At 63.3% G+C, this 107,666-nt stretch carries 111 protein-coding genes (1 of these 111 cut by a window edge); 73 read left to right on the top strand and 38 right to left on the bottom strand.

Annotated elements, in window-relative coordinates; all coding sequences use genetic code 11:
* The first annotated feature begins 469 nt into the window (after positions 1-469).
* From rpmH to ACWA13_RS18450, 8 genes are all read left to right on the top strand, one after another.
* Positions 470-607 carry a 50S ribosomal protein L34 gene (rpmH, locus tag ACWA13_RS18485; RefSeq protein ID WP_003800212.1) on the top strand — a complete coding sequence of 46 codons (138 nt, stop codon included), beginning with the start codon at positions 470-472 and terminating at the stop codon, positions 605-607.
* Positions 608-650: 43 nt separating this feature from the next.
* Positions 651-1,088 (top strand): ribonuclease P protein component, encoded by a 438-nt coding sequence (gene rnpA, locus ACWA13_RS18480; protein WP_463935884.1) that lies wholly within the window; start codon positions 651-653, stop codon positions 1,086-1,088.
* Positions 1,036-1,476, top strand: a complete 441-nt coding sequence (gene yidD / locus ACWA13_RS18475) for a membrane protein insertion efficiency factor YidD (protein ID WP_463935883.1) — start codon at positions 1,036-1,038, stop codon at positions 1,474-1,476. The genes rnpA and yidD overlap by 53 nt, the downstream gene beginning before the upstream one ends.
* Before the next feature lie 16 nt (positions 1,477-1,492).
* On the top strand, positions 1,493-2,467 hold the full coding sequence (gene yidC / locus ACWA13_RS18470; RefSeq protein WP_463935881.1) for a membrane protein insertase YidC: 975 nt from the start codon (positions 1,493-1,495) through the stop codon (positions 2,465-2,467).
* A 68-nt stretch (positions 2,468-2,535) separates the two neighbouring features.
* Positions 2,536-3,042 (top strand): Jag family protein, encoded by a 507-nt coding sequence (locus ACWA13_RS18465; RefSeq protein WP_463937972.1) that lies wholly within the window; start codon positions 2,536-2,538, stop codon positions 3,040-3,042.
* Between the two features lie 22 nt (positions 3,043-3,064).
* Positions 3,065-3,715 (top strand): 16S rRNA (guanine(527)-N(7))-methyltransferase RsmG, encoded by a 651-nt coding sequence (rsmG, locus tag ACWA13_RS18460; RefSeq protein ID WP_463935879.1) that lies wholly within the window; start codon positions 3,065-3,067, stop codon positions 3,713-3,715.
* 82 nt (positions 3,716-3,797) lie between these two features.
* Positions 3,798-4,853 (top strand): ParA family protein, encoded by a 1,056-nt coding sequence (locus ACWA13_RS18455; protein ID WP_463935877.1) that lies wholly within the window; start codon positions 3,798-3,800, stop codon positions 4,851-4,853.
* Positions 4,854-4,918: 65 nt separating this feature from the next.
* Entirely contained in the window at positions 4,919-6,133 is a 1,215-nt protein-coding gene (locus ACWA13_RS18450; protein WP_463935876.1) for a ParB/RepB/Spo0J family partition protein, read from the top strand.
* Between the two features lie 4,459 nt (positions 6,134-10,592).
* On the opposite strand, the gene trxA is transcribed toward ACWA13_RS18450, so the two are convergent.
* The 5 genes from trxA to ACWA13_RS18425 form a co-directional block, all read right to left on the bottom strand.
* The gene (gene trxA, locus ACWA13_RS18445) at positions 10,593-10,919 is read right to left on the bottom strand and encodes a thioredoxin (protein WP_463935875.1); all 327 of its coding nucleotides are present in this window, start codon (positions 10,917-10,919) and stop codon (positions 10,593-10,595) included.
* Between the two features lie 34 nt (positions 10,920-10,953).
* The gene (gene trxB / locus ACWA13_RS18440; RefSeq protein ID WP_463935874.1) at positions 10,954-11,910 is read right to left on the bottom strand and encodes a thioredoxin-disulfide reductase; all 957 of its coding nucleotides are present in this window, start codon (positions 11,908-11,910) and stop codon (positions 10,954-10,956) included.
* 233 nt (positions 11,911-12,143) lie between these two features.
* Positions 12,144-13,637, bottom strand: coding sequence for an ABC transporter substrate-binding protein (locus tag ACWA13_RS18435; RefSeq protein WP_463935873.1), 1,494 nt, complete (start codon positions 13,635-13,637; stop codon positions 12,144-12,146).
* A gap of 170 nt (positions 13,638-13,807) precedes the next feature.
* Positions 13,808-15,901 carry a murein biosynthesis integral membrane protein MurJ gene (gene murJ / locus ACWA13_RS18430; protein ID WP_463935872.1) on the bottom strand — a complete coding sequence of 698 codons (2,094 nt, stop codon included), beginning with the start codon at positions 15,899-15,901 and terminating at the stop codon, positions 13,808-13,810.
* Positions 15,902-15,993: 92 nt separating this feature from the next.
* Positions 15,994-16,542 carry an NUDIX hydrolase gene (locus tag ACWA13_RS18425; RefSeq protein ID WP_463935871.1) on the bottom strand — a complete coding sequence of 183 codons (549 nt, stop codon included), beginning with the start codon at positions 16,540-16,542 and terminating at the stop codon, positions 15,994-15,996.
* Positions 16,543-16,703: 161 nt separating this feature from the next.
* Between ACWA13_RS18425 and ACWA13_RS18420 the strand changes: the two genes are divergently transcribed.
* The 7 genes from ACWA13_RS18420 (at position 16,704) to ACWA13_RS18390 (ending at position 26,408) form a co-directional block, all read left to right on the top strand.
* Positions 16,704-18,188 (top strand): CCA tRNA nucleotidyltransferase, encoded by a 1,485-nt coding sequence (locus tag ACWA13_RS18420; protein WP_463935870.1) that lies wholly within the window; start codon positions 16,704-16,706, stop codon positions 18,186-18,188.
* A complete protein-coding gene (locus ACWA13_RS18415; RefSeq protein ID WP_463935869.1) occupies positions 18,185-18,769 on the top strand; it encodes a histidine phosphatase family protein in 585 nt (194 codons plus the stop codon). The genes ACWA13_RS18420 and ACWA13_RS18415 overlap by 4 nt, the downstream gene beginning before the upstream one ends.
* A gap of 590 nt (positions 18,770-19,359) precedes the next feature.
* Positions 19,360-19,503, top strand: a complete 144-nt coding sequence (locus ACWA13_RS18410; RefSeq protein WP_463935867.1) for a hypothetical protein — start codon at positions 19,360-19,362, stop codon at positions 19,501-19,503.
* A 167-nt stretch (positions 19,504-19,670) separates the two neighbouring features.
* Entirely contained in the window at positions 19,671-21,110 is a 1,440-nt protein-coding gene (locus tag ACWA13_RS18405; RefSeq protein ID WP_463935866.1) for a glycosyltransferase family 87 protein, read from the top strand.
* Positions 21,107-22,546 carry a phytoene desaturase family protein gene (locus ACWA13_RS18400; RefSeq protein WP_463935865.1) on the top strand — a complete coding sequence of 480 codons (1,440 nt, stop codon included), beginning with the start codon at positions 21,107-21,109 and terminating at the stop codon, positions 22,544-22,546. Before ACWA13_RS18405 ends, ACWA13_RS18400 begins: the two co-directional genes overlap by 4 nt.
* 153 nt (positions 22,547-22,699) lie before the next feature.
* The gene (locus tag ACWA13_RS18395; protein ID WP_463935864.1) at positions 22,700-24,676 is read left to right on the top strand and encodes a penicillin-binding transpeptidase domain-containing protein; all 1,977 of its coding nucleotides are present in this window, start codon (positions 22,700-22,702) and stop codon (positions 24,674-24,676) included.
* Positions 24,677-24,725: 49 nt separating this feature from the next.
* Positions 24,726-26,408: an ABC-F family ATP-binding cassette domain-containing protein gene (locus ACWA13_RS18390; protein WP_463935863.1), complete on the top strand. Its 1,683-nt coding sequence runs from the start codon at positions 24,726-24,728 to the stop codon at positions 26,406-26,408.
* A 23-nt stretch (positions 26,409-26,431) separates the two neighbouring features.
* Here the strand turns inward: ACWA13_RS18390 and ACWA13_RS18385 are convergent, their stop codons facing one another.
* On the bottom strand, positions 26,432-26,779 hold the full coding sequence (locus ACWA13_RS18385) for a toxin-antitoxin system YwqK family antitoxin (protein WP_463935862.1): 348 nt from the start codon (positions 26,777-26,779) through the stop codon (positions 26,432-26,434).
* Between the two features lie 99 nt (positions 26,780-26,878).
* Between ACWA13_RS18385 and ACWA13_RS18380 the strand changes: the two genes are divergently transcribed.
* The 7 genes from ACWA13_RS18380 to ACWA13_RS18350 all read left to right on the top strand — a co-directional run bounded on the left by ACWA13_RS18380 (position 26,879) and on the right by ACWA13_RS18350 (position 35,162).
* Positions 26,879-28,072: an MFS transporter gene (locus ACWA13_RS18380; RefSeq protein WP_463935861.1), complete on the top strand. Its 1,194-nt coding sequence runs from the start codon at positions 26,879-26,881 to the stop codon at positions 28,070-28,072.
* A gap of 3 nt (positions 28,073-28,075) precedes the next feature.
* Positions 28,076-29,584, top strand: coding sequence for a bifunctional phosphatase PAP2/diacylglycerol kinase family protein (locus ACWA13_RS18375; RefSeq protein ID WP_463935860.1), 1,509 nt, complete (start codon positions 28,076-28,078; stop codon positions 29,582-29,584).
* Between the two features lie 138 nt (positions 29,585-29,722).
* The gene (locus ACWA13_RS18370; protein WP_463935858.1) at positions 29,723-30,709 is read left to right on the top strand and encodes an ABC transporter ATP-binding protein; all 987 of its coding nucleotides are present in this window, start codon (positions 29,723-29,725) and stop codon (positions 30,707-30,709) included.
* A 5-nt stretch (positions 30,710-30,714) separates the two neighbouring features.
* Positions 30,715-31,641: an ABC transporter permease gene (locus ACWA13_RS18365; RefSeq protein ID WP_463935857.1), complete on the top strand. Its 927-nt coding sequence runs from the start codon at positions 30,715-30,717 to the stop codon at positions 31,639-31,641.
* A gap of 51 nt (positions 31,642-31,692) precedes the next feature.
* Complete coding sequence (locus ACWA13_RS18360) at positions 31,693-33,009, top strand: sensor histidine kinase (RefSeq protein ID WP_463935855.1); 1,317 nt, start codon at positions 31,693-31,695, stop codon at positions 33,007-33,009.
* Between the two features lie 46 nt (positions 33,010-33,055).
* On the top strand, positions 33,056-33,748 hold the full coding sequence (locus ACWA13_RS18355) for a response regulator (RefSeq protein ID WP_463935854.1): 693 nt from the start codon (positions 33,056-33,058) through the stop codon (positions 33,746-33,748).
* Positions 33,749-33,830: 82 nt separating this feature from the next.
* Positions 33,831-35,162 carry a M18 family aminopeptidase gene (locus ACWA13_RS18350; RefSeq protein ID WP_463937971.1) on the top strand — a complete coding sequence of 444 codons (1,332 nt, stop codon included), beginning with the start codon at positions 33,831-33,833 and terminating at the stop codon, positions 35,160-35,162.
* A gap of 30 nt (positions 35,163-35,192) precedes the next feature.
* Here ACWA13_RS18350 and ACWA13_RS18345 read toward each other — a convergent pair whose 3' ends face one another.
* The 4 genes from ACWA13_RS18345 to ACWA13_RS18330 are packed head-to-tail and all read right to left on the bottom strand — an operon-like array spanning position 35,193 to position 37,448.
* The gene (locus tag ACWA13_RS18345) at positions 35,193-35,954 is read right to left on the bottom strand and encodes an ABC transporter permease (protein WP_463935853.1); all 762 of its coding nucleotides are present in this window, start codon (positions 35,952-35,954) and stop codon (positions 35,193-35,195) included.
* Positions 35,951-36,748, bottom strand: coding sequence for an ABC transporter ATP-binding protein (locus ACWA13_RS18340; protein WP_463935852.1), 798 nt, complete (start codon positions 36,746-36,748; stop codon positions 35,951-35,953). Before ACWA13_RS18340 ends, ACWA13_RS18345 begins: the two co-directional genes overlap by 4 nt.
* Positions 36,745-37,116, bottom strand: coding sequence for a DUF1048 domain-containing protein (locus ACWA13_RS18335; protein WP_463937970.1), 372 nt, complete (start codon positions 37,114-37,116; stop codon positions 36,745-36,747). Before ACWA13_RS18335 ends, ACWA13_RS18340 begins: the two co-directional genes overlap by 4 nt.
* 2 nt (positions 37,117-37,118) lie before the next feature.
* Entirely contained in the window at positions 37,119-37,448 is a 330-nt protein-coding gene (locus ACWA13_RS18330; RefSeq protein ID WP_463935851.1) for a PadR family transcriptional regulator, read from the bottom strand.
* 327 nt (positions 37,449-37,775) lie between these two features.
* Between ACWA13_RS18330 and rpsF the strand changes: the two genes are divergently transcribed.
* From rpsF to ACWA13_RS18290, 8 genes are all read left to right on the top strand, one after another.
* Positions 37,776-38,081, top strand: coding sequence for a 30S ribosomal protein S6 (gene rpsF, locus ACWA13_RS18325; RefSeq protein ID WP_463935850.1), 306 nt, complete (start codon positions 37,776-37,778; stop codon positions 38,079-38,081).
* Positions 38,082-38,148: 67 nt separating this feature from the next.
* Positions 38,149-38,727 (top strand): single-stranded DNA-binding protein, encoded by a 579-nt coding sequence (locus tag ACWA13_RS18320; RefSeq protein ID WP_463935848.1) that lies wholly within the window; start codon positions 38,149-38,151, stop codon positions 38,725-38,727.
* A gap of 129 nt (positions 38,728-38,856) precedes the next feature.
* Positions 38,857-39,096 (top strand): 30S ribosomal protein S18, encoded by a 240-nt coding sequence (gene rpsR, locus ACWA13_RS18315; protein ID WP_003800144.1) that lies wholly within the window; start codon positions 38,857-38,859, stop codon positions 39,094-39,096.
* A 17-nt stretch (positions 39,097-39,113) separates the two neighbouring features.
* Positions 39,114-39,566 (top strand): 50S ribosomal protein L9, encoded by a 453-nt coding sequence (gene rplI, locus ACWA13_RS18310; RefSeq protein WP_463935847.1) that lies wholly within the window; start codon positions 39,114-39,116, stop codon positions 39,564-39,566.
* Positions 39,567-39,697: 131 nt separating this feature from the next.
* On the top strand, positions 39,698-40,555 hold the full coding sequence (locus ACWA13_RS18305; protein ID WP_463935845.1) for a PhzF family phenazine biosynthesis protein: 858 nt from the start codon (positions 39,698-39,700) through the stop codon (positions 40,553-40,555).
* Between the two features lie 92 nt (positions 40,556-40,647).
* Positions 40,648-41,277, top strand: coding sequence for an FMN reductase (locus ACWA13_RS18300; RefSeq protein WP_463935844.1), 630 nt, complete (start codon positions 40,648-40,650; stop codon positions 41,275-41,277).
* A gap of 77 nt (positions 41,278-41,354) precedes the next feature.
* Complete coding sequence (locus tag ACWA13_RS18295; protein WP_463935842.1) at positions 41,355-41,756, top strand: TFIIB-type zinc ribbon-containing protein; 402 nt, start codon at positions 41,355-41,357, stop codon at positions 41,754-41,756.
* A gap of 48 nt (positions 41,757-41,804) precedes the next feature.
* Positions 41,805-42,542 carry a VOC family protein gene (locus tag ACWA13_RS18290; protein ID WP_463935840.1) on the top strand — a complete coding sequence of 246 codons (738 nt, stop codon included), beginning with the start codon at positions 41,805-41,807 and terminating at the stop codon, positions 42,540-42,542.
* Positions 42,543-42,551: 9 nt separating this feature from the next.
* Here the strand turns inward: ACWA13_RS18290 and ACWA13_RS18285 are convergent, their stop codons facing one another.
* Together ACWA13_RS18285 and ACWA13_RS18280 are read right to left on the bottom strand one after the other, a co-directional pair.
* Positions 42,552-43,154, bottom strand: coding sequence for a hypothetical protein (locus ACWA13_RS18285; protein WP_463935839.1), 603 nt, complete (start codon positions 43,152-43,154; stop codon positions 42,552-42,554).
* A gap of 5 nt (positions 43,155-43,159) precedes the next feature.
* A complete protein-coding gene (locus ACWA13_RS18280) occupies positions 43,160-43,582 on the bottom strand; it encodes a hypothetical protein (protein ID WP_463935837.1) in 423 nt (140 codons plus the stop codon).
* A gap of 647 nt (positions 43,583-44,229) precedes the next feature.
* Here ACWA13_RS18280 and dnaB point away from each other — a divergent pair.
* Positions 44,230-45,612, top strand: a complete 1,383-nt coding sequence (gene dnaB, locus ACWA13_RS18275; RefSeq protein WP_463935835.1) for a replicative DNA helicase — start codon at positions 44,230-44,232, stop codon at positions 45,610-45,612.
* A gap of 6 nt (positions 45,613-45,618) precedes the next feature.
* Here dnaB and ACWA13_RS18270 read toward each other — a convergent pair whose 3' ends face one another.
* Positions 45,619-46,593: an acyl-CoA thioesterase gene (locus ACWA13_RS18270; RefSeq protein WP_463935834.1), complete on the bottom strand. Its 975-nt coding sequence runs from the start codon at positions 46,591-46,593 to the stop codon at positions 45,619-45,621.
* 284 nt (positions 46,594-46,877) lie between these two features.
* Between ACWA13_RS18270 and ACWA13_RS18265 the strand changes: the two genes are divergently transcribed.
* Positions 46,878-47,141 (top strand): WXG100 family type VII secretion target, encoded by a 264-nt coding sequence (locus ACWA13_RS18265; RefSeq protein ID WP_463934333.1) that lies wholly within the window; start codon positions 46,878-46,880, stop codon positions 47,139-47,141.
* A 109-nt stretch (positions 47,142-47,250) separates the two neighbouring features.
* On the opposite strand, the gene ACWA13_RS18260 is transcribed toward ACWA13_RS18265, so the two are convergent.
* Positions 47,251-47,685, bottom strand: coding sequence for a DoxX family protein (locus ACWA13_RS18260; RefSeq protein ID WP_463935832.1), 435 nt, complete (start codon positions 47,683-47,685; stop codon positions 47,251-47,253).
* Between the two features lie 90 nt (positions 47,686-47,775).
* Between ACWA13_RS18260 and ACWA13_RS18255 the strand changes: the two genes are divergently transcribed.
* From ACWA13_RS18255 to ACWA13_RS18245, 3 genes are all read left to right on the top strand, one after another.
* Positions 47,776-49,122, top strand: coding sequence for an MATE family efflux transporter (locus tag ACWA13_RS18255; protein ID WP_463935831.1), 1,347 nt, complete (start codon positions 47,776-47,778; stop codon positions 49,120-49,122).
* 37 nt (positions 49,123-49,159) lie between these two features.
* Positions 49,160-49,744, top strand: coding sequence for a hypothetical protein (locus ACWA13_RS18250; RefSeq protein ID WP_463935829.1), 585 nt, complete (start codon positions 49,160-49,162; stop codon positions 49,742-49,744).
* A gap of 114 nt (positions 49,745-49,858) precedes the next feature.
* Positions 49,859-50,209, top strand: a complete 351-nt coding sequence (locus ACWA13_RS18245) for a hypothetical protein (protein ID WP_463935828.1) — start codon at positions 49,859-49,861, stop codon at positions 50,207-50,209.
* A gap of 82 nt (positions 50,210-50,291) precedes the next feature.
* Here ACWA13_RS18245 and ACWA13_RS18240 read toward each other — a convergent pair whose 3' ends face one another.
* On the bottom strand, positions 50,292-50,834 hold the full coding sequence (locus tag ACWA13_RS18240) for a CGNR zinc finger domain-containing protein (protein ID WP_463935826.1): 543 nt from the start codon (positions 50,832-50,834) through the stop codon (positions 50,292-50,294).
* A 70-nt stretch (positions 50,835-50,904) separates the two neighbouring features.
* Between ACWA13_RS18240 and ACWA13_RS18235 the strand changes: the two genes are divergently transcribed.
* Positions 50,905-51,909, top strand: coding sequence for an EamA family transporter (locus ACWA13_RS18235; protein WP_463935824.1), 1,005 nt, complete (start codon positions 50,905-50,907; stop codon positions 51,907-51,909).
* A gap of 105 nt (positions 51,910-52,014) precedes the next feature.
* On the opposite strand, the gene ACWA13_RS18230 is transcribed toward ACWA13_RS18235, so the two are convergent.
* Positions 52,015-52,278, bottom strand: coding sequence for a WXG100 family type VII secretion target (locus tag ACWA13_RS18230; RefSeq protein ID WP_463934333.1), 264 nt, complete (start codon positions 52,276-52,278; stop codon positions 52,015-52,017).
* Between the two features lie 210 nt (positions 52,279-52,488).
* On the opposite strand from ACWA13_RS18230, the gene ACWA13_RS18225 reads away from it, so the two are divergent.
* Positions 52,489-52,761: a DUF2277 domain-containing protein gene (locus tag ACWA13_RS18225; protein WP_463935823.1), complete on the top strand. Its 273-nt coding sequence runs from the start codon at positions 52,489-52,491 to the stop codon at positions 52,759-52,761.
* Positions 52,762-52,782: 21 nt separating this feature from the next.
* On the opposite strand, the gene ACWA13_RS18220 is transcribed toward ACWA13_RS18225, so the two are convergent.
* The 6 genes from ACWA13_RS18220 to ACWA13_RS18195 all read right to left on the bottom strand — a co-directional run bounded on the left by ACWA13_RS18220 (position 52,783) and on the right by ACWA13_RS18195 (position 58,006).
* On the bottom strand, positions 52,783-55,116 hold the full coding sequence (locus tag ACWA13_RS18220) for a heavy metal translocating P-type ATPase (protein ID WP_463935822.1): 2,334 nt from the start codon (positions 55,114-55,116) through the stop codon (positions 52,783-52,785).
* Positions 55,117-55,145: 29 nt separating this feature from the next.
* Positions 55,146-55,376, bottom strand: coding sequence for a heavy-metal-associated domain-containing protein (locus ACWA13_RS18215; RefSeq protein ID WP_463935820.1), 231 nt, complete (start codon positions 55,374-55,376; stop codon positions 55,146-55,148).
* A 49-nt stretch (positions 55,377-55,425) separates the two neighbouring features.
* Positions 55,426-55,773: a metal-sensitive transcriptional regulator gene (locus ACWA13_RS18210; RefSeq protein WP_463935819.1), complete on the bottom strand. Its 348-nt coding sequence runs from the start codon at positions 55,771-55,773 to the stop codon at positions 55,426-55,428.
* A 349-nt stretch (positions 55,774-56,122) separates the two neighbouring features.
* Entirely contained in the window at positions 56,123-56,605 is a 483-nt protein-coding gene (locus tag ACWA13_RS18205; protein ID WP_463935818.1) for a universal stress protein, read from the bottom strand.
* Between the two features lie 43 nt (positions 56,606-56,648).
* On the bottom strand, positions 56,649-57,377 hold the full coding sequence (locus tag ACWA13_RS18200) for a class F sortase (protein WP_463935816.1): 729 nt from the start codon (positions 57,375-57,377) through the stop codon (positions 56,649-56,651).
* A gap of 155 nt (positions 57,378-57,532) precedes the next feature.
* Positions 57,533-58,006: a hypothetical protein gene (locus ACWA13_RS18195; protein ID WP_463935814.1), complete on the bottom strand. Its 474-nt coding sequence runs from the start codon at positions 58,004-58,006 to the stop codon at positions 57,533-57,535.
* Between the two features lie 45 nt (positions 58,007-58,051).
* Between ACWA13_RS18195 and ACWA13_RS18190 the strand changes: the two genes are divergently transcribed.
* From ACWA13_RS18190 to ACWA13_RS18145, 10 genes are all read left to right on the top strand, one after another.
* Positions 58,052-58,696 (top strand): hypothetical protein, encoded by a 645-nt coding sequence (locus tag ACWA13_RS18190; protein WP_463935813.1) that lies wholly within the window; start codon positions 58,052-58,054, stop codon positions 58,694-58,696.
* Positions 58,697-59,017: 321 nt separating this feature from the next.
* Positions 59,018-59,218, top strand: a complete 201-nt coding sequence (locus ACWA13_RS18185; RefSeq protein WP_463935812.1) for a hypothetical protein — start codon at positions 59,018-59,020, stop codon at positions 59,216-59,218.
* A gap of 97 nt (positions 59,219-59,315) precedes the next feature.
* The gene (locus ACWA13_RS18180) at positions 59,316-60,437 is read left to right on the top strand and encodes a WD40/YVTN/BNR-like repeat-containing protein (protein WP_463935811.1); all 1,122 of its coding nucleotides are present in this window, start codon (positions 59,316-59,318) and stop codon (positions 60,435-60,437) included.
* The gene (locus ACWA13_RS18175) at positions 60,438-60,764 is read left to right on the top strand and encodes a MoaD/ThiS family protein (RefSeq protein ID WP_463935810.1); all 327 of its coding nucleotides are present in this window, start codon (positions 60,438-60,440) and stop codon (positions 60,762-60,764) included. It begins immediately after the preceding gene.
* A gap of 106 nt (positions 60,765-60,870) precedes the next feature.
* Positions 60,871-62,223, top strand: a complete 1,353-nt coding sequence (locus ACWA13_RS18170) for an aminomethyl transferase family protein (protein WP_463935809.1) — start codon at positions 60,871-60,873, stop codon at positions 62,221-62,223.
* 70 nt (positions 62,224-62,293) lie between these two features.
* Positions 62,294-63,124: an ABC transporter ATP-binding protein gene (locus tag ACWA13_RS18165; protein ID WP_463935807.1), complete on the top strand. Its 831-nt coding sequence runs from the start codon at positions 62,294-62,296 to the stop codon at positions 63,122-63,124.
* Positions 63,111-63,821: an ABC transporter ATP-binding protein gene (locus tag ACWA13_RS18160; RefSeq protein WP_463935806.1), complete on the top strand. Its 711-nt coding sequence runs from the start codon at positions 63,111-63,113 to the stop codon at positions 63,819-63,821. The genes ACWA13_RS18165 and ACWA13_RS18160 overlap by 14 nt, the downstream gene beginning before the upstream one ends.
* A 4-nt stretch (positions 63,822-63,825) precedes the next feature.
* Positions 63,826-64,707, top strand: coding sequence for a branched-chain amino acid ABC transporter permease (locus ACWA13_RS18155; protein WP_463935804.1), 882 nt, complete (start codon positions 63,826-63,828; stop codon positions 64,705-64,707).
* Positions 64,707-65,780, top strand: coding sequence for a branched-chain amino acid ABC transporter permease (locus ACWA13_RS18150; protein WP_463935803.1), 1,074 nt, complete (start codon positions 64,707-64,709; stop codon positions 65,778-65,780). The genes ACWA13_RS18155 and ACWA13_RS18150 overlap by 1 nt, the downstream gene beginning before the upstream one ends.
* A 2-nt stretch (positions 65,781-65,782) precedes the next feature.
* Positions 65,783-67,033: an ABC transporter substrate-binding protein gene (locus tag ACWA13_RS18145; RefSeq protein WP_463935801.1), complete on the top strand. Its 1,251-nt coding sequence runs from the start codon at positions 65,783-65,785 to the stop codon at positions 67,031-67,033.
* A gap of 64 nt (positions 67,034-67,097) precedes the next feature.
* On the opposite strand, the gene ACWA13_RS18140 is transcribed toward ACWA13_RS18145, so the two are convergent.
* From ACWA13_RS18140 to ACWA13_RS18100, 9 genes are all read right to left on the bottom strand, one after another.
* The gene (locus ACWA13_RS18140) at positions 67,098-67,718 is read right to left on the bottom strand and encodes a PadR family transcriptional regulator (protein ID WP_463935799.1); all 621 of its coding nucleotides are present in this window, start codon (positions 67,716-67,718) and stop codon (positions 67,098-67,100) included.
* Between the two features lie 68 nt (positions 67,719-67,786).
* A complete protein-coding gene (gene ligM / locus ACWA13_RS18135) occupies positions 67,787-69,199 on the bottom strand; it encodes a vanillate/3-O-methylgallate O-demethylase (protein ID WP_463935798.1) in 1,413 nt (470 codons plus the stop codon).
* Between the two features lie 74 nt (positions 69,200-69,273).
* Positions 69,274-70,146: a formyltetrahydrofolate deformylase gene (purU, locus tag ACWA13_RS18130; RefSeq protein ID WP_463935796.1), complete on the bottom strand. Its 873-nt coding sequence runs from the start codon at positions 70,144-70,146 to the stop codon at positions 69,274-69,276.
* Between the two features lie 10 nt (positions 70,147-70,156).
* On the bottom strand, positions 70,157-70,975 hold the full coding sequence (locus tag ACWA13_RS18125) for a methylenetetrahydrofolate reductase (RefSeq protein ID WP_463937969.1): 819 nt from the start codon (positions 70,973-70,975) through the stop codon (positions 70,157-70,159).
* 231 nt (positions 70,976-71,206) lie between these two features.
* Entirely contained in the window at positions 71,207-72,700 is a 1,494-nt protein-coding gene (locus ACWA13_RS18120; RefSeq protein ID WP_463935794.1) for an aldehyde dehydrogenase family protein, read from the bottom strand.
* 74 nt (positions 72,701-72,774) lie between these two features.
* Positions 72,775-73,755 carry a VOC family protein gene (locus tag ACWA13_RS18115; protein WP_463935793.1) on the bottom strand — a complete coding sequence of 327 codons (981 nt, stop codon included), beginning with the start codon at positions 73,753-73,755 and terminating at the stop codon, positions 72,775-72,777.
* Between the two features lie 25 nt (positions 73,756-73,780).
* Entirely contained in the window at positions 73,781-74,860 is a 1,080-nt protein-coding gene (locus ACWA13_RS18110; protein ID WP_463935792.1) for a 4-oxalomesaconate tautomerase, read from the bottom strand.
* Positions 74,847-75,557 carry a 4-carboxy-4-hydroxy-2-oxoadipate aldolase/oxaloacetate decarboxylase gene (locus ACWA13_RS18105; protein WP_463935790.1) on the bottom strand — a complete coding sequence of 237 codons (711 nt, stop codon included), beginning with the start codon at positions 75,555-75,557 and terminating at the stop codon, positions 74,847-74,849. Before ACWA13_RS18105 ends, ACWA13_RS18110 begins: the two co-directional genes overlap by 14 nt.
* An 8-nt stretch (positions 75,558-75,565) precedes the next feature.
* Positions 75,566-76,297 (bottom strand): PIG-L deacetylase family protein, encoded by a 732-nt coding sequence (locus tag ACWA13_RS18100; protein WP_463935789.1) that lies wholly within the window; start codon positions 76,295-76,297, stop codon positions 75,566-75,568.
* Between the two features lie 183 nt (positions 76,298-76,480).
* On the opposite strand from ACWA13_RS18100, the gene ACWA13_RS18095 reads away from it, so the two are divergent.
* Both ACWA13_RS18095 and ligM (ACWA13_RS18090) read left to right on the top strand, forming a co-directional pair.
* Positions 76,481-76,633, top strand: a complete 153-nt coding sequence (locus ACWA13_RS18095; protein WP_463935787.1) for a hypothetical protein — start codon at positions 76,481-76,483, stop codon at positions 76,631-76,633.
* The gene (ligM, locus tag ACWA13_RS18090) at positions 76,633-78,072 is read left to right on the top strand and encodes a vanillate/3-O-methylgallate O-demethylase (protein WP_463935785.1); all 1,440 of its coding nucleotides are present in this window, start codon (positions 76,633-76,635) and stop codon (positions 78,070-78,072) included. Before ACWA13_RS18095 ends, ligM (ACWA13_RS18090) begins: the two co-directional genes overlap by 1 nt.
* Position 78,073: 1 nt before the next feature.
* On the opposite strand, the gene ACWA13_RS18085 is transcribed toward ligM (ACWA13_RS18090), so the two are convergent.
* Complete coding sequence (locus ACWA13_RS18085; RefSeq protein ID WP_463935784.1) at positions 78,074-78,775, bottom strand: GntR family transcriptional regulator; 702 nt, start codon at positions 78,773-78,775, stop codon at positions 78,074-78,076.
* 97 nt (positions 78,776-78,872) lie between these two features.
* On the opposite strand from ACWA13_RS18085, the gene ACWA13_RS18080 reads away from it, so the two are divergent.
* On the top strand, positions 78,873-79,658 hold the full coding sequence (locus tag ACWA13_RS18080) for an NAD(P)-dependent oxidoreductase (protein WP_463935783.1): 786 nt from the start codon (positions 78,873-78,875) through the stop codon (positions 79,656-79,658).
* A 145-nt stretch (positions 79,659-79,803) separates the two neighbouring features.
* On the opposite strand, the gene ACWA13_RS18075 is transcribed toward ACWA13_RS18080, so the two are convergent.
* Positions 79,804-80,040, bottom strand: a complete 237-nt coding sequence (locus tag ACWA13_RS18075; protein WP_463935782.1) for a hypothetical protein — start codon at positions 80,038-80,040, stop codon at positions 79,804-79,806.
* A gap of 162 nt (positions 80,041-80,202) precedes the next feature.
* Between ACWA13_RS18075 and ACWA13_RS18070 the strand changes: the two genes are divergently transcribed.
* Entirely contained in the window at positions 80,203-80,691 is a 489-nt protein-coding gene (locus tag ACWA13_RS18070; RefSeq protein ID WP_463935780.1) for a hypothetical protein, read from the top strand.
* A 20-nt stretch (positions 80,692-80,711) separates the two neighbouring features.
* Here the strand turns inward: ACWA13_RS18070 and ACWA13_RS18065 are convergent, their stop codons facing one another.
* The 3 genes from ACWA13_RS18065 to ACWA13_RS18055 all read right to left on the bottom strand — a co-directional run bounded on the left by ACWA13_RS18065 (position 80,712) and on the right by ACWA13_RS18055 (position 84,477).
* Positions 80,712-82,415, bottom strand: a complete 1,704-nt coding sequence (locus ACWA13_RS18065) for an alpha-amylase family protein (protein WP_463935779.1) — start codon at positions 82,413-82,415, stop codon at positions 80,712-80,714.
* A complete protein-coding gene (locus ACWA13_RS18060; protein WP_463935778.1) occupies positions 82,412-83,419 on the bottom strand; it encodes a TIGR03885 family FMN-dependent LLM class oxidoreductase in 1,008 nt (335 codons plus the stop codon). The genes ACWA13_RS18065 and ACWA13_RS18060 overlap by 4 nt, the downstream gene beginning before the upstream one ends.
* A gap of 110 nt (positions 83,420-83,529) precedes the next feature.
* Positions 83,530-84,477 (bottom strand): helix-turn-helix transcriptional regulator, encoded by a 948-nt coding sequence (locus ACWA13_RS18055; RefSeq protein ID WP_463935777.1) that lies wholly within the window; start codon positions 84,475-84,477, stop codon positions 83,530-83,532.
* Between the two features lie 92 nt (positions 84,478-84,569).
* Here ACWA13_RS18055 and ACWA13_RS18050 point away from each other — a divergent pair, with 92 nt between their 5' ends.
* Both ACWA13_RS18050 and ACWA13_RS18045 read left to right on the top strand, forming a co-directional pair.
* Positions 84,570-85,094, top strand: coding sequence for a VOC family protein (locus tag ACWA13_RS18050; RefSeq protein WP_463935776.1), 525 nt, complete (start codon positions 84,570-84,572; stop codon positions 85,092-85,094).
* A 160-nt stretch (positions 85,095-85,254) separates the two neighbouring features.
* Positions 85,255-86,331 (top strand): ATP-dependent DNA ligase, encoded by a 1,077-nt coding sequence (locus ACWA13_RS18045; RefSeq protein ID WP_463935775.1) that lies wholly within the window; start codon positions 85,255-85,257, stop codon positions 86,329-86,331.
* 9 nt (positions 86,332-86,340) lie between these two features.
* Here ACWA13_RS18045 and ACWA13_RS18040 read toward each other — a convergent pair whose 3' ends face one another.
* Positions 86,341-86,667 (bottom strand): LapA family protein, encoded by a 327-nt coding sequence (locus ACWA13_RS18040; RefSeq protein ID WP_463935774.1) that lies wholly within the window; start codon positions 86,665-86,667, stop codon positions 86,341-86,343.
* Positions 86,668-86,971: 304 nt separating this feature from the next.
* Positions 86,972-88,291 carry an MFS transporter gene (locus ACWA13_RS18035; protein ID WP_463935773.1) on the bottom strand — a complete coding sequence of 440 codons (1,320 nt, stop codon included), beginning with the start codon at positions 88,289-88,291 and terminating at the stop codon, positions 86,972-86,974.
* 346 nt (positions 88,292-88,637) lie between these two features.
* Here ACWA13_RS18035 and ACWA13_RS18030 point away from each other — a divergent pair, with 346 nt between their 5' ends.
* From ACWA13_RS18030 to ACWA13_RS17935, 20 genes are all read left to right on the top strand, one after another.
* Positions 88,638-89,378 carry an IclR family transcriptional regulator gene (locus tag ACWA13_RS18030; protein ID WP_463937968.1) on the top strand — a complete coding sequence of 247 codons (741 nt, stop codon included), beginning with the start codon at positions 88,638-88,640 and terminating at the stop codon, positions 89,376-89,378.
* A gap of 183 nt (positions 89,379-89,561) precedes the next feature.
* Positions 89,562-90,443, top strand: a complete 882-nt coding sequence (locus ACWA13_RS18025; protein ID WP_463935772.1) for a shikimate dehydrogenase — start codon at positions 89,562-89,564, stop codon at positions 90,441-90,443.
* The gene (locus tag ACWA13_RS18020; protein ID WP_463935771.1) at positions 90,443-92,350 is read left to right on the top strand and encodes a bifunctional sugar phosphate isomerase/epimerase/4-hydroxyphenylpyruvate dioxygenase family protein; all 1,908 of its coding nucleotides are present in this window, start codon (positions 90,443-90,445) and stop codon (positions 92,348-92,350) included. The genes ACWA13_RS18025 and ACWA13_RS18020 overlap by 1 nt, the downstream gene beginning before the upstream one ends.
* Positions 92,343-93,194 carry a protocatechuate 3,4-dioxygenase subunit beta gene (gene pcaH, locus ACWA13_RS18015; RefSeq protein WP_463935769.1) on the top strand — a complete coding sequence of 284 codons (852 nt, stop codon included), beginning with the start codon at positions 92,343-92,345 and terminating at the stop codon, positions 93,192-93,194. Before ACWA13_RS18020 ends, pcaH begins: the two co-directional genes overlap by 8 nt.
* 4 nt (positions 93,195-93,198) lie before the next feature.
* Positions 93,199-93,756 (top strand): protocatechuate 3,4-dioxygenase subunit alpha, encoded by a 558-nt coding sequence (pcaG, locus tag ACWA13_RS18010; protein WP_463935768.1) that lies wholly within the window; start codon positions 93,199-93,201, stop codon positions 93,754-93,756.
* Positions 93,753-95,186: a lyase family protein gene (locus ACWA13_RS18005; RefSeq protein ID WP_463935766.1), complete on the top strand. Its 1,434-nt coding sequence runs from the start codon at positions 93,753-93,755 to the stop codon at positions 95,184-95,186. The genes pcaG and ACWA13_RS18005 overlap by 4 nt, the downstream gene beginning before the upstream one ends.
* Entirely contained in the window at positions 95,179-96,003 is an 825-nt protein-coding gene (locus ACWA13_RS18000; RefSeq protein WP_463935765.1) for an alpha/beta fold hydrolase, read from the top strand. The genes ACWA13_RS18005 and ACWA13_RS18000 overlap by 8 nt, the downstream gene beginning before the upstream one ends.
* Positions 96,000-96,443: a 4-carboxymuconolactone decarboxylase gene (pcaC, locus tag ACWA13_RS17995; RefSeq protein ID WP_463935763.1), complete on the top strand. Its 444-nt coding sequence runs from the start codon at positions 96,000-96,002 to the stop codon at positions 96,441-96,443. Before ACWA13_RS18000 ends, pcaC begins: the two co-directional genes overlap by 4 nt.
* Before the next feature lie 95 nt (positions 96,444-96,538).
* A complete protein-coding gene (locus tag ACWA13_RS17990; protein ID WP_463935762.1) occupies positions 96,539-97,738 on the top strand; it encodes a thiolase family protein in 1,200 nt (399 codons plus the stop codon).
* Between the two features lie 15 nt (positions 97,739-97,753).
* Positions 97,754-98,413, top strand: coding sequence for a 3-oxoacid CoA-transferase subunit A (locus ACWA13_RS17985; protein ID WP_463935761.1), 660 nt, complete (start codon positions 97,754-97,756; stop codon positions 98,411-98,413).
* A 1-nt stretch (position 98,414) separates the two neighbouring features.
* Positions 98,415-99,092 carry a 3-oxoacid CoA-transferase subunit B gene (locus ACWA13_RS17980; protein WP_463935760.1) on the top strand — a complete coding sequence of 226 codons (678 nt, stop codon included), beginning with the start codon at positions 98,415-98,417 and terminating at the stop codon, positions 99,090-99,092.
* A gap of 67 nt (positions 99,093-99,159) precedes the next feature.
* Positions 99,160-99,966, top strand: coding sequence for an IclR family transcriptional regulator domain-containing protein (locus ACWA13_RS17975; protein WP_463935759.1), 807 nt, complete (start codon positions 99,160-99,162; stop codon positions 99,964-99,966).
* Between the two features lie 79 nt (positions 99,967-100,045).
* Positions 100,046-100,975: an aldo/keto reductase gene (locus tag ACWA13_RS17970; protein WP_463935758.1), complete on the top strand. Its 930-nt coding sequence runs from the start codon at positions 100,046-100,048 to the stop codon at positions 100,973-100,975.
* Positions 100,976-101,100: 125 nt separating this feature from the next.
* A complete protein-coding gene (locus tag ACWA13_RS17965; RefSeq protein ID WP_463935756.1) occupies positions 101,101-101,442 on the top strand; it encodes a non-heme iron oxygenase ferredoxin subunit in 342 nt (113 codons plus the stop codon).
* 2 nt (positions 101,443-101,444) lie between these two features.
* Positions 101,445-102,659 (top strand): NAD(P)/FAD-dependent oxidoreductase, encoded by a 1,215-nt coding sequence (locus tag ACWA13_RS17960; RefSeq protein ID WP_463937967.1) that lies wholly within the window; start codon positions 101,445-101,447, stop codon positions 102,657-102,659.
* A 128-nt stretch (positions 102,660-102,787) separates the two neighbouring features.
* Positions 102,788-103,675, top strand: coding sequence for an endonuclease/exonuclease/phosphatase family protein (locus ACWA13_RS17955; protein WP_463935755.1), 888 nt, complete (start codon positions 102,788-102,790; stop codon positions 103,673-103,675).
* Positions 103,676-103,988: 313 nt separating this feature from the next.
* A complete protein-coding gene (locus ACWA13_RS17950) occupies positions 103,989-105,419 on the top strand; it encodes an MFS transporter (RefSeq protein ID WP_463935753.1) in 1,431 nt (476 codons plus the stop codon).
* A 330-nt stretch (positions 105,420-105,749) separates the two neighbouring features.
* A complete protein-coding gene (locus ACWA13_RS17945) occupies positions 105,750-105,962 on the top strand; it encodes a heavy-metal-associated domain-containing protein (RefSeq protein ID WP_463935752.1) in 213 nt (70 codons plus the stop codon).
* Positions 105,959-106,951 carry a heavy-metal-associated domain-containing protein gene (locus ACWA13_RS17940; RefSeq protein WP_463935751.1) on the top strand — a complete coding sequence of 331 codons (993 nt, stop codon included), beginning with the start codon at positions 105,959-105,961 and terminating at the stop codon, positions 106,949-106,951. The genes ACWA13_RS17945 and ACWA13_RS17940 overlap by 4 nt, the downstream gene beginning before the upstream one ends.
* 70 nt (positions 106,952-107,021) lie before the next feature.
* Positions 107,022-107,666, top strand: the beginning of a protein-coding gene (locus ACWA13_RS17935; RefSeq protein WP_463935749.1) for a heavy metal translocating P-type ATPase. 1,674 nt of this gene lie beyond the right edge of the window; 645 of the gene's 2,319 nt are visible here — the first part of the coding sequence; it begins with the start codon at positions 107,022-107,024; its stop codon lies beyond the right edge, outside the window.

The raw sequence follows: 107,666 nt of genomic DNA, 5'->3' as shown, positions 1-107,666 counted from the left end.
AAATCAGTTTCCTCAAACTTGCGGGCCTGCATTTTGTGCAGCCAGCAGGTCCGGAACCACTAGGTTGGCCCAGCCTTCTCCACAGGGTTATGCACAGACCGTGGATAATCGGCTACTGGGACACTCTAGGGGATGAAAAGCCTAGAAGATAGCTGGGGACTTGCTTGTGGATAATTACAACGGTGTGGTTCCAAAACTAGTCCTGTGAGGCACTTCATCCACAGGCTGAAAGGCCTACTTAGCCACAGTTGGGGATATCCTCTCCGCACCGCCCCGGTTTGACTGGGACCCGGTATTTGCCCTAACGTTGTGAAGTCCTTTGTGTCCGCTTTTTGGCCCCATCTGCATCCCTCTAACGCCAGGCGTTAGAGCAGCCGGGGGAAGTGGCACATACAAAACTTAGCGTCGGCCAGTTCTTCCCCAATTACTGATCGGGTGGGCGCACCTTTGATCCACTGGAGTAACTAACGTGAGCAAGCGGACTTTTCAGCCGAATAACCGCCGTCGAGCCAAGAAGCACGGCTTCCGCCTTCGTATGCGTACCCGCGCCGGCCGTGCCATTCTGGCAGCCCGTCGTGGCAAGGGCCGCACCGAGCTGTCGGCCTAAATAAACTGACTCGTCGGTTCAATAGTCTTTTGCGAGTTTGAAGGTGCTGGCCACCCGTAACCGCCTTAGGACATCAACCGATTTTTCGACAACTGTACGTTCCGGCGTCCGCAATGGACGCCGGAACGTAGTGTTATATGCGGCAACCCTTCCAGACGACCAACCCAGCAGAATCGGGTTCATCGTTTCCAAAAGTGTCGGGAACGCCGTGACCAGGAACCTCGTTAAGAGGAGACTGAGAGAAGCTGGCGCCGCGTCCTTGAAAAGGTACGGCACCGGCTATGCAATTGTTGTCCGGGCTTTGCCCGCGTCAGCCGCTGCAAGCTGGCAGCAGCTGCTCTCGGACTACAACGAATCGTTGGAGTCCACCATCAGGCGCCTGGGAAATCGTGGCGCGGCACGGTCCGGTTCCCTGAACCAGGCCGCGGATGGATCACCAGCCGTCAACGGAACCACACAGGAAGGGACAGCGCGTGCGTGACACTAGTGCCGCCGTCGTCCGCTTCCTTCCTACCGTTGTCACCGCCATGGGCAGAGCTATCTGGAACCTGCCGCGAAACATTCTGATTCTTCTCCTGAAGGCCTACCGCAAGGTGATTTCGCCCTTGTACGGCCAGGTCTGCCGATTTTTTCCGTCGTGCTCTGCTTACGCCCTTGAAGCTGTGACAGTGCATGGAGCCGTTAAAGGCACCTGGCTGGCCGCGCGCCGGCTGGTACGTTGCCACCCCTGGAATGCAGGCGGAGTGGACCATGTCCCCGCCGGACACAGGGAATGGCCTGCCGGACAGACCCCAACAATTGTTGTGTTGAACAACCCGGACAAGTTCCTGGCTGCGCGCACTGATGAAGAAGGCCGCTCGGCGGCCTGACGAATAGGGATAACGTATGGACTTCTTTGAAACAATCATGTTTCCGTTCAAGTGGCTGGTGTCCGTCATTATGGTGGGCTTCCACGAGGGCCTGACCTTCATTGGCCTGCCTGAGGCTTCCGGCTGGACCTGGACACTGTCCATCATTGGGCTGGTCCTGGTGATCCGGGCAGCTCTCATCCCCGTCTTCGTCAAGCAGATCAAGGCCCAGCGTGGCATGCAGCTCCTGCAGCCTGACCTGAAGAAGCTGCAGGACAAGTACAAAGGCAAGACAGACCAGCTCTCCCGCCAGGCTATGGCGCAGGAACAGATGGCCATGTACAAGAAGCACGGCACCAACCCGTTCTCCGCCTGCCTGCCCATGCTGATCCAGATGCCATTCTTCTTCGCGTTGTTCCAGGTGCTTTCCGGCATCAGCACGGCGCGCGACCAAAACAAGGGCATCGGCGCAATGAGCCATGGCCAGGTGGAACAGTTCGACGATTCCACCATTTTCGGGGCTACGCTCTCCGCCTCCCTGTTGCATGGCGGTGAGGGGAACCTCACGGCAGTATGGATCCTTTCGATCATCATGATCCTGGCCATGACGGCCTCGCAGTTCATCACGCAGAAGCAGATCATGGCGAAGAACATGTCCGAAGAGGCCATGGCCAGTCCGTTTATGCGCCAGCAGAAGATGATGCTCTACATCCTGCCTGTTGTCTTCGGCGTGGGTGGCATCAACTTCCCCATCGGTGTCCTGATCTACTGGACCACCACCAACCTCTGGACCATGGCTCAGCAGTTCTTCGTGATCCGCCGCATGCCGACGCCGGGATCCCCTGCTGCCAAGGCGCTGGCCGAGCGCCGCGCCGCCAAGGGCCTCCCGCCGCTGTCAATTCTCACCGGCAAGAAGGATGAAGAGGCCGACGCCGATGCTGCCGCTGCCGTCGCCGCGCAGGCCAAGGGCCAGCGTGTCCAGCCGCAACGCAAAAACAGGAAGAAGAAGTAATGTCTGTTGAGAGCACCGATCAGATTCCTTCCGTGGAAGCCGAGATTGACACTGAATCCGAGGACCTCATGGACGAGTCCGTAGCGGCCGGCACTCCTGGTGCTGCTGCAGGCCGGCTCGAGGAAGAGGGCGACGTCGCCGCTGATTACCTCGAGGAGCTGCTGGATATTGCTGATATCGATGGAGACATCGATATCGAGGTCCGCAACGGACGCACCTACATTTCCATTGTTACTGACGAAGAATCGGACGCCCTGGACGCCTTGGTTGGTGAAGATGGCGAGGTCCTGGAAGCCCTCCAGGAACTGACCCGCCTGTCCGTGCTCTCCGCTACGGAGAACCGCTCGCGCCTGGTGCTGGACATCAACGGTTACCGCAAGGAACGTGCCGGCCACCTGCAGAAGATTGCTGAAGATGCTGTGACCACAGCGAAGGCAACGGGTGCACCTGTGGCCCTTGAGCCCATGAGCGCTTACGAACGCAAGATTGTCCACGACGCCGTGGCCGACCTGGGCTTCATCAGCGAGTCTGAAGGCGAAGGCGCCGGCCGTCACATTGTTGTTTCCGCCGAATAGTGGAACGCGGGAGCCGGTAACCATGGTTGACATCACCCCAGCAGAGCTGGCGGCGGCCGAGAAGATTTTTGGCAGCAGGCTGGACCTTGCCAAGCGCTACGTCGAGCACTTGGCCACTTCGGGTACCGAACGCGGACTGATTGGTCCCCGCGAGATCCCCCGACTTTGGAGCCGGCATGTGCTCAACTGTGCCGTGATCGAAAGCGAGATTGCGCACGGAAGCCACGTGGCCGATGTCGGAAGCGGTGCCGGCCTGCCCGGCCTCTGCTTGGCGATTGCCCGCCCTGACCTTGAGTTGACGCTCATTGAGCCGCTGGAGCGCCGCGTCATCTGGCTGCAGGAAGTGGTGGATGATCTGGAGCTGGGCAATGTGACGGTCATGCGGTCCCGTGCGGAGCTCGCTGTGGGCACTGTTGTGGCGGACGTTGTTACTGCCCGGGCTGTTTCTGCGTTGACTAACCTGGCTGGACTGACCATTCCGCTTCTGGGAGGGAAGGGGTTGGTTGTGGCCATCAAGGGACGCAGTGCCGGTGAAGAGATTGAGAAGGCAGCCAAAATCATCCGGCGAATGGGCGGCCGCGAAACCACAGTCGTTACGGTAGGTGCTGATCTTCTGGAGGAGCCCACCACGGTGGTCAGGATCGTTGTCGACAAGTCGCGAAAATCCGCCTGACCAAGGATGGCACCGCCGCGGATTATGGTGAAGCAGATAGGCTAGATAACGGCAGCAAGGCCAACGAGAGTGAGAGTGTGAAGTGAGTAGCAGTGAACCGGCCACGCAGCGGATCCCTCCGTTTGTGTCCCTGGGCTCAGCACGAGCGTTCTCTGCTCCGCCGGTTCCCTCCTCGAAACCACAATCAGTTGCAGGGAGCCAAAATATGCCTTCCGTTTCACGTGAAAGTCCGGTAAACGGCAAGAGCAACGTGATGGACGCGATGGATGACTCCAGCCCCATCGCCCGCGAACTGGTTCACGAGAACAAGCGTCGCGAACGCCTGGCCGGGCGCCGGCTGCCCAAGCCTTCCAAAACCAGGGTCTTTACTGTTTCCAACCAAAAAGGCGGAGTCGGTAAGACCACCACCACTGTCAACATCGCGGCAGCGCTGGCCAGCGCCGGACTGAACGTGCTGGTGATTGATATTGATCCCCAGGGCAATGCCTCTACTGCACTGGGCGTGGAGCACCACGCGGACGTGGACAGCATTTATGACGTCCTCATCAACGATTTCCCCCTCGCCGACGTTGTGGCGCCGTGTCCCGACATCGCCAACCTGATCTGTGCCCCGGCTACCATCCACCTGGCCGGTGCCGAGATCGAGTTGGTCTCCCTCGTTGCACGCGAGCAGCGGTTGCGGAGGGCCATCGACGTGTATGCAAAAACACGAGAGGCCAACGGCGAACCGGCGCTGGACTATATCTTTATCGACTGCCCGCCCAGCCTGGGGTTGCTCACCGTCAATGCCTTCTGTGCCGCCGGCGAAGTGCTGATCCCTATTCAGTGCGAGTACTACGCCCTTGAAGGACTTAGCCAGTTGTTGAAGAACATCGAGATGATCCAGAAGCACCTGAACGCGGACCTGGTGGTCTCCACCATTCTGCTCACTATGTACGATGGCCGCACCAACCTGGCCGCCCAAGTGGCAGCTGAGGTTCGTGAACACTTTCCCGAACAGGTGTTGGGCGCTGTGGTTCCACGCTCAGTACGTATCTCAGAGGCGCCCAGCTACCAGCAGACGGTTATGACCTACGACCCTTCGTCGAGTGGTGCCCTCTCCTACCTTGAAGCTGCTGCTGAAATTGCCGAACGTTAGAATCGAAAGACTCGCATCAACTGAGGCCGGGCCACGCCGGGCTGATCCACTGGAGGGAATTATCCATGAGTGAAAAGCGACGTGGTCTGGGCCGCGGCCTGGGAGCACTCATTCCGAGTTCCGCCGCGACCGGCACAGCTGGCAATGGGACGGCACCCTCGCGTCCAGTGGATCTTTTCTTTCCGGAGAGTCGGCAGCGCACTGCTCCGACTGCGCCGGTGGAGGACCTCAAGGATTCTCCCGCTGAAGAGATAAGTGCGGAGGTGGCTCCGGCCGTTTCTGCTGGTTCCGATGGTTCTGCCGGTGGAGCCAGGAAGAATCCCGCGAAGAAGACGGCATCGAAGAAGACTACGTCCAAGGATGAGTCAGCAGCCGCCACCGTCCCTGCCGGGGATTCTACGACGCCCGCTCCTGTAGAGCCCAGCCCCGCGCTTTCATTTGGCGGGCCCGAACTGGTGGAAGTTCCCGGCGCCAGGTTCGCGGAAATCCCTGTCACCGATATTCATCCCAACCGCAAACAGCCGCGCTCGGTCTTCGATGAGGACGACATGGCAGAGCTGGTTCACTCGGTTCGCGAAATTGGCGTCCTACAGCCAATTGTTGTGCGTACTTCAACCGAACCCGGTGGAGAACCCTATGAACTGGTCATGGGTGAACGTAGGTGGAGGGCTGTTCAGGCGGCCGGCCTCGCTACCATCCCCGCAATCATCCGAGACACAACAGATGATGACCTCCTTCGCGACGCGCTTCTGGAGAACCTGCACCGCAGCCAGCTAAATCCTCTCGAAGAGGCGGCTGCGTACCAACAACTTCTCGAAGACTTCGGAACCACCCACGAACAGTTGGCGGACAAGTTGGGCCGTTCCCGGCCCCAGGTCTCCAACACACTCCGTTTACTTAGGCTCCCTGCCCTGGTGCAGCGCAGGGTTGCAGCCGGTGTCCTGTCGGCGGGTCATGCGAGAGCGTTGCTGTCACTTCCGGACGCTGCTGCGATGGAACGCTTGGCACAGCGCATAGTCGCCGAGGGGATGTCTGTTCGAGCCACCGAAGAAGCTGTGTCCATGTATCAGGATCCAGCCAAGCCCGCGAAAAACAACGTTCCGCGCCCCGGTGCTCGGCATGAGCGCTTGGACTACCTCGCTTCCTCGCTGTCTGATCGCTTAGATACCAACGTGAAAATCTCACTCGGTGTGCGAAAAGGGCGGGTCAGCATCGAGTTCGCAAGCGTTGAGGACCTAAACCGTATTATGGATGTCCTTGCACCTGGAGCGGACACATAGACCTGCTTTCTTAAAGAGGCACTGTTTCACGTGAAACAGTGCCTCTTTTTTGTTTATCAAGATCACCGGACACTCACTTCGGTTTGCGGTCTCCCTGAGAACGTGACGGCACATGGAAAACACCGAACCACCCCCGCCCGCCGTTTGGGGCGATGTTGCTGCCATATAGCGCTGGTGTCAGTGCTTCCATCATGGGCTATGACTGGCTCGGATCTTTTCTGAATGCGTTTGTGTCTTGCAGCGATCTAAAAGTTGCTGTCTGGACGTGCGCACGAGACATTTGGGTTGCTTGATGTCTTCCAAGAACCTGATCTGATTCCGGCATGGAGGGACCCTGCGAAATCGCTGAGGCGTTCTGATCTCGGCGTGCCGAGGTAGGAGCCGATAGTTCGCAAAACATCAATCCTGTCGTATGGACCAGTTTCGTGCCTTCTATGGAGTCTGTGGTCCAGCCCAGGTCCACTGTGCGGTAGGTGGTTCGTGGTCCTGTGTGCAGGTGAACATCCAGGGGAAAAACACGCCTATGCGACCTGTGCATCCTGGTACATGGACCAAGGGAGTTTCTTACGGCACTCTTGGTGCGGACCGAACCGACGAGTTAACGCTGGTTATTCTGGTCTCTGGTCGACCTCTTGGCGAAAGTGATCTTTGCCAACCTATGTGTGTCAGAGTAGCCTGATCGTCTCCCCCGTAGACCTCATTGGCGCAGTTCCGCCGAAATGTGCGAGGACGTGACGACCCGGAACCGATCACCCCGCGTTACCGGCCCCCAGGTGTTCTACGCATCCACGTTCTGCTTCGCGGGCCGGAACGAGGTACCGATCCAGGGAGAAACTGCACACGCGTCCCGAGGCAACGATTGGCCGCTCTCCACTGGAACGCCGAGTCGGTCGCTAATCCTGATCAGGGTACGTGCTTATGTTTCACGTGAAACGCTCGGTCTGTGCTCGGTTCCCAGAGGGTAGACCGCTGAAACAGAATCCCCATGTCAGGTCGTACGGCCAATGGTGCAAGGCCATAGCTCTAGAGCATCCGTTGTGGCTTGTGGGCTGTATCCGCTGGATGACACCGGAGCTCGAGCGGTCGACCCAGGTTGTTCGCGGGTCCGGTCCTGGATCTCAGAGAACATAGGCCCAGCTCGCGCCTCTGGAAGTGGAAGCCTAGTATGCACTCGTGGGATCCTGAGGGGTACCCTGCGTGCGAGTTCGACTCCCCTGACCAACATTAGGTATTTTGACTGCCTGCTGATTCAGGATCGTTCGTCTGGTGCGGTGGCCCGTAACACTCTGCAACTGCCGGACCGCTCCGGTCCGCTCGGTCGGCTTTGGGTTCCATTGGCGCTTCTGGCTGTTGCCGGACTAAGTTTTCCCCGCTTAGGTGTTCTGCTCCCAGCGACATGCCCTGAGGCCGCTTGAGTGAGCGTACTGCCCTGCATGACCCATCGATTCGTGGCGGTCGCACTCTGGGTGGTGGACTGGATTCTGGGCCTTACAAGGAACCGACGTCCGACGCCGCACTTTTCCCTATGCGGCGAAAAGTTGAGGGCTGTCACTTCCGTCCGCCGAGCCGGCAGGCACACGGTCAGCACCAGGCTGGGGACTTGAAGCTTAGCGAGAGTCTGCTGCCCGTAGAAGTCATTAGAACTGTGACAGGTGACCTGTGGATAAGCCTGTGGACGACCCAGCCGTAAGGACCATAGTTTTCCACAGGCTGCGCCGCCCCCGGCGGCTGGTGAGAGGCCCTAGCAACGGAAGACGCGCCTGATGATCGCACCTGTTTCACGTGAAACATCCCGCTCCAGCAAATATTGGAAGGCCAATGTGGTGCCGGGTAGCGCTTCTGCGCCCGTTTCTGGACGCATAAGCGGCCCAAGGAGCGCATTTTTGGAGCAAACAGCGGGCCGCCGCCATGTATCACCAGGCTGACTGATCCTGCGAGGTCCGGAAAGCAAGATAAGTGAGCTAATCCGGCTCGGCCCAAGTCACTGCTTCTAGGCGGTCCGTTTTCCACAGACTTGCACAAGCCTGTGGGTATCTGCTGTGGATAACTGTGTGGATATCTACTGCACGCATCAGGCCGCAGAGGGAAGTTAATCGCCCTGAATCGAGGCCGGATTCGCGGAGCTGCTGGACCCCGCTCGAGCATGACGTATGTTGAATCCCTCCCAATGCCGTTCCAGCCGCGTACTTAGACTGATGCTGCCCTGGGGTAGAGCCGGCGTCGTTGCCCTATGCCTGGGCGATAACACGTCTCTCCCGATGGTGACAGGGCTGACCGGGATCACCAGTGTCGTGGAGATCAATAATGTCCTCGCACTTGCAAGACGTTGGACGTGACAGACGTGACTTGAACTGAAGTTCGCATTCCTTGCGGAGCGGGGCTCCGGCAGTCCCCCAAATTGTCACGGCACGTCTGCACCTGATGGGTACTGGGTTATTTACAGTCGAGGCAAGGCCAACGGCATTTCCTGGGTCGCTACTAGATGGGTACCCGATATCTGGGGTGCGGTTTGCTGGGTGCGGGCTGCTCAATGCCGTTTGAGTCGATTGAAGCAAAGATCTACTTGCGTGAGGCGGGGCGATTGGCAACACACCGACCCGATGCCCCTGCTCGCATGGTGGCGAAGTCACGTTGGGAAGGGAGACGACCTCCGGGATGTATGGCCTGCTGGGTTTGGCGTCAGGGGCTCGGGTGCGGTGGGCCGGCCGAAGGAAGAGGATGTCATTTACAGTCCTCCCATACAGGTGACGTGGTTTAGCACCTGCACGATGGTTGAGGAGGCACTGCTAGGCGGAGTGGCCGAGGTATTGCAGCAACTTGGCCCGTTTCTATGCAGGAATGGGAGCACTTGGTGAACTTCTGCTCGAAACGGTCTGCCTGCTAAACAAGGATCGCTGGGTGTTTCGCTGCATGGCTGCGTGGTGGCCGGAGGGCTACGGTCGCTTAGTTTGTGAGCACCCTGTGGCGTGCCGCTGGTCCTTATACCTCGGATGGCCCGGCTTGTTCCCGTCCTGGTCGTATGGGCTCTGTGAGCATCCGTGGAACGCCAGGCGCCTCAGAGGTACGAAAGAGTGGGAAGGAAGCGGGGGGTGCGCTGGTGCTTAGGATTCTGCTTTGGGCGACGTGCAGGGGTCTGGTCCAGTGATGGGCTAGAGCGGTACGCGTGCACTGCTGTGGCAGGGGCCGTTAGGCGGTACTGATTTGCCACACTTCGTGCACCTTTGGGGTGTTCGATGAGTGGTTAGCGATGCCTGATCGGCAACTGTGGGCGAATCTGGACTGCCGACGGTTCTGGTTCACCGCCCTAAGATCACCTGGATTCGTGTTCAGAGATGAGCGAGAAGGGACCCACCAATACGGTGGGTGGTTTCGTCCAGGGCGAGCATCCTTCGGGACAGGCTTCTTCGTCGGGTGCAGAGGCCTTTCTCCACTAGGAACTGGTCTCTGAACCATGACCTCGGCGGGAGCGGATGTTTCACGTGAAACACCAGTCTGCCTCAGAGAATGACAGGGTGGGCGGCGGAGAAGAACACAGCAAGAGGACTCTTCCGGGCACTGAAGGTCATGAACAATGCATCCTCTTGGCATCTGCTGGCGACAACGTGTCGAAGCTAGGTCAGCTCACGGGGGATGTTTCGTATTTGTGTGCAGAGCAGCACGGAAGCCGTAACAGCTGACAGCAACTCCTGCATGCCTGGGTACTCAGGTTCCTCATTCGCAGCCCGCTGCGAAGCTGGGGCCAAGCAGCGAGCACTGAAGCACGCCTTTGCGCTTCCATTTTCGACGCACTCCCCGGCTGTTGGTGTTTCACGTGAAACATCGACGTGGACTGCCGCTCCACGCCTGCGCTTGCACCGACCGGGCTGAGCTGGCTCTCCCTGGCGCACCTTTGGTCTCTGGACGGGTATCGCAGTGCGCCGCTATCTGCCGCGATGCCGTCCTTATCAAGTCTCGGCTACTGATGGTGTTCAGCATCACGGAAAAAAGCAAGAGACTACGGCACCCGAAGGCGAACTTACGAGCACCAGTCTGCACCAGGCGGGCATCCCCTCTAGGCTTTCGACCCAGTCCCCCAGCCGAGGCGCACAGGGAAATGCCCGCGCTCATTCATATTACGCTTTGCCCATGTGTACTGCCTGCCGACCCAAGATGCTTACGGAGCATAGGTTGGCGGCCTAAACAGCTCCTCGAACCAAACTTCTCAGCGGAGCAAAGAAGCCGCTATCCGCGCAATGTTTCACGTGAAACACTTCGTTAGGATCACTCACAACCGCTGAACAGGTGGCCCCAGCGGGGGTACCCGTTGAGTACGCCGAGCGGGGCGTTCATTCCAGCCTGCCTAGCTCCCCAGCCGCACGCTGAAAGACCAACCTAGACTCAACCCGAACCAGTGGCTTACCGACGAAAAAAGCAGGTTGCCCCTTCCGAAAGGGGTAACCTGCTTGATCGATGGAAAAGGTTAGGACAGAACGTCCGCGAATTCCTTTTCGAAAAACTGCTTAGGCTTGGCACCGATTACGGTGTTCTTCACTTCGCCGCCTTCAAAAAGGTAGACCGCAGGAATCGAGGTGATCCCGTACTGGGCAGCGATAGCCGGGTTGTCGTCAACGTTAACCTTGACGACGTTGACCTTCTCGCTGTATTCAACGGAGATCTCGTCCAGAATGGGACCGAGCTTGCGGCACGGACCGCACCATTCTGCCCAGAAGTCTACGATGACCGGCTTGTCGGCCGAAAGGACATCGGCCCCAAAGCTGGCGTCAGTTACTTCTTTTGCATTGCTCATGAGCATTCTCGCTTTCTAGGTGGTGTACGACTGTTCAGGAGTGGAGGCTGGCCAGGTAGTGCTCGACGTCGATCGCCGCAACACAACCAGAACCCGAGGCAGTGATGGCCTGGCGGTAGGTGGGGTCCACGACGTCGCCGGCAGCGAACACACCCGGAAGGCTGGTACGCGAGCTGCGGCCTTCCACAGCGATGGTGCCCTCCGCGGTCAGATCCAGGACGCCCTTTATCAGGTCAGTGCGGGGATCGTTTCCGATGGCCACGAAGACACCCGTGACAGCCAGCTCGGACTCCGTGCCGTCCACCAGGTTCTTCAACTTGAGGCCGGTGACCTTATCGCCGCCAATGACGTCCTCGACGCCGGTGTTCCACACGAAGTTGATCTTCTCGTGGGCAAGAGCGCGGTCGGCCATGATCTTGGACGCACGCAGCGTATCGCGGCGGTGCACGACTGTGACGGACTTCGCGAATTTGGTGAGGAACAGGGCCTCTTCCATGGCGGAGTCGCCGCCACCAATGACCGCGATGTCCTGATCTTTGAAAAAGAAACCGTCGCAGGTTGCACACCAGCTAACACCATGGCCGGAAAGACGCTTCTCATTGGGAAGGCCCAACTCACGGTAAGCGGATCCGGTAGAAAGAATAACTGCGCGTGCGCGGAAGGATTCGCCGGTCGCGATGGTGACAGTTTTGATCTCGCCGTCGAGATCCAAGGAGGTTACGTCCTCAAACTGGATTTCCGTACCGAAGCGGGCGGCCTGCTTTTCGAAGTTCTCCATGAGGTCCGGGCCCATGATGCCGTCAGGGAAGCCGGGGTAGTTTTCGACATCGGTGGTGTTCATCAACTCACCGCCGGCGGTTACAGATCCGGCCAGGAGCAGCGGCCTGAGGTTGGCTCGGGCGGTATAAACGGCTGCCGTGTAACCTGCCGGGCCAGAGCCGACGATGATGACATCACGTACATCCGACGCGGTGTTTTCTGCGTTGCTCACTTAACGGTGAACCTCTTCCTTGGTCGATGCGCCCGCGTATCACTGCCGGCTCATTGCACAACTGATTCCATTTGCTGAATATTCCAGCAGTGGTAGTGACGCGCCATACTTCGGAAGTGTCCGTTGCCGGACGCCGGGAAAAACCGGGATGCCGGCCGCAGGACGCCTTAACAGGGTACCGTCTGGCGGATGGCATTCAGCGGTCCCGTTACCTGACGTTGAGACCCGCAGCCCTACTGGACCCGGACCTCGGCCAGGCGCAGGCCGTAGTTGTAGATTGTCTTGGGCACCGCGAGGCGCGGCAGGGTATCAATCTGCACGATCACGTACTGAGCAGTTACCGGCTCGGTCAGCGGCATCGTGAGATCCGTGGAGGTGAAGCTGTTGGTGCCCACCTGCTTGGCCCCCTCCAGTGACGGTCGGTCGTTGGTGAGGACGCTGATCCGGCCTCCAGACGCGCCGAGCTGGCTGAGAGTAATCGAAGACACGGTGGACGGTTCCTGGAGCTTAATAACCAACGGAACGCCGCCGGAAACCAATCCTCCCCAGTTTTCCGTGGCGAACTCCATGTTCGACCAGAAGCTGGCAGGGTTGTTGTCGTATGCCTTCACCAGTTCAGCGTCGTAGGTCGAGGCAAAGTCGAATTTGCCCTGGCGGGTGATGCTCTCAATCACCGGCGTCACGGGGGCCGGAGCGGCATTAGTTGGAGTCGGTTCCACTGTGGAAGTTTCAGGGGCAGTCGAGGCTTGGGTGGGCTGGTTTGCCGCCGGAGTCGAGGGGAACAGCGAACCAAGATGGGTCAGGGCAAACACCAGGCCTGCAATCAGGACGGCGGCGAGCAAGCCGCCTACGAGCCAGCGCAGGGAGCGTGGCTCCTTGCCGTTATCGTCATCGTCGTCGTCATATTCGGCCACGATCGGTCCTGCCGAGGCGGCTCCGGCACCAGTTCCCGCGCGCGCGCCTGCGCTGTGGGCGAGGGCCGGGGATGCTCCACTCCGGCGGTCGTCCCGGTCAGGTTTGTCGGAATAGTCCTTATCAGCCTCGTCGTAGGAGTAGTCATTCTCGGACCACAGTGAGACCTTGGGGGCAGGCTCCTCGCGCCCGGAAGATGAAGAGGAGGCTGCAGCAGCGCCGGCAGCAGCAACGCCGTAAGCAGGAGTTCCAGGAGTAGGAGCCACAGACTCCCTGGCATCCGACGAAGCGGGCGAGGGAACGGACGAAGCCGGCCGGGTCGCCGGTCGTGGCGGAACGGACGCCCCCGCTGTCTGGTACGGGCTCACTTGGCTGGGGTGGGAGTCGTCGTACCGGATGTAGCCGGCAGGTTCGGCGTCGTGGTCCTCTTCCGGTTCGTTGGAACGCGGCTGGCCGAAAATCTCGCTGCCCAAGGTGTCCGTGAAGAACGGCTCAACGTAGGGCGGGTTGGGGGCAACCAGGAGATCCAGTAGTTCGGCGGCAGAGGTGTGATTGGTGATCAGGTAGGTGGCTTCTTCACTGACGCCAAGGTCAAGCACTTGAACGTCGCCAGGACGCTCACCGGTGGCTACTTCGCGCGCACTTGCGGCCACCTGGCCGCCGTTGGAGGGTCCCGCAACGAGGATGCTGACAGGCCTGTTGAGCACCTGGTCGACTCCATCGAGCACCAGATCCTGGTCGTGCGAGGTCAATACCGTGGCTGTGACCTTGTAGCGGCCACCAAGTACTGATCCAACATCGATCGGCTGGGACACGTGTTCCTCCTAGACTGTCCGGGAATTGCCGGCGCGGACCATTCCGCCGCCGTGCAAAGGCCCTTCGGCAGGCCGACAATCATTCGTCTGCAGCTACCTTTTACCCCTTCGATCCTAGCTGAAAGGCTGGCAACAGGCCTGAAAGGACGGGGCAACCGGGGTTGAATCGGTTATTCTTCCCGCTCAAGAGGGGGGAAGTTCGGGTTCGTCCCGGCAGGGCCCTGGTAGGTCCTGCGTCCAGGAATGGGACGCTCGCCAAGCCCGGTGCCGTGCCGCTGATCAGCAGATTCTCCCTCTCCTTCTTCTTCTGGAGGCTGGTGAAGTCCGACGGCGTCATCCGCGCCATCGGGGCCATGCTGGACCGACTGGTCGGGCTGCTGCGGAATATGCACGCGGGCAGCACGGAACGAACCGGTGTCGAACTCACCGGAAATACGGGGAATCAGTCCGGTGTCGGCGGAGACGGTGGTGTGTGCCGGCGTCGGACCCTGCCGTCCGTCATCAGCGGGAGCGTCCCCGCCGCGTCCCAGCCTGCCCAGCAGCGGCCGGAGCAGGTCACTCAGTTCAGATACGCGGAGGAGCTTCAGAAGGAAGAGGTATGCCACGAGCATGACAGGACCGGCGACGGCGAGCGTCACCAACGCGGCCAGGCTTGAGCTCCAAGCGAAGCCGTTGGGGTCGTAGGTGCCCAGCAGCCACAGTACCGGGATGCCCACTACAGCCGAGCCTAGGGCCGCATAGCCCATCCGGATATAGGAGTTGCCGATCCGCGGGCCGTCCAAGTGACCCAGCAACCTGCGCAGGAAGACGGCGCTGATGACCACGGACATGATGTTTCCCACGGTGTACAGACCGGCAAGGGCGTAAATGATCTGCTCGGGGGGCAGGAACTGGATGGCGAACGCGCCCACCAGGTACAGAACGGCCAGCAGCAGCTGCACGTAGAACGGAGTCTTGGCGTCCTCGTGGGCGTAGAAGACCCGGGACATCATGAAGTTGGCGCTGAGGAACGGAGTACTGAGCGCCAGGATGGTCAGGGTCTGGGCGAGCATTACGCCGTCGCCCTTGACCCCGCCGGAGAAGAACATTCCCAACGGACCGGCCAGGGCGAAGAGCGCCATGGCACCAAAAACGGTAGCAACGGCCATGGTCCGCAGGCCGTGTGACAATGCTTCCCGAAGCCGGTCCCGGCTGCCTTCCTGGGCGGCGTGGGTCATGCGGTTGAAGAGTACGGTAGCCAGGGACAGTGCGATAACTGAGTGCGGCAACAGGTAAAGCTGGCTGGCGACCTCCAACACAGCGTTGCCGGGAATCCTGGGCTGGGCCTCCCCTGCGTTATCCAAACGAACACGTTCAGCGCCGGGAATGGTGGCTATCCGCATGACGTACAGGAAAGCGGCTTGGCCAACAACAGTGGACAGCAGCGTCCAGACGCCCAATCGCGCCGCCTGCCCCAGACCTACCCCGCGCCAGCCGAACCGTGGGCGCAGGTGCAGCTTCAGCCGGATGACCGGAATGAGCAGGATGGCCGTTTGCGCTACGACGCCGATGGTGGAGACGCCCGCCACCATAAAGGTCTGGCTGGGACCCCAGTTGTCCAAGGTATGCGGGTTCACCACGTTGGAACCGAAGATCCAGATAAACATGCCCAGCCCGGAGATCGCCACCAGGTTGTTCAGGATGGGCGCCCACATGGCAGGGCCAAAGGCGCCGTTGGCATTAAGGATCTGGGTCAGCAGCGCGTAGAGGCCGTAGAAGAAAATCTGCGGGAGGCACCAGAACGCAAAGGTTACCGCCAGGGCCTTCTGCTGCGGCGAGTAACCCTGCGTCGTGGCGTCAATGACGTAGGGCGCCAGGAGCGTCACCAGCGCCGTCAGTGCCAGCAACACCAGGACGGCAAGCGTCAGGAGACGGCTGATGTAGTCCGCGCCCTTGTCCGGTGCCCTGCTGGCCTTGATGATCTGCGGGACCAGGACGGCATTAAAGGCCCCGCCGGCCACCAGCAGGAAGATCAGGTTGGGCAGGTTATTGGCGTTGATGAAGGTGTCATTAACTGTGGAACCCAGGCCCAGGGCGGCGGCCAGCATCCATGTCTTCGCGAAACCCAGCAGCCGGGATACGAGCGTTCCCGCGGCCATGATGGCGCTGGAACGTGTTTCGCTGGACTGCGTGGGCAGGGCGCGCCCCAACTGATCGTCCGGTTGCTGATCAGCTGGTAATGGTTCCTGGGCCCCGGAATTGCGGGCGGCAAAGTTGCTTGGCATCGGCTTTATCGTCTCACCCGGGAGCCTGAATCTTCGCACCGCTGCTGGAAGTGCCGCATTTCAGGACATCCTTTTCCAGCAAGGGGTCCTGGCTAGAGGTGCTCCGGCAGGACATCCTTGGCAAGGTCTGCAATGCGACGCTCGTTGGGGAAGGAAAGTTTCCGGGCAAGTTCGGCGATGGGCACCCAGGCGACGTCCACGGCCTCGTGATCGGGATCGTTTTCAATGGTGAGCTCGCCGCCGGTGGCCTGAAGCAGATAATGGTGGACCGTCTTGTGGACGCGGTGGCCGCTGACCGTGAACCAGTAATCGATGCTCCCGAGCGGGGCCAGGATGCGGCCGTCAATACCGGTTTCCTCGGCGATTTCACGGACTGCCGCCTCTTCGTTGTTTTCCCGGCCTTCTGGATGGCCCTTCGGCAGGCACCATTCGAGGCGGCCACCCCGGTTGAGGCGCGCAATGATCGCAACCCGCAGGACGTCGTCGGAAGTATCCACAACGACGCCGCCGGCGGAAACTTCCTCAACCGTTGGCAGCTGCGCCGCGGCCGAGGGCTGGGCAGGCGCAACGTGGGCACCAATTGCCGACGGCAACGGTGGGTTTGTCCTCCTGCCGGGAGCGCTCGGTACGGGATGTGCCATGAAGTCCACTCTAACTACTCTTGCCCGGTGATGATGACCGGAACATGACCTGCAGATGGACGGCGAGCGACGCCGCCAACCCGCGACTTCCAGGTCCTTCCCCGGATCCGCGGGCAATCCTGGCGTTCATGGCCCGTTCTTTCTGCCAAGCTTAAGTAACTATGGCGCATGCACATCACAAGTCAGATCTTCAGACCGTTGCCTTCCAGGTGGACCCCGTGGTCCTGGAACTCGGGCAGCGCTTTGTCGACGCCGGCCACGAACTTTCCCTGGTGGGCGGGCCCGTCCGCGATTTGTTCCTGGGCCGCGCTTCGCCGGATCTTGACTTCACCACGGATGCGACGCCGGACCAGACCCTTGCGCTTATCAAGAAGTGGGCGGATGCCTACTGGGAGATCGGCCGGGCCTTCGGAACCATTGGCATGCGCAAGGCCGGGTTCCAGATCGAAATCACCACATACCGGGCCGAAGCTTACGACCCGGAATCGCGCAAACCCGTGGTGGCGTTCGGATCTTCACTGCAGGACGATCTGCAGCGCCGCGACTTCACCATCAACGCCATGGCCCTTCGGCTGCCGTCCCTGGAGTTGGTGGATCCGTACGGCGGTGTCCGCGACCTCCATGCCTCGTTGCTGTCCACCCCGGGCGCACCTGAGGATTCTTTCTCCGATGATCCCCTGCGCATGATGCGGGCCGCCCGCTTCGCCTCCCAGCTGGGCGTTTCAGTCCGTGCGGACGTTAAGCAGGCTATGACGGACATGGCCGGGCGGATCAGCATCATTTCCGCCGAGCGCGTCCGCGACGAAATGACCAAGCTGATCTGCGGAGCCCAGCCAAGGATCGGCGTTGACCTCCTGGTCGAGACCGGGCTGGCAGACATCGTGCTGCCCGAGGTTTCCGCGTTGCGCCTCGAATCCGATGAGCACCACCGGCACAAGGACGTCTACCAGCACTCCCTCCAGGTCCTCGAGCAGGCTGCCGCTTTGGAAACCGACGCAGAAGGTGCCGTGCCCTGCCCGGACTTTGTGCTGCGCTTCGCAGCACTGATGCACGACGTCGGAAAGCCGGCTACGCGCCGTTATGAACCGGGCGGCGCGGTGTCCTTCCGTCATCACGACATGGTGGGATCAAAACTCACCGCAAAGCGGATGAAGGCCCTTCGCTTCGATAACGACACCATCAAGGCCGTAGCGCGGCTGGTGGAGCTCCATATGCGCTTCTACGGCTACGGGGAGGCCGGCTGGAGTGACTCTGCCGTCCGACGCTACGTAACGGATGCAGGCCCATTGCTGGAGCGACTGCACCGGCTCACCAGATCAGACGTGACCACCCGCAACCAAAAAAAGGCGGAGCGCTTATCCTTTGCCTATGACGACCTCGAGGCGCGCATCGCTGAACTCCGCGAGCGGGAGTCCCTGGAGGCCGTGCGCCCGGATCTGGACGGCGGCCGGATCATGGCGCTGCTGGGGCTGAAGCCCGGCCCTGTGGTGGGCCGTGCCTATAAGTACTTGTTGGAGCTCCGGATGGAACACGGGCCACTCCATCCCGAAGACGCCGAGTCCCGGCTTCTGGCCTGGTGGCAGGAACAACCCGAGTCCGCTGATCCGTCCGCCGTCGAACATTCCGCTGAGAAGGAGTCAAAGTGACAGATCCGGCCAGCATTGCCCGTCCCCAACTGTGGATCCTGCGCCACGGCGAGACTGAATGGTCCAAGAGCGGCCAGTACACCGGCCTCACAGACCTGCCGCTGACCGTGGAAGGCGAGCAGCAGGCCGTTGAAGCCCGTCGGGTCCTGGATGGGATCGACTTCGACCTTGTGTTGACGTCGCCGCTGCGCCGCGCCCGGCGCACCGCCGAACTCGCGGGATTTCCTGATGCCCAGCGCGAACCGCTGGCGGTCGAGTGGAACTACGGCGATTACGAGGGCATCAGCTCGGATCTGATCCGCAAAGACAACCCTGACTACCTCATCTGGACCCACGGGGTTCCGAACGGCGAAGCACTGGAGGATGTTGCGGCGCGGGCGGACAAGATCATTGCCCGCGTGCTGGAATCCGGGCTGGACAATGTGCTGATAGTGGCGCACGGTCATTTCTCCCGAATCCTCACCGCCCGCTGGCTCGAATTGGAGCCTGTGGAGGGCCGCCACTTCATCCTGGGCACGGCCAAGGTCTGCACCCTTGGCTGGGACAAAAAGACGCCGGCAATCGTCCGGTGGGGTCTGTAAACAAAGTTTCCTAAACTTTTTTGCTGAATTACTGCGAATTGGCTGGTCAACGGTCTGAACGTAGGGTAATTTACTTTATAACCCCAGAGCGTCCTGCCGGGGCCATAGGCGCGCATTATCCAGCCAGTCAGCTGAGATATTGGCAGAACGGAAAAGGAGGTTGGGAGAAATGATTACTTTGACTAGCGGATGGAAGATGACCATCGTTCGCACCCCGGCCTCTGCTGCCCACGCGCGCCATCATTCCTGGAATTTTTGCTCCAGAGGCTAATGAATTCCCGGCTTCTTGCCGGTTGACCCACTAGCCGCAGGGTAGCCTTCACCGGGCAACACCTTGGACCATCCCGGGACTGACACTGCGCTTACGCAGCACTTATAGTTCGGAACCAGCTTTCAGTTGGGTCCTGCGTTCGCACACCCGTCAGGGAACCATCTTCGCCGCGGCGAATTCACCACACTAATCACCGGGCATTTCCTTGCCCATTTATTGCCATTAATCAGCATTCTTTAATGGCTCTAATTGTCATGCCAGATTTCTCCGCAAATTCGCGGCGAATGCATTACCCGACCCCTCGAAAGGAGGTAACACCATGGTGAAGAAAATCAGGAAGCTGATGTCCGACGTCGTCCGTCCCCGGCGCGACGACTCCTACCGCTTCGACCGGGACCGGCTGGAACAGCATCGCGAGTACGTCTACGTGTTGATGCACCAGCATGTCAGCGGTATCCGCTGATATCGGGACCCCTCTGTTCGCAGCGGACCGGATGTAACACCGAAGGAGGCTCTGATGGTTCACATCGGAACTGACCCCTTGGGAGCCCACGCGGCTACGCGTGGGCTCCCCCCTTTTAACGGGCTCTTCAGGGTTCTCCGTGGGCTGACGCCGGTATGCTCAACAGCATGCAGCACACAGGGCAGCCCCAGCAGCGGCAGCGTGGTCGGCTGGTGGTGCCAAGCCGCAGCGACCTCTTCCTGCGGAAATTCACCGAAGTGGTGGGTGGCCCCCTGGGCCGGCATTCGGCGCCTGGCGTGGTGTCGCCGGGTGTTTTCAGTGTTGAACGGGTACTGATCCTGTTCACCCTGGCGGCAGCGCTGCTCAGCGTGGTGCTGAAGGGGTATTGCCGGGCCAATGGGTGGGACACTCCTGCGCAGTTCTACACCACCTGCTACTCCGATTTCCCCGAGCTGTTCCGGGGCCGGGGATTGGCCGAGGGTACATTCCCGCTCTTCACTCCCGGAACCAACTTCGAGTACCCGGTCCTGATCGGGCTGATCGCCGGGACGACTGCCCTGCTGGTTCCCGGCGCATCGCGTGCATCCGCGGAAGCGGCCGTCTCGGATGACCGGGTCCTGGCCTACTTCGACGTCAACGCCACCCTGGTCATCGCCGTGTGGATCGTGACGGTCATCGCCACAGCGCGGATGGCCCGGCGCAGACCCTGGGACGCTGCCATGGTGGCCTTGGCTCCCGGAATCGTTCTGGCCGGCCTGATCAACTGGGACATGTGGGCCGTGGCGCTGCTCGCGCTGGGCATGTACTTCTTCTCCCGGGAACGACTGGTCCTGGCAGGCGTATTTATTGGTCTGGGCATCTCCACAAAGCTGTATCCTGTCCTGATTTTCGGAGCCATCCTTTTGCTGGCCGTGCGCACCGCACGCTATGCGCCACTGCTGGTCACAGGCGCCTCCGCTTTTGTCACCTGGCTGGTTGTCAACCTGCCGTTTGCCGTAGCCAATCCCAGCGGCTGGTCCTACTTTTTCCAGTTCACCCAGGACCGGCCTGCCGGATACAGCTCCCCCTGGTTCGCCTATAACCTGATCGCCGGCAGGGCCGGCTGGCCTGCCCTGGAGCCCGGCACCATCAACAGTCTGGCCCTGTGGATGTTCGTCGTTGCCTGTGCCCTTATTGCTGTAGTGGCGTTGACGGCACCACGGCGGCCACGGCTGGCGCAGCTCGCCTTCCTGATCGTGGCCGCATTCATCCTGAGCAACAAGGTCTATTCGCCCCAGTTTGTCTTGTGGCTGATTCCCCTGGTGGCGTTGGCCAGGCCGAAGTGGCGCGACTTCCTGGTGTGGCAGGGCATCGAGGGGCTGCACTGGGCGGCCATCTGGCTATACCTGGCGCAGACCACCAGCAACGGCCCCCAGCAGAACAACCTGGATATGCCGTACTACGTGCTGGCCGTCGTGGCGCATATGGTGGCCACGGCCTACCTGATGGCCCGCGTGGTGCAGGAGATTTACGATCCCGGCCACGACCCCATCCGCCGGCACGGAATGGATGACCCCCAAGGCGGGCCGTTCGAAAACGCTCCGGACCGTTTTCGGATTCTTCGATGACTGACGCCGTTGTGGTCGGAGCAGGGCCTAACGGCCTGGCGGCTGCCGTGATCATGGCCCGGGCCGGGCTGCAGGTGGAGGTCTTTGAAGCCGCTGGCACCGTGGGTGGCGGAACGCGGACCAAGGAGTTGTTGGTACCCGGCCACGTGTACGACGTCTGCTCCGCAGTCCACCCCATGTCCTTCGCGTCGCCGTTCTTCCGGCAGTTCGAGCTGACCCGGCGTGTGCCCTTTGAAGTACCGGATCTGTCCTTCGGCTCACCGCTGGATGACGGCACTGCTGCGCTGGCGTACCGTTCCCTGGACAGGACTGCCGAGGCCCTTGGCCCTGATGGTGCCGCCTATTCACGGCTGTTCGCAACCTTGGTGCAAAGGGTGGACGGGGTGATGGACCTGACGCAGAACCAGTTGCTGCGCCTGCCGCGGGATCCGTTCGCGGCAGCGCTGTTCGGACTGCGGACCCTGGAGCAGGGATCGCCGCTTTGGGGCGCCCGCTTCCGGGGCGAAGCCGCGCCTGCCCTGATTACCGGTGCAGCCGCACATGCCGTGGGTAGGCAGCCTTCACTCGCAGCCACGGGGGCCGGGCTGATGCTGGCAACGCTTGCCCATACTGGCGGATGGCCCATCCCCCGAGGCGGTTCGCAGGCCATTGCAGATGCCATGGCGGCCGACGTCATAGCCCATGGCGGCAGCATTCATACCGGACGGGACATTCATTCCCTGAGGGAGTTGCCTCCTGCGCGGGCACTGCTCCTGGACGTCGCACCCGCCGGATTCAGCAGCCTCGCCGGGGATTCCCTGCCGTCTCGGTACCGACGTGCCCTGGATACGTTCCGCTATGGGAATGGCTCGTGCAAGGTGGATTTCATCCTCTCTGGTCCGGTGCCCTGGACCGCCGGGGAGCTGGTTGACGCCGGCACCGTCCACGTTGGCGGCTCACGATCGGCGATGGCCGCGGCAGAGAATGAAGTGGCCGCCGGCCGCCATCCTGAGAGGCCCTATGTACTGGTAGCCCAGCCGTCACGGTTCGACGCCGGCCGGGCGCCTGCCGGCAGGCACATACTTTGGACCTACTGCCATGTGCCGCAGGGGTCATCCGTGGACATGTCCCAGGCGGTCATCTCCCAACTGGAGAGGTTTGCCCCGGGGTTCCGGAACCTGATTGTGGGTTATCAGGTGACCACCGCGGTGCAGCTATCGGAGTACAACAGCAACTACGTGGGTGGAGACTTCAGCTCCGGCGCCATGGATCTCCTTGGATTGGTCCGCCGGCCGGTGGTATCCCCTGTGCCGTGGCGTACTCCCCTGCCGGGCGTGTACTTGTGTTCATCATCGGTGCCACCCGGCCCGGGAGTCACCGGGATGCCCGGTTACTTCGCGGCCCGCCAGGCGCTACGCGATGTTTTCGGCGTCGGTGTGCCGGAACTGGGCATGTAACCGCGCGTCACGTCAGGCAGCTCTTTGCCGGGCAAGCGCGGCATTTCGGCTCCCGGCAGCAGCCTGCCGTTTGTGATGCCTTTCCTCACAGCTGCGATGTTGTCCGTGGGTCAGGGCATAATGGCGCGGGTGGGGAAAACAAAAAAAATTGTCATGGGCCTTGTCACTTTCATGCTGGCCGCGCCGCTCGCTGCCTGCGATGACGGCCGGGGAGGTGCGGAGGCTGCGGCGAACGAGCTCGCGTCCTCGTTGTCTTCGCTGGATGTCGGTTCGCTGGCCCTTGAAGGCACGGACGCTGCCGCTGCAAACGAGCAGCTCAAGGCCACTTTCGCGGGTCTGGGCGACGTCAAGCCAGCTGTGCAAGCAGGCGATCTGACGCTGGATGGCTCGGCTGCCACGGTGCCGATGAACTTCACGTGGGACTTTGGCGGAACCAAGTGGGAGTACAGTGCCCAGGCGGAACTGAACAAGTCCGGCGATGACTGGGCCGTCCGATGGAGCCCTGCGCTGTTGGCGCCCAGGCTGGAGGATGGTGAAAAACTCAGCCTGCGCAGCATGGAAGCGCCACGCGGGCAGATCCTGGGTGCGGCGGACGCCCCGATTGTGCAGGAGCGCCCGGTACTCCGGGTGGGCCTGGACAAGACGAAGGTTCCCGAGGGGCAGGAGGATGCTTCGGCGCGGGCACTGGCGGCGCTGTTGGGCCTGGACGCTGACGCCTATGCCCGGCAGATGGCTGCTTCCGGCCCCGAAGCCTTCGTGGAGGGGATCGTCCTGCGCGATTACACTGCCGAAATCACTGCCGAAAAGATCCACGCCATTGCCGGCGCCGTCGCCTTGCAGGACACTATGGCACTGGCCCCTACGCGGACCTTTGCCCGGGCATTGCTCGGCACGGTAGGCCGGGCGAACGCGGAACAGATTGAAAAGTCCAACGGAGCGTTGCAGGAGGGCGACAGCACAGGAACAGGCGGGCTGCAGCAGCAGTATGATTCCCAACTGCGCGGCAAGGATGGCGTGCAGGTTGTTGCCGAGGTACCCGCACCGGCCGCCGGTACAGGTTCGCCGGGCACCAAGATCTTCTTCGAAGCTCCTCCCACGCCGGGCATCACACTCAAGACCACCCTGGACCTGAAACTCCAGCAGCTCGCCGAGGACACCCTGGCCGGCGTCGGCCCGGCTTCCGCCATTGTGGCACTGCGGCCTTCCACCGGAGCCGTTCTGGCCGCCGCCTCCGGCCCGGGCAGCAACGGCTACAACACGGCCATGCTGGGCCAGTATGCGCCTGGATCCACCTTCAAGATGGTGGATTCGCTGGCCATGATCCGCAACGGGATGACTGCCGATTCCACCGTCCAGTGCACGCCCACCATCAGCGTCGACGGCCGCACCTTCCGGAATGCGCCGGGCTACCCGGAATCTTCCATTGGCGAGGTCACGCTGCGCGATGCTTTCGCGCACTCCTGCAACACGGCCTTTATCGCCGCGCGGGACCAGGTCACACAGGCGCAGCTTGAAGCCGCGGCCGTGTCCATGGGCGTGGCGGTGGAGGCCCCGCTGCTGGGCGCGTCGGCATTCCTGGGCTCCGTCCCCGGTGAAGCCAGTGGCACCGAGCATGCAGCGTCAATGATTGGCCAGGGCAAAGTGCTGATGTCGCCGCTCGCAGCCGCCATCATGGCCGGTTCGGTGGCCAAGGGCGCACCGGTGTCACCACAGCTGGTCCTGAACCCCGACGACGGAGAGTCCAGTGGCGCTGCCAGCGGCGCCGCCGGTGACCAAGCAGGCGGTTCGCCGTCGCCGTCTGCTCCTTCGCCCTCCTCGTCGGTCACCCCCGAGGCGCCGGCTGCCTCATCGGGTACGCCCATCACGGCTGAGGAAGCTGCAGTACTTGGCGACATGATGCGCGCAGTGGTGACCTCCGGCCATGCCGGATTCCTGTCCGCTGTTCCCGGTGCACCAGTGGGGGCAAAGACGGGTACTGCTGAGTTCGGCAGCGAGAATCCGCCCAAGACGCATGCCTGGATTGTGGCGGTGCACGGTGACCTCGCAGTGGCTGTGTTCGTCGAAGAGGGCGGGCTGGGCGCGGAAGTTTCCGGCCCGTTGCTGCAGCAGTTCCTGACTGCGGCCGGCTGAGCCCAGCGCCGGCCACGCACCGGCCGGTAGGCCGTGGGAGAATTGACCGGTGGCCCATATTGACGTCTCAGGCATTGACTACTTCCTCTCCGACGGAACGCAGCTCCTCAATGGAGTGACCTTCAAAGTTCCGGACGGCACCAAAACGGCCCTTATTGGCCCCAACGGCACAGGAAAGACAACGCTGTTCCGCATCATCTCCGGGGACCTGTTCCCCGACGAAGGCGTGGTGGGCAAGTCGGGCAACATGGGCATCATGCGCCAGTTCGTGGGCCAGGTCCGTGACGATTCCACCGTCCGGGACCTGCTGGTCTCGGCAGCCCCGCCCGGACTCGCAGCAGCTGCGAAGGCCGTAGATGAGACCGAGCTGGCCATGCTGGAGCACGACGACGAGCCCAGCCAGATGGCCTATGCCCAGGCGATTGTGGACTGGGGAGACGCCGGTGGTTACGACGTGGAGACCGTGTGGGACGAAGTCTGCATGGCGGCCCTGGGCCTGCCCTTCGACAAGGCCCAGCACCGGCGCGCCTCAACACTGTCCGGTGGCGAGCAGAAACGCCTGGTTCTGGAGGCACTGTTTGCCGGCCCGGATGAGCTGCTGCTCCTTGACGAACCGGATAACTACCTGGACGTACCGGGCAAACGGTGGCTTGAAGGCAAGTTGAACGAGTCGAAGAAGACAGTGCTGTTCATCAGCCACGACCGCGAACTCCTGAACAACGCTGCCGGCCGCATCGTCACCCTGGAGCCCGGCATCAACGGAGCCGGCGCCTGGGTGCACGGCGGCGGCTTCGGTTCCTACGTGGACGCCCGCGCTGACCGCAACGCCCGCTTCGAGGAGCTTCGCAAGCGCTGGGACGAGGAGCACATCAAGCTCAAGGAACTCGTCAACATGTACAAGAACAAGGCTGCGTTCCGCTCCGACATGGCTAACCGCTACCACGCAGCACAGACCCGGCTGGCCAAATTCCTGGAAGCCGGCCCGCCTGAAGCGTTGCCGATCGAGCAGAACGTCAAGATGCGGCTCAAGGGCGGCCGGACGGCGAAGCGGGCCATCGTCGCCGAAAAACTGGAACTCACAGGGCTGATGAAGCCGTTCTCCACCGAGGTCTGGTTTGGCGACCGTGTAGGAGTCCTTGGCTCCAACGGTTCCGGCAAGAGTCACTTCCTCCGGCTGCTGGCCACGGGAGGCACGGATCCGGAACGCGAGCACCTGCCCGTTTCCGACGTCGACATCGCCAAAGTGCCCCACGAAGGCACTGTGAAGCTCGGCGCCCGCATCCGCCCGGGATTCTTCGCGCAGACGCACGTGCGTCCCGACCTGCTGGGCAAGACACTGCTGGACATCCTGCACCGCGGCGATGAGCACCGTTCCGGTATGGGCCGCGAGGCAGCGGCCGGCGCACTGGATGGCTATGGCCTTGCCGGCCAGTCCGAGCAGAAGTACGAATCCCTGTCCGGCGGTCAGCAGGCGCGGTTCCAGATCCTGCTGCTGCAGCTTTCCGGAGCCACGCTGCTGCTCCTCGACGAGCCCACTGACAACCTTGACCTGCATTCAGCGGAGGCCCTGGAACGGGCCATCGACCACTTTGAAGGAACGGTCCTGGCCGTCACCCACGACCGCTGGTTCGCCCGCACCTTCGACCGCTTCCTGGTGTTCGGATCGGATGGCAAGGTCTACGAGTCGGCAGAACCCGTGTGGGATGAAAAGCGCGTGGAGCGCGTCCGCTAGACCGGGCTAAAGGACGGGCAGGATCAGGGTTTGAACGTCTTCCGTTTACTCTCTGAGCCGTCTGGCGCATAGGTGACCCACTCACCCACCTTCTTGCCGGCGTCGTACATTCCTTCATCCATGAGCTGACCGGTGCTGTGCCAGCGCTGCCAAAAGCCGTCCTGGACGCCGTCCCGGAACGAACCCTTCTGCAGCAGCCCACCGCCTTCGCGGTACCAGACGCAGGGGCCGTTGAGCTCGCCGCCGAGGTATCCCACTTCCGCCTTGACCTGGCCGTTGCGGTAGTAGAACGTCCAGCGGCCATGCCGTTTGCCGTCCAGGTACTCGCCTGTGCCGGAAAGCTTGCCGTCTTTGAACAGTTCCTCAGCCATACGCGCCAGTTTAGCCGCGGGAATCGGCCGGGATCCGGTTAGCATTTGGTGGGTGAGGCGGAACATTCCCAACATCGAGGCAGTGGAAGCGGTCATTCTATGAGCACGACAACGGAGACCTCCGTCAGGGCTGCCGGTATTGCAACCTTTATCATCTTCGGCGCTAATGGTCTGGTATTCGCCAGCTGGGCCGCGCGCATCCCGGCAGTCACGGAGACGTTGCAGATCACGTCCGGCCAGATGGGAACACTGCTGCTCTGCACAGCGATCGGATCCTTGCTGGCACTGCCCACGGCCGGCCTGGTGGTAGGCAAGATCGGGACAGCCAACACCGTCAGGGCCAGCGGCGTGCTGGCTGCCCTCGCCGGGCTGGGAATCGCCGGCTCCCTGCAGTTCACTTCCATCCCGGGAACCGCAGTCTCCCTTTTCTTCTTTGGCATTGCGATCGGTCTTTGGGACGTGGCGCAGAACATTGAGGGAGCCGACGTCGAACATCGCCTCAGACGGACCATCATGCCGCAGTTCCACGCGGCTTTCAGTGGCGGGGCGTTCGTTGGGGCCATGATTGGCGCCGGGCTGTCCCACATCGGGGTGGAACTGCCGTTGCATCTGCTGGTGATTGTGGTCTTCGTGGCGGCGCTGACCCTCATCACGCCGCGCTATTTCCTCCCCCATGTCCCCATACCCGCACCGCAACCGCAGGATGGAAAAGCCAACTCCGGTTCGGCCTGGCGTGACGGCCGCACCCTGCTGATCGGCGTGGTGGTACTGGGTGCCACATTGACTGAGGGGGCCGGCAACGACTGGATCGCCAAGGCTGCAGTCGACGGTCTGGGTACGTCCGAATCCACTGGTGCGTTGCTGTTTGCTTTGTTCGTGCTTGCCATGACGGCCATGAGGTTTTTCGGGGCGCGGTACATCGACCGCTACGGCAGAGTGACGGTGCTGCGCGCCAGCATGGCCGCAGCGGCCGCCGGCCTGGCCCTGTTCGTCCTGGCCGGGAACGTGTGGCTGGCAGCGGCCGGCGTGGCGCTGTGGGGTCTCGGGGCCGCGCTGGCCTTCCCGATGGGTATGTCCGCTGCCGCCGACGATCCGGTCCACGCTGCCCGGCGCGTTTCGGTGGTTTCCACCATCGGATACGTCGCGTTCCTGGCCGGCCCACCCCTGCTGGGATACCTGGGCGACATCACCGGAATCCACCGTGCCCTGCTGGCGATTACGGCACCGATCCTACTGGCATTGGTCCTCGCTGGTGCGGCCAAGCCCCTCGCCTCGCGCCACGAACAAGGCTGAGCCATGGGCCGCAGCTTCTCGGGGCGTGGGAACTCCTTCCTGAGCCGCCTGGACCGCAAACTGGTCCGCGTGGTTTCCCGGTTTCCGCACGGCAACCACGACGCCTTCTTCCGCAGGCTTTCCTCATCGGCCAACCACGGAAAGCTGTGGATGGGCATTGCGGCCGGAATGGCGCTGGTTCCCGGCAGGACGCGCAGGGCTGCCGTGCACGGCCTGATCGCCCAGGCTGTGGCCTCGTCCGTTACCAACGCGGTGTTCAAGACCCTGCTGCCCCGGGCACGGCCGCTGCCGGAGCATCTGCCGGTGTTCCGCTTTGTGCATCCGCAGCCGCGCAGTTCATCGATGCCATCAGGGCATTCCGCATCCGCTGCCGCATTCGCCGCCGGAGTTACGATGCTGCAGCCGGCACTGGGCGCGGGCCTGATTCCGTTGGCCGCAGGCGTCGCATACTCGAGGGTGCATATTGGGGCGCATTGGCCCTCGGACGTGGTCTTTGGCTCGGCACTGGGAGTCGGAGCGGCATTCATCACCCGCAAGTGGTGGCCCGTCCGGCCTCCTATTCCGCAAACGGCGCGCACTGCTGCCGCGGCGCCACCGTTGCCCGGAGGCGAGGGCCTGGGAATCGTCGTGAACACCTTGGGCGGCTCCTACTCTGCGGAAACGGTGGACGTCCTCGCCAAAGTATTCCCCATGGCGCATATAGTATCGGTACAGTCAGGCGGGGACCTCGGCGGAGCAGTCGCCAGACTTGTGGATACGCCCGGCATCGCTGCCCTGGGTGTGTGGGGCGGCGACGGTACGGTCGGCACTGTGGCTGCTGCCGCCGTCGAACATTCCCTCCCGCTGCTGGTACTGCCCGGCGGAACACTGAACCACTTCGCGCGGGACGCTGGAACCGGCTCACTGAGGGACGCCGTCCATGCGGCCACTCATGGTGAAGCTGCTCTGGCCGACGTGGGCATTGCCGTTGCCGAACGGGGAAGCCCGGACAGCCCCGAACTGCTCGAACTGCTGATGCTGAACACCGCCAGCATCGGTGTTTATCCCAACATGGTGCGCCGCCGCGAACACCTGCAGCCTGCGCTCGGCAAACCCCTGGCCGGGGTGGTCGCCATGCTCAGGACCTTCGCGGCAGGGCGGCCCACCTACCTCACTGCGGACGGTGTACGCCACAAGCTCTGGATCATGTACCTGGGCCGCGGCCGCTACTATCCACGGGACCACGCACCCCTCATCCGCCCACTGATGGACGACGGCGTGCTGGACATTCGGATGATCACGGCGGACGAGTCGTTTGCCCGGCTGCGGCTGCTCTGGTCGGTACTGACCGGAACAATAGCAAGCTCGCGCATCACACACCTGAGTGAGGCTACGACGGTACGGGTACAAAGCGGCAGGCTTCCGCTGGTCCTGGCCGTCGACGGTGAGGTGCATGCCGGCATCCGGGCCGTGGAGTTCAGTATCAGGCCGCGCGCGCTGAGGTACTACACACCCCTGATTGCTGCCCCCTGAGGCTCATCCTTCGGGACGACCCTGACTACACCCTGAATCATCCCTGAGACCGGCGTTTCCGGAGCTGATCATCGGTACGGTGAAAACTGAACACTTTCAGGCACCGTAAGGCTTCGCAAGGTAAAGGAAAGCTTCCAAATGATTGAGGTAAAAGACCTGTCCAAGGTCTATGGCAGCAAAACAGCTGTCGCGGGGGTCAGCTTCACCGTTCGCTCCGGCCAGGTGACAGGCTTTCTAGGCCCCAACGGCGCTGGCAAATCTACCACCATGCGCATGATTATGGGACTTGACCGTCCGACGTCGGGCACCGCCGTCGTAAATGGCCGGCCTTACTCCGCACACCGGGACCCCCTGCACCAGGTGGGAGCGCTGCTGGACGCCAAGGCGGTGCACACCAGCCGGAGTGCCTACAACCACCTCCGTGCAATGGCCGCCACGCACAGCATTCCGCTGTCCCGTGTACACGAGGTCATCGAGATGACCGGCCTTGAGGCAGTAGCCCGGAAAAAGGCTGGCGGCTTCTCGCTGGGCATGGGCCAGCGGCTGGGCATTGCCGCGGCGCTGCTTGGCGATCCGCAGACACTGATCCTGGACGAACCGGTCAACGGCCTGGATCCTGAAGGCGTGCTCTGGGTGCGGAACCTGGTGCGCTACCTGGCCAGCCAGGGGAAAACCGTCTTCCTGTCCTCCCACCTGATGAGCGAAATGGCACAGACCGCTGACCACCTGCTGGTGATCGGCCGCGGCCGGATTATTGCGGACGCCCCCATGGCCGAGGTGCTGGCGGGCTCCCGGCAGCAGGCCACGCTGGTCAGGACGTCCGCGGCCTCGCAGCTGTCCACACTTCTTGTGGGCAACGGCGTGAAAGTTGACCAGAACGAACCGGAAACACTTAAGGTCTCCGGCCTGGACTCCCGCCAGATCGCGCAGCTGGCACTCGAACAGGGGATCCTCATCTATGAGCTGACGCCCCAATCAACCTCACTGGAAGAGGCCTACTTCGACCTCACGCGGGACGAAGTGGAGTACCACTCAAGGGTTGCGGACGGCGGCACCATGCAGTCACCCGGCCAGTCGGCCAGCCAGTCACACAACCAGTCCACCGCAGCACCGGCAGGGAAGTAAGGACCATGACCACTACAACTGCACGACGCTCTGCCGGCTCTACCTCCGACTCTACCTCCGGCTCCCCCGGCAGCTCCCCTGCCGGAACCCATGGGGTCACCTTCGGCGGCATTCTAAAGTCAGAGTGGATCAAGCTCTGGACCCTGCTGTCCACCAAGCTGCTGCTGGCAACCACCTTGGTGGCCATCGTCGGTGTTGGTGCCCTGACCGTCCTGCTCCGTTACACGATCATGGACCAGATGGTCTCTATGGCAGAGGAATCCGGCCAGAAGCTCACTCCTGAGCAGATGGAGCAGACCTTCCCACCGGGCTCACAGATGGATCTGTACAACCTGCCCAACTCCGGGCTGCAGATCGGCATCCTGGTCCTGGGCTCCCTGGCAGTTCTCTTCATCTCCTCCGAATACGCCACCGGCATGATCCGCTCCACGCTCAGTGCTGTCCCCAAGCGGATCCCGGCGTTTGCCGCGAAGGCGATCATCCTCGCCGTGGTCGCCTATGTCATCACCACCGTTGCGGCCGTGGCCACGTTCATGATCGCGATGCCGGTTTTCCAGGGGCGGGGCATTGACCTCGACTGGGGCCGGGACGGCGTCATCTACAGCGTCTTTACGGGTGGGTTGTACGTGGCCGGTGTGGCACTGATCGGGCTCTCCCTTGGTGTGCTGCTGCGGAACTCGGCGGGCGCGATCACGGTCCTGGTGGGCATCTTCTTCGTCCTGCCCTTCGCTTCCCAGTTCCTGACATTGGCCCCCGGCGAGTTCTGGAAATACGTCCCCCAGTACCTGCCGGCAGACGCAGGCGGGCGCTTCCTGTCCATCGGCCACCAGGACGGCGTCATTGATCCGTGGCAGGGCGGCCTGCTGTTCCTGGGCTACGTGCTGCTGTTCCTGGTTCCGGCCACGCTTGTGCTCAAGCGGCGGGACGTCTGACCCTGGGTCTGGCTGCATTTCAGCCATTCGATGGAGTACTAGGCTCAAACCATGATTGAAACATCGGCGAAGGACGCGGCGGCCACTTCGGCCGACGCGTCTTTTGCTGAAATCGCCGCACGACGCCGGGGCAGGGTCAGGCGCTACCTGCACCTGCACCCGCGGGTCATGGATGCCGTGGTGGCTTTCTGCTATCTGGCCCTGGTGGCGTCAACAGTGGTGGACGCCATCGGGGCCGGCCACTGGCCCGCCTCCGTGCTGCTGCTGTCCGTGATCCAGGCGCTGTTTTTCCGCAGGAGCCATCCGCTGGTGCTGGCAGCCTACGCCGCAGTCGTTGAAATTGCTGTGGCGATCATCCATCCATGGGGTGTCAACGTCTCCGTGGCGCTGTGGTTTTCCTTGTATGCGGTGGCGGTGCGCTGCAGCAGGCGTGTCACCTACACAACCCTGGCGGCCGTCACCATTCCACTGGTGCTCCTGTATGTCATGGCCGCTGAAGTTCCCGTGGACGCCTTGACGGGAAGGGAGCCAGGGGAGAACCCGGAGATCCTGCCGATGGTGATCACTATCGCTACCGGAGCCACCATTCTGCTTTCCAACGTCATCGCCACCGGCATCGGTATATCGGTGCAGCAGCGCCGGGAGCATGAGCAGGAAATCGCCGCCTGGGCCGCCCGGACTGCGGCCCTGGGATCCGTCAACGAACGGAACCGGATCGCCCGGGAAATCCACGACGTCGTTGCCCACTCGCTGACGGTGATGATCAGCCTGTCCGATGGTGCCGCCGTCGTGGTCAGGAAAAGCCCGGACCGCGCCGGTGAGGTTCTGGGGGAGCTCTCGCGCACCGGGCGCATGGCACTCGCGGACATGCGCCGCGTGCTGGGCGTGCTGCGTGATGAGACCGGGGTGGATGGTGCGCCCCGGGAACCACTGGCGCCGGCGGACAGCCTGGAGAAACTGCTGGACGGATTCCGCACCGCCGGACTTCCGCTGCAGTATTCGCATTCCGGCCCGGCCCTTCCGGAGGACGCGGCATTCCGGCTGACGGTGTACCGGATTGTGCAGGAATCGCTGACCAACGTGCTGCGCTACGGCAGGTCATTGGGCCGCGTGGATGTCAGTATTGAACGTGACGGCAGCACCGTCACCATTGAAGTGCTCGATGACGGCAGCGGCGCAACTGCCGCTGGCACCGCTGCGGCAGCCAAGTCAGCCATGCCGCAGGCATCTCAGGGAACCGGACAGGGCCTGGCCGGCATGCGGGAGCGGGCCCGGATCTATGCAGGATCCGTGGAGGCGGGGCCGGCCGGGAACGGCGGCTGGCGGGTCCATGCGGTGCTCCACTGGAACGGCGACCGGCCTGAGTGACAAATAAGAACTGAACAGCAGAAAAATGAAAAATATTGGGGGAAGAATGACTGGAGACAGGGAGATCACCATACTGCTGGTGGACGACCAGCCGTTGCTGAGGGTCGGGTTTCGGCTGATCCTGGAGGGCGAAGATGACCTGCGGATCGTGGGCGAGGCCTGTGACGGCGCGGACGCGGTGCGGCTGGTGCGCGAGGTCAATCCCGACGTCGTCCTGATGGACGTCCGGATGCCTCTGTTAAACGGCATCGACGCTACCCGGGCAATCACGGATTCTGCGGCTGATTCACGGGTGATCATCCTGACCACGTTCGACCTGGATGAGTACGCTTTCGCCGGTCTGCAGGCGGGCGCCTCGGCGTTCCTGCTCAAGGACGTGGCGCCGGAGGAACTGGTGCAGGCCGTCCGCGTCGTGGCCAGCGGTGATGCCGTGGTGGCGCCCAGGGTGACCCAGCGCCTCCTCGAGACCTATGTGTGGGGCAACAACTCTTCCCCGACGCCGCCCGCCCCCCGGGATCCGCTGCTGGAGGACCTGACGCCGCGGGAGACGGAGATGCTCGGGGCCATGGCGGAAGGGCTGTCCAACGCCGAAATTGCGCACCGCTACTTCCTGTCTGAAGCCACGGTGAAGACCCACGTCCGCCGTATCCTCACCAAGCTGCACCTGCGTGACCGGGTGCAGGCTGTGGTTTATGCCTACGAGACCGGCCTCGTGGTGCCCAGCAATCCGGACTACTGACCTGCCTCTCCTGATGCCCGGGGCTAGACTCGAAAGCATGCCTTCACTATCGACTGACCCGGGTACCGCCACAGCGGATTCCATGGACGCTCCCGCCCGGACGTCTGCCCCGGTCCGGCACATCCAGGACCTGGGAGCGTACGTCAGCGCCTCGCCGTCGAGCTTCCACGCAGTCCGCGAGGCGGCGCGCAGGCTGGACGCCGCTGGTTTTACCGCACTGAATGAGCTCGCGGAATGGCCGGCCGCTGCCGGCAGGTTCTACATCATCCGGGACGGTGCGCTGATCGCCTGGGTGGCGCCGGAATCGGCCGGTCCCACCACCGGATTCCACATTCTTGGCTCGCACACCGATTCGCCGTCCTTCAAGCTCAAACCCAAGCCCACCACCGGGGCGTTCGGCTGGCTGCAGGCCGGCGTCGAAGTGTATGGCGGGCCGTTGCTGAACTCCTGGCTTGACCGTGAACTGCGCCTGGCCGGGCGCCTGGTAATGCTGGACGGCACCGAGCACCTCACGGTCACCGGGCCGCTGCTGCGCTTCCCGCAACTGGCTATCCATCTGGACCGGGCCGTGAACGACGGCCTGACCCTGGACAAACAGCGCCACATGAATCCGGTGTGGGGGCTGGGAAACCCGGCCGATGCGGATCTGCTCGGCGTACTTGCCGCGCATGTTTCGAATGGTGCCGCTGTGGATCCGTCGCAGATCGGCGGGTACGACGTCGTTATCGCGGATACGCAGGCACCTGCGGTTTTCGGGGCCAAGGGTGAGTTTTTCGCATCCGGACGGTTGGATAACCTTTCCGCTACCCATGCCGGGCTGACGGCGCTGATCCGGCATTCGGTCACAGTGGGTTCGGATTCCGCCCCGTTCCCAATTGCCGTGCTTGCCGCCTTCGACCACGAGGAGATCGGCTCCAATTCGCGCTCCGGTGCCTGCGGACCCATCCTTGAAGACGTCCTGACCCGGATCTCCGACGGCCTTGGTGCGACGGTGAGCCAGCGGCGCCAGGCGCTGGCGGCGTCGTTCTGTGTCTCTGCCGATGCCGGCCACGCTGTCCACCCGAACTACCCGGAACGGCACGATCCTGCCAACCATCCTGTGCTGAACGGTGGGCCGCTGCTGAAGATTAACGCCAACCAGCGGTACGCCACCGATGCCACCGGCGCTGCCCTGTGGGCCAGGCTGTGTGGCCAGGCGGGCGTCCCGTACCAGGAGTTCGTGTCCAATAACGTCATGCCTTGCGGTTCCACCATCGGGCCGCTGACCGCAACCCGGCTTGGTATCCGAACGGTGGATGTCGGCGTGCCCCTGCTGTCCATGCACTCGGTGCGCGAACTGTGTGGCGTCCAGGACCCGCACTGGCTGGCCCAGGTGAGCCAGGCGTTCTTCGCGGAGCCGGCGCTGACTCCTTAGCGTGATCCTTGGCCTCGTTTGGTCTTGCGCCTAGTTGACCTTGCGCCGGTAGGTCATCATGGCGAAGGCGTAGGCCACCATCAGGATTCCGACGCACCATGCCAGGGCCACCCAGATGTCGCTGCCCGCGGGCTGTCCTGAGAGCAGGTCCTGGACGGTGTTGACGATCGAGGTGACCGGCTGGTTTTCGGCGAAGGCACGCACGGGGCCGGGCATGGTCTCGGTGGGAACAAAAGCCGAGCTGATGAACGGCAGGAAGATCAGCGGGTAGGAGAACCCGGTGGCGCCGTCCACGGATTTCGCCGCCATGCCGGCAATGATGGCGATCCAGGTGAGAGCCAGGGTGAACAGCGCCAGGATGCCGATCACGGCGAGCCATTCCAGCACACCTGCCGAGGAGCGGAACCCCATCAGGAGGGCAATCACCACGATGATCACCAATGACAGCCCGTTGGCCACCAGGGACGTCAGGACGTGGGCCCACAGCACGGAGGACCGTGCGATGGGCATCGACTGGAACCGCTCGAAGATGCCGCTGCTCATGTCCGTGAACACCCGCAGGGCTGTATATGCGATGCCTGACGCGATGGCAATCAGCATGATGCCCGGCAGCAGGTAATTGACGTAGTTCTCGGTCTGGCCCATGATGGCGCCGCCGAACACGTAGACGAACAGCAGCATCAGGGCGATGGGCGTGATGGCAGTGGTGATGATGGTGTCCACGCTGCGGAAGATGTGGCGCATGGACCGGCCCAGCAGGACGGATGTGTCTGCGAAAAAGTGTGTATTCATGACCGGCCCCCACTTGGTTCTTTGCTGTCGTTCCCCACGAGCGCCAGGAAGATTTCCTCCAGGGTGGGTTGTTTCTCTACGTACTCCACCTTCGCCGGCGGAAGCAGCTGCTTGAGTTCGGCGAGGGTGCCGTTGGCGATGATGCTCCCCTGGTGAAGGATGGCGATGCGGTCCGCGAGCTGCTCGGCCTCGTCGAGGTACTGCGTGGTGAGCAGGACGGTGGTTCCCTGCCGGGAAAGGTCCTTGATGATCCGCCACACGTCCAGGCGCGCCTCGGGGTCCAGTCCTGTGGTGGGTTCATCCAGGAAGATCACCTCCGGCTGTCCGATCAGGCTCATGGCGATGTCCAGGCGGCGTCGCATGCCTCCCGAATACGTCGCCACCTTTCGTGGTCCTGCCTCCGTGAGGTTGAACTGTGCCAGGAGGTCATCCGCCACCTGGCCGGAAGCTTTCAGGTGCCGCAGCTTTGCCACCATCACCAGGTTCTCCCTGCCGGAGAGGATTTCATCCACGGCGGCGAACTGCCCTGTGAGACTGATGGTTTCCCGGATCTTCAACGGCTCGCTGGCGACGTCGAACCCGTTGACGGTGCTGGTGCCGGCATCGGCCTTTAGCAGCGTGGACAGGATCTTCACCATGGTTGTTTTTCCTGCGCCGTTCGAACCGAGAAGGGCGAAGATACTGCCCGGGGCCACCTCAAAATCCACGCCCCGCAGGACGTGCAGGTCCTTGAAGGACTTTTCCACGCCCTGCACCTGGATGGCAGGTCCCCGGCTGGCTGCTGCGCTGGTCATGACGTGGCCTCCTTCGCCTTCGCGTCGTTAACGGCCTCGATCAGGCGGGCCCGTTCCTTATCGATCCAGCGCTTGCCCCCGTAAGACTGGGCGAACGTCTCCGCGAATTCAATGGGATCATCGCCCACGATGGCGCTGACGGGGGTGCCATCAACGGCAGCCCGCTCCCAGAGATCGGTGAGGTCCGTGAGCATTTGCACGAGGGTGTCGCCGTCCGTGACGCCCCCGTAATACATGAAGTACCTGTTGAAGGCGGTTGCGGCGGTGAGGTAGGGCTCGGGCAGGGCATCCAGCCGCGCTTTCGCCTGCTTGTACTGCTTCTTCTGTTCCAGGGATCCGGTGAGTGCTTCGATCCATTTGGCAACCATGGTCATTTCTCTTTTCCGTTGAGTTGTTCAATGCGTTCGGACAGGAACCTCCACGTTTTCCAGAATTCCTGGAGTTCCTGTTTGCCCTGCTCGTTGAGTGAGTACACCTTGCGGGGCGGGCCTTTCTCGGACGGGCGTTTCTCAACGTCCACCAGGCCCTTCTGCTCGATTCTGACCAGCAGCGCGTACACGGTGCCCTCGGCGATCTCGGAGAAGCCCTGCTCCCTGAGCAGCGTCGTGATTTCGTACCCGTACGCCGGCTTCCCAGTCAGGAGGGCCAGAACTATGCCCTCCAATGTCCCCTTGAGCATCTCCGTCATCTGCTTGCCCATCGGACACCTTCTTCCACTACTCAGTATTACTAGCTACCAGTACATAGTAGCGCTAAGTAGTGGAAGTGCAATGCCCGATTTCTCCTGCCGTGCGGGGGTGCTGGATGGTTATCCACATAGGGTCAGGAGTTCATTCCGTGCCGACGCCACGCCGATTAACCTTGAGTGCAGGATGGAATCGCCTAAGCGGAGCAGATGCACTAAGATAGTGAAGTCTGTGCTGCGCCCTGCCTCCGATTTGGAGAAGCGGCACCGCACAGCATCGCAAATGAACCTCCTGTTACGGAAATGCCGTAACCGCTTAGCCCAAAGGAGGTGGGTTCACATATGCGTCCTTACGAATTGATGGTAATCATCGACCCCGAGGTCGAAGAGCGTTCCGTTGAGCCGTCGCTTCAGAAGTTCCTGTCTGTCATCACCAACGATGGTGGAACCATCGAAAAGGTTGACATCTGGGGCCGTCGCCGTCTGGCTTACGACATCAAGAAGAAGTCCGAAGGTATCTACGCCGTGGTGAACTTCACCGCCAAGCCGGAAACCGCCAAGGAACTTGACCGCCTGCTGTCTCTTAACGAGACCATCTTGCGCATCAAGATCACCCGCCCCGAAGAGCAGAAGGTCGTTGCTGAGTAATTCAGCAACACCGGCATTCTTCACCCGCAGGAACTCTTCATCCAGGATCGAACTAAGGAGGCAGTAGATGGCAGGCGAGACCACCATTACGGTCATCGGTAACCTCACCAATGACCCGGAACTGCGGTTCACACCGTCAGGTTCGGCAGTAGCGAACTTCACCATCGCTTCCACCCCACGTACTTTCGATCGCCAGTCCAACGAGTGGAAGGACGGGGAAACCCTGTTCCTCCGCGCCGCTGTATGGCGTGAAGCTGCCGAGAACGTTGCCGAGTCCCTCACCAAGGGCATGCGCGTGATTGTTTCCGGCCGTTTGAAGAGCCGTTCCTACGAGACAAAAGAAGGCGAAAAGCGCACCGTTATGGAGCTTGAGGTCGACGAAATCGGCCCCAGCCTGCGCTATGCCAATGCCAAGGTCAACCGCACCCAGCGCTCCGGCGGCGGGCAGGGCGGCTTTGGTGGCGGCAACAGCGGCTTTGGCGGTGGCAACAGCGGCGGCAATCCTGGTGCGAACCAGGGCGGCAACTCCGGTGGAAACTGGGGCGGCGGCAACCAGCCGGCTGCACAGGAGGACCCATGGGCAACGCCCGGTGTCTCCAACGCAGGTGGCTGGGGCAACGGCCCTGATTCCGAACCGCCCTTCTAAAACAAAAAAATTAAGGTCCGACGCCGGGATCACCCGGGTGCCGTATGGCACCCAAAGTAGCTACCGACGTCGTGCCACCACCATCCCGTGGATCAATATCCACGGGCTCCATAGAAAAGGAGCTCCACGATGGCTAAGGCTGAACTCCGTAAGCCCAAACCAAAGTCCAACCCCTTGAAGGCCGCTGACATCACTGTCATCGACTACAAGGACGTAGCATTGCTGCGCAAGTTCATCTCCGACCGCGGAAAGATCCGCGCCCGTCGCGTCACTGGCGTCACGGTGCAGGAACAGCGCAAAATCGCCCAGGCAATCAAGAACGCCCGCGAAGTTGCCCTGCTGCCTTACTCCGGCGCTGGCCGCGGCTAAGGAAGGGATTAACTAACATGGCAAAAGTCATTTTGACCCACGAAGTAACCGGTCTCGGTGCTGCAGGCGACGTTGTCGAGGTTAAGAACGGTTACGCACGTAACTTTCTCCTGCCCCGCAACTTTGCCCTGACCTGGTCCAAGGGCGGCGAGAAGCAGGTTGAGTCCATCAAGGCTGCCCGCGCTGCACGTGAGCACGCTTCCCTGGAAGATGCCCAGAAGCAGGCTGCTGCCCTCTCGGCCAAGCCGGTCAAGCTGGTTGTCAAGGCCGGCGAGTCCGGTCGTCTCTTCGGCACCGTCAAGCAGGCTGACGTTGCCGACGCTGTTGAGGCCGCTGGCCTTGGCAGCATCGACAAGCGCAAGGTTGAACTGCCGGCACACATCAAGTCGGTTGGTTCCTACCAGGCAAACGTCCGCCTCCACGCTGACGTTTCCGCTGTAATCGAGCTCGACGTAGTAGCAGGTAAGTAGCCTTCACGGCTGTTTGGGCCCCGCTGCCTGGTTCCTTTGGGAGCCGGACAGCGGGGCTTTCCTGTTAATCTTGCACGTCTACGGCTTCTGAAGTGGGGGACTGTCCGGGGCCCCGGTGATAACCTGCACCCGTGACCCGCAATCCCGCCCCAGTCAGCCGCCGTCGATCCTTCACCCAGGTTGATGTGTTTACTAACGAGCCGTACGGGGGGAACCCCTTGGCGGTGGTGGTGGATGCTGAAGGCATGGACAGCGCCCGGATGCAGCAGTTCGCGAACTGGACCAACCTGTCCGAGACCACCTTTCTGCTGCCGCCCACCCGGCCCGGCGCCGACTATCGGGTGCGGATCTTCACGGGGCGCGAGGAGTTCCCCTTCGCCGGGCACCCCACCCTCGGATCGGCGCACGCTTGGCTTGAGTCGGGCGGGATGCCCCAGCAGGAGGGGGTGCTGGTCCAGGAATGCGGGGCGGGGCTGGTTCGCGTAAAGCACGACGGCGGCCGGCTGGCTTTCGCGGCGCCGCCGCTGACACGCTTCGAACCGGTGGGTGAAGCCGATCTTGCGCGGATCGCGGCCGGCCTGCGGCTGCCCCGCACGGCCCTTATCGATACCTCCTGGCTGGTCAACGGCCCGGAATGGATCGGGGTGTTGCTGGAATCAGCCGAACAGGTTCTGGCACTGAAGGTGGATTATCCCGCGATGGAGGGGCTGAAGGTGGGTGTTATTGGCCCGCACTCAGCGGGCGAGGTGGATTTTGAGGTGCGGACATTCATTCCGGGAGATGCCGCCGCTGAGGATCCCGTGACAGGAAGTTTCAACGCCGGCGCCGCGCAGTGGCTGATCGGCAGCGGCAGGGCGCCTGCACGCTATGTCGCAGCCCAGGGGACGGTGCTGGGCAGGGCTGGCCGGGTCCACGTGGAGGCTGCCGGTGACGATATCTGGGTGGGCGGGGGCGCGGTCACCTGTATCCGGGGAACCGTGCTTGCCTAAGAGCAGATCGTCTTCGGGAATAACCCCGCCGGGTGTACCGTTGTCCGGGATAGATGCAAACGCATGATGTTCCGATCAGTAAGGAGTGCGCAGTGGAAACCCGCCGCATAACCGTTCTTTCCGCCGGACTGGGCGTCCCGTCGTCGAGCAGGCTGCTGGCCGACCAGCTAGCGGCAGCAACGGAGCGGCACCTGGCTGAGGCTGGCTACCGTGCCGAGGTGCAGGTCGTGGAACTGCGCGACTATGCCGTGGACATCGCCAACAACTTCGTCACCGGCTACGCGGCACCGCGCCTTGCGGAGGTCATTGCAGCCACCGAAGCGGCGGACGGCATCATCGCCGTCAGCCCGGTGTTCAGCGCGTCGTACAGCGGACTCTTCAAGTCCTTCATCGATGTGCTGGACCCCAAGTCCCTGGACGGCACAGTTGTCCTGCTGGGCTCCACGGGCGGCACGGACCGCCACCAGATGGTCCTGGACTACGCCATGCGGCCCCTGTTCAGCTACCTGCGCTCCCGGATAGTGCCCACCGGCATCTTTGCCGGTCCGCAGGACTGGGGAAGCGCTGACGACGGCGGCACGCCCCTTTCCGCGAGGATTGAGCGGGCAGCGACGGAACTTGCAGGGATGCTTACAGGCAACGAAGCTGCACGCCGCAAGCCGGCGGTCATGGAATCCCTGCCGTTTGAGCAACTGTTGGAGGGCATTTCCGTCGGGAGGTAACTCTGGCGTAGCTGGTGCTCTCCGTCATCCGTCGGGCGCCTGCGAACTAATTGCCGGGACCGTTCGTTGACCCCGGCATGAAGTGTCCCTTGGATTCCATAGACCTTGTTATGAGCGAACGCAGCGGCGTTGAGATCGATTACTGCCCGCAATGCCGCGGTGTATGGCTGGACCGGGGTGAACTGGACAAGATCCTTGACCGCCATGCCCAGCTCGACGGTGCACCGGCAGCGCCTTCGGCGCAGGCAGCAGCACCAGCACCGCCTGCCGGTCCCCAGCCAGGAATGGCCCCGCCTCCGCTTTACAGCAATTTTGAGCCGCAGCGGCAGTCCCGCAGCTATGACGAGCCCCGATACAAGGAACCCCGCTACAACGACAGGGGCTTCGACAAACACGGCTACGATCAGCGCGGTTATGACCAGCACGGCCGCCGCCGGAAGAAGAAGGACGACTGGCTGGGCGACCTCTTCGACTTCTAGCGGGTGTCGCCTGCGCCGGTTACAGTCCGGACATTAGGATGAGACGCCATGGCACTGCGACTTGTTCAGGTAAATTTCAAGGCCCGGGATGACTCCACGCTCGGGCGGTTCTGGGCCGACGCGCTCGGCTGGGGCGTATCCAGCGAGGGCCCCGGGGTAACGAATGTTGAACCCTTGGGCTTCGATTGGCCGGATCCTGCCGCCCTCTGCATCGATGTCGTCACTGTTCCGGACCCCGAGACGGTGAAGTACCGCGCGCACCTCGATCTGGCTACCACCTCCGCTGAGCATCAAGCGGAGCTGGTTGCGCACCTGATAGGGCTGGGCGCGGCGCACGCGGACATCGGCCAGGGTGACGTGCCGTGGGTGGTCCTGGCCGACCCCGAAGACAACCTGTTCTGTGTACTGGAGCCCCGCGAGATTTATGCGGATACCGGACCCATCGCAGCAGTAGTGGTCAACTGCGAAGATCCGCGGGCGTCGGCGCGGTTCTGGAGTGCTGCGACCGATTGGACCCTGCTTGCGGTGACCGATGATCAGGCGAGCCTGCGTTCGGCCAAAGGGGTTGGTCCTTACCTGGAATTCGTGCGGAGGCCGGGAGCGGAGACGGTGTGGAACCGTCTCCATCTTGACCTGATGCCGAACCCGGGGGACGACCAGGCGGCAGAGACAGCCCGACTGCAGGCACTGGGCGCCACTGAGGTCGACGTCGGCCAGGGTGACGTGCCGTGGAGGTGCCTCGCCGATCCGGAGGGCAATGAGTTCTGCGTCCTCACACCGGGCTGATGCACGATCTCAGCCTGGCTGGTCCAGCAGTGCGATGAATTCCCGGGCTTCCGGAAGGCTGATCTCCGAATGCCGGGCAAGCATGGCCGCGGCCGCCTCAGGGTTGCCGTTCCCGGCTATGTCTTTGATGCGGCTGTAGATCTCGTCGTTGAGCATGTTGCTGCTGACTTCCCGCGTGACATCGCCCTTGCTGGCGATGGCACGGTAACGGTACGGGAACCGCTGCGGCTGTCCACCAGCGTCCTCCTTCGGCTCCGGCGCTGGCTGCTCCATTTGGGGCGGCTGCGGATGCGCCGCCAATGCCACCACGGCGTCGCGGGCGGCGCGCAGTCCCTGGCCTGTCGATTCGTTGTAGGCCTTGATGGCCGAGACGGCCTGCCCTTGGGCGATCAGGGCGTAGATCCGGCGGTGCTGCTCAGCCGACAGCCTGGCGGAGGCCTGCCGGGCCAGCTCGCGCTGGTCCTTCGCGGTTGCGGCTTCCTGGGTGCGTGGTGCAGCCGCTGCGGCAGTGTTTCCGCCGGCGGCGGAACGCCGGGAAAGTGCGCGCGCTGCCAAGGCCACTCCTGCGGCCACAATCACCAGGATCAGGATGGGGATAACAAGCGATTCCATGGGAGTTAGAGCCGATCTACGTATTTCTTGGCGTTGACGAGGTCGAGGTTTGTTGCCTGGTGGAGCAGCCTGATGGCCTGGATCTTATGACCGTCCCGCACCAGGCCCTGCAACTGCATCAGTAGCTGCGGGTTGGGCTGGACGGCGGCCGGTTGACCCTGCTGGACTCCGCGGGCCGCGGCTGCCTGCTGTTGTTCTGTTGCTGAGGCAGTGTTCTGGCTGGGCCGGGTGGTTGCGGCGATGCGGGCATGTGCTTCCATGGCGGCACGCACCTGGGCGCGGTCGTGCTCGGCCGATTTGGCCGCGAGCACCTGCTGGTAACGCTCAGCGTCGGATGTTCCGGCGTCCCGCGGTTTGAGGGCGGTGGCCAGTCCCCAACCAACGGCCACGAGGATTACAGGTAGAGCCAGAATCAATATGTCGCCCATGCTTAGAGCTTATGCCAGATCACGGTTATCCACAGCATATTCCCAGGAACGCATATTAATCCCGCAGTACCGACACCGGAATTATCCATTCGCTGTGGCATACATCACAGTGAGGGCATAAAATCCCCGCCCGCCACCGGTGACCACCTTGCCCTATCCCCAGCTTCCAGGTTGGGGTTGTGGATGAAGGTTGGGGAAAAAAAGATTCAGTCCACACTGGATGAGCGACGTTTCCGCAGGTCAAAGGCACTTGTAGGGAAAAAGATTCTTGTTTTCCACAGCGATGCCCACAAGCTGTGCACAAGCAGGACGGCTTAATGCACAGCTTATCCACAGGGGGTGGGGAAGGCGGGCTTGGCGCCTTGGTGAAGGGGGACTACCGTAGCGGGATAGCTGTTGCGAACGTCCGAACAGCTGGCTCCCCGACACAGTTGCGGGCTGGGATGGCTCCCCGCCCGTGATGATCCACGTTTATGTGGAAAACCTGTGGAAACTGTGGAAAACCCGCTTGGACGGGTGTTGCTTGAACGTCCACCAGGGAATGTCAGTCCTCCCGGATTGACTGTGAGCAGCAGGTTCGGTAGCAGCAGCTATTGAAGTACCACCGCCGCAGGCTTCTGCGCGGCACACAACGGAGGACGGCAGCTTTGTCAGTTACGCATCTGGACTCGCTTGAGGGCAGCCGGGCATCGGAAGGCAGCCGTAAGCCGCCGCAGGACATCCCCGCCGAACAGTCTGTTCTGGGGGGCATGATGCTGTCCAAAGACGCCATTGCTGACGTTGTGGAACTCCTCCGCGGACAGGATTTCTACCGTCCCGCGCATGAGACCATCTATGAAGCCATTCTTGACCTCTACGGCCGTGGCGAACCCGCTGACGCCGTCACCGTATCCGACGAACTGACCAAACGCGCCGAGATCAACCGCATCGGCGGGCCAGCCTACCTCCACGAGCTCATCCAGACCGTGCCCACCGCGGCCAACGCCGGGTACTACGCGGAGATCGTTGCCGAGCGGGCTGTCCTGCGGCGGCTGGTGAACGCCGGAACCAAGATCGTTCAGCTGGGTTACGGCTCGGATGGCGAGGTGGAGGACCTGGTCAACCAGGCCCAGGCCGAGGTTTATGCGGTGGCTGAACGCCGAACGGCCGAGGACTATGTGGTCCTCAAGGACGTTATGGAGGCCACGGTTGACGAGATCGAGGCCTCCGGCCACCGCGGTGAAGGCATGGTGGGCGTTCCCACCGGCTTCTACGAACTGGACGAATTGACGCACGGCCTGCACCCGGGCCAGATGATCGTCATTGCCGCGCGCCCCGCGGTCGGTAAATCAACGTTCGCCTTGGACTTTGCCCGCTCCGCCGCGATTAAGCACAACCTCGCCACCGTGATGTTCTCGCTCGAGATGGGCCGCAACGAAATTGCCATGAGGTTGCTCTCGGCAGAAGCCACCATCGGACTTCAGGATCTCCGCAAGGGCACCATCAAGGACGAGCAATGGTCCAAGATCGCCACCACCATGGGCCGCATGAACGATGCTCCACTGTTTATTGACGACAGCCCCAACATGTCCCTTATGGAGATCCGTGCCAAGTGCCGCCGGCTCAAGCAGCAGCACGACCTCAAACTGGTGATCCTGGACTACCTTCAGCTCATGAGCTCAGGCAAAAAGGTGGAATCCCGCCAGCAGGAAGTCTCCGAGTTCTCACGTGCGCTCAAGCTGCTGGCCAAGGAACTCCAGGTGCCGGTGATCGCACTGTCCCAGCTGAACCGTGGCTCCGAACAGCGCCAGGACAAGCGGCCCATGGTTTCTGACCTCCGCGAGTCGGGTTCCATCGAGCAGGACGCCGACATGGTGATCCTCCTGCACCGCGAGGATGTCTATGACAAAGAATCACCGCGCGCCGGTGAAGCTGACATCCTGATTGCCAAGCACCGTAACGGCCCCACCAAGGACATCGTGGTGGCCTTCCAGGGGCACTATTCGCGCTTCGCGAACATGGCCGGAGACGCCGGAGGCGGCGGCTTCTAATTGGACCTAGGCTGTTTCGGGCCGCAGCAAGTGGTTTGGCAGCCTGTTCCCGGGCGCGGTTCCACGGATCTCCAGCAGTTCCCGGGCGTGCGCGTGCAGCCGCCGGTCCTCGTCGCTGACCGGTACCCACTGCGGGATGGGAACCGAGGTGCCCTCGGCATCCCGTGCCACCATCACCGTCAGACAATACGTGGTGAGGTTCAGCTCGCGGGTTTTCGGGTCACCGGAGCGGACATGGACCGCTACGTGCATACCTTTGGTCCCGGTGTAGACCAGGCGCGCTTCGACCTCCACCACATGGCCGATCAGCAGGGGCCGGTAGAAGCGCACGCCGCCGGAAAAAACGGCTACCGTGTCCCTGCCCGAATAGCGTGAAGCGCAGACGTAAGCGGCTTCATCGATCCACTTCATCACCATGCCGCCGTGCACCTTGCCACCCCAGTTGACGTCGGTGGGCGCCGCCATGAACCGCAGGGTTACACGTTCAGCCGTTCCGGCGCCGGTGTATTCCTGCGCGTTCATTGCCTGGACAATGCGTTCACGCACCTCGATCCGGGCGATGGCCTGCTCACGCTGTTCAACTTCCTCCGACGTAGAGGGCATGAACTCCCGGACCTGAACAGGCTTGCCGTCCGGTCCCACCGCTACGAAGATCACCATGCACTGGCTGCGCATGGTGGCCACCCCGCCCTTGGGGTCACCCGAAGAGACCACGGTGCGGATGTGCATCGAGGACCGGCCTGTATAGACGATGGTGGCCTCGACTTCGACCATGTCCCCGCTGTTGACAGGATCAGCGAAGTGGATGTTGCCCACATACGCCGTGACGCAGTACGACTTGGACCATCCGACGGCGGCGGCATAGGCGGCCTTGTCTACCCACTCCAGGACGGTGCCGGCATCCACGGACCCGCTGTGTCCCACGTCCGTGGGAGCTGCCAGGAAACGAAGGGTGACGGAATTGCTGCCGGTCTCACTCATCAGGCGATCTTACTGAGGGCAAACGTTACCCGCCGGTTGGCGTGACACAAATGGTGCCCCGTCCGCCATCTGCGGAAGGGGCACCATGAGGTGTCTGGGGCGGGCCCTGGAGGACCGGCAGGCCGTCCAGCGTGCCGCATGGGTACTTGTGTCCATCGACAGTGCAGTCCTTGCCGGGATAGTTTTGCCGTAATGGATCTTCCGGATGAACCGGGGGGCCGCTGGGGATGCCGGAACTGGTTCGGATCCGATCACTTGCTGGATCTACGAAAAGGAGATATGTCATGGCTATTTGGGGTGCAGATATTGCTCAGCTGAAGGCTCTGGGGACCAAGCTCAAGGCTGGTTCGTCTGAGATCGAGAAGCAGAAGTCCACGCTGACCAAGGTCCTCGAGGGCACCGACTGGAAGGGCCCGGACGCTGATAAGTTCCGCAGTGAGTGGAATGGCCAGCACGTTGCCTCCCTCGCTAAGGTTGCCCAGGCCCTCGAAGAGGCCGGCCAGAAGGCCACCAGGAACGCCAGCGAGCAGGAACAGGCTTCCCGCTAGGCCCCATTCTTCACAGCAAAATGCTGCAGGCCCGGAACGCACCACGCGTCCCGGGCCTGCAGCATTTAAGGATCGGGCTTGTTGGTCGATCCGGCCGCAGGTTGGCCGATCAGGCCAGGGCGCGGAGCTTGGAACCCTTGCGGCCAAAGAGAGCATTGTCCATCGAGAACGTCCCCGCCCCGGTTAGAGCAAGCGTAAGTGCAGCAGCGCCAAGGATAAGGACCAGCTCATAACCGCCCGCGCTGACGAAGACGCCCGCGGGAGCGTGGACCAGGACGAGTGCGCCCAGCATGTTCAATGCCAGAGCGGCTCCGACAATTCTGGTGAACACGCCCAGTATGAGCGCGATGCCGCCTGCCAGTTCAAGGCCCGCGACAACCGGGGCGGCGATCTCCGCAGCAGGCACTCCGATCTGCGCGAAGGCGGTCTGCGTGCCGGCGATGGTGTTGACGCTGAATTTTTGCCAGCCATGGGCTGCAAAAAGAAAGCCGAGTGCAACGCGCAGGATGACAAGAGCGGTGGCGGTTAGGGGGGTCTTGTTCATGACTTCAGTCTCGCGGACAAATAGTTTAACTGTCAACTAATGGTCGTCAGTGCTGGCTCATCTATCCGCTGGCGCGATTAAGCTGGCATCATGCCGTCGCCGCCTTCAACTGTCACGAAGCCACAGGGCCATGCCCGCGAGATCCTTCGGCTGGCGGTGCCGGCTTTTGGGGCGCTGATTGCAGAGCCCCTGTTCCTGCTGGCCGACTCCGCGATCGTAGGCCACCTCGGCGTTGCCCAGTTGGCCGGCGTCGGCCTTGCCTCTGCTGCGCTGCACACGGCCGTTGGCCTGATGGTCTTCCTTGCGTACTCGACCACCCCGGCCGTTGCCAGGGCCATCGGCGACGGACGCCTGGCGCAAGCCATCAAGGCAGGGCGCGACGGCGTCTGGCTGGCTTTCGGGCTGGGCGTTGTCCTTGCAGCGGCCGGGTTCTTCGCTGCCGGGCCCCTCGTGGAGCTGATGGGGGCCGATGGCGAGGTGGCCGGATACGCCGTCGACTACCTGCTCTGGTCCCTGCCCGGACTGGTGGCCATGCTGCTGGTGTTTGCAGGGACGGGTGTGCTTCGCGGGATGCAGGACACCCGTACCCCACTGCTGGTTGCCACTGCCGGTTTTGGTTTGAACATCGTCTTGAACCTGGTGCTGGTGTATGGCTTCAACTTATCTGTAGCGGGTTCGGCCATGGGCACCAGCATTGCCCAGTGGGGCATGGCCGCCGTTTATCTGTTCATCGTGATGCGGCACGCCCGCCGCAACGGTGTGGGCCTGCTGCCAAGCTGGCGCGGAATCCGCTCCATGACCGAAGTGGGATCCTGGTTGATGCTGCGGACGCTGAGCCTGCGGATTGCCATCCTGGCCACTGTCCTGGTGGCCACCGGGCAGGGCGCGACTAATCTGGCGGCCCATCAGCTGGCCATGACGATTTTCTCCTTCCTTGCCTTCGCGCTGGATGCCATCGCCATCGCCGCCCAGGCGCTGATTGGCAAGGAGCTCGGGGCGTCCAATGCCGCCAAGACCCGGGAACTGACCCGCACCATGATCCGGTGGGGGACCGGGTTCGGTGTCATCACCGGACTGCTGCTGGCCCTGGTCGCCCCGTGGGCGGCCGTGGTGTTCACTCCCGACGCCGGTGTTCACTCCGCGCTGACGGCAGCACTGTGGGTGATCGCCGTCGGACAGCCCATAGCCGGGTACGTTTTTGTCCTGGATGGCGTGCTGATCGGCGCCGGTGACGCGAAGTACCTTGCGCTTGCCGGCGTCGTGAATCTGCTGGTCTACCTGCCGTTGCTGTGGTGGGTGGCTACCGGAACCGCCGGTGGCGTGGCAGGACTGGTGTGGCTTTGGGCTGCCTTCTCGCTGGGTTACATGCTGGCCCGCGCGGTGACCCTTGGCCTGCGCGCGCGGACAAACCGCTGGATGGTGCTCGGCGCCGGCTAAGCGCGGGCGGGTACCAAACGGCGACTAAACTGGAGCGGTGACTCAATCAGCCATGCCTGCCGAATCCCTGCCCGACGCGGGACCCCTGCCGGGACTGTGGAAACCCCTCGTCTACCGTGCGGTGGCAGCCCTGGCGTTCGGTGCCCTGACCATTTTCTGGGCCACGCCCTCGGTCACCGGAATGGCGATCGCCGGAGGTATCTACTTCGGCGCCACCGGGATCGTGCTGCTCAAACTTGCCACAGGCAACGGCTTGGCCGGCCAACGCGCCGGAAGGCTGCTCTCCACGGGAGCGTCAGCCCTGATTGGTGCAGGCGTGGCAGTGGTGGCTTTCCAGGGTGACCAACTCTTCGCCGTCGTCGCCGCTGTGGGCCTGGGCGTCCTTGGCGTTACCGAGGTTGCGGCCGGTGTCCTGGGGAAGGGTCATGTCCTTGCCAGGGACTGGTTGATTTCGGGCATTATCGCCCTCGGCACAGCCGCTGCCTTGCCGTTTTTCATTGCGCTCGGCGCTCACGCCCTCCTCGGTGTTGCGGGCGGCGGCGCCATTATGTCCGGCGTCCTCTGGATGCTGTCAGGGCTCACCATCAGGCACGAAGCCGCGGCGGCGTCCCGCAGGCCGTAAACTTGAAGTGCACGGTTCTACCTGATGTAGAAAATACTCCGGCGGAAGCCGCCGTGCACCCACCGCACCAAGCAATGGCCGTGGCATGTGCCGCGCCCCAGGAAGGAACTTATCGTGGCAAACCAGGAGCCAGGCAAACCGCGCAGCCTGCGGACCTCGGTGAAGGGGCCGCTGATGTTTTCCGCTTCCTTGGCCGTTGTAGCCTTCGTTTCGGTGCTGATCTTCGCCTCGGGCGGCAGCGACAAAACCCCTCGGTTCGATCTCGCCTTCACCGGCGGCGGCATTGCCTTCATCGTGACTCTGGTCATCGCCGCCATGCTGTCCATGAGCTACAAGGAAAACGCCCCGCACCTGGGCAAAGGATCCGGCGTCAACCTGAGTTCTGCAAAGCGGCCCGGCCACGGGACCGCTCCTGCCGCTGCCCCGTCAGAGGATGACGATGCCGAAGGTTCCGGCCGCGCCTGACCCGCGCCTTCTGTCCCGGTTCCGGCCGCGCCTGACCCGCACCTTCTGTCCCGGTTTCCGCGGGCCGCCCGCTTCCTCCAGACTAGGCCTCGACTGCCAGCCGGGCCCGGTACGCGGCAACGTGTGCCCGGTTTGCGCAGGCGGAGCCGCAGTACATTTTTGACCTGTTCCGGCTGAGGTCCAGCAGTACGGCATCGCAATCTGCCGCTGCACACACCAGCATCCTGTCCATGGCCTTGCCGCGGATGATGTCTGCCAGGGCCATCGCAGCCTCTGTGCTCATCCGGTCGGCCAGCGGGGCGTCCGGAGTCGTGGCGTGGAAATGCCAGTCCCAGGCATCGTGCTTAACCAGTTGTGGAAGGGCGTTTGTTGCCCTGAGAAGCCTGTTAACGGTGTCCACCACCTGCTCTTCCGGGGCTTCCCAGAGTTGTTTCAGCTCGGTCCGGAGCAGGCGGACGCTTTCCACCTCCGACGCCGAGTGTTCCCGTGAGCCGCTGAAACCTTCCGCCGCCAGAAACTGGTCAAGATCCTTCACCGTCTGCAGCTTTTCCTCACCGTTTTGCGCAGTGTTGATGAGGCTGACGACACTCCGGAGGGCAACCTCCGTGTCAGGGGCAAAAATCACCTTGACTCCTTACATGGCCGGGCGTAGTGTCAGGGTCAATACCCCACTTTACTCCTGACATGAGGTACCCATGCCTGCCATCGATAAACGTCCCGCAGTTTCGCTGCGCAGGGCCAGCAGCGGGTTCCTGGGCTCCGGCCTGGGCATCGCTTTATTCTCCTCGGCCGTGTTCGGCACCTCCGGATCGTTCGCCAAGGCGCTGCTGGAGACCGGATGGACTCCGGGAGCTGCCGTCACCGCCAGACTGACAGGTGCCGCCGTCGTCCTGGCAATTCCGGCGGTACTGGCGCTTCGCGGACGCTGGCGGGAACTGGCCGGCAACTGGGTCACCGTGGTCCTGTTTGGATTCATCGGAGTGGCCGCCTGCCAGCTGTTCTACTTCAACGCCGTGGCGCGGCTTTCCGTGGGCGTCGCGTTGCTGCTCGAATACTTGGCGCCGGTGCTGATTGTGCTGTGGTTGTGGGTGGCCAGCCGCCGCAGGCCAAGCGTGATGACCGTGGCCGGAACCCTGCTGTCCCTCGGTGGCCTGGTCCTGGTCCTGGACCTTACCGGCGCGGTAAAGATCGACGTGATCGGCGTCTTCTGGGGTCTTGCTGCCGCTGTCTGCCTGGCCATCTACTTCTTCATCACGGCGAAGGAAAACCACTCTCTGCCGCCGCTGGTGCTGTCCGCCGGCGGCCTGCTTGTTGGTGCCGTGGTGATGTGGCTGTCCGCGGCGATCGGGCTTGTTCCCATGGCATTTAGTACTGCTGATACAAAGCTCGGCCCCTGGCTGACCCCGTGGTGGGTCTCACTGGCAGGGCTGGTGATCCTGTCTACGGTGCTGGCTTATGTTTCGGGCGTAGCGGCTGCGCGGCGGCTTGGCTCGAAGGTGGCGTCCTTCATTTCGCTTACCGAGGTGCTGTTCGCCGTGCTGTGGGCCTGGCTGTTGTTGGCCGAACTGCCCGGACCCATCCAGCTCCTGGGCGGCCTGCTGATTGTTGGCGGCGTGGTGTTGGTCCGCATGGATGATCTTCGCGGGCTGCCGAAGGCGGGGGCCCTGGAACCGGGGCCGGAGTTGACCCGGAAACGCTGAGCTCTGAGCAAGCCGGGCACTTAGACAGCGGAGCCATTAAATGCTGCAGGCCCGGGGCGCGTGGTGCGTTCCGGGCCTGGAGCATTTTGCTGTGAAGAATGGAGCCTAGCGGGAAGCCTGTTCCTGCTCGCTGGCGTTCCTGGTGGCCTTCTGGCCGGCCTCTTCGAGGGCCTGGGCAACCTTGGCGAGTGAGGCAACGTGCTGGCCATTCCACTCACTGCGGAACTTATCAGCGTCCGGGCCCTTCCAGTCGGTGCCCTCGAGGACCTTGGTCAGCGTGGACTTCTGCTTCTCGATCTCAGACGAACCAGCTTTGAGCTTGGTGCCCAGAGCCTTCAGCTGAGCAATATCTGCACCCCAAATAGCCATGACGTATCTCCTTTTCGTAGATCCAGCAAGTGATCGGATCCGAACCAGTTCCGGCATCCCCAGCGGCCCCCCGGTTCATCCGGAAGATCCATTACGGCAAAACTATCCCGGCAAGGACTGCACTGTCGATGGACACAAGTACCCATGCACAAGTCCCCACAATGGCACTCTATGGCTGCGCCGGAGCGGCGCAGAGCCTAGCATGAGGTTATGTGCAGGAATATCCGTACCCTTCATAACTTCGAACCGTCCGCCACCACTGCCGAAGTTGAGGCGGCAGCACTGCAGTATGTCCGCAAGATCAGTGGCAGCACCAAGCCCTCCAAGGCCAACCAGGAGGCGTTTGACCAGGCTGTCCACGAGATCGCCCACATCACACAGCACCTGCTGGAATCACTGGTGACCCATGCTCCGGCGAAGAACCGGGACGAGGAAGCGGTTAAGGCCAAAGCGCGCGCGGCTGTTCGTTACGGGACAGCCTGACAGCTGCGGGTCCGGCCGGCGCTACTTCCCAAAGCGGCGCAACCTGAGCGAATTGGCCACCACCAGCACCGAACTGGCTGCCATCGCTGCGCCGGCGATCATTGGGTTGAGCAGGCCGAGCGCTGCCACCGGGATGCCCACGACGTTATAGAAGAACGCCCAGAACAAGTTGGTCTTGATGATGGCCAGCGTCCTTCGCGAGAGTCCGATGGCCTGGGCCACCTGCCCCAGATCGTTGCCCATCACGGTCAGATCCGCGGCCTCGATGGCCACGTCTGTACCGGAGCCCATCGCAATGCCAAGATCTGCCTGAGCCAAGGCTGCGGCGTCGTTCACACCGTCGCCTGCCATCGCGACGGTGGCTCCAGCTGCCTGCAGCTGCCGTACGGCGTCCACTTTGCCCTCCGGCAGCACGCCGGCAAACACATCCTCACGGTTAATTCCGACGGCGGCGGCCACCTGCGCGGCCACCTTGGCGTTATCCCCGGTCAGCAGGAGCGGGCGGAGACCCAGCTCGCGGAGCCGTGAAACAGCCTCAGCAGAACCAGGCTTGATGGTGTCGCGGAGCGCGATGATGCCGGTGGGTGAGCCGTCCACCGCCACCCAGATGGCCGTGGAACCCGCAGCTTCTGCCTCCTCGAGGACCTTTTCTTCGGTGGCGCCCGGATGGATCCCGTTCTCTTGGAGCCAGGAACCGCGTCCTGCCACTACAGTGTGCCCCTCAATCTCACCGCTCACTCCGCCGCCGGCGGCGGAACGGAAGCGTTCCACGTCCGGCAACCTGCCGTCGTCGTTCCCGTCAGCACCGGCATCTTCAGCTCTGGCATCCGCAGCTTCGGCTGCGGCAGCGGCAATGGCCCGGGCAATCGGGTGCTCCGAAGCGGCTTCAACGGCACCGCCCAGCCGCAGCACCTCGGCCTCGGAAAGCGTGCCAAAGCTGTAGACAGAGTGCACGGTGAGCTGGCCGCTGGTCACCGTACCGGTCTTATCCAGCACGATCGTGTCAATGGTGCGCGTGTCTTCAAGCACCTGCGGCCCCTTGATCAGGATGCCCAGCTGGGCGCCGCGACCGGTCCCGGTGAGCAGGCCAACCGGAGTGGCGAGGCCAAGGGCGCAGGGGCAGGCTATGACCAGAACCGCGACGGCGGCGGTGAATGCCTGTTGCAGCTCTGTGGCAGTGACGTCGGGACCGGCCACCAAAAGCCAGAGGCCGAAGGTCAGCACCGCGATGACAAGCACCACCGGAACAAATACGGAACTGATGCGGTCCGCCAGCCGGGCAATCGGCGCCTTGCCGGACTGTGCCTGGGACACGAGCCGGCCCATCTGCGCCAGGGTAGTTTCCGAACCGACCCGGGTGGCGCGGACCAACAGCCTGCCGGAGGTGTTGATGGTTGCACCGGTAACGCTGCTGCCCGGAACCACCTCCACAGGGACGGACTCACCGGTCACCAGGGAAGCGTCGACGGCGGAGCTTCCCTCGATCACCACGCCGTCAGTAGCGATCTTCTCACCGGGCCGGACCACAATGACGTCGTCCACCTGGAGCTGCCCGGCGGGAACCCGGTGTTCTGATCCGCCCTGCAGGATGGTTGCGTCCTTGGCGCCAAGGTCAAGGAGCGCGCGCAGGGCATTGCCGGCGCTGCGCTTGGCACTCGCCTCCAGGTACCTGCCCAACAGGAGGAACGTGGTAACCACCGCGGCGACCTCGAAGTACAGGCCGGCCTCCGCCATGCCGCCCATTGCTTCGGTGCCCGCGTGTGCCGTCAGTAGCGGATCCGCGAGCAGTTGCCACGCGGAGAACGCATAGGCCGCAATAACGCCGATGGACACCAAAGTATCCATGGTGGAGGCTAGATGCCTGGCGTTAACAGCAGCCGCCCTATGGAACGGCCACGCTGCCCAGGTCACCACCGGGAGGGCCAGGGCGCCCGCCACCCAGCCCCAGTGGGGGAATTGGAAGGCCGGCACCATTGAGATCAGGAACACCGGCACCGTCAGGACCGCGGCCAGCAGCAGCCGCGGCTTGAGCGTGGCGGCTGCTGGGCTTCCGGGGTCTCCGGGGAGATGCTCTTCAGGCTTGTTCGGTTCGGGGGAGGGGCCGGGAACGGCGGCTTCCCGAAGCTTTGCCTTGTAGCCGGTGGCACGGACTGTATCTACGATTTGCTGGTCCGTGACGCCGTCGGGCACTGTTACCCGGGCGGATTCGAGGGGCAGGTTGACGGAGGCCTCCACGCCGTCAAGCTTGCTGAGCTTGCGCTCCACGCGGTTCACGCAGGAAGCACAGGTCATGCCCTCGATATCCAGTTCGATGACCCTGCTTCCTGCCAGGTGCAGGAGCTCGTCGTTGCGCACAGCTTGCTCGATTCCTTTGGGATTGAGCGTCAGGCGTGGTTGTCTACGACCATGTAGCCGGCCTCGGCTACGGCCTCGCCGATCTCATCGTGCGGAATTTCCCTGGTGGACGTGACGGTTACGGCGGAAAGACCGCGGGGGTTGAGGTCTACATCGACCTTTTCGACGCCGTCAATCGCCTCGATCTCCTCGCTCACGGAGGAGACGCAGTGATCGCAGGTCATACCGGAAACGCTGACTGTGGTGGAAGTGGTGCTCATAATGACTCCTTGGGGGATCGGTTGGTAGTGCGCCGCGAGGTATGTGAGCTTAGCGCAGCAGGCGGCCGATAGCGCTGCTTGCTTCCTTGACTTTGGCATCGAGGTTTTCGGCGCGGAGTGCGGGGTCCGGTTCGGAGGCGGCACCCACCACGCAGTGACCGATGTGCTCCTCCACAAGGCCAAGGCTGACGGCGTGCAGTGCCTTCGTGACGGCAGCAACCTGGGTGAGGATGTCGATGCAGTATTTGTCATCGTCCACCATCTTGGCGATGCCGCGGACCTGACCCTCAATGCGTTTGAGCCTGCGGAGGTAGGCATCCTTGTTGGACGTGTAGCCGTGTCCTTCGAACGCCGGAGCCTCAGCAGGTGTGATGACGACTTCTTCGGGTGTGTTCATGCTGCGATGGTATACCCCCAGGGGGTATTAGTCAAGTGATCGCCAGCGGTTCGCGGCGAAGGCCTCTGGTGATCGGCGGGAGCGCCAGAAAGTGGGTGCGCCGGCGAGAGATTTGGGAGCCCTAAGTCACTGAGGAGTTATCCGGGCATTAAAAAGCTCCGGAGTGCGTTATTGGGGGATACGCACTCCGGAGCAGATTTTAGGCTGAAGATTCGGTGCCGTTCCGGCGCTTTCTCTCCTGCAGTACTAGCTTACTTCCCGGTAGGCGGCGGCGCCACCTTGGTGAATAAGTACTTTCGCTTTATTTTTTCGGTGCCCTGAAAGCCCTTGGAATCAAGGCATTTCCCGGTTAAGAAGGAGCCGGAACCACCAGTACCGGGCGCGCCTGATGGTGGCTCAGCCAGGCTGCGATGGAACCGTTGAGCATCTCGCTGAACCGGTGGCCCAGGCCGCGTTCGGGGGTTCCTACAATGATCATTGCAGCATTACGGTCCGACGCCAGCCGCCCCAACGCACGTGCCGGATCGCCGGCCAGTGTACACAGCGACCACTCGATGCCCTGGCCTTCCAAAGCCTGGCCCAGGGCAGACTGCAGTTGCTCCGTCAGCGTGCGGACGTCGTCGTCTTCCTTCTCCGGATGAAGTGACAACCGGTGCGTGGCGCGGTGCGGATCCCACTCCACCAGGTAGCTGGCTTCGTCCACATACGCGCAGACCAGCTCCACATGAAGCTTTTGCGCCAGGGACGCGGCAGTGTGGATAACTTCGCCGTGCTGGTTGGGCCGGACACCCACCACCAGCGGGCCGGACATGTCACTGGGTTCAGCAGCCATACTTCATTCTGTTCCGCGACGGGGGGCTTGAACAGAGCAATCCCTACTGCAGTACGGGAGTGGCAGTGACTGTGACGTTGGTTCCCCAGAAATCCTGGGTGTAGCAGCTGATGAGGACCAGCTGGCCCGGTACCGCATTCCAGATAGGGCTGTCCTTGAGCGTGTCCTTGTCATAGGTGTCGATCCGGTCCACGCGGTATTGAACAGTGCCGGTCTGGGTGAGCACATCAAACACTTCGCCCACGCTGGCTTGGGTGCTCAGGTGGTTGAATGGCGCGTCCCGGTCAGTCCAGCTGTGGCCGATCACATACGTGGTGTCGCTGGAACCTGCTCCGGGCACACCGAACGGCGTGAGCCAGTAGCCATCCAGCGTGGCCGGCGGATTGAGTTGGCGGGTAGCTGACGCCTGGGCGTCGGGAGCCAGAGCATGAACCACGACGTCGAAATCTGCAGCAGGATAACTGATGCGCACCGGGGCTGCCGCCGGAGGTAGAACCGCTGGCGGAGCTTCCTGCACAGGTGGGGGTTCTGCAGGAGGTGCCGCAGCTGTAGAACTGGGTGATTCCGACGCCGCGGTTGGTGTTGCGGATGGCGGTGCAGTGGTCTGCGGCGGAGTGGTTTGGGAAATGGACGGAGGGGCAGGAGGAGACCCCTGGGCGTAGCAGGAGACGAGCGACGGCAAAGTCAGCAACAGCACGCCCATGAGTGCGCACAGCAGGATGGTGATGTCCAGCCACCGACCACCTACCCGCTTGCCCACACGTTGCCGCATTGAATGCTCCTTATGTCCTTATTCCAACTCACGATAGTCCGGTTAATGCCACAGGCCCTGCCTCCTTGGTACTGAGACAGGGCCTCGGGCATTTAGCACTTGCTCATCGGTGGATCAACGGGGTCTACCGCAGGAGCGGTTGCTACCCCATTGTTTCAGTTCGAGCGGCTCGCCTGGCGACGGTAGAACGCAAGTCCTGCAGCGCCGGTCAGAAGTGCGAGGCCTCCCATCACGGCTGTGCTGTCCGGGGTGCTTGACGCGCTGGCCGCCGTCTGCGAATTGAAGCCGCGTGCCGCGCCTGCGCCTCCGGCCGGGGTCTTTGCCACCGGAGCCGGCTTGACGACGACGTGCTTGTCGACATGGACGTGCTTATCGACATGGACGTGCTTGTCGACATGAACGTCCTTGTCTTTGTCTTTGTCCTTGTCCTTGTCCTCCGGCACCACGACTACACATCCGGCTTCAAGAATGGCCTGGTTTGCGGGTGTGTAGTTCTTTCCGGCGTACGTCACTCCGTCAATCGTGAATGGCGGGATGATGTCGCCCACCGGGCCGTTGCCCCTCTGGTCGTGGCTGTCGTGTCCGTCCGGGGTTTCTCCGATGGCGTGGTAGTCCACCGTGATGAGCACGTAGGGATTGGTCGCCGAACCAGTCGAGTGGCAGAGCGTGACCTTGTGCTCTTCTTTATCCTCGCCGTTGTTGCCGCCACCGGGCTGGCCACCACCTGGGTTGCCGCCGCCGGGGTTGCCGCCGCCGGGGTTGCCGCCGCCGGGGTTGCCGCCGCCGGGGTTGCCGCCGCCGGGGTTGCCGCCGCCGGGGTTGCCGCCGCCGGGGTTACCGCCGCCGGGGTTACCGCCGCCGGGGTTGCCACCGCCGGGGTTACCTCCGCCGGGGTTGCCACCGCCGGGGTTACCTCCGCCGGGGTTGCCGCCACCGGGCTCGCCGCCACCGGGGTTGCCACCGCCGGGGTTACCTCCGCCGGGGTTGCCGCCACCGGGGTTACCTCCGCCGGGGTTGCCGCCACCGGGGTTACCTCCGCCGGGCTCGCCGCCACCGGGGTTACCTCCACCGGGCTCGCCGCCACCGGGGTTACCTCCGCCGGGGTTGCCGCCACCGGGGTTACCGCCACCGGGGTTACCGCCACCGGGATTACCGCCGCCGGGGTTGCCGCCGCCGGGGTTGCCGCCGCCGGGGTTGCCGCCGCCAGGTATCTCGGGGAGGACGATTCCACCAGGGCCGTCAATAGGTCGATGGTCGTCGGCACCTGCGGGCGCTGCCAGGCTCATGAGGGCCATGGCGCTGATTCCTGCGTAAGCTAGGGTCTTTTTCAAGGCGATTCTCCATCCAGAGGGTGCAGGTTCCGGCCAGTTGGGGAGGCCAACAAAACGACCTTGTCCCTCGCGTGGTCGGAAGTGATAACTTTCACGCTATGGCTGCTGAATTCCCCTGTCCCGAGTAGCCATTACCTGACTTTTCGCGATTGACTACTTGGTGGAGTAATGAGTACTCAGGTTTGTCCATCAGCAAGAAACCGCAGGTCACACGAGTAACGCAGGGTGGGAAGAGTTCCCATATCTTGAACAGCCCTGCGGCGGGGCATAACGTGGGGTGGGACAAACAACGACGGAAGGATGATCCTCGTGGAAATCTTCATGTGGTGGATAGACCTCAGCATGGACGCCAAGGAATGGCTCCGGGAGAACCTCCGGGCCGAGACGTTACCGCTGGAAGTAACGCAGGCCATCGCGGAGGCCGGCGGACCGCATCCGGACGATCCGTCCAAGGTTCTGACGGAGAAAGACTGGGATTTCATTGAGACCCAATCCGAATTCGTTGACTGAGCTGTCCAGTTACTGAGCGGGCGGCTGTGGCCTGAAGAGGCAGGCGCTTTAGATTCGCGCTGCATTATCATTGCGGGCGCGGCGGGCTGGTGGTTCCATGGGAGTCATGGCTGGCGATGAGAAGTACCTTCTGGCAATCGGCACTAAAAAGGGACTATGGCTGGCAACCAGCGCTGACCGGAAAGAGTGGTCCTTCACGGGCCCGCATTTCCTGATGAGTGAGATCCCCAGCATCGGGATCGACACCAGGGATGGGCGGATCAGGATCATGGTTGGCGTGCGGTCCGAGCACTGGGGGCCCACCGTTGCGCACTCGGATGACCTGGGACAAAGCTGGACCGAACCGGACAACGGCGCCATCACTTTCCCCGAGGACACCGGAGCGGCCTTGGAGCGGGTCTGGCAGATCTACCCGGACAAGGAGTCCAGGCCCGGCGTGGTGTGGGCCGGAGCAGAACCCATATCAGTGTGGAAATCCACCGACGGCGGCGAACACTTCGAGCTGAACCGCGGGTTGTGGGACCACCCCCACCGCACCGAGTGGGGCGCTGGTTTTGGTGGTGCGGCGGCGCACTCGATCGTCGTGGATCCCGGCGGGGAACAGGTACACGTCGCCATGAGCACCGGCGGCGTCTACCGCTCGCTCGACGGCGGCACCTCTTGGGAGGCCCGCAACAAGGGGATCTCGGCGTATTTCATGCCCGATCCCAACCCGGAATTCGGCCAATGCGTACACAAGATCGCCGCGGATGCCGGCGGTGACGGCCGTTTGTACGCGCAGAACCACCACGGTGTATACCGGACAAATGATAACGGCGACACTTGGGAATCGATCGCCGAGGGACTGCCGGCGGACTTTGGTTTTGTGATGCTGACGCATCCGAGGCGTGAAGGAACGGCCTGGGTGGTTCCGCTCAAGGCCGACGGTGAGCGGATCCCGCCGGACGGCAGGCTCGCCGTCCACCGGACTGACGATGCCGGCGGCAGTTGGACCCGCCTTGATGCCGGCCTGCCGGACCATGAATACAACAGCATCCTCCGCGATGCCGCGTCAGTAGATACTGCCGAACCGGCTGGCGTGTACTTCGGCACCCGCGGCGGAACGGTGTATGCCAGCGACGACGAAGGCGCCAACTTCAGGGAAGTCGCCGCACACCTGCCGGATGTCCTGTGCGTCCGGGCAGCGGTGATCAGCGGTGCACCGGAGCCGGTGCACTGAATGACCGCTGATCCCATGGCTGCCGGGCGCGCGGCGGGCAACCAGTCCATCGGGATCCTGCTCCCGAGCATCCTGCAGCCGCTCGCCGGCGGACAATCCGCACTGACTGCCGCCGTCGAGGGTCCGGAAACTGTGGGGACAGTGCTGGATTCGCTGTCCGCCGACTACCCCGTCCTGGCGCGGCGGCTGCGTGATGAGACCGGCGCGCTCCGCCGTTTCGTAAATATCTACGTTGACGGCAATGAGGTGCGGCGGCTCGATGGGCTGGAGACACCCGTGCGGGCGGGGCAGGAACTCCTAATCATCCAGTCGGTGGCAGGAGGTTAGAGCTTCCGCTCTCCCCTGACCGGTTCCGGCGGCGTATCGTGAATTTCAGCAAGAACGACGCCGTTCAGTGCAGTGTGCGGTGTCTCACTCCTATGGAGGAACCGCCATGACCAGCCAGAGCCTTCAATCCGCGATCGATCAGCAGGGCAGCGCCGTCGAGGTGTTATTCAACGCGAAGTCCCGGCCGTTTACCTTTCCCGTGACGCCGGAGTTCACCAACTGGCGCAGCGAGCAGGCTGCCTGGCGGGACTCGTGCGCCTTGCTTGATCAGTCTCACCACATGGCTGACCTCTTCGTCACTGGTCCTGATGCGACCAGGTTCTTCACCTGGATCGGCGCGAACTCCGCCGCCGGATACAAGGTGGGGCGGGCGAAACAGCTGGTGGCAGTCAACCACGACGGCTACCTCATTGGAGACGGTATCCTGTTCCACTTCGACGAGAATTCATTCGACCTCGTGGGGCTGCCCATGCTGGCCGATTGGGTCGAATACAACATTTCCTCGGGCGATTGGAACGTCACCCTCGAGCGCGATGACCACTCGCTGATCCGGAAGGGCGATCCGAAGCTCTTCCGGTACGAACTCCAGGGGCCGAACGCGCTCGCGATCATAGAGAAGGTCACCGGCAAGCCGGCACCCGCGCTCAAGTTCTTCCATATGGGCGAGGTGGAAATCGACGGACACCGCGTCGGAGTACTGCGCCACGGTATGGCGGGCCAGCCCGGTTTCGAATTGTGGGGTCTTTGGGCTAACGCAGGTGCGGTGCGTGCCAGGTTGCTCGAGGACGGCGAAGAGTTTGCCATCACGCCGGTGGGGGCCAAGGGATATTCGTCCGCGAACCTTGGCTCCGGATGGGTTCCCGCGCCTCCGCCGGCCATCTTCCAGCCCGAGCTCAAGGCTTACCGCGAATGGCTGGACCTGTCGAAGGCCGGTTCCATGGGCGGCAGCTTTTACTCTGCTGATATCACCGACTATTACCTCACCCCCTACGACATCGGGCTCGGCCGTTCGGTGTCTTTCGATCACGAGTTCCTCGGCAAGGAAGCCCTGCGCCGGCACTCTGAAGACCAGCGACGAACAAAAGTTACGTTGGTGTGGAATGAGGATGATGTGACGAGGGCGCTCGGATCGATCCTTGGTGATGGCCTTCCGGCTAAGTACATCGAGCTCCCCAAGTCGCGCTACGCGCTCTACCAGACCGATCGGGTTCTGATGAACGGGGAAACGGTGGGGATGTCATTCGACGTGGGCTACCTCGCTAACGAGAAGGCCTTCCTCTCCCTGGCGACGATCGACTCCGCACACTCACAGACCGGAACGGAGGTAGTGGTGGTCTGGGGGGAAGAGCCCAACTCCCGGAAGCTTCAGGTGGAGCCCCATCGCCAGATGGAGATTCGCGCTACCGTCGCTCCGGCACCGTTCACTGAGTTTGCACGGTCCGGCTACCGTGCGCTCTGACCCGACACCCGCTCGACCTCGAATCGTTGACAATTTCGTTTCCAATCCGTAGCGTCAATTTTGAGCGGTCGTGAACGATCGCACCGATCCCGGGCAATGGTGCGACAGGGAGGTAGAGGTGGCCGCAAGCCTGAGCCTCAAAGGCGTGGACTTGCACTTCGGTGGCGTCAAGGTGCTGCAGGACGTGAGCTTTGACGTGGAGCCCGGGGTCATCTTCGGCCTGGTGGGCCCCAACGGCGCCGGCAAGACGTCACTTTTCAACTGCATCAGCGGTCACTACAAACCCAATTCCGGATCGATCACGATTAGCGGCACCGAGGTTCTAGGCAATTCACCGTACCGCCTGGCGCGCCTCGGCCTGGCACGCACTTTCCAGCAACCAGCACTGCAATTACACGCCACCGTGCTTGAGAATGTGCTCCTTGGCGGGCACATCAGGCTCCCCGGCGGGCCTGTGGCCTGGGCGCTGCGGCTGCCGAAGACAGCACGCGCCGAGCGCGGGATGCGCGCGGAAGCGCTGGGGTTGCTGAACGGGGCAGGGCTCGGCTGGGCTGCTGCCCTGCCCGTCGGAGAACTCTCGCATGGACTGCACAAGGGTATTGAGCTCTGGCGGGCACTGCTCTCCAGGCCCGCGCTTCTGCTGCTCGATGAACCTGCTGCCGGCCTGTCACATGGCGAGGTAGAGCAATTCATCAAGACCGTAAGGCAGATCCGCGCCGAGCAGGACATCACCATCGTCATCGTCGAGCACCACATGGGGCTGATTTCCGCCCTCACCGATCGTGTCGTGGTACTGGACCACGGCCGCAAGCTCATGGAGGGCACGGCCGCCGAGGCGCAGTCCGATCCCCGGGTGATTGAGGCCTACATAGGGAAGGACGCGGCGGATGACGCTGCTTGAACTTGCCGGCGTGACCGCTTCCTACGGCCCTGTACAGGTGCTGCACGGGGTCGAACTCACGGTGCCGGAGGGCGGGTCAGTCGGGATCCTCGGTGCAAACGGGGCGGGTAAGACCACCACGCTGCGGGCGATCAGCGGCACGGTGCACACCGGTGGGCGGATCAGCTTCAAGGGACGCAATATTTGCGGCTTACGCCCAGACCAGGTGGCAGCGCTGGGGGTCGCTCATGTTCCGGAGGGCCGCGGGACCCTTGGTCAGTTGAGCGTGCGGGAGAACCTCTTGGTGGGGGCCTACCTCCGCAAGGACAGGGAAAGAATCTCTGGCGACATCGACTACTGCCTTGACCTGTTCCCGCAGCTGCAGGACCGCATTGGCTCGCGTGCAGCGTCGCTTTCCGGCGGTGAGCAGCAGATGCTGGCCGTGGCCAGGGCCTTCATGGCCAGGCCCAACCTGCTGTTGCTCGACGAAGCATCTCTGGGACTGGCACCCAGCACCTCCAAGGCGGTGTACCAGGCGATCAGGCGGTTGCGGGTGGAGTCGGGCATCGCCATGGTGGTGGTGGAACAGAACGCCAACCTGGCATTCTCCCTGGTAGATACTGCCACGGTGCTCGAAACGGGACGTAACGCGCTCACTGGAACATCGGCCGAGCTTAAAGGCATGGATGAGATCCGCCGTGCCTACCTGGGGGGCTGAACAGATGGGCACCTTTATCCAACTCGTGGTCGACGGGCTTGCGACAGGCTCAATTTACGCGGCTTTGGCCCTTGCGATCGTCCTCGTCAACCAGGCAACGGGACTCATCAACTTCGCCCAGGGCGGCATGGCGGTGCTGTCCGCTTACATCGCATACGCTTTCATGCAGTTCGGCCTGCCGCTTATCCTCGCGATCTTCATCGCGGTAGTGGCTTCGTTCGTCATCGGCGCGGTCATCGAACGGTTTCTGGTGCGGAGGTTTGAGGGGGGCGACCCGGACACCGCCGTTGTGGTCACTATCGGCCTGCTCACTCTGGTCACCGGGATTTCGGCCGTACTCTGGGGCTATAACAACCTGGCGTTCCCCTCAGTTTTCCCGCTGACGAGTGTGGAGATCCTCGGCGCGGTGGTGAGCGTGCGATCGCTGGCGACAGCCGTGACAATCCTCGCGATCATGGTGGTTCTGCAGGTACTCTTCCTGCGGACCAAGCTGGGGCTCGCACTGCGTGCTGTTGCCGACAACCCGGCTTCCGCGGCCTTTTCCGGTCTGCCTGTCGGCCGTCTGCTGATGGTCGGCTGGGGGCTCGCTGCGGTTCTGGGAGCGATCGCCGGCGTCCTGGTCGCTCCGCAACTGACGCTTACCCCAGGCATGCTCGATACAGCGCTCGTCTACGCGCTCGCCGCCGTGATCCTTGGCGGCTTGAGCAGTCCGATCGGGTGTGTGGTTGCCGCTTCGGCTATCGGCGTGCTGGAGAACCTGGTGGCCGTTTATGTGCCGTTCATAGGCCATGACCTTAAGATTGCGGTGCCGTTTGTGCTGATCTTCGTGATCCTCGTCATCCGTCCCCAAGGTCTGTTCGGACGAAGGGTGGTGGTGAGGGTCTGATGCCTGCAATGTCCAGGGTCCTGGCGAACAAACACACCCGCCTTATCCTCCCGGCGGTGGTGGCCATCGCGCTGATCGTTGCCCCGCTCATCCTCCCGGCGTTTGCGAACCAGACACTGGTGCGTATAGGTGTTTACGCCGTTGCAGTACTGGGCCTGAACATCGTGATGGGCTACACGGGGCAAGTGAACCTTGGGCAGATCTTCTTCGTCGGGCTTGGGGCCTACGTAACGGCCTATGGCGTCACCCATGACTGGAACATCATTCTGGTGTTCATTGCCGCCTGCGTCATTCCGGGCGTCGTGGGACTTCTGGTGGCACTGGCGGCGGCCCGGCTTGGTGGCCTGGCGATCGCCATGGTCACCATCGCCCTGCCGATCGTCGGCGTGCCGCTCGCGAAGCGCCTGGACGAACTCACCGGCGGCTCCCAGGGTATTTCCGCCCGCTTCACAGACGCGCCCGACTGGTCAGGGCTCTACAACGACCAATGGCAGTTCTACATCGTGTTGCTGGTAACCGCCGCCGCGTTCCTGCTGGGCCGCAACCTGGTACGTGGAAAGTATGGCAGGGCGTTCGGGGTGGTGCGTGAGAACGAAGCCGTGGCGGCCTCCATGGGGATTTCGCCGTACCGCACCAAGGTGCTCGCGTTCACTGTAGCCTCAATTTTCGGTGGGGCGAGCGGCTTCCTCTACCTCGCTGCCGTGCAGTACACCTCACCCGAGACCCTCAGCTTCGGACACTCCATCAGCCTCGTGGCAGCGATGGTTATCGGCGGCGCCGGGAGCATCGTGGGCGCGCTGATCGGTGGCGCCTATTATGTCTTCGTTCCGCAGCTGACGAATGCCATCGATCCTAATCTGACCACCATCAGTCAGGGCGCGATTCTTCTCATCGTGCTCTTCCTGCTGCCGCAGGGACTGGTCAGCCTTCCACGAGTGATCCGCCGGCTCGCCCGGCGGGTCCCGGCCCGGTCCACACCCTCGGGGAATCCCCCGCAGACCTCTCCTGTACGTCCGGCTACTGACGCCGCGCGGGAGGGACTCGAAAAAACAGAGAGGCAAGATCGATCATGAAAATGAAAAATAAGCCAGACGGGGTCATTGGTATCGTCGCGATGGCGTCGATCATCGCGCTCTCCCTGGCTGGTTGCGCCCGCGACGGTGCAGGGGAGGGTGACGGCTCAGGGCCCAGCCCTGGCATCACTGACACCTCGATCACGCTTGGTGTCACCACTCCGCTCAGCGGTCCGACAGCAGGCCCGGGAACCTGCACCGTGGCCGGTCTGGCAGCCTACTTCGGCGCTGTGAACGCGGCCGGCGGCGTGGAATTCGGTGACGGCAAGACGCGCAAGGTCGACATTAAGTCATACGACGACGCTTATGATCCGCAGAAATCGCTCTCCAACTTCCAGCAGATGGTCTCTGACGACGTCTTTGCTGTCACCTCCGGCCTGGGCACACCCACCAACCGCGCCTTCCGTGATGCCGCTATCAGCCAGGAGGTCCCCCAGGTGCTCGTGATGACCGGCGACCCCCTGTTCAGCAACCGGGAAGAGAGTCCCTGGCAGCTGGGATTCGTCCCGATCTACCAGAATGAAGGAGCTGCCTTCGGTGATCTCCTGGCAGAGTCGGACGCTCAACACAAGGTCGCGATCCTGTCGCAGAACGACGACTACGGCAAGGGATACGTGTCCGGTTTCAAGGACGCCATCAAGGATGCCGGCAATATCCAGGTGGTCGGGGAACTGACATACGAGGCAACGGACACGTCGGTCGATGCGCAGCTCACGCAATTGGCCGCGTCAGGGGCGGACGTCTTCTTCAACGCGATGTCGATCACCCCGTTGGTGATTTCCTCACTGCAGAAGGGGCAACAGATTGGCTGGACGCCGAGCTGGTTCCTCCCGTCCAACACATCAAGCCCGACGGCGATCCTCCAGCCCGGAGGTGCGGACGCCTACCCCGGCATTTACTCGGTGTCGTTCTCCAAGGCACCGCAGAGTCCGGCTTTCGCCCAGGATCCCGACGTCGTGAAGTTCCTTTCGGACCTCAAGCAGTACGGCAACTACCCGAACATGCCCGCGTTCCCGCACTGCATGTGGAGTTACATGGTGGGAGCCACGCTGGAAGAGTCGTTCAAGAAGATGACTGAACCGACGCGTGAGGACTTTATGGCGAAGCTGCGGGACATCACGGGCCTGCAGGCACCGCTGATGCTCGAAGGTACCTCCGTAGACACCACCACCGACGGCCAGCCCGCGGTGTCAACGGTTCTCGTGCAGAAGTACGACGGCAGGGGATACAGCACCGTTGAAAACTTCGGGTAACTGCATACCGCAATCGCCACAATGCTGCCGGGCCTTTGTGCCAGGCGGCGGCGTGGCGGTCCGGCTAAACGCGGGCGGAACTGGGGTCAACCCAGACTTCACCTGTGTCCGCCAGGCCATCAACCAGGGCAAGCCCGCGCCGCGCCCAGACGATTTCGCCACGGGCCCGTTCAACAAGACCCTCGTACGTAAAGCGTTTGAAGGCGATGGTGCGTTCACGGTCCTCAGGCGCAGTGACCGCCAGGCGCCGTACCAGCATCGGGTTGGTAACCTCTGTTATCTTCAGGAGCTCACCCTCCCATTGGGCGAGTTCGCCCTCCCACTGCTCAATGTGCGAACGGAAGAACCGGCGGGCGGCCTCGGGGGTCGTAGCCTCAAGGTATGCGGCCCGCAGATGGGCGGGGTCGCGGACCCGGGCGTACTCCAACGGTGTCTGCATCCAGTCCAGAAAGGCCTGTTCTCCGGCGTCCGTCACGTGATAGACCCGACGGGTGGCACGCTGGCCCCGTGGCTGCTCCTCACCCTCTACGAGGTTCTCAACTTCCATCTTGCGAAGCTCAGGGTAGATCTGCGAGTCGGGCGCATGCCACACGTGTCCCACAGATATGGAAAACTGCTTCTGCAAGTCGTAGCCCGACAGCGGGCCCACGCGGAGCAGCGCAAGCAGCGCGTACCGCAGGCTCATGCCGCACTCCTTCAGTCACCGGACAAGGGTCCAGGGGGCACTGCTGTTTCCTGAACCCGGCTTCCAGCCTAGGCCGACTTGTAGTTGGTGCGCCACCCGCCTTGATAGGTGGCGCGGGCGACCGAGGAATAGGGCACGGGGCTGACTACCGCCCGCACCTCCGTCTGAGCGTGTGGCTCCACTGCGGCCTTGGCAGTACCGCCGTCCGGTTCCCCCCACACAACTTTCAGTTCCGTGCCCTCCGGAACATTGGGGTCGACCGTCGCGAGTGACAGTGCCCGCCGCTCATTCGCGCTGTAACCGGTGAACATCGAATACCCGACAACGGTGCCGTCGGCGTCGATCACGGAGTCATAGTTCGCCGAGCCGTAGTTGGCGAGAGGCAGGTCGAAGTACTTGTAGCTCGGGCCCTCCACGTTGAACAGTGATGCGAAGATCGACGTAATGTCGTCCGCGTTCCAGGCGAGGGTTACCTTTTTGCGCTGGGTGGAAGGGTCGGTCCGTTCCAGCGCGTCGCGCCCGATGAAGTCATGGTCGAACTTCACGAACGAGCCGTAGCCGAGCTCCCACGGCGTCAAGTAGTAATCCTCGATGTTTTCGGAGACGAAGGAACCGGCGAGGGTTGCGGTTGCCTCGTACCCGTCGGCGGGAAGCCATTCACGGTAGCCCCGCTCAGCTTCGCCGGTGTAGATAGCCGGCAGCGGTGAGGGAATCCAACCGGACTCAAGAGTGTTGGAGGGATAGGCGCGCGAACCGACGGGCACAATGCCGAACTCGGCCCCGGCTTCGAGGATCGCGTCCCGGATCCGTCCGTGGTCCGCGTACGGTCCCCAGATCTCAAGACCCGGAGCGCCGGCCATGCCATGACGAAGGGTGCGTACGTTTGTGCTCCCGATCGTCATTGTTGACAGGTTGAAGAACTTGAGCTGCTCAAGCGGGCCGCGGTTCATCTTCTCGATCACCTGCCAGGCGTTCGGCCCTTGGATCTGGAAACGGTATAGCTGGCGTGTCACCTGCTGGCCGTAAGGCCGGGACGGCGAACGGCGGTCCACAGTCATGTCCAGGTTCCGGTAGCCGCCGGTCTCGGCGTGGTAGAGCAGCCAGTTTGCTGCGGGTGAGCGTCCCACGTAGACATATTCATCCTCGGCCAGGTGGAAGAGGATGCCGTCGCCGATGACGTGTCCGGATTCGGTGGTGGGCACATATTGCTTTGCCCTGTTGACCGGAAAGACTGCAGTGGAGTTGATCGCCGTGGATGAAATCAGCTTGATGGCATCAGGGCCGTTCATGAACAGGTTGTCCATGTGGTGGGACTGGTCATAAAGCACGGCGGTCTGCCGCCATGCGGCCTGCTCCTTGATCCAGTTCTGGAAGTCTGCCGGAACCACGGGGTAGATGTAAGAGCCGATCTGTGAGTTGCGCAGCAGGTCCACTGCTCCGCGCGACGAGTCCAGGACTTCCTGCAGATTTTTGGGTGCCACGATGAACCTCTCATTCTGTGTCGGTTGTTGGTTCGGGTTGGTGTACTGGTTGCCGCCTCAAGCGTTGGGATAAGTCAGAAGACGATGGTCTGGTTGCCGTGCCGTATGACACGGTCCTGGGCATGCCACTCGACGGCGCGCGAAAGCACGGCCCGTTCAACGTATGCACCGCGGGCCTGGAGATCTGTGGCGCTATGGCTATGTGTCACCCGGGCAACGTCCTGCTCGATGATGGGGCCTTCGTCAAGATCTTTGGTCACATAGTGCGACGTTGCACCGATCAGTTTCACTCCGCGCTCCTTGGCCTTGCGGTACGGGGCCGCACCGATGAACGCGGGCAGGAAGGAGTGGTGGATGTTGATCAGCGGAACGCCCACGCGGTCCAGGAATTCCGGCGACAGGATCTGCATATAGCGTGCCAGAACCACAAAATCCACGTTCCCTTCCAGCAGCTTCAGGATCTGGGCCTCCGCGTATGACTTGTCAGTCTCGGCGGACGGTACATGGAAGAAGGGAACACCGAACGAGCGGACGTCCTCCGCCGTGTTGGTGTGGTTCGAGATCACCATCGGGATGGTTACGGGCAGCTCGCCGCGGCGGTGCCGCCACAGGAGTTCGAGCAGGCAATGGTCCGACGTCGAAACCAGGATTGCCATGCGCTTGGGAACAGACCTGTCGGTGAGGGTCCAGGCCAGCCCTAACGCCGTCAGCGTACGGCCGAGATCTGCCTCGATCTCGGGCAACGCCAGTGCAAAATCGGGCCGGCTGAAGACGACACGCTGGAAGAAGTCGCCCCCTGTGGGATCGCTGGAGTACTGGTCGAGGGAGACGATGTTGCCGTGATTGCGTGTGACAACGGCAGCGACGGCGGAGACAATCCCGGACCGGTCGGGGCCATGGACTATCAGGCAGGCCTGGTCCTTCTGGGCCTGGAGGTGTAAAACCATGCTGGCCTCCTCACTGCTGCCCGGTGAATCGGCGGACCCAGCCAGCCGTCTCTGACAGGCCACCGAACGTGTAGAAATGTAGCCCCACCTGTGTCCCCAGGGGTCTTCCACCCGCGGAGTGGCTGGCGAGTAAGGCGGCAAGATCGTTCACGAAGTTGTCGGGCCCGGCTACGCCCACGAGGTTGGTGAGGGAGAAGCCGTACTTTTTCACGATCATGGCATTCGCGCCGACGCCCAGGCGGCGGGCGAAGCCCAGGAGCCGCTTTATCCCCGCCGGTCCCGGGGTGCCAACGCGGATCGGAGCGCTGATGCCCCTGGCCCGAACTGCCTCGATCCACTCCGCCACGGGATCGGTATCGAATGTGAACTGGGTGAGGATGACCGTGTCAAGGCCCTGTTCCCGGAGCGCTGCAGTCTTTTCTTCGAGCGCCTGCCAGAGGGTCTCCGTCGGGATGTCCGGGTGACCCTCCGGGTACCCGCCGATTCCGACTTCGCGTACCCCGAACTCCTGCAGGACGCCGCTGCGTATCACCGAGAGTGAGTCGCTGTATGGACCCTCGGGCTGCGCGGGATCACCGCCGACGGCCAACACGTGTCCGGCAGCATCCACTTCACGCAAGCGGTCGAGGAATTCCTCGAGTTGCTGCCTGGAATTCAATCGCCGGGCCGAGATGTGAGGGACGGGCACGAACCCCATTTCCCGGACCGCCTTGGCGGCGGCCACGCGCATCTCAAGGTCTTCGTTGGCCAGGAAGGTTACGTTGATTCTGGTGCCCAGGGGGATGAGGGGTCTGGCCTCAAGGAGAGCAGGGACATCCTTGCCGGTCATCTCGAGGGAGAAATCCTTCACGAGTTCGAGCGATGCTGCACGGTTCGTTGTCTGTGTGCTTCTAGCCACCGTCCCACGTCCTTTCGGCGGGCCGTCCGTTGCACTATAAATTTTACCTATCCGTATAGGTATTGTCTATGGATATGTGCGGCAGACATCCGCCCGTGAGCGGGCATCCGCGCGCCCTTCCCGTACTGCTCGATTCACGATCCGTGGACTTGCTTCACCCCCTCAGCCCGCGGACTGGGCGTCGGGTTCGAGGTGCGCGATCGAGCGGGTGTCCTGGAAGGCGCGGACTCCCTCGATCCCCTGCTCCCGGCCCATGCCCGACTGCTTCATTCCCCCGAACGGGGCCCGCAGGTCCAGCCTCGTGGCACCGTGGTCATTGACCCAGACATAGCCGCAGACCAGCCTTCCGCCCACCCGGCCCGCCGCTGTGGAGTCAGCGCTCCAAACCGAGCCGCAAAGCCCTGACCAGGAATCGTTCGCGGAACGGATGGCCTCATCCTCGGTGTCGAACGGAATGAGGGGAATCACGGGACCAAACTGCTCCTGGGTAACCACCCGCAGCGACTCGTCGGGATCGATCACGAGCGCGGGGCGGATGAAGTTGCCACCCGCCAGCTCCGGGTCCACCGGCAGCGCACCGAACTCCCTGACGTCAGCGCCGGCCGCCTTTGCCTCCTCGATGATTTCGGTGACAAAGGACTTATGCGCCGCCTGATGGAGGGGGCCCATTGTGGTTCCGTCGTCCAGTCCGTAACCGATCACGGCCTTGTCCAAGCGTGCGGACAGTCCTGCCGTCAGTTCATCCAGGCGCGAACGGTGGACGTAAACGCGTTTCGCGGCCATGCAAATCTGGCCGGTGGTGTCGAAGATCGCAGCGTACAGACGGTCAAGGTGGGCGTCATCGAGAATGGCATCTTCCAGTACGACGGCGGCGTCGTTTCCACCCAGTTCCAGTGTTACCCGGGTCAGGGATTTAGAGGCCATCTCCATGATGCGCTTGCCGCCGGAAACACTGCCGGTAAAGCAGACCTTCGCGATGTCGGGGCTTGTGATGAGGGCCGACATGTCCGCGTCCTTGCCGGTCACGACGTTAAGCACGCCCGGAGGAAGTTTCTCTGCGATCCTTTGAACAACCCGCGTGGTAGCAAGCGGGGTGGTGGGCGGGGGCTTCACGATGGCGGTGTTGCCGGCAAGAAGCGCGTGTGGCAGCGACGCCCCGAGGATCGCGATGGGCCAATTGAACGGCACGATGACCGTCACCACGCCCAGCGGCTGGTACGCCACCGTGGTGGACACAGGGATCCCGGGCGCCGGCGGGAGAACCGTGGTCGCGTCCACTTGGTCGGCCAACTCCAGCGCAAGGTTCCACCGGAGCTCGAGCACAAGCGAGTCGATCCACGCCTCCATCCGGATCTTCCCGTTCTCCTGGGACAGGATGGCGGCGTCCTCATCGCGGAAGTCGGCGATTCCTTCAAGCGCCGCACGCATATGGTCGGCGCGTTCACGTGCGCTCAAGGCAGACCATCCGGGATAGGCCGCCTTGGCCGCAGCAATCGCGTCGTCAACGTCAGCGGGGCCCGCCGCTGCCGCACGCCCCACGATGGCGCCCGGTTTGCCCGGATCGACCACCTCCAGGCTGGCGGCCGCCTGACGTTCGGCGCCTCCTATGTATAAGCCGGTGGTCACCGGGGCTGAAGTGTTCACTGTGTGGGTCATGGCTTCGCACCTTTCTGTGCCGTATTGCCCGTGCAGTACTACTGGATCTTGTTGTCGTCACTTTTGTTATGTCGTCACTGGCGGACGACGGGTGTTCCGTGGGTGTGGAACGTTTCGATGGTCTTCATTCCCCAGGCCTGCCCCCTTTTGCGCTCCTCCTGGGTCCACTCCACTACCGGTGAGTCGGGATCCAGCAACAGACGGGCACCGGCGTTGGCGAATTCGATGCGGTTGCCTCCCGGCTCCCAGACGTAGAGGAAAAAGGTCTGGTTGATCGCATGCTTGTGGGGGCCTGACTCGATGTGGATGCCGTTCTCGAGAAAGATGTCCGCTGCCTTGAGGATGTCCTCGCGGGTATCGGGGGCGAAAGCGATGTGGTGCAGGCGGTTGCCGTGCTTAAGCCAGTCATCGGAGTAGACGATGTCGTAGGACTTGTTGTTGAAGTGGAACCACCAGGCGGCGTAACCGCCGTCGTCCAGCTTGATTCGTTCACTCTCGCGTCCCCGCAGCGCATGCGCGACGAATTCTCCGTTGGCCACCACGTCCTTGGCAAGGAAATTCACGTGGTCCAGTCGCCTGGCGTTGACGCCGCGGCCGGGAAACGCGGAGGCCTGGTTCTTCAGGGCCGGCTTGTCGTCGGTGGCAACGTATCGCTCGGTTTCGTAGTAGATTGCCAGGTCGTGCCCGTCGGGGTCACGGAAAGCGTACGCGGGGCCGGTACCCACTTCGCCGTCGGCCCAGCCGATTCCGAGACCGGTGGCTTCTATCGCCGCCACCCGTCGCTCCAGTGCCTCCGCGCTGGTGGTCCGGAACGTCGTCCTGCCCACCCCGGCGTTCTCGGATGCGGTGAGCTTGAGGGTATAGAGCTGGTATTCGTCCCACGTGCGCAGATACACCGACCTTTTGCCGTTCCCGCTGGTCCCGGGCTCGCCGGTCTCTGCGACGACGCGCATGGCCAGCAGGTCGCGGAAGAACCAGAGGCTCTCGTCGAAGGTGGGCGTCAGCAGCTCCACATTCCCCACGTGGGCGACGTCGAACGAGGTGTACTCGGTCACGGCCTTGTCCTTTCTCTGGGTGCTGTCACAAGCGGGGACGCGGGAACACCCGCCCGTCGAAGATTTTCCGCGCCGTGCGGAGGGCTGCTGATTTGGTAACAGCGAATCCGTCCGCGGTTAACTCCACCGCGACGTCGACATCGAAGTGCCCGGTGGGATGTTCGATTCGAAGCGGGGCGCCCGGTGGCGGCAGCACCGCGAGGCTGTGCCCAACCGACCCCTCGGCGAGTGTTCCCGCGCCCACCGTCAGGGCCCCCAGCACGCCGATTGAGGTGTGTACGCGCACCGGGAGGAAGCTGCGGGTGGAGATGGCGCCGCCCGCGCGGGGCGGGGCCAGCAGCACAAGCTTCGGCACGGTGGCATCAGTAACATCTCCCATGCCCATCACTTTGGCGGCTTCAAGACGAAGCCCCCTGAGTCGGTCTTCCAGACCGCCGTCGGCCTCCAGGTCCGGAGGTGACTCGTCACCCTTGAGCCCAAAATCGGTGGCGCGCAGCAGGACGGTCGGCATGCCGTTGTCCACGCAGGTGGCGTCCACTCCAGCGATCCGGTCCAGCACGTTTCCGGACGGGAAGAGAGCCCCGGTTGACGAGCCGGCGGTTGCCTCGAAGTTGAGCTGGATTGTCCCCGCCGTACCGGGAACGCCATCGATCGCCAGGTCGCCGTCATAGTCCACCACGCCGCCGGGAGTGGCGAACCGGGCTACCGCGATGCTGCCGGTGTTGACCATGCGGATGCGCACTTCAGTCTGCTCCCCGGTGGCCGGAACCAGCCCACGCTCGATGGCGAACGGCCCGACGCCGGCCAGGATGTTGCCGCAGTTCTGGCGGTCGGTCACGAAGGCGGTGTCGACCCCCAGCTGGAGGAAAAGATAGTCGACGTCGGCCGCGTCGTCGGGGGACTGTGAGATGACGGCGGCCTTACTGGTCAGGGGATGTGCCCCGCCCAGTCCGTCGATCTGCCGCGGGTCCGGCGTGCCCATAATGCGCAGGAGGAGGTTGTCGCGTTCGTCGCGGTCTGCCGGCAGGTCGCCCGCGAGGAAGTACACGGCCTTCGATGTACCTCCGCGCATGTAGAGGCAGGGGATGCCCTCAGCCGCTGTCATGGTCCACCCCGTACTCCGCGGCGTACTCGGCAGCGCTGACGTAGCGGACCCGCAGGTTATCCAACAGGCCGCGAAGCTGGTTCCGGTCCAGGCTCAATTCGCCGGCGAGGTAGGCGGCACGCGACTGCGCCTCTTTTGCCACCCTCGCATCGGCTGCTGCGCATGCGGTCCGGACGTCCCGGCGCGGCACGCACAGCACACCGTCGTCATCGGCCACGATAACGTCGCCCGGGTGCACCACCGTGCCGCCCACCGTGATCGGCACGTTTACCGATCCGGCGGTGGCCTTGACCGTACCCTGGGCGTTGACCGCGGCGCACCAGACGGGAAATCCCATTGCCCGCAGCTCAGCCACATCCCGCACCCCACCGGTTGTTACGAGCCCCCGCACCCCGCGGTGCTGCAGTGCCGTTGCGAACAGTTCGCCGAACGATCCGTCAAGCGAGGGGGAAGCGGTGGTCACAACAAGCACGTCACCCTCGCGGCACTGCTCCACCGCTGCATGGATCATGAGGTTGTCGCCGGGCCAGCAGAGGACGGTAACGGCTGAACCGGCGATCCGGGCCCCTTCCTGGATGGGGCGCAGTGAGGCGCCAGCCAGTCCTGTACGCCCCATCGCTTCGTGCACTGTTGCGACGCCGTGCGAGCCGAGGGCATCAATGGAGGAGGCATCCGCCCGCTGAATATCAGTGACCACGACGGTCTTCATTCGAGGACCTCAGTCACCTGGGGGTAGTAGCGCATGTACGCCTCTCCCTTGGTATCAACCGGCAGGCCGAGGTTGGGGCCGGCGTTGCGCTTAACCTGGACGCCGCGGCGCACCGCCAGCGACGTGTAGTAATCCCACATGTGCTGCTGCGCCGGCAGGCACTTCATCGCCTGCTCCTTGGCCGGGAAGGCAGCGGTGATATCCAGCAGGACATCGGGTTTGAAGTCGGATTGTTCGGGCTGATGTGGCTCGAAGAAGAATACCGGTGGTGCTCCGAGCACGTCGCCCGGGGCGTCATAGCCGATCGCCTGGGCGAGGATCCTGGCCTCGATGGCCAGCCTGCCGGCCACGGGGTGGTCACCGTTGTAGGGGTCCAGCAGCGGATGCGTCAGCACGACGGCAGGCTGCACCCTGCGGTAGATCCGTACCAGCTCGTCCAACAGTTCCCGGCTGGGCAGGAGGGGATAATCGCCGGCGTCGAGGAATTCGATTTCGGCACCGAGGGCAGCGGCGGCAGCCTGGGCTTCGTCGCGCCGGAGGGCTTTGATTTCGTCCAGTGATTTTCCGGCCAGCCACTGGCTCGCGGACTCGCCGCGCTCGCCGTAGGAGAGGCAGACGACGACGGCGCGATCACCACGGGCGGTCGCGCCTGCGATTGCCCCGCCGGCGCGCCAGACGAAGTCGCCGGCATGCGCACTCACGACCAGAACCGTGCCTCCATTGGCCATGACGGGTCCTTCCCCGGATCGCTGTCGCGTCCACCGCATCCTCTTGCCAGAAAACCACGCTCTGGTACTCCGGTCAAGGGATCGGCTACAATTTTGTTACCAATCCTGATCCTCGTGTTTGTTGCTGCGAAACACTGGATCGCGGCACGATCCTGGTGCGTTGAGCGAACGAAGGAGTTCACCGTGACGCTGACCGATGGATTCCTTCACGGCCCCGCCGCACACTTGCCCAGTGGCACCCTCATCCCCGCCCTTTACGTGCAGTACGCGCGCGAAAGCTGCCGCGCCGCCTGGTGGCGCCCCAGGATACAGACCACTATTGAAGGAGCAACCTGATGGCCCGGAAGTCCCTGCAGAATGTGCTCGACGAGGCAGGAAATACCGCCGAACTCCTGCGCAACTCCCAACTGGGCGCCTACATCTACCCGGTGGTCCCGGCCGAGTTCACCAACTGGCGGCGTGAGCAGCGTGCCTGGCGGGAAACTGCTGTCCTCTATGACCAGTCACACCACATGGTGAACTTTTTCATGAAGGGCCCTGGCGTCCTGAAACTTCTCTCCGCCACCGGCATCAACAGTTTCGCGAACTTCCCCGTGAACACCGCTAAGCAGTTCGTGCCCACGGCGTCCAACGGCGGCGTGATCGGTGACGGCATCCTTTTCCACCTGGAGGAACAGCACTTCGTCTTCGTCGGCCGTGCTCCTGCGGCGAACTGGCTCCAGTATCACGCCGAAACCGGTGGGTACGACGTCGAATGCGTCTATGACGACCGGTCGCCGTCGCGTCCCTACGGCCAGCCCGTCCGCCGGGAGTTCTACCGCTTCCAGATCCAGGGCCCCAACGCCTGGCAGATCATCGAGAAACTCAACAAGGCAAAGCTTGAGCCGGTGAAGTTCTTTCACATGGGTCAGTTGGGCATTGCCGGGGAGCAAGTGCGTACCCTGCGCCACGGTATGGCCGGCGCGCCCGGACTGGAGATTTGGGGACCGTACGAACAGCACGGGAAGATCCGTGACGCCGTGCTCGAGGCCGGCGCCGAGTTCGGCCTCGAACCGTGTGGCTCCCGCGCCTATTCATCGAACACGCTGGAGTCGGGGTGGGTCCCCTCGCCGCTGCCGGCGATCTACAGCAGCGAAGCTGAACGGGGCTACCGTGAATGGTTGCCTGCGATGAGTTATGAAGCGATCAACGCGCTCGCGGGCTCCTTTGCCTCACAGAACATTGAGGACTACTACTTGAATCCGTGGGAGCTCGGTTATGGCTCGTTCGTGAAGTTCGACCATGACTTCATTGGACGCGACGCGCTGGAGCGGATTGATCCAGCCCGGCAGCGCAAGAAGGTCACCTTGGCCTGGAACGACGAGGACCTTGCCAAAATCTGGGCCTCCTTCCTGGACCGCGACAGCCAGGGCTACCAGTTCTTCGACCTGCCGAACGCAAACTACGGATCGTCGAATTACGACTCTGTGGTGGACGCCGACGGCACCGGGGTTGGGCTCTCACTCTTCACGGGTGTCACGGCCAACGAGCGGCGCGGGCTGTCCCTGGCCACTGTTGATCCTGCCGTCGAGATGGGCACGGAGGTCCACGTTATCTGGGGTGAACCCGACGGCGGAACGAACAAGACCACCGTGGAACCGCACGAGCAGATCAGCGTACGCGCAGTGGTGAGTCCCGCACCCTACGCCGTCACCGCACGCACCGAATACCACGGCGGCTGGCGGACCGCCGCAGCTGCTGTCAGCGGGAACGGCGGCTCCGGCAGGGGGGCGTGAGTCACGTGGCTGCTGAGGCTGCGTGGTCTGACGGCGCGAGGTTTCGCAGTGCGTCGATCACGCTGAGCAGGTGGCTCCGCACCGCCTGCTCCGCAGCAGCCGGATCACGCGCCACGACGGCGTCGATGATTGCCACGTGCTCCAGCACCGAGACCTTGGCGCGCTGCGGGCGCGACGACAGTTTGAACTGGTGCCGGACGCTTTGGGCGTGCAAGCGTGCCAGTACGTCGGAGGCCGTGGCGTGATTGCTGAGTTCACGGACCCGGACATCGAGGTAACGGTTCAAGCGCGCATATTCGGCAAGATCGCCGTTGGCGACGGATTCGATCAACTGGGCACGAAGGCGAGTAAAGGCTGCAACGTCTTCATCCCCTATGTTGGCGGCCGTCTTGGCCGCGCACAGGCCCTCGACGCCAATCCGCACCTCAAGGATCTCGATGGCCTCTTCGAGGGAGATCGCCCGCACCCGGGACCCGCGATGGGGCAGGCGTTCGACCAGGCCTTCGGCGGCCAGTTGGAGCAGGGCAGTACGCACCGTCGCCCGACTTGCCGAGAACACGTCGCTGAGATCTGCCTCGACAAGCCGTTGGTTCGGTACGTACTCACCTCGAATAATGCCGTTACGGATGAGGTCAGTCACCCTATGATCGACGGCGGATTCCGATTCGGCCGCCGCTGAAGCACTCACAGGCGCTGACGACATGTGGACTCAAGCTCCCAAAATTCACCCGATAACAAGGGACCCCGATGTGGGCCGCCATTTTGTCAACAATTTTATAACCAACAGGGGGAAGTTTCCCATGCGCGTTGCCGTTTTGGGCCTCGGCGAAGCCGGGAGCATTTATGCCGCCGATCTCGCCGAGCAGGGATTAAGCGTCTGGGCGTACGATCCGATGGTGCCGGCAGCGCCGCCCGGCGTCAGGTCCGCGGACATCGGCGGAGCAGTCCGCGGGGCCGGACTGGTGCTGAGCCTCGTGGGCGGCCAGGCCTCGGAAGCTGCGTTCGAGGAGGCATTACCTGCGATGGACCCAAGAGGCATCTTCGCGGACATGAATACCAGCGGGCCAGCCCAAAAACAGCGGCTCGCGAAGCGCGCGGATGAGAACGGCATTCTTTTCGCGGACGTGGCCATCCTCGCCCCGGATCCGCGTGCCCGGATCAAGACGCCATTGGTCCTGAGCGGTTCCGGCGCAGGGGAGTTATTGCGCGTCCTCTCTGAGTTGCGGATACCGGCAACCAGTGTGGGAGATGAGGCCGGGGTTGCGGCTGGACTGAAGCTGCTCCGCAGCGTTTTTATGAAAGGGCTTGCCGCTACGATCCTCGAATCCGTCACGGCCGCCCGCGCCGCAGGAGCCGAGGAATGGATAGTCAACCAGATCACCACGGAGCTTGGTCCCCACGGCCCTGCACTCGTTTCGCGAATACTCGAGGGTACACGGGCACACGCCCACCGACGCGAGGCGGAGATGTCCGAGGCGCGGTTGTTCCTTGAGTCGCTGGGCGCTGTACACCCCATGACAGACGGTGCGATCGAGTGGCTGCATTCACTTTCGCGATCAGACCGTTTTCCATCAGATCCAGCGTGAGAAAGGTTCCGGCTGTTATTGCCCGCCCCCGGAAAGCTGCCGGTCCTGGCAGGCCGGCCGGCGGGCAGTCCTTACCGACTGCGCCCGCCGCCCGGGATGCCGCAAGGGCAGGTGAAGCAAACCCTTGCTCTGTATGAACCATGCTTCAGGCAACCCGCCAGACGCTGCATTCGTCGGTGTTGATGGCCTTGCGCATTCCCGTGAGGTGGTCAGTGATCCAGACGACGCCGATGCCAGGCGCGGTTTCCTGGACGCTGCCGCGACGGATCACGACGTCGTCGTAGCCGGGGCCTACGGACATCCGGGCTTCGATCTGGTCCCCACGATGGAGCTGGTCCAAGGCGCGGACGCGGGTTACATGGGCACGTGGATCCTTCAACATGGCAGTGCCTCCTGAACTGGAGCTGGCGCCAGCCCCTGCCGGCAGTTCCAGTGTGAACCGGAAATATTGCCGCCGCGTTTCCCGTCGGTAAGGACCCGGTTAGTTCTTCGCGCCGGGACCGTTTCCGGCGTTTCTGTCCGGGCGTCCGCTTAAGGTGGTGGCATGCAACCTGTGCAGGATTTCTACTTGGTCTTGTCCGCCATCGCCGCAGTGGCACCCGTGGCAACGTTCGGTGTAGTGCTGGTGGCGTACCTCAGTTATCGGCAAAAGCTTCGGGCGGATCGCCGGGACCAGTGGTGGAAACGCGCCCAATGGGCCATCGATGCCGCTCTTTACGAGGCCGATCCGCAGCGTCGGCTGGCCGGGTTGAAGGTGATGGTCGAACTCATCGGCTCCGACCTCGCCACCACAGCGGATGCAGAACTCATGAGTGATCTCGCCGTCGGGATCCAGGACCAGGAGCTGGAGTACGACGGTGGCATCCGGGCAGGGGTGCGCCCCGGCCATCGGCCCGGGGAGGGCGGCGGAGGGAGCGCCGTCGAGCTTCCTTCCAGGGGCCGGACCGTGACTGCCGCTTCCACGGCATCGGCCCGGATCCTGGTGGAGGCGGAAAGGCTTATCACTGTAGCCACTGGGTTGCGGGCTCCCTAAGCTACTGAGCTTGGCCGAGGTTACGGTGCCAGGCGATCTCCGGGCTCGTGGAGCCGGAACCACTTGTAGCCGTAGCGACCCAGGTTCACCGTGAAGTTGCCGTCCGGCTCCAACGGGATATTGTCGCCGTCTAAAAGGTCCAGCAGGACGCAGCCCTTGTATTTGCGGCGCCGCTCCTGGGGCGACCCGTCCTCCGCGCCAACGGCAGCGCTGACCTTCACCGGCTCCTCACCGAAGTTGTGCAGCAATACCAGCGTGCCGCCGTCGGACGTGCAGCTGTGCGCAAAAACGGCGGGTTCCGGCTGCTCGATCACGGAAAACTCTCCCCAACCCAGCTCCGGCGATTCGCGGTAGCGCTGGATGAGGGTGGCCATGAAGTTCCAGAGCGAGTCCGGATCCCGCTTGGCCGCCGCTGCGTTCACCGTGTCCGGGCCGTAGTCGCCCCGGACCAGCGGCGCCACCAGCTGGGACGCCTTCGCACTGGAGAACCCGCCGTTCCTCGCATCGCTCCACTGCATGGGAGCACGCACGGCGCTCCGGCCTTTCTGGCGCAGGTCCTCGCCCATGCCGATTTCCTCCCCGTAGAACAGCACGGGGGTGCCGGGCAGCGTGAACATCAGCGAATAGACCATCCGGATCCGCTCCTGATCGCCGTTAAGCATGGGCGGGAGCCGGCGCCTGAGGCCGCGGCCGTAGATCTGCATGTTCTTTTCCGGGCCAAAGGCGGCGAAGACCTCCTGCCGCTCGCCGTCGCTGATTTTGTCCAGCGTGAGCTCATCGTGGTTACGAACGAACATGGCCCACTGGTTGTCCGGATGCAGGGCAGGGCGGCTCTTGAGCGTTTCAGCCAACGGACGGGCGTCCTGCCTGGCCAGCGAGAGGTAAAGGTGCTGCATGGACATAAAGTCGAACTGCATGTTCAGCTCGTTGCCCTCAGTCCCAAAGTACTCCAACTGTTCTTTATAGGGCAGGTTCACCTCGCCCAGCAGGATGGCCGAGCCGTTGCGCCGGTTCAGGAAGCTGCGCAGCGCCGCGAGGTAATCGTGCGGGTCAAGGTTGGCTGCCTCGTCATTGGGCTGGCCTCGGGTTTCGAGGAAGAACGGCACGGCGTCCAGCCGGAAACCGTCCAGTCCCAGCTCCAGCCAGAGGCTCATGGCCTTGACGATCTCGTTCCGGACTTTGGGGTTGGTGACGTTCAGGTCCGGCTGGTGCTTGGCGAACATGTGCAGGTACCACTCGCCGGTGGCCTCATCCTGGGTCCACAGCGACGTTTCCTCGCCGGGGAACACCACTTCGGACGACGTATCCGGCGGGGTGTCCTTCCGCCAGACGTAATAGTCGCGGTAGGGGTTGTCAGTGGACTTTTTGGATTCGATGAACCACGGGTGCTTGTCCGAGGTGTGGTTCACCACGAAGTCCGCAATCACCCGCATGCCCCTGTCCTTGGCGGCGCGAATGAATTCAACGAAATCCCCAAGGTCGCCCAGCCGGGAATCGACGCTGAGGAAGTCGGTGACGTCATATCCGTCGTCCCGGTCCGGGGTGGGGTAGAACGGCATCAGCCAGATACAGGTGACCCCCAGTGCCGCGAGGTAGTCCACGCGCTGGGTGAGGCCCGCGAAATCCCCGATGCCGTCGTCGTTGTCGTCAAAAAACGTTTCCACATCCAGGCAGTAGATGACGGCGTTTTTCCACCAGAGGTCCGAGGTCTCCGCGATCCTCATACGGGGAACCCGGAAGCCGAAGAGGCTCCAACGGCCACTGTTTCCGACGTGCGCAGTTGGGGAAGAACGTCGGCGGCAAACGCGTCGATGAACGGGGCTTGTTCCTGGCCGACAAAGTGCAGGTACATCTCGTCAAAGCCGAGATCCCGGTAGCCGGCCAGCCAGTCCACGTGCCGGTCGAGGCTGGCAGAGATATTGACGGAGTTCCGCACCTGGTCAATGCCGATCTGTTCGCTGACGCCGTCGAAATGGGCTGCGGTGGGGAGGTCCCAGGGGACCGGTGGCGCGAAGGTGTTGGTGCGCCATTGATCCAGGGCGATGGCTTCAGCTTCCTCCTCGCCCGCTGCCCAGGACAGGTGGACCTGGATAATGGCGGGACCTTTTCCGCCGTTCTCCCGGTACGCGCCCAGCATTTCCTTTAGGGTCTCCATCGGCTGGTTCACGGTGACCAGCCCATCAGCCCAGGCCGCGGACCTCCTGGCGGTAGCGACGCTGATAGCAGGGGCGATCAGCAGTGGAGCAGGGTCCGGCACCTCCCAGACCCGGGCCTGTTCGACGCTGACCAGGCCATGGTGGGTTACCTCCTCGCCGCGATGCAGCCGACGGATGATGTCCACGCACTCTTCCAGCCGGCGTTGGCGTATCTCCTTCGGCGGCCATGCGTCGCCGGTGATGTGCTCGTTCATGTTCTCGCCGCTGCCGGTCGCCATCCAAAACCTGCCCGGAAACATGCCGGCAAGCGTAGCGGAAGCGTGGGCGGTAATGGCGGGGTGGTAACGCTGTCCGGGAGCTGTGACCACGCCAAACTTCAGGTTTGTCGTGGCCATTGCCGCGCCCAGCCAGGACCAGGCGTAGCCGGAATGTCCCTGTCTGGCAGACCAGGGCTCGATGTGGTCCGAGCACATGGCGGCATCAAAGCCCGCCTGTTCTGCGTGCTGGACATCCTTGAGGAGCTGTGCGGGACTGATCTGTTCGTGCGATGCGTGAAAGCCAACAGTAACCATCGTTAATGCCTACCGCTATTGATGGGGTTATGTCGAGGGTTCGCGTTGACTCATCGGAAAGGTCCGCGGAGCTGGATACGTTGGCTCCTTGGTGGATCACCTCGATTCGGTTATGTTCCTGTTCTTTCGTGGATGACGGCAAGGTGTGCCTGCAGGGCTGGCGGGTGGTGGACGTCGAAGGCGCAGTCGAGCAGGAGTAAACGGATGGCGAGCCAAGGGACTGTATCCTCGGCGCTTCGCCATCGGGTGTTTTCACGCTCGGTGACGAGTTCGCCGTCGCCGAGAAGATCGCGTAGTCGTTCCGTGGCGACCTCGACCGGTAGGTGGATAGTGACGTCGGCGCGGTACGTCTCTTCCATCGCCAGTTCGCTGGCTTCGAGGTAGGCGGGTATGTCGGCATCATCCATGAGTTGACGGGCTGGTGCACCGGTCGGCCGCGGCGAACTGACCCGATCGACGCGGAAGGTGCGCCACGCATCTCGCTCGATGTCGAATGCCACGAGGTACCAGCGCTTGTGCATGTTGACGAGCTTTCGAGGCTCGACGTGACGCGGTCCCTGCTCGCCGTCACGGCGCTGATATTGCATACGTAGGCGTTCGCTGTTGGACGCGGCGGATGCCAGGATCGTGAGCACGTCCGGATCGGCGGGGCCGGCGGACCGTACGCGCCAGCTCATCGCGGATGAACCTAGTGCCCGCACGCGGTGTCGCAAGCGGGCAGGGAGGGACGTGCTGAGCTTGCTGAGAGCCCTGATGCCGGCGTCCTCGAGCCCTGGGAGACCCTGCGCTGCGATGGTGCGAAGTCCCAGGGCCACAGCCACCGCCTCATCGTCCTCCAGGAGAAGCGGAGGCATGGATGTCCCCGCGACCAGACGATAGCCGCCATGGACGCCCAGATCAGCTTCGACGGGGTACCCCATCTCGCGAAGTCGGTCGATGTCACGGCGCACCGTGCGGTGCGTTACCTGCAGCCGCTCCGCGAGTTCGCTGCCAGCCCACGTGCGAGGGGTTTGGAGCAGTGACAGAAGGCTGAGAAGACGTGAGGTGGGTCCGGACATGTATTCATCTTCCCGCAATAGTAGGACCAGAACGGTCCTATTTGGCTCCTACAGTTGGTTTCGTCAGCACAACAGCTACGGAAGGTATGGCAATGATTGAAACTGGGAGCACAGCCCCGGCCGGCTACACGAGTGTCGCGCCCTGGGTAGTCACGAAGGACACTGGAGCGCTGCTCGACTTCATCACAGAGGTCCTCGGCGGGGAGGAACTGTGCCGGGTCGTCACGGAAGACGGCTCAATCGGCCACGGAGAGATTCGCGTAGGCGACACGATCGTTCTGGCTTTTGACCAGCGACCGGAATGGCCCGCCATGCCGAGCCTGTTGAGGGTGTGGGTGCCCGACGCCGATGGAGCCTTCTCGAAGGCAGTGGCTGCAGGCGCAACGGTTGTGACCGAGGTCAGCGATAGCGCCTTCGGCCAGCGCGGAGGGCGGATCAAGGATCCGTTCGGCAATATCTGGTGGGTGGTGAGCCAGGTGGAAGACGTTCCGGAGGACGTGATCTGGAACCGTCTTCAGGAACCACGCTACGCGGACCAGATGCGCATCGCGCAGGAGACGCTGGATGCCGAACTCTCCGGCCAGACCCAGCGACGCAGCAGCGCCCCCACGCGCTGACCACATCGCGCCACGCAGCTACCAATCAACACCTGCTTCCAAACAAGGGCCCCAGCCGGACCTTTTCACGTGGGGCAACAGCGGGTGGAGGCGCTGCCCTTTTCCACAAAGGCCCTTGCTGTCCTTGTCCGGCGGGGGCGCCGCGGCAACAATAGGGCCTATGGAACTGCCCGTGATGCCACCCGTGAAGCCCATGCTCGCCAAGTCGGTAGCCCGGATCCCGGAAGGGGAATTGAGCTATGAACCCAAGTGGGACGGGTTCCGCTCCATCATCTTCCGGGACGGCGACGAACTGGAGATTGGGAGCCGGAACGAGAAGCCAATGACCCGGTACTTCCCGGAGCTGGTGGCGGCGTTGAAGGAGAACTTGCCGTCGCAGTGCGTCCTGGACGGCGAGATTGTGATGGTGGGCGCTTCCGGGGACAGGCTGGATTTTGACATGCTGCAACAGCGGATCCACCCCGCGGCCAGCCGGGTGAAACTCCTGGCCGAACAGACGCCCGCCAGCTTTGTTGCCTTTGACCTGCTGGCACTCGGCGGCGAGGACTACTCAGGACGGCCTTTCTCCGAGCGGCGTGCGGCACTGGAAAAGGCGCTCGCGGATGCCTCCGCGCCCGTCTACTTCACGGCCGCCACGCCGGACAAGGCCGTTGCCGAGCAGTGGTTCCAGCAGTTTGAGGGGGCCGGACTGGACGGCATCATTGCCAAGCCCTTGGGCGGGAGCTACCAGCCGGACAAGCGGGTGATGTTCAAGATCAAGCATGAACGCACCGCAGACTGCGTGGTGGCGGGTTATCGCGTTCACAAGAACGACACGAAGGCAGTGGGATCGCTCCTGCTGGGGCTATACGACGGCGACGGCGCCCTGGCCAGTGTTGGGGTGATTGGCGCCTTCCCGATGCAGCGCCGTCGTGAATTGTTCGAGGAACTGCAGCCGCTGGTAACTGATTTCGACGGCCATCCGTGGGCGTGGGGCCGGCAGGAAGAGGGGGACAGGACCCCGCGGAACGCCGAGGGCAGCCGCTGGAGCGCCGGCAAGGATCTGTCCTTCGTGCCGCTGAGCCCTGAGCGGGTGGTGGAAGTGAAGTACGACCACATGGAGGGGGAACGTTTCCGGCACACCGCGCAGTTTGTGCGTTGGCGGCCGGACCGCGAACCGGGGTCGTGCACCTACGCCCAGTTGGAGGAACCGGTCAGCTTCGACCTGGCATCTGTCCTGGCAACCGGACGGGGGTAGCCCCGGCGGTCAGGCCTTCGGCTGGTTTCGGGCGCGGGACCTGAGCTGGAGAATCCTGGCGGCACCCGAAACGGCGACCAGCACGCCACCGCCTACGGCTGCAATCAGGAGGGCAACTCCCGAGGCGATGGTGCCTTCGAGACCGAAAAAGGCGATGGTGACGTCGTTTTGGTTCTGAACGATGAAGATAATGAGGAGTATCAGCAGGATCAGTGCTGCCAGGGTTGAGGCCCAAGCCATGCCTGCCCGCGTAACTGTGGCGCGATCGCGACTGCCTGGTGTGGGCCCGGAGGCGGACCCAGCGTCAGGGCGTGAGTGCGGTTCTTTTGTGGTCATGGTCTTTCCCTGCCCTTGTTGAGGTTGGACGACTCCGGACGACTCGCTCTCCACGCTAGGCAGGGCCTCGGCCCTAATCAACGCAGGCACTTTAACTGCAACTCTCCTGTTACTTGAACTATGCAGGGGTCACCTGAGCTCTGGCAAGCCCGAGAAAAATAACAGGACTGTTATGCCCTGGCCGGCGCGCTGAACCGCCCTCCGGGGCGTTCCTTCCCACTTGCTCCTCGGGAGGCACGGCAAAGCCCGGCGTGTTGTTTCACAGCGCCGGGCTTTGCGGTCAGGAAGCGGGAAAGGCAGGGGGCTACTTCAAGCCGAGTTTCTGGGTGGGTACCCGGAATGTTTCCTTGGCCGTGAGGGCCGAGATAGCTGCGATGGAGCAGATGACGGCCGTGAAGATGCTGATCTGTACCCAACCGCCGGGCCTGATGCCGCCCATGGCTGCCACGATGGCCGGCGCAAAGCCCGCCATCAGGAAGCCCAGTTGCGTGCCGATGGCCAGGCCGGAGAAGCGGACCTTGGTGCTGAACATCTCCGCGTAGAAGGACGGCCAGACGGCGTTCGAGGCTGCGTAGCCGAAGGAGAAGAAACCGATGGCGGCAACGAACATCAGCGGGATGCTGCCGGATTCCAAGCTGAGCAAGAACACCGGAGTCAGGACGGCGCTGGAGAGTGCGCCGTAGATGAAGACCGGTTTGCGGCCGATCCTGTCCGCCAGCATGCCAAACAGCGGCTGTGTCCCCAGGGCCACCAGGTTCGCCCCGACAACGAGCCATAGCGTGGTGGTGCCGTCAACGCCGGCCACGGTCTTGGCGTAGCTGATGGCGAGTGTGCCGAACACCGTGGAGACGGCGGCGATGAAGGCGCAGCAGACCACACGGAGGACATCGCGCCAGTGGGTCTTCAGGAGGTCGGCCACGGGGAGTTTGGAGATCTGGGCGGTCTTCTGGGCTTCTTCGAATGCCGGGGGTTCGTGCAGGGTGCGGCGGATGAAGAACGCGACGACTACCACCACGGCACTGAGCCAGAACGGAATGCGCCAGCCGATGCCGTACTTGATCTCGTCAGGCAGCGCGAGCACAGGGATGAAGACGAGGGCTGCGAGGATCTGGCCGCCCTGCGTGCCGGTGAGGGTCCAGGAAGTGAAGAAGGACCGCCTGTTGTCCGGCGCGTGTTCCAGGGTCATGGAGGAAGCACCGGCCTGCTCGCCGGCCGCTGAAAGACCCTGGCAGAGGCGGGCCACCACCAGCAGCGCAGGCGCCCACCAACCAACTGTGTTGAAGTCAGGAAGGCAGCCGATCAGGAATGTGGAAGCGCCCATCAGCAGCAGCGTGAACATCAGGACCTTCCGCCGGCCCACCCTGTCACCGAAATGGCCAAGAATAACGGCCCCCACCGGACGTGCAACGTACGCGAAGCCGAACGTTGCGAAGGACATGATGGCGGCATTGGCATCAGCATCCGGGAAGAAAACCGTGGGGAAGATGAGGGCAGCTGCCGAACCGAAAATGAAGAAGTCATAATACTCAACGGCGCTGCCCAGGAAACTGGCGAGGGCTGCCTTCTTAGGCGTCCCGCCCTGGGTAGCAGTACCCGCCCCGGCGGACGGAAGTGTCTGGCTCATGGAGTTCCTTTGATGTGACTACGTTGTCGCGGAATGGTGGCGCTTGGATCTGGGGCCGCATCTGCCGCAGCCGGGGTTGTTGGCTGGCACGTGCGAGGCGGCAATAGCCCGATGGAGACGGACCTGTAGCCACATGGTGGGAGCTACTTGTGCGATACAGCAATGATGACTGTGAGTGGGATCACCTGTCAAGAAAAACAATCACCATCTAGAAATAGCTCTCACGATGTGGCAATATCGACTCATGAGTGTGAACCAAGACACAGCCGCTGACCTGAATGACACAACGGAAGCAGAATCCGGCACAGAAGCCAGCGTCGCATCCGTCAAGACCGACCGGACGGACATGGTGGGCAAGGCCCTGGGCCTGCTGGTCCTTCTCGGCGACGAGCCGCGGGGCGCCAGTGCCGCCGAGCTCTCGCGGCGGGCCGGATTGCCGTTCAGCACCACGTACCGATTGCTGGGTTCCCTGACCCGCGACGGGTTTGTGGACTATGAGGAGGACGGCCGCCGCTACCACCTCGGGCTTCGGATTTTCCAGTTGGGCCAGCGGGTGTCCAACCATCACGGGTTTGCAGGCACGGCGATGCCTATCCTGCGCCGGGTCACCGAGGAGACCGGCGAGGCCACCATCCTCAGCGTCCGGGACGGCCACCATCACCTCACGGTGAACAAGGTTGACGGCCCGCAGATGTTCCGTGTCACCAGCGATCCTGGCCATCTGGGCTCGCTGCACACCACCGCGGTCGGCAAGGCCCTGGTGGCCTTCGCAGAGGACTCCGAGCGGGAGGCCCTCCTGGAGGGGCTTGAACTGGTGCCCCTTACTAAACGGTCCATCACGGAGCGGCAGGTTTTCCGCGCCGAAATAGAGCAGATCCGCCGCCAGGGCTACGCGGTAATGGATGAGGAAAATGAAATCGGCATGCGTGCCGTCGCCGTGCCGCTGCTTAATTCCCAAGGGCAGGCATTCGCATCCCTTGCCACGGCAGTTCCTGTTTTTCGGTTGAGCCTTGACGCGTTGGTGGCGCACGTTCCACTGCTGCAGGCGGCAGCGGCGGAACTTGCCGCGCGGCTGCCGCAACGGTGATGAGCACCGCCTGTGCAGGCCTGGAAGCCCGAAGGATGTGGCGCCATCAAACCCTGATGTTCGCATGTAGAACAAGAGTGCAAGAAGTGAACAATTGCTGTACTGTACTTTCTAACGCCCGGCCCGCCGCCCTTGCCCTGTGCAACAAGGCCCGCCAGGTGCCGTACCAAAGGAGCTGCACGGATGAGTAATCGAACTGAGTCCTACCTGGTGGGACTGGTTGGCGATGGCGTGTTGCCCTCACTCACCCCGCCCATGCACGAACGCGAAGCCGACGTACACGGGCTGCGCTACCTCTACCGGCCCATAGACCTGCTGGAACTTGGCCTTCCTGCTGAATCCGTGGGCGAGCTGCTGCGCAGTGCGCGCAGCTTGGGCTTCAACGGCCTGAACATCACCCACCCCTGCAAGCAGCTGGTCCTGCAACACCTGGATGAGGTCACGCCGGACGCCCTGAAGCTGGGTGCGGTCAACACCGTCGTGATCCGGGAAGGCCACTTCATCGGCCACAACACAGACTTCTCGGGCTTCGCGGCCGCGCTCGCCACGGGCCTGCCCACTGCCCGCCTGGATCGCGTGGTCCAGTTGGGAGCCGGCGGTGCCGGTTCCGCCGTCGCCTACGCCTTGCTCACCGCCGGAGTCCAGATGCTGGACCTGGTGGACACGGATCCTGCCCGCTGCAACGCCCGCGCCACGGAACTAACCGGCTTTTTCCCGGACCGCACCATCACGGCACGCTCGACGGCGGAGCTGCCGCGGCTAATGGCCCTCGCCGACGGCCTGGTTCACTGCACCCCGGTGGGAATGGCCGCCCATCCCGGCACCCCGCTGGACCTCGAACTGCTGGAGTCCAGGCATTGGGTGGCGGACATCGTCTACCGCCCCATCGACACCGAACTGGTCCTGGCCGCGCGCGCCAAGGGCTGCGAGGTGCTGGACGGCGGCCGGATGGCCGTGGGCCAGGCCGCGGACGCCTTTCGGATCTTCACCGGACGGGAAGCGGATGCGGAACGGATGCGGGCGCACTTCCTGGAGCTCGTGGCGTCAGAAGGGGTGGCTGCCTGATGCGCACCGGAATCGCAACCGTATGCCTCTCAGGCACCCTCAAGGAGAAGATGCAGGCCTGCGCCATCGCTGGCTTTGACGGGATTGAAATCTTCGAACAGGATCTGGTGACTTCCTCGCTGTCGCCTGAGGAAATCCGCAAGATGGCAGCAGACCTTGGCCTCACGCTGGACCTCTACCAGCCGTTCCGCGACTTCGACAGCGTCAGCGAGGACCTCCTCGCTGCCAACCTCCGCCGGGCCGAGGCCAAGTTCCGCCTGATGTCCCGGCTGGGCATGGACACCATCCTGGTCTGCTCCAACGTGGCAACCGCCAGTGTCGACAGCGACGAGTTGCGGGTGGAACAGCTGGGCCGGCTCGCTGCACTCGCCGGGGAGCACGGCGTTAAGGTCGCCTATGAGGCGTTGGCCTGGGGTAAGTACGTCAGCGACTACGAGCACGCGCACCGACTGGTGGAAGCGGTGGGCCACCCCAACCTGGGCACCTGCCTGGACTCCTTCCACATCCTGTCCCGGGACTGGGACACAGCGGCCATCGAGTCCTTCAATCCAGAGAAGATCTTCTTCGTCCAGGTGGCCGACGCCCCCAAGCTCTCCATGGACGTGCTGTCCTGGAGCCGCCACTACCGGGTGTTCCCGGGCGAGGGTCAGTTCGAACTGGCCAAGTTCATGGGCCATGTGGTCCGTGCCGGCTACACGGGGCCGGTATCCCTGGAAGTCTTCAACGACGTCTTCCGCCAATCCGACGTCGAACGAACCGCCGTGGACGCCATGCGTTCGCTCATCTGGCTGGAAGAGCAGAGCGCCAAGTGGCTGGAGGCTGAGACTGCCGGCACTGCTGCGCCTGGAACTGCTGCCGGCAACCGGGCCGCGGGCCGCCGTCGTTATCCCATGGAACTTGCCACGCTCCCACAGGTGGCCGATCCCACAGGCTACAACTTCGCCGAGGTCAGGGCGGGGGACACCCAAGGACTGGAGACGCTGCTGGGCCAGCTGGGCTTCGGGTTCAACGGCCGGCACCGCACCAAGGACGTCCAGCTCTGGACCATGGGGCACGCCCGGGTCATCATCAACGAGGCACCACCGGAAACGGACGGGGCGGGCTCAGCTCCGGCCATCGCCGCTCTGGGCTTTGACGTCGACTCTCCCGTTATTGCCTCCGCCCGGGCCCAGCAGCTCAAGGCCCCCGTGGTACCGCGGAAGAGCCAGGCCAACGAGGAGGTTTTCCAGGGCTTCGCCGCCCCGGACTCCACCGAAATTTTCCTGTGCCAGGGCATCCCGGACGGGACGGCGGCCTGGACCCACGAGTTCGGCGAGGGCCTGGATATATCGCGCACGTCCGGTGGCTCAGGCGGCTCCGCAGTGATCGACCACGTCAACCTCGCCCAGCCGTGGCAGCACTTCGACGAGGCCGTCCTGTTCTACACCAGCGCGCTGGCCCTGGAGCCGCAGCCGTTCGCGGAAGTGCCCAGCCCCACCGGCCTGGTGCGCTCGCAGGTGATGCTGACCGAGGACCGTTCGGTCCGGCTGGTGCTGAACCTGGCCCCGCTCCAGCAGCAGCGCAGGAGCTACCAGGAGCACATAGCGTTTGCGGTGGACGACCTGGTGGCAACGGCGCGGGCCTGCCAGGAGCGCGGACTCGAGTTCCTGCAGATCCCGGCCAACTACTACGAGGACCTGGACGCCCGCTTCGGCCTGGAGCCGGACTTCCTGGCCACGCTGCAGGAACTGAACCTCCTGTATGACCGGGACGCGGACGGTGAGTTCCTGCATTTCTACACCGCCACCGTGGGCAACGTGTTCTTCGAAATGGTGGAACGCCGGGGCCGCTATGACGGGTACGGGGCACCAAATGCTCCCGTGCGGCACGCCGTCCAGTATGACCATCCACAACAGGCCAATGCCTGACCTCGCTCCAACCACCAGCCATAACGACATTAACCAAGGACAGGAAAAGGAGGCCGCAGTGGAGACACAGCAGGATCTCAGTGCAGAGATCAACGCCATGGGTGATGCTTACGCCCGGGCACTCAAGGACGGTGCCGCCGTCGAGACCCAGCCCCGGCTGGACTACCCGCCCTACCGCAGCTCCATCCTGCGGCACCCCACCAAAAGCCTGCACCACGCGGACCCGGAGACGATCGAACTGTTCTCCCCGGCGTTCGGCCACCAGGACGTGCACGAGCTGGAAGCGGACCTGACCATTCAGCACAACGGCGAACCCCAGGGCGAGCGGATCATCGTGGCCGGCAAGGTGCTGGACGGCGACGGCCGTCCGGTGGCGGGGCAGCTGGTGGAGATCTGGCAGGCGAATGCCTCCGGACGCTATATCCACAAGCGAGACCAGCACCCTGCGCCGCTGGACCCCAACTTCACCGGTATCGGGCGATGCATCACGGGCCCGGACGGCTCGTACCGCTTCACCACCATCAAGCCTGGCGCCTACCCGTGGAAGAACCACCTCAACGCCTGGCGTCCGGCGCACATCCACTTCTCGATGTTCGGCACCGAGTTCACCCAGCGCATCATCACGCAGATGTACTTCCCGGGTGACCAGCTCTTCCCGTTGGATCCGATCTACCAGACCATCGTGGACCAAGATGCCCGGGATCGCCTGGTGGCAAAGTACGACCACAACCTGACCGAGCCCGAGTGGGCGCTGGGCTACAACTGGGACATCGTCCTGACCGGCCCTAAGCGGACCTGGACCGAAAACGAGGCGCTGGGCGCCGACGGCGATGAAAGCGAGTAGCCACATGAGCCAGAAACTGATTCCCACCCCCGCCCAGACTGTAGGCCCGTTCTACGGCTACGCCCTGCCGTTCGCCAAGGACAACGAGCTCCTGGCGCCCGGCTCGCCCGGTTCCATCCGCCTCCAAGGCACGGTCTACGACGGCGCCGGGCAGGCCATCCCGGACGCCATCCTGGAAATCTGGCAGCCCGACGCCGATGGCAACATCGTGCAGAAGACCGGTTCGCTGGTCCGGGACGGGTACACCTTCACCGGCTGGGGCCGCGGCTCAGTGGGCTACTCCGGTGTGTACACGTTCACCACCGTGAACCCGGGAGCCACCGAGGAAGGCGCCGCGCCATTCATCTCGGTGGCCATCTTCGCCCGCGGCCTGACCAACCGGCTGTTCACCCGGATCTACCTCCCGGAAGACCAGGAAGCCCTCGCCAAGGACCCGCTCCTGAGCTCCCTGGACCCCGAACGCCGCCAGACCCTCATCGCCCACCGCGACCCGGACGGCGGGCTGACGTTCGACATCCGCCTGCAGGGTGAGGGCGAGACGGTCTTCCTGGACTTCCAATGACCGACGGCGGACTCCTCAGCCCAATCTCCGCGTCGCCTTTGGTGGCGGCCCTCACGGGCGACGACGCGGTACTCGGAGCGATCCTGGCAGTCGAGTCCGGTTGGGCTGCCGTCCTTGAAAAGAACGGGCTGGCACCCGCCGGTTCTGCCGCCGTCGTCGCGTCAGCTGCCGATCCGCACCGTTACGACGCCATGGATATTGCCGTCCGTGCCTTGGGTGGCGGCAATCCCGTGATCCCGCTACTGCAGGACCTGCGCGCCCACGTGGCGGAATTGGATACTGCCGGGACAGGTGCTGCCAGGCACGTGCACGCGTCGCTGACCAGCCAGGACGTCCTGGACACCGCGCTGATGATGCTGTCGCACAATACCGTTGCCGCCGTGCTGGCAGAGCTTGGGAAGATCACGACGGCGCTGGCCGCCTTGGCCGAACAGCATGCGGACACGCTGTGTGTGGGCAGGAGCCTCACCCAGTATTCGCTGCCGTTCACCTTTGGGTTGCGGGCTGCCCAGTGGCTCCATGGTGTTGCGGCGGCGGGAAGCCAGTTGGCCGCCGTCGAACTTCCCGTGCAGTTTGGCGGGGCGGCCGGAACCCTCGCGGCCGCCAGCCGCCTTACCGCAGGCACCGGGACGGACCCGTTTGAGCTGGCAGGAAACCTCGCCGCGCAGTTGGGCCTGGCCATGCCGCCCGCGCCGTGGCACACCAACCGGTTGGCCGTTACGTCGTTGGGGAACGCATTGGCAACCGTCCTTGATGCGTTCGGCAAGATTGCTGCGGACGTGTTGTTCCTCAGCCGGCCCGAGGTAGCAGAACTGGCTGAACCGCGGGCGGCCGGCCGGGGAGTTTCCTCTGCCATGCCGCAGAAGCAGAACCCGGTACTGTCCGTGCTGATCCGCAGCGCCGCGCTGCAGGCGCCACAGCTGCCAGCGCAACTGCACGTGGCCGCCGCCAACTTCAACGACGAGCGGCCTGACGGCGCGTGGCACGCCGAATGGCCTGCGCTCCGGCAGCTGTTGGCGCTGACGCTCGGCGCCGCTGGCCAGCTGCGCGAACTCGCCGAAGGGCTGCAGCTTTTCCCCGACGCCATGCGCCGGAACCTGGACAGCGCCGGGCCGTTGCTGCTGGCGGAAGGCGTCGCCGCCGCGGTGGCGCCACTGCTGGACGCTTCGAGCTCCGGGCCCAACCCCGCAGGCCAGACAGGCAGGCAGCAGCTCCAGGCCGTGGTGGACCAGGCCCTGCAACTGCCGCCCGCGGAGCAGGGTGAGGGTTACCGCAGGCTTCTGCGGGCCGCCATTGCGCAGGACGTGCTCCCGGACCCGCAACTCGCCGGGCTGCTGGATCCCGCCAACTACCTGGGTGAAGCCCGTGCCATCGTCAGCCGAATCCTGGCCGCCTACCCCCAGGCTTCGAAGGGAGCAGAGCATGACTGAACGGCCCTCGCCCGGCACCATGCCCACCGTGAAGGGTGTGCTCCTTTCGCCGCAGCGTGAACTGGGCGGACGCCCGCTGCTGGTGCTGGGCCCGTCCCTCGGCACGTCCACCATCCTGTGGAACGAGGTGGCTCCGTTGCTGGCCGGCAACTACGACATCGTCGCCTGGGACCTTCCCGGCCACGGCATCTCACCGGTTCCCACGGCAGGGTTCGACCTTCCCGCGCTGGCCGAAGCCGTCATAACCCTGGTGGACTCGGTCGCCCCCGGTGCACGCTTCCACTACGCCGGCGTCTCGGTAGGCGGTGCTACCGGGCTGCACCTGGCCCTGCAACACCCGGACCGGATCAGAAGCCTGGCCGCCCTGTGCAGCGGCGCCAAGCTGGGCACAGCGGAGGGCTGGCAGGAACGCGCCGAAACGGTCCGTAAACTAGGCACCGCCGTAATGATCCAGGGGTCCGCCGAGCGCTGGTTTGCACCGGGGTTCATGGACCGTAAACCGGACGTGGCCAGCCGGCTCCTGCACGCCCTCCGCGACGCCGACCGCTTCGGCTACGCGTACGCCTGTGAGGCACTCGCCAACCACGACGTCCGCTCCCGGCTCGGAAATATCACCGTCCCCACTCTGGCTATGGCCGGCGTCGAGGACGTGGTGGCGCCGCCGCCGTTCGCTGTCGAAGTGGCAGATGGAATTACCTCCGGCGGAGGTGCCGCGCGCGCGGTGCCGCTTCCCGGCGTCGGACATCTTGCCCCTGCCGAGGATCCCGGAACGGTGGCCGGACTGATGGCCGAATTTATGGAAGAGAACAGCAAATGAACGAGCCCAACCTTCAGCGGCACGGTGCTGTACAGCCGGGTGCCACCAGCCAGGAAATATACGACGCCGGCATGGTTGTCCGGCGGGAGGTGCTGGGGTCGGCGCACGTGGACCGGGCGAACGCCGCCAAGGACACGTTCACCGATGATTACCAGGCCATGATCACCCGGATCGCGTGGGGCGAGATCTGGACCAGGCCCGGACTGAGCCGGCAGATGCGATCCGCCGTCACGCTGACGGCACTCGTGGCGCACGCGCACTGGGAAGAGCTGGCCATGCACGTCCGTGCTGCGCTCACCAATGGGCTCAGCCGGGACGAGATCAAGGAAATCCTGCTGCAGACGGCGATCTACTGCGGTGTTCCGTCCGCGAACTCCGCATTCAAGGTTGCCCAGAAAGTCTTTGCCGAGATCGACAATCCCCCAACCCCTCCCAACTAGGTAGCACTTACTGCCGTTTTGAGCGCTCAAAACGGTACTTACTGCTACCTAGTTGGGAAACCACACGCAGAACGTAAGAAAACACGAGGAATCTTATGAACCAGGCATTTGTGTACGACGCGGTGCGCACGCCGTTTGGCCGGTTTGGCGGGGGCCTGGCGGGAGTCCGTCCGGATGATCTCGCGGCCCACGTCATCAAGGACGTGGTCAAGCGCGCTCCGACACTGGACGTTGAGCGGATCGACGAGGTGGTCTTCGGCAATGCCAACGGCGCCGGTGAGGAAAACCGGAACGTTGCCCGCATGGGCACGCTGCTGGCAGGCCTGCCGGTCTCCCTCCCCGGCACCACGGTGAACCGGCTGTGCGGCTCATCGCTGGACGCCGCCATCATCGCCTCCCGCCAGATCAACACCGGCGACGCCGAACTGATGCTGGTGGGCGGCGTCGAATCCATGAGCCGCGCCCCTTGGGTCCTGCCCAAGACGGAGAAACCCTACCCTGCAGGGGACATGACGCTGGCCTCCACCACCCTTGGCTGGCGCCTGGTCAACAAGGCGATGCCGAAGGAATGGACCATCTCGCTGGGTGAATCCACCGAGATGCTCCGGGAAAAGTACAACGTGACCCGCGAGCAGCAGGACGAGTTCGCCGCCACCTCCCATCAGTTGTCCGCCGCCGCATGGGACGAGGGGTTCTACGACAACCTGGTCACCCCCGTGCCGGGCACCGAACTGGTCCGCGACGAAGGGATCCGCGCGGACTCCTCCCCGGAGAAGCTCGCCGGGCTGCGCACCGTCTTCCGGACCGAAAACGGTACCGTCACCGCCGGAAACGCTTCCCCGCTTAACGACGGCGCCTCCGCGGCCTGGATCGGCAGCGAACGTGCCGCCGGGCTGCTGGGGATGGACCCGCTGGCGAGGATCGCTGGCCGCGGCGCGCACGCCAACGATCCGCAGTACTTCGGCTTCGCGCCGGTGGAAGCGGCGAACAAAGCCCTCGCGAAGGCGGGGATCGGCTGGGACCAGGTTGGCGCCGTCGAACTAAACGAAGCCTTCGCCGCGCAGTCCCTGGCCTGCATCAACGCCTGGGGCATTGATCCCTCGATCGTAAACCGGCACGGCGGCGCCATCGCGATCGGCCACCCGCTGGGGGCGTCCGGCACCCGCATCCTGGGCACCCTCGCTCGCAGCCTGCAGGCATCCGGCCAGCGGTGGGGCGTGGCTGCGATCTGCATCGGCGTAGGCCAGGGCCTGGCCGTAGTGCTGGAAAACGTCACCACCACACCCACGGCCTAAGGAAGAGCTGAAAAAATGCTGAACTTCGTAGACACCGTCCAGGAGGCGGTGGCCGGCATCAAGGACGGCTCCACCGTGATGATCGGCGGCTTTGGCAACGCTGGTCAGCCGTTTGAGCTGATCGATGCGCTGATGGACTGCGGCGCCCGGGAGTTGACGGTGGTGAACAACAACGCGGGCCAGGGTGACCAGGGCCTGGCGCTGCTGATCAAGGAAGGCCGGGTGCGCAAGATGATCTGTTCGTTCCCCCGGCAGTCCGACTCATGGCACTTTGACGCCAAATACAAGGCCCGTGAGATCGAGCTGGAACTGGTTCCGCAGGGCAACCTCGCCGAACGCATCAGGGCGGCCGGTGCCGGAATCGGTGGCTTCTTCACACCTACCGGCTACGGCACCATGCTGGCCGAGGGCAAGGAGACCCGGATCATCGATGGACGCGGCCAGGTGTTCGAGACGCCCATCCATGCGGACGTCGCCCTCATCAAGGCGCTGACGGCGGATGAAAAGGGCAACCTGGTGTACCGCAAGACCGCCCGGAACTTTGGCCCCATCATGGCCGCCGCCGCGAAGCACACCATTGCACAGGTGTCCGGGATCGTCCCCGCCGGCGGCCTGGATCCGGAGAACGTTGTAACCCCTGGCATTTACGTCAACAGCATTGTGAAGGTGGCCTGAGATGAACTCGCAAACCTCTCAAACCCCGCTGGGCCGTGACGACCTGGCCCGGTTGGTTGCCCGGGACATCGCCACCGGGTCCTTTGTGAACCTGGGTATCGGCCAGCCCACCCTGGTGTCCAATTACCTCCTGCCGGAACAGAACATCACGCTGCACACGGAGAACGGCATGTTGGGCATGGGACCGGTTGCCACCGGGGACGCGATCGACGCAGACCTCATCAACGCGGGCAAGATTCCCGTCACCGAACTGCCGGGGGCTTCCTACTTCCACCACGCGGACTCCTTCGCGATCATGCGCGGCGGCCACCTGGACATCTGCGTGCTGGGCGCCTTCCAGGTTTCGGCCACGGGAGACCTCGCCAATTGGCACACCGGGGCGCCGGACGCGATCCCCGCCGTGGGCGGCGCGATGGACCTCGCAACCGGCGCCAAGGACGTTTTTGTGATGATGACGCTCCTCACCCGGGTGGGAGCCTCCAAGATCGTCGAGTCCTGCAGCTACCCGCTCACGGGCGTTGGCTGCGTGACCCGTGTGTACACGGACAAGGCAGTTTTCCTGACCGGACCCGACGGCGTCCGGGTACGTGAGACGTTCGGCTGCACCTTCGAGGAGCTGCAGGAGCTCGTTCCGGTTCCGCTGACCGCCGCACCGGCTGCCAGCGCAGTCGATGGTTGAGCCGGGCCCACAACCGCGAATCGGTGATTGAGCCCGTCGAAACCCTGCCCGCCTAAGATTGGTAACCATGACCGACGCCGCCCGCACAGACACCCCCCAGGCCAGCGACCAGTACGTCCAGTCGCTGGCCCGCGGCCTGGCGGTAATCCGGGCCTTCGACACGGACCACCCGCTGATGACGCTCACCGAGGTGGCAGCCCGGACCGGGCTGACCCGCGCCACGGCACGGCGCTTCCTGCACACGTTGGTGGAACTGGACTATGTGCGCACCGACGGCAAGACCTTCGCGCTGACAGCCAAGGTGCTGCAGCTGGGCTACGCCTACCTTTCCGGGCTCTCGCTGCCGCAGCTTGCCCAGCCGCACCTGGAAGAGCTGTCCCTCAAACTCGGGGAATCGACGTCGGCCGCTGTCCTGGACGGAACGGACATCGCCTACATTGCCCGGGTGACAACGCGCCGGATCATGAACGTCGGCATCACCGTGGGCACCAGGTTCCCGGCGTACGCCACAGCGATGGGCCGGGTGCTCCTGGCCGCGTTGCCGCCCGCCCTGCTCCGGGAACACCTGGAACAGACCGAGGTGAAACCGCTGACGCCGCGGGGCCTCGCCGGCGGGCAGGAACTGCTGGCCGTCCTGGATACCGTCCGGGAGCAGGGCTGGTGCCTGGTTGATCAGGAGCTGGAGCTGGGACTGATGTCCGTTGCCGCGCCGGTGTATGACGGGCCCAGCAAGGTGGTGGCCGCGGTCAACGTATCCTTGCAGGCGCAGTCCGTGGCCGCGGAGCCGGATCCGGACGCCTACCTCGCCGCCGTTACCCAGGAAATAGTGGCGACGGCGAAACTCATCTCGGCGGATCTCAGCGCCAGGACGTAGGGCTGCAGGCACCGCGAACCGTGCATCCGGCCGGTCCTGCTGGTTGAATGGCAGCATCCGTCCACGTACAGGAGCAGGCATGCAGTTCAAAAATCTTCGTCGCCTTGGCCTCACCAACATCGAGATTTCCCCCGTGACACTCGGCACCTCGTTCCTGGGCAATCCGCCGCAGCCGGACAGCACGCCTGCCCCGGAGGCCTATGACCTGGCCCGGGAGATGCTCGCCAGCCGGTTCGCGGCCGTGGATACCTCCAACAACTATGCCCAAGGGCGGAGCGAGACGGTGCTTGGCGAGGTCCTACGCGAGGGCTGCTTGCAGGACGGCCACCTGGTGATCACCAAGGCCGACGCCGATCCCGTGACCGGCAGCTTCGACCGGGACCGTGTGTGGAGGTCCTTCGAGGAGAGCACCCAGCGGCTCGGGCTGGAAAAGCTGCCGCTGTTCCATCTGCACGACCCGTTTTCGCTGAGCTTCGATGAAGCCTTCGCCCCGGGCGGTGCTGTCCAAGGCATGGCTGAACTGAAGGAACAGGGCCTGGTGGGCGCCATCGGCATCGCCGCAGGGGAGATCACTCCGATGCGCCAATTCGTGCGCAGTGGGGCTTTTGACGTGGTCCTGACCCACAACCGCTACACCATTGTGGACCGGCGGGCCGAGGACCTCCTCCAGGATGCAACGCAGCGCGGCATGGGCGTCTTCAACGCGGCACCCTTCGGCGGCGGACTGCTGGCAGGCAAGGGAACCAGCTACGCGTACCGGGAGAGCCCGCCCGGGCTGCTCGAATGGCTGGACAAGGCCAAGGCCCTCTGCGGCGAGTGGTCGCTCGAGCTGCCGGCCGTGGCACTGCAGTTCTCACTGGAAAGCCCGCTGATCCACTCCACGGTGGTGGGGGTAAATAAACCCGAACGGCTCGAGGACCTCCAGCGCCTCCAGGCGGTATCCATCCCACGGGAGTTCTGGGCCGAACTGGACAAGCTGGGGACACCGCCGTCGACCATTGAGGACTGACAGCGGCGCATTGGCCGGCATCTGCGGATCCGGACTTTTGGTGGCGGCTTTTTTACTACCATTGAACATGGGTGCAGGAACTGCATGCCCGGTACGAGGACACTATAGATACCCCTGGAGTAAGCGTGAGCGAACCAATCAAGGTCGGCACCGTCGACGAGATCGACGAAGGTACCGCGAAGGTAGTTCCCGCTGAGGAAAACGGTACGGGCGAAGACATTGCCATTTTCCATGCCGAAGACGGCAATTTCTACGCCCTGGACGACAACTGCACGCACGAGACAGCGTCCCTTGCAGAAGGCTGGGTTGAAGGCGTGGAGGTGGAATGCCCCATGCACTCCGCCAGGTTCAGCCTCAAGACGGGTGCGGCTCTATGCATGCCGGCCTTCATTGCGGCCCGCACCCACAAGGTTGAGGTCAAGGACGGCGAGATCCTGTTGTTCCCGAATGTGACGGCGGAGGTGTAGTACTGGGCGCCAACTCTGTAGCCATCATCGGTGGCGGCATGGCCGGCTTCACCGTAGCAAAGGAACTGCGCGGCCGGGGCTTCGAGGGCGCCGTGACCATCATCGACCCCGCCGGTACCCCCTATGACCGGCCGCCGCTCAGCAAGGATTACCTGCTGGGGAAGCGCGACCATGCCGGAATCCAGCTCGCTGCCGACCACTGGTTCCAAGAGCAGAACATCACCATCGTCACCGGCAAAGCTGTTTCCCTGGAGCCCGACGCCGGCACGGTAGTCCTGGAGGACGGCCGGGAAGTCACGGCAGACCGCGTTGTGCTCGCCACCGGCGGTACCGCCCGCCGCCTGCCCATCCCGGGCGGGGACCTGGACTCCATCCTGGAACTTCGCACCAAGGAAGACGCCGACCGCCTGCGCGGAATTCTGAAGCCTGGCGCCCGCCTTGCGATCATCGGTGCCGGCCTGATCGGTGCGGAAGTGGCGTCGTCGGCACTTCCCTTTGGTGCCGCCGTCGTGCTCATCGATCCGGTGGATCCGCCGCTGGTGCCTGCCGTGGGGCACGAACTCGCCAACAGGCTGCACGCGATGCACCCGGAACGCGGCGTTGACGTCGTCAGCGGAACGCCTACGGCCATCACTGCCGACGCTGACGGCAAGCACCACATCGACCTTGCTTCGGGCGAGACCATTATTGCGGACGCGGTACTGGTAGGCATCGGCATCGTCCCCGAAACCAGGCTGGCGGTGTCCGCCGGACTGGAAACGGACAACGGCATCATCGTTGACGAATCCCAGCGCACTGGGCACCCGTTGGTCTACGCCGTGGGCGACAGCTCGCGTGTCCGCCTGGCCGACGGCACCCTGCTGCGCCGCGCCGAGCACTGGGAACACGCCATGAACACGGGTGCCACAGCTGCTGCCGCGCTGCTGGGACAGGAACTCCCAAAGCACGGCGCCAGCTGGTTCTGGTCCGACCGCCACGGCGTCCACGTCGAAGGCGTAGGAAGCATGGTGGGCGACGGCACGGTCGTTGTCCGGGAAAAAGACGGCGAGCCGTCAGTGGTGTTCCGGCTGGATCCGGAAGGCTTCCTGGCCGGTTGCGCCGCGGTGGACGGCGGCCTCGCCGTGCGCGCCGCACGGCGCATCATCGACCGCCGGATCGCCGTAGATCCCGCCCAGCTCGCGGACCCCACGGTGGATCTTCGAAAACTCGCGCGGTAGGAGCAGATAGGGGCGTCGTGACGGCCCCGATTTTCATCCGGGTGTTGCCTTGCATTCATCTGCGCTTGGCGCCCGGCTAACTTACCCGGCAATGATGGAAGGGTGAGTCCGACCAGTGGAGCCAGGCGATGACCAGCACTCCGGTACTAACCCGTAGCCCTCATGCCAGTGACGCCGCGGGGAACGGCAGGACCGCTGTGATCGGTTTTGCCGGCCATACCGACCTGCACATCATGAGCTTCAACATTCGACTGGACATCACCGACACCCTGCCCGGGGAGGCCGATTACTGGCCGGAACGTTTCCCGGCACTGACGGCGCTGCTGGCCCGTGAGGCGCCTACCGCCGTCGGCGTCCAAGAAGCCATGTTCCACCAACTCAGTGCCATCACGGATGCGCTGCCCGGCCACTACGAGTACATCGGCAAGGGCCGTGACGGCGGTGAGGATGGCGAGTACTCGGCCATTTTCTACGATGCCCGGCGGCTGGACGTCATCGAGTGGGACCAGTTCTGGCTCTCCGACACTCCTGACCTCGCCGGCTCCACCACCTGGGGGAACACGGTGACCCGGATTGTTACCTGGGGCCGGTTCCTCGATCTGTCCACGGGCAGGCAGTTCGTCCTGGTAAACACACACTTTGATCATGAGTCGGAGAATGCCCGGCTCCGCAGTGCCGCGGCCATCCTGGAACTGATGGACGGCTTCAGCCCCAAGCTCCCCACCATCCTCACCGGTGACTTCAACGCGCCGGCCGCGGCTTCCGGAGCCTACGATGCCCTGGTGGGCTCCGGCGTTTTCGACGACGCCTGGGACGTAGCCGCGCAAAAGCTGACTCCCGCTTACGGCACCTTCCCCAACTACAAAGACCCCGTCCCCGGCGCCACCCGGATTGACTGGATCCTGGCCACCCCGGACGTCAGCGTCCGCCAGGCCGCCATCAACACCTTCACCCTGAACGGCCGTTACCCCAGCGATCACGCCCCGGTCCAGGCACTCGTGCGGCTGCGGCACTAAACACCTTGTTTCGGTGACGCCCGAGGGATGTTTAGCTCCACTCCGGCGGGAAGGACCATGGAAGTCCTTTCTGGTCCCCAAGGCCCCACGAACAGGCCCCACTTATTGCCATAGGCGTCCGCGGAGAGAACCGGGTGCACCCGTCAAACGCCGCCGTTGACGAGCCTACTGCCACCGGGGTCTATTACTCCGGCAACACTTAAAGGGCTTGACGCACATACCCCCCACGGGTATAGCATGAGCTGAACCCATACCCCCTATGGGTATTATTCGCGGGACGTTCACGGTCCGGAGTTCTCAGGAGGAAGTCAAAATGCCTACCCAACCACCTCTATCGCCAGCGAAGCGGTGGCTCGGCCTGCTGCTGATCGCTACAGCGCAGTTCGTCGTCATCATGGACACCTCGATCATCGGCGTCGCTCTGCCCGATATTCAAAAAGACCTCGGCTTTACGCCAGAGTCGCTCTCGTGGGTGTTCAACGCCTACGTGGTCGCCTTCGGGGGCCTTCTCCTGTTGGGGGGTCGCCTTGCTGACATCTTCGGCGCAAAGAAAATATTTGTGCTCGGTTGGCTGATCCTGATAGCGGGATCATGGCTGGCCGGAGCCGCCAACAATGCCGGACTCGAGATCGCAGGCCGCGCCATCCAGGGCGCAGGTTCCGCATTGATCGCACCGGCGGCACTTACTCTGCTGATGATGCTCTTTGGCGGGACGTCCGACCTTCCCAAAGCATTCGCAGTCTACGGCGCCGCAGCACCCATCGGAGGCACTGCTGGCGTCTTCCTGGGAGGAGTGCTGACCGAGTATGCGAGCTGGCCCTGGGTGTTCTACGTCCAGATACCGATCGCGGTAGTCGTACTCGCATTCGCAGCAGCAACGCTTCCTAAAACCCCACGAAAGGCATCGGGGTCAATTGACATCGCCGGGGCGCTAACAGTCACAGGCGGACTCGCTGCGATCGTCTACGCCGTTGTTAACGCCCCGGAAGTCGGTTGGCTCACCCTGCCCACCCTCAGCGTGCTGGCCGGAGGCCTCGTCCTTCTGGTTGTCTTCTTCATCATCCAGGCACGAAGCCGCAACCCTCTGCTGCGGCTCGGACTGCTTCGCGCACCCCAGCTCGGAGCTGCCAACGGTGCCCAGCTACTGCTGGGTGCGGCATGGGTGTCGATGTGGTTCTTCCTGAACCTGTATCTACAGCAGGTCCTCGGCGCGACCGCCTTTGCTGCCGGCGCAGCGCTCCTCCCGATGACTGGGCTGGTAGTTCTCGTCATGATCGCCTGGGCGCCACGGCTTCAAGGGAGGTTCGGCGCGAAATCGCTGATTGTCACCGGCCTCCTCCTATTGGCTGCCGGACTCCTGTGGCTCTCCTTCGTACGTCCCGACGGCAATTATGTTGTTGACGTTCTACCCGCATCGCTTCTGGCAGCCCTCGGAATGTCACTGGCGTTTGTCCCCTCTCTCGGCACCGCTATCAACGCGGCCCCGCCGTTGGAGACCGGCGTCGCTTCAGGGCTGGTGAGCACCAGCTACCAGATCGGGTCCGCGCTCGGACTCGCAGCCCTCACGGCGTTCGTTTACGGCATCTCCGGTAGCGAGCCCTCTCGGGTAGAGCTGACGGCGGGTTATTCCGCAGCCTTTATCGGCGCAGGTATCCTCGCCCTGGCTGGAGCAGTGATCACAGCCTTTGCGATGACTAAGCCAAAGGCCTCCACGCCTGTGTCCGACGAGTCGATCTCGGTGTAACAGACGGGCGGGTCCGGGAAGCTGCGTCCCTCCGGCCACGGGCCAGCCGGCGCTGGAGGAATCACAAGGTTCTGGACGCTGCAGCGCCCGACGTTTCAAAAACAGATTGCCGCCGAAGGAAGCCGTCGGCCCGCAGCTCGGCCTGACCGCTGAACCGCCGATTGCTTCCACCACGCCTCGTTGCCGGATCCTCGAGCATAAATGCACGTTGGACCCGGCAGCCAGGCCAGCCGACTCGTGGCTGTAACCCGCTTGACTTAGATACCCCCCATGGGTACGTTAGCAACTATACATATACCCCCTAGGGGTATTTACGAAGGGAATGAGACCATGACTACCACTGAATTTCAGGTAACTGGTATGACCTGCGGTCATTGCGAGATGTCCATCCGGGAAGAAGTCCAGGAAGTGCCCGGCGTTGAGTCCGTAGAGGTCAGTCACCAGACCGGCAAGCTCGTGGTGAGCGGCAACGGCTCCGTCGACGACTCAGCTGTCATCGCGGCTGTTCAGACGGCCGGTTACCACGGGGTGCGGTCGGCATGAACGCAGCCGGACGACTGGGCACTTACGCAGCGGGGCTCGCCGTGGTCTTTGCCGGGGGTTTCGTTGTGGCAGGAGCCGTAGTGCCGGAGCAGACGGTAACGGCATGGGAGCAGTCCGCGGAGAATTCCACTGGTGGGCATGCCAGTGCCGGACACGCGGAGTCACCCGGACATGCTCCGGCTGAAGGCGGGTCTCCGGTGCAGGGCGTCACCACCGAGCGGGGCGGATATCTGCTCGGTGGGATCACCGCCCCGCCGGCAATCGGAGCTGCAGGCGAGCTGGCGTTCACGATCACCGGCCCCGGAGGGTCCCCCGTGACGCAGTTTGAGACCGCGCACGAAAAGCAGGCCCACCTGATTGTGGTGCGTTCCGACGGATCCCATTACCGTCATGTGCATCCTGTGATGGACGAGGCCGGGCGCTGGTCGCTGCCATGGCAGTGGGAAGCGGCAGGCACGTACCGGATTTACGCCGACGTTCAGCCGGCCGGAGCCGGTGAGGGCCTGACGCTGACCCGCACAGTAGATGTGGCCGGGCCTTTCGAGCCCGCTTCCCTTGAAGTGTCGACCGCCGATGAAGTAGACGGGTTCGAGGTTCTCCTGAACGGTGATTTGGTGGCCGGATCAGCCGCGGCTCTGACAGTCAGTGTCAGCCGCGACGGTCAGCCGGTGACCAGTTTGGAGCCCTATTTGGGGGCTTACGGGCACCTGGTGGCGCTGCGTGCAGGGGACTTAGCCTACCTGCATACCCACCCTGAGGGTGCTGAGGCGGTGGCCGGCGAACTCTCCGGACCCGAGGTGAAATTCGCAACCACGGCTCCGACCCCTGGCCGCTATTACCTCTACTTCGATTTCCAGGTCGAGGGGCAAGTCCACACCGCCCTGTTCACCATCGACACGGCGGGATCATCGAGGGATGTTGTCGCACCAGCCCCCAAGCCGGCATCAACCGACAGCAGCACGGCCGACGACGGGCATGGCGGTCACTGACCCGCACCACCTACCACCCCGAGGGGCCCGACCGGACAGGTCAGGCCCGGCCGGGAGAAAGAAGTATCCAATGTCTGAAACTACCGCCTGGCAACAGGCGCCGGGCATCGACATCGAACTAGAGATCGGCGGGATGACCTGCGCTTCGTGCGCCAACCGGATCGAACGCAAACTCAATAAACTCGACGGCGTCATCGCTTCGGTGAACTACGCTACCGAGAAAGCCCGTATCACGGCCCCGGCCGGTTATGATCCCCAGGCCCTGGTCGCCGAGGTGGAAAAGACCGGATACACCGCAGCCCTGCCCAGCGCCCGGCGGGAACAGGAACGGGGCGGGGAAGAGAGCGCCCGCCCCGACGCCGAACTTACATCACTGAAACACCGGCTTATCGGCAGCGCCGTGCTCGCGGTCCCCGTCATCGCCATGGCCATGATCCCGGCCCTGCAGTTCAACTACTGGCAGTGGCTGTCCCTGGCGATGGCCGCGCCGGTGATCCTCTGGGCCGGCTGGCCGTTCCACAAAGCCGCCTACACCAACCTTCGCCACGGTGCCGCGACCATGGACACCCTGATCTCCATGGGCACCACGGGAGCGTTCCTGTGGTCCCTATATGCCCTGTTCTTCGGCACGGCCGGAACACCGGGAATGACGCACCCCTTCGAACTCACTGTTGCCCCCACCGACGGCGCTGCCAACATTTACCTGGAAGTCGGC

The sequence above is a fragment of the Pseudarthrobacter sp. TRD_SC_9 genome, assembly GCF_055361265.1.
This window is presented reverse-complemented; position numbering and strand designations above follow the sequence as displayed.

Coding starts and splice junctions, on each gene's coding strand:
- yidD (WP_463935883.1), top strand. CDS start 1,036: ATGGATCACCAGCCGTCAACGGAACCACACAGGAAGGGACAGCGCGTG.
- yidC (WP_463935881.1), top strand. CDS start 1,493: ATGGACTTCTTTGAAACAATCATGTTTCCGTTCAAGTGGCTGGTGTCC.
- ACWA13_RS18465 (WP_463937972.1), top strand. CDS start 2,536: ATGGACGAGTCCGTAGCGGCCGGCACTCCTGGTGCTGCTGCAGGCCGG.
- rsmG (WP_463935879.1), top strand. CDS start 3,065: ATGGTTGACATCACCCCAGCAGAGCTGGCGGCGGCCGAGAAGATTTTT.
- ACWA13_RS18450 (WP_463935876.1), top strand. CDS start 4,919: ATGAGTGAAAAGCGACGTGGTCTGGGCCGCGGCCTGGGAGCACTCATT.
- trxA (WP_463935875.1), bottom strand. CDS start 10,919: ATGAGCAATGCAAAAGAAGTAACTGACGCCAGCTTTGGGGCCGATGTC.
- murJ (WP_463935872.1), bottom strand. CDS start 15,901: ATGCCAAGCAACTTTGCCGCCCGCAATTCCGGGGCCCAGGAACCATTA.
- ACWA13_RS18425 (WP_463935871.1), bottom strand. CDS start 16,542: ATGGCACATCCCGTACCGAGCGCTCCCGGCAGGAGGACAAACCCACCG.
- ACWA13_RS18420 (WP_463935870.1), top strand. CDS start 16,704: ATGGCGCATGCACATCACAAGTCAGATCTTCAGACCGTTGCCTTCCAG.
- ACWA13_RS18410 (WP_463935867.1), top strand. CDS start 19,360: ATGGTGAAGAAAATCAGGAAGCTGATGTCCGACGTCGTCCGTCCCCGG.
- ACWA13_RS18405 (WP_463935866.1), top strand. CDS start 19,671: ATGCAGCACACAGGGCAGCCCCAGCAGCGGCAGCGTGGTCGGCTGGTG.
- ACWA13_RS18400 (WP_463935865.1), top strand. CDS start 21,107: ATGACTGACGCCGTTGTGGTCGGAGCAGGGCCTAACGGCCTGGCGGCT.
- ACWA13_RS18395 (WP_463935864.1), top strand. CDS start 22,700: ATGGGCCTTGTCACTTTCATGCTGGCCGCGCCGCTCGCTGCCTGCGAT.
- ACWA13_RS18385 (WP_463935862.1), bottom strand. CDS start 26,779: ATGGCTGAGGAACTGTTCAAAGACGGCAAGCTTTCCGGCACAGGCGAG.
- ACWA13_RS18380 (WP_463935861.1), top strand. CDS start 26,879: ATGAGCACGACAACGGAGACCTCCGTCAGGGCTGCCGGTATTGCAACC.
- ACWA13_RS18375 (WP_463935860.1), top strand. CDS start 28,076: ATGGGCCGCAGCTTCTCGGGGCGTGGGAACTCCTTCCTGAGCCGCCTG.
- ACWA13_RS18370 (WP_463935858.1), top strand. CDS start 29,723: ATGATTGAGGTAAAAGACCTGTCCAAGGTCTATGGCAGCAAAACAGCT.
- ACWA13_RS18365 (WP_463935857.1), top strand. CDS start 30,715: ATGACCACTACAACTGCACGACGCTCTGCCGGCTCTACCTCCGACTCT.
- ACWA13_RS18360 (WP_463935855.1), top strand. CDS start 31,693: ATGATTGAAACATCGGCGAAGGACGCGGCGGCCACTTCGGCCGACGCG.
- ACWA13_RS18355 (WP_463935854.1), top strand. CDS start 33,056: ATGACTGGAGACAGGGAGATCACCATACTGCTGGTGGACGACCAGCCG.
- ACWA13_RS18350 (WP_463937971.1), top strand. CDS start 33,831: ATGGACGCTCCCGCCCGGACGTCTGCCCCGGTCCGGCACATCCAGGAC.
- ACWA13_RS18345 (WP_463935853.1), bottom strand. CDS start 35,954: ATGAATACACACTTTTTCGCAGACACATCCGTCCTGCTGGGCCGGTCC.
- ACWA13_RS18340 (WP_463935852.1), bottom strand. CDS start 36,748: ATGACCAGCGCAGCAGCCAGCCGGGGACCTGCCATCCAGGTGCAGGGC.
- ACWA13_RS18335 (WP_463937970.1), bottom strand. CDS start 37,116: ATGGTTGCCAAATGGATCGAAGCACTCACCGGATCCCTGGAACAGAAG.
- ACWA13_RS18330 (WP_463935851.1), bottom strand. CDS start 37,448: ATGGGCAAGCAGATGACGGAGATGCTCAAGGGGACATTGGAGGGCATA.
- rpsF (WP_463935850.1), top strand. CDS start 37,776: ATGCGTCCTTACGAATTGATGGTAATCATCGACCCCGAGGTCGAAGAG.
- ACWA13_RS18320 (WP_463935848.1), top strand. CDS start 38,149: ATGGCAGGCGAGACCACCATTACGGTCATCGGTAACCTCACCAATGAC.
- rpsR (WP_003800144.1), top strand. CDS start 38,857: ATGGCTAAGGCTGAACTCCGTAAGCCCAAACCAAAGTCCAACCCCTTG.
- rplI (WP_463935847.1), top strand. CDS start 39,114: ATGGCAAAAGTCATTTTGACCCACGAAGTAACCGGTCTCGGTGCTGCA.
- ACWA13_RS18295 (WP_463935842.1), top strand. CDS start 41,355: ATGAAGTGTCCCTTGGATTCCATAGACCTTGTTATGAGCGAACGCAGC.
- ACWA13_RS18290 (WP_463935840.1), top strand. CDS start 41,805: ATGGCACTGCGACTTGTTCAGGTAAATTTCAAGGCCCGGGATGACTCC.
- ACWA13_RS18285 (WP_463935839.1), bottom strand. CDS start 43,154: ATGGAATCGCTTGTTATCCCCATCCTGATCCTGGTGATTGTGGCCGCA.
- ACWA13_RS18280 (WP_463935837.1), bottom strand. CDS start 43,582: ATGGGCGACATATTGATTCTGGCTCTACCTGTAATCCTCGTGGCCGTT.
- ACWA13_RS18270 (WP_463935834.1), bottom strand. CDS start 46,593: ATGAGTGAGACCGGCAGCAATTCCGTCACCCTTCGTTTCCTGGCAGCT.
- ACWA13_RS18265 (WP_463934333.1), top strand. CDS start 46,878: ATGGCTATTTGGGGTGCAGATATTGCTCAGCTGAAGGCTCTGGGGACC.
- ACWA13_RS18260 (WP_463935832.1), bottom strand. CDS start 47,685: ATGAACAAGACCCCCCTAACCGCCACCGCTCTTGTCATCCTGCGCGTT.
- ACWA13_RS18255 (WP_463935831.1), top strand. CDS start 47,776: ATGCCGTCGCCGCCTTCAACTGTCACGAAGCCACAGGGCCATGCCCGC.
- ACWA13_RS18235 (WP_463935824.1), top strand. CDS start 50,905: ATGCCTGCCATCGATAAACGTCCCGCAGTTTCGCTGCGCAGGGCCAGC.
- ACWA13_RS18230 (WP_463934333.1), bottom strand. CDS start 52,278: ATGGCTATTTGGGGTGCAGATATTGCTCAGCTGAAGGCTCTGGGCACC.
- ACWA13_RS18225 (WP_463935823.1), top strand. CDS start 52,489: ATGTGCAGGAATATCCGTACCCTTCATAACTTCGAACCGTCCGCCACC.
- ACWA13_RS18215 (WP_463935820.1), bottom strand. CDS start 55,376: ATGAGCACCACTTCCACCACAGTCAGCGTTTCCGGTATGACCTGCGAT.
- ACWA13_RS18210 (WP_463935819.1), bottom strand. CDS start 55,773: ATGAACACACCCGAAGAAGTCGTCATCACACCTGCTGAGGCTCCGGCG.
- ACWA13_RS18205 (WP_463935818.1), bottom strand. CDS start 56,605: ATGGCTGCTGAACCCAGTGACATGTCCGGCCCGCTGGTGGTGGGTGTC.
- ACWA13_RS18200 (WP_463935816.1), bottom strand. CDS start 57,377: ATGCGGCAACGTGTGGGCAAGCGGGTAGGTGGTCGGTGGCTGGACATC.
- ACWA13_RS18180 (WP_463935811.1), top strand. CDS start 59,316: ATGGGAGTCATGGCTGGCGATGAGAAGTACCTTCTGGCAATCGGCACT.
- ACWA13_RS18175 (WP_463935810.1), top strand. CDS start 60,438: ATGACCGCTGATCCCATGGCTGCCGGGCGCGCGGCGGGCAACCAGTCC.
- ACWA13_RS18170 (WP_463935809.1), top strand. CDS start 60,871: ATGACCAGCCAGAGCCTTCAATCCGCGATCGATCAGCAGGGCAGCGCC.
- ACWA13_RS18160 (WP_463935806.1), top strand. CDS start 63,111: ATGACGCTGCTTGAACTTGCCGGCGTGACCGCTTCCTACGGCCCTGTA.
- ACWA13_RS18155 (WP_463935804.1), top strand. CDS start 63,826: ATGGGCACCTTTATCCAACTCGTGGTCGACGGGCTTGCGACAGGCTCA.
- ACWA13_RS18150 (WP_463935803.1), top strand. CDS start 64,707: ATGCCTGCAATGTCCAGGGTCCTGGCGAACAAACACACCCGCCTTATC.
- ACWA13_RS18145 (WP_463935801.1), top strand. CDS start 65,783: ATGAAAAATAAGCCAGACGGGGTCATTGGTATCGTCGCGATGGCGTCG.
- ACWA13_RS18140 (WP_463935799.1), bottom strand. CDS start 67,718: ATGAGCCTGCGGTACGCGCTGCTTGCGCTGCTCCGCGTGGGCCCGCTG.
- purU (WP_463935796.1), bottom strand. CDS start 70,146: ATGGTTTTACACCTCCAGGCCCAGAAGGACCAGGCCTGCCTGATAGTC.
- ACWA13_RS18125 (WP_463937969.1), bottom strand. CDS start 70,975: ATGACCGGCAAGGATGTCCCTGCTCTCCTTGAGGCCAGACCCCTCATC.
- ACWA13_RS18120 (WP_463935794.1), bottom strand. CDS start 72,700: ATGACCCACACAGTGAACACTTCAGCCCCGGTGACCACCGGCTTATAC.
- ACWA13_RS18110 (WP_463935792.1), bottom strand. CDS start 74,860: ATGACAGCGGCTGAGGGCATCCCCTGCCTCTACATGCGCGGAGGTACA.
- ACWA13_RS18100 (WP_463935789.1), bottom strand. CDS start 76,297: ATGGCCAATGGAGGCACGGTTCTGGTCGTGAGTGCGCATGCCGGCGAC.
- ligM (WP_463935785.1), top strand. CDS start 76,633: ATGGCCCGGAAGTCCCTGCAGAATGTGCTCGACGAGGCAGGAAATACC.
- ACWA13_RS18085 (WP_463935784.1), bottom strand. CDS start 78,775: ATGTCGTCAGCGCCTGTGAGTGCTTCAGCGGCGGCCGAATCGGAATCC.
- ACWA13_RS18080 (WP_463935783.1), top strand. CDS start 78,873: ATGCGCGTTGCCGTTTTGGGCCTCGGCGAAGCCGGGAGCATTTATGCC.
- ACWA13_RS18075 (WP_463935782.1), bottom strand. CDS start 80,040: ATGTTGAAGGATCCACGTGCCCATGTAACCCGCGTCCGCGCCTTGGAC.
- ACWA13_RS18070 (WP_463935780.1), top strand. CDS start 80,203: ATGCAACCTGTGCAGGATTTCTACTTGGTCTTGTCCGCCATCGCCGCA.
- ACWA13_RS18065 (WP_463935779.1), bottom strand. CDS start 82,415: ATGAGGATCGCGGAGACCTCGGACCTCTGGTGGAAAAACGCCGTCATC.
- ACWA13_RS18060 (WP_463935778.1), bottom strand. CDS start 83,419: ATGGTTACTGTTGGCTTTCACGCATCGCACGAACAGATCAGTCCCGCA.
- ACWA13_RS18055 (WP_463935777.1), bottom strand. CDS start 84,477: ATGTCCGGACCCACCTCACGTCTTCTCAGCCTTCTGTCACTGCTCCAA.
- ACWA13_RS18050 (WP_463935776.1), top strand. CDS start 84,570: ATGATTGAAACTGGGAGCACAGCCCCGGCCGGCTACACGAGTGTCGCG.
- ACWA13_RS18045 (WP_463935775.1), top strand. CDS start 85,255: ATGGAACTGCCCGTGATGCCACCCGTGAAGCCCATGCTCGCCAAGTCG.
- ACWA13_RS18040 (WP_463935774.1), bottom strand. CDS start 86,667: ATGACCACAAAAGAACCGCACTCACGCCCTGACGCTGGGTCCGCCTCC.
- ACWA13_RS18035 (WP_463935773.1), bottom strand. CDS start 88,291: ATGAGCCAGACACTTCCGTCCGCCGGGGCGGGTACTGCTACCCAGGGC.
- ACWA13_RS18030 (WP_463937968.1), top strand. CDS start 88,638: ATGGTGGGCAAGGCCCTGGGCCTGCTGGTCCTTCTCGGCGACGAGCCG.
- ACWA13_RS18025 (WP_463935772.1), top strand. CDS start 89,562: ATGAGTAATCGAACTGAGTCCTACCTGGTGGGACTGGTTGGCGATGGC.
- ACWA13_RS18020 (WP_463935771.1), top strand. CDS start 90,443: ATGCGCACCGGAATCGCAACCGTATGCCTCTCAGGCACCCTCAAGGAG.
- pcaH (WP_463935769.1), top strand. CDS start 92,343: ATGCCTGACCTCGCTCCAACCACCAGCCATAACGACATTAACCAAGGA.
- pcaG (WP_463935768.1), top strand. CDS start 93,199: ATGAGCCAGAAACTGATTCCCACCCCCGCCCAGACTGTAGGCCCGTTC.
- ACWA13_RS18005 (WP_463935766.1), top strand. CDS start 93,753: ATGACCGACGGCGGACTCCTCAGCCCAATCTCCGCGTCGCCTTTGGTG.
- ACWA13_RS18000 (WP_463935765.1), top strand. CDS start 95,179: ATGACTGAACGGCCCTCGCCCGGCACCATGCCCACCGTGAAGGGTGTG.
- pcaC (WP_463935763.1), top strand. CDS start 96,000: ATGAACGAGCCCAACCTTCAGCGGCACGGTGCTGTACAGCCGGGTGCC.
- ACWA13_RS17990 (WP_463935762.1), top strand. CDS start 96,539: ATGAACCAGGCATTTGTGTACGACGCGGTGCGCACGCCGTTTGGCCGG.
- ACWA13_RS17985 (WP_463935761.1), top strand. CDS start 97,754: ATGCTGAACTTCGTAGACACCGTCCAGGAGGCGGTGGCCGGCATCAAG.
- ACWA13_RS17980 (WP_463935760.1), top strand. CDS start 98,415: ATGAACTCGCAAACCTCTCAAACCCCGCTGGGCCGTGACGACCTGGCC.
- ACWA13_RS17975 (WP_463935759.1), top strand. CDS start 99,160: ATGACCGACGCCGCCCGCACAGACACCCCCCAGGCCAGCGACCAGTAC.
- ACWA13_RS17970 (WP_463935758.1), top strand. CDS start 100,046: ATGCAGTTCAAAAATCTTCGTCGCCTTGGCCTCACCAACATCGAGATT.
- ACWA13_RS17955 (WP_463935755.1), top strand. CDS start 102,788: ATGACCAGCACTCCGGTACTAACCCGTAGCCCTCATGCCAGTGACGCC.
- ACWA13_RS17950 (WP_463935753.1), top strand. CDS start 103,989: ATGCCTACCCAACCACCTCTATCGCCAGCGAAGCGGTGGCTCGGCCTG.
- ACWA13_RS17945 (WP_463935752.1), top strand. CDS start 105,750: ATGACTACCACTGAATTTCAGGTAACTGGTATGACCTGCGGTCATTGC.
- ACWA13_RS17940 (WP_463935751.1), top strand. CDS start 105,959: ATGAACGCAGCCGGACGACTGGGCACTTACGCAGCGGGGCTCGCCGTG.